The sequence below is a fragment of the Streptomyces uncialis genome, from assembly GCF_001905345.1.
GTDB lineage: Bacteria > Actinomycetota > Actinomycetes > Streptomycetales > Streptomycetaceae > Streptomyces > Streptomyces uncialis.
On sequence record NZ_LFBV01000011.1, the window covers coordinates 112538 to 225479 of the forward strand.

Consider the following 112942-nt stretch of genomic DNA (forward strand, 5'->3'; position numbering starts at 1 on the left):
GCCACGTCCTGGTCGAGGTTGGCCTGGTACCAGATCTTCTCGCGGGACGGGTTGACGACGCTGTCGGCGACCAGGCGCCGGACATGGTCCGGGAAGAGCGTGCCGTACACGGCGCCGAGGTAGGTGCCGTAGGAGACCCCGAGGAAGTTCAGCTTCTCCTCGCCGAGCGCGGCGCGGATGACGTCCAGGTCGCGGGCCGTGTTCGGGGTGGTCATGTGCGGCAGCATCTCGCCGCTGCGTTCGGCGCAGCCGTCCGCGTACTCGGCGGCGAGCTTGCGCTGGGCGCGCTTGTCGGCCTCGCTGTCGGGGACCGGGTCCAGCTTGGGCGCCTTGACGAACTCCTGCGGGTCGATGCAGGAGATGGGCGCGGAGTGACCGACACCGCGCGGGTCGAAGCCGACGAAGTCGTAGGCCTTCGAGGTCTTCACCCACAGCGGGTTCTTGCTGGTGACCCGGGCGGGGAAGCGCAGACCCGAGCCGCCGGGACCGCCGGGGTTGTAGACGAGGGCGCCCTGGCGCTCCTCGGGGGTGCCGGTGTGGCCGATCCGGTCGACGGCGAGCTCGATCGTCTTGCCGAACGGCTTGGCGTAGTCCAGCGGTACGGTCACCCAGCCGCACTGGATGGGCTTGGCGAGCCCCCAGTCGGCGGGACAGTCCTTCCAGTCGATCCCGGCCTTCTTGGCGCGGGCCGCGGCGATGGACGCGCCTATCTGCTCCCGTTCCTGACCACGGACCTGGTCACGGCCCAGGTCACGGTCGCCGTGCGCGCTGGCCGCGGGCGCGGCCAGCGCGCCTGCTATGAGGGTCGCCGCGATCATGGTGCCCGCGGAGCCGAGCGCGGTCACCCGCCTCACCCGTGTCCGTCTCAAGTGGGACCTCCCGTACGCCGATTCGAATGAGTCAGCGTGATCCTGTCGTCTGTGGGGTCCCTGACAACAGGCAGGGTCGGGGTTCTTTACCAATCCGATAACCGGCAACCCGCGTTCCGTGAGCGGTACGCGGGTGTGGGCGAGTCGGCAGTGGGTGGCATCCGCCGGACGGGGGGCGTGCGGGGCGGGCCGCTCGGGGCAGCGGGAGCGGCCGGAAGCGGCCGGGGCCGGCGGGCGGCGGGCGAATTCTCCGGGCGGAGGTCATTCGGAGGCACCGGATTCGCGGGTACTCAGCATCGGTCGACATCCGCGTGGCACGCAATTCCCCGGCGGCACCGGAATTGGCCGGTATCGGGTACCGGGGGTGTGCGGTGCGCATATGCCTGGAGTTCGTCCACCGAGCGGTGTCCGACGGAACTCGGCGACTGCCGGGCGGAATTCGGCGCCGTACGGTTGCAAGAGGCACCGATGGTGAAATCACCCGCGATGTCGCGCGCCCCGCTCCCGGATCAGGGCGCGGCGGCTGTTTCCTTTCCCCGCCGATCGGCCGGTCCGGGCCGGGCGGGGCCAGGAAGGGCTGCCGAAAGGCGGCACGGCGCCGGGGACCGCGTACCGGGTCAGTCCGCGCGGCCGGTCGCGGCGACGGTGACCCCGAGGCCGATCATCGTGAAGCCACCGACCCCGCCGACGGCGGCGTACCGCTTCGGCGACCGGGCGAACCAGTTCCGCGCGGTGGCCGCGGCGAGTCCCCACACGCTGTCGCAGACGACGGCGATGGCGTTGAACACCAGCCCGAGCAACAGCATCTGGGCGACCACCTGTCCCCTCCCGTGGTCGACGAACTGAGGGAGCACGGCGGCGAAGAACACGATCGTCTTGGGGTTGGCGACCCCGACCGCGAATCCCTCCCAGAGGGTGCGCGACCCGCTGGCCGGTGGCGCGTCACCGTCCGCCGCCAGGGGCATCACCCCTCGTCGGCGCACCGCCTTGATCCCGAGGTGGATGAGGTAGGCCGCGCCCACCAGCTTGATGACGGTGAAGACGAGGACGGAGCGTTCGACGATCGCCCCGACTCCCAGCGCCACGGCCACGACGAGGACATAGGCGCCGAGCGTGTTCCCCACGACCGTCGTCAGCGCGGCGCGGCGGCCCTGCGAGAGGGCCCGGCCGACGACGAACAGGACGCTGGGGCCCGGGACGACGATGAGGAGGAAGGACATGGCCGCGAAGGCGAGCAATCGGTCCAGAGACACCATGGGCGCATTCCAGCACTCCCGGGTCCCGACTCTCCAGCCCTTTACGCCTGGTGGTTCGCGCGGCGGCTCAGGCGTCGGTCCGCACAGCGGCTCACGCGGCGTACGTCCGGCGGCGCACGCGGCGGTCCGTACGACAGTCGGTACGGCGGTCCGTCGGCGGTCCGTACGGCGGTCACCGGGAAGCGGGGCGCGGGCCTTCGGCCGGGGGCGGGGGCTCGGGGCGGCCCTCCGAGCGGGGGCCGCCGCGCCGGCCTCAGTGCCCGCCCGAGGTGGCGACCGCGGCGCCATGCGGAGCGGAAACCGACCGCACGGTCTGCTTTCGACGACCGGAAGGTTCGAACGCGGTGCGCTCCCGCTGCTCCCGGGGCGTGACCGATCCGGTATGCGCCGCCCGCACGCCGGGGCGTGCAGGGGGTTGCGCGGGGGCGCTCGGACGCGCTAGCGGGCGTCCGGGCCCCGGTGCTCCGCCGTGATCCCGAACCGCTGACGTTCGCGGGGAGCGGACGCCAAGGGCACGAGCGAGGACACGGAACTGACGGTGTGTTCGTCCGGTGATTCCTGGAGCGCTTCGAGTTTTTGCAGGTCACCGGCTGACACCAGGGCGACGAGCGGCTTGCCGTGCCGGGTCAGGACGACCGTCTCACCGCCGTACACCACGCGGTTGATCAGATCGGCGAGCTCGGCTCGTGCTTGCGTCACCGGAATCTCATGGGCCATGCTCCCCATCTTAACGGCACGTACGTCCTGTACATTTTTTACAGAGGAGGCGCCCACTCATGCCCGTGCAGCCGACGGCCCGCCATGTCCTGCCGCAGTTCACCGAACGCACCTCGACCGGCCCCCGCACCCTGGACCCGTACGCGAAGCTGCTGGCGGAACGGATCGTCTTCCTCGGCACACCCGTCGACGACACCTCGGCGAACGATGTGGCGGCGCAGTTCATGTATCTGGAGCACGCGGCCCCCGACCGGGACATCTCGCTCTACATCAACTCGCCCGGCGGCTCGTTCGCCGCCATGACCGCGATCTACGACACGATGCGGTTCGTCACCTGCGACGTGGAGACGATCTGCCTCGGCCAGGCGGCCTCCGCCGCGGCCGTCCTGCTCGCCGCCGGCACCCCCGGCAAACGGCTGGCCCTGCCCGGCGCCCGGGTGATGATCCATCAGCCGGCTTTCCCGGAGCCGCTCCAGGGCCAGGCCGACGATCTCGCGATCCAGGCGCGTGAGCTCCAGCGGACCCGTGACCTGCTGGAGGAGCTGCTCGTCCGGCACACCGGGCAGAGCCGGGAGCGGGTCGCGGCGGACATCGAGCGCGACCACTTCCTCGACGCGCCCCAGGCGCTGGCGTACGGGCTGGTCGACCGGATCGTGCCGAGCCGCAAGGCCACGCGCACGGCACCGGGCATCCGGTAGCCCCCGATGCTGCCGGATCTGCCGCCGCTGCCCGCGCTCACCCGGGCCGAGGGCGAGCTGATCGACCGCTATCTGGAGGCCGCCGTACTGCTGGGGCGGATCAACCCGGCGCGCGCCGGTGACACCTACAGCGCTCTGCGCGCCGCCCAGGCGCTCGCCGCGACGGCCGCCGCGCTCCGGGACGCGCTGGCGCTGATGCACCGGCGCGGCGAGAGCGAGCTGCACACCGACACGCTGGCCCGCGCGCTGCGCACCCTGGACGGCGTACGACGGTCGGCGCGCGTCGGGGTCCCTCCGGACGGCACCTGACCCGACGTCCGGGGCCGCTCCGAAACGGCCCGAACGGGGTACCACCGAACAGCGTAGCCAGGGGTAGACATTCGAGGGGGTCCAACTTGCGCGAATCGTCTGTCCGGCAGCCAGAATTATGCGTTCCGCCGCTGGTACAGACGTCGTCGGCCGTCTGCCGAGGTGTTCGACCTGGGGGCTGTCCACCCGAACGGGTCCGTGGTGAGGAGACTCACAAACCAGCGGTAACGTTCGGTTTTTCCGACATCCATGCGTGAAGATCCCTTCCGACGACAAGCCCCCGCCACAACGGCGGGGCGGTCCGGGCGGACGCCGAGTCCTGCCGCTGCCCGGACGCCAGGTCGACAGAAGTGCATCGGCAGGAGTGGAGGACCCAGGTACGACGGGCCGCCGGAGAGATCCGGACGGCCCTTGGGGTGAAGCCGCGCGAGCGGCCGGGCATCTTCGCCTGCCCGAACCCGACAGGTCATCCTTCACAGGCGGCTGACGAAGGGTTTCGCATGACCGCGCTGAATCGTGTTCCGTCGCTGCTGACGAGGGCCACCACGGCCTCGGCTCTCACGCTCGTCGCCGTCGGCGGCGGTATCGTCGCCCCCGGCGCCGCCTCCGAGGCGTCCGCCGCGGCACCGGGGGCCAAGGCGCTCAAGGTGGCCGCCTCCAAGAAGGGCGCCCCCTACCGGTACGGAGCCACCGGCCCGAGCCGCTTCGACTGCTCAGGGCTCACGCTGTACTCGTTCAAGAAGGCCGGCAAGACGCTGCCCCGCACGGCCGCCGGCCAGTACAACAAGACCAAGCGTGTGAAGGCGGGCAACCGCAGCAAGGGCGACCTGGTCTTCTTCTACTCGGGCCGGAACGTCTACCACGTCGGCATCTACGCGGGTGGCGGCAAGATGTGGCACTCCCCGAAGACCGGTGACGTGGTCCGGCTCTCGAAGATCTGGACCAAGAGCGTCAAGTACGGCCGGGTGCGGTGACCCATGGACCTCTGACGGCGGCGCGGACGACGACCGCCGCGCGGGCCCACTGAGGCGGGCGGGGAACGGACCGCGGCCGTTCCCCGCCGCCCTCGGGCCCGTACCGCCCGTACGGCCTCCGGTCGGCCGTCCCCGCACCACGAGCGGTCCCCTGGGGCCCCAGGGGACCGGCACGGGCCCGCACCACCGTGCCGACGGGACCCGCCGCGCCGAAGGGCTCACGCCCGCACGGCTGTGCGGGCGGTCGGCCAGGCGTAGGAAACGCGGCGCGGGATACCCATGTCCCATGCCTGCTGACCCGACACGCCCCGGCCGGACCGGTGATCCTCGGACGGAGACCCCGGTCCAGCGGGCCGACCGGAACTTCGGCGAACTCCTCCAGGAGCTGAGGGTCACCCAGACCGGGGTGCAGATCCTCTTCGCCTTCCTGCTGACCCTCGCCTTCACCCCCCGCTTCCCCGACCTCGACCGCGTGCAGCGGGTCACCTACGTGGTGGCCCTGTGTCTGTCGGTGCTGGCCGCGGCGCTGTTCACGGCGCCCGCCGCGATCCACCGGTATCTGTTCCATCAGGGCGTGAAGAGCGACATCGTCCGGGTGTCCTCCCGGCTCACGGAACTGGGCCTCGGCGTGCTGTGCCTCGCCCTGTCCGGTGCGGTGCTGCTCGCCGTGGATGTCGCGGTGGGGCGGACCGGCGGGCTCGTCGCGGGCGGCGCCACCCTGCTGGTGTGCGCGGCTCTGTGGGTCGCCCTGCCCTGGCATGTCCAGCGGGTCGTGGCCACCAGGGAGGCCACGGACCGGACCGGACCTCCGGCCGGAACCGATGACGGCGGCGAGCCGTCCTGACCGGCCCGCCGACCACCCGCCCGGCCGACCACCCGCCCGGCCGGCGCGAGGACACCACGGGCGCCGCGCGCCGGGCCGTCAGCGCTGGGCCGGCCGGTCCGCGCTCGACAGACATCGCCCGCGCTGGAAGGGCAGGGCGATCCAGACCGTCTTGCCGCCCTCGGCGGTGGGGCTGACGGAGAGCCGGCCGCCGTACTCGACGGCGAGCGAGCGGATGATGACCATCCCCCGGCCGTTGTCCTGCTGCACGGCGGCGGGCAGCCGCTTGGGATAGCGCGGATGGCTGTCGGTGACACCCACCCGCAGCTGCTCGTCCCGCACCAGCTCCACGTCCACGGTGAACGTCGGTGACTGGCCGAGCGTGTGCTGGACCGCGTTGGTGGCGAGCTCCGACACGATGAGCCGCACCGTGTCGGTCATGTCCGTGTCGGCGGGCAGCCCCCATTCCGCGAGGACGTCCGTCACATACGCGCGGGCCACGGAGACCGAGGCGGGTTCGCTCGGCAGGGTCACGGATGCTTCCTGGTGGTCGGCCATGGCGACGTCGTCCCTTTCCCACCGGGACCGGACTCCGGCGTGAGGCGGATGGTTCGCGGGCGGTCCCGGATTGGTGCTGCGGCAAAGCCTGCCATCTGAGCGGCGCCCGCGCGTACCGATCCACGAGGATGTGCATATATCTGTCGCTCGAAGCGGTGAACTCTGCCACGGCCGCACGTATTTGGCACACAGCGCCCCCACACCACCTGCGCGCGCCTCGTGCGCCCCCCGAAAGCGCCACTTGCTCTACCGTCTGGCGGTGAACCAGCCACCGGCCGGGAGGAGTCGGCCCATGCACCGAGGTCCCGCGGTACGCCGCCGAAAGCTGGGCGGTGAGCTGCGCCGACTGCGTCTCGCCGCCGCGCTCACCAGCGGCCAGGCCGCGCGTCGGGCGGGTTGGAACCAGTCGAAGGTGAGCCGCATCGAGACCGCGCGCAGCGCCGTGAAGTCCGATGACGTGCGGCTGCTGCTGGACATCTACGAGGTCGCGGACCCGGCGCTGCGCGACCTGCTCGTCGCCCTCGCGGACCTGGGCCCGGCGGCGGTCGACCGCTGGTGGCACGCCTACCGGGGGCTGCTGCCGCCCACGTACCGGGACTTCATCAGCCTGGAGGCGCAGGCGTGCCGGATGCGGACCCTGGAGAACTCGGTGGTCCCGGGGCTGCTCCAGACCCCGGAGTACGCGCGGGCCGTGACCCGGGCCTCGCTGGAGGGCCTGTCGGACACGGAGATCGGGGAGCTGGTCGAGGTACGGCTGACCCGGCAGGACGTGCTGCGCCGCGATCCGCCGCCCCGGTTCGAGGCGGTCGTGGACGAGGCGGTGCTGCGCCGGCCGGTCGGCGGCGCGGCGGTGATGGACGGCCAGCTGGACCATCTCGTCCGGTCGGCGCGGCCGGACGGGGTGGACCTGCGGGTGCTCCCTTTCGCGGCGGGGGAACACATCGGACTGACCGGTCCTTTCGTCATGTTCTCCTTTCCGGGCAACTCCGATCTGGATGTGGTCGTCGTCGACAATCTGACGAGTAGCCTTTATCTGGAAGGGAAAGAAGACGTAAAGGCGTATCTCGACGCCTTCAGTTCGCTCCAAAGGCACGCCCTTTCCCCCGAGGACTCCCTGGACTTCATCGCGGGGGTCCGTCACGGCGCGTAGGAGTATCGATGTCCGAATGGTCGAGGCATTTCCCCCACATCACCTCACTGAGCGACAGCACTTCGCTCGGCGCCCTTCGCTGGCGCCGTAGCAGCCGCAGTACGGGAATGAACAATTGCGTCGAGACGGCGCGGCCCGGGGCGGGTATCGCGGCCGGTCTGCTCGCCGTCCGGGACTCGAAGGACCCGCAGGGCCCGGCCCTGCTCTTCGCCCCCGGCGCCTGGGACACGTTCTTAGGCTCGCTGACCGGGCGCTGACCGGACGCTGACCGGTCCGGCCCTCCCGACGCCGACCGGTTCCACTCAGCGGGCACCGACCGGTCCCTGACGGGTCGTTCTCCGGGACGCCGAGCCGGTCGGCGTCCCGGGGCGCGACGCATACCGGGCGCACACCGCGTACGGGGCCGGGGTGCGGGGGAACGCGGGGCGCGCGGGGCTGCCCGTACCACCGGCCCCGGCGCCGTCCCCGCCGCGCGACGGTCCGGATCAGCTCCGGGCGTCCCGGGGGGCGTGGTCCACGATGACGCGGACCGCTTCCTCGACGCGGGCGTCGGTGAGGTCCGCGCGGGCCGTGAGCCGCAGCCGGGACACCCCGTCGGGGACGGAGGGCGGGCGGAAGCAGCCGACGAGGAGCCCCGCCGAGCGGCAGTCGGCCGCCCACCGCACCGCGTCACCCGGCGACGGCGCGCGGACCGACACCACCGCGGCGTCCGGGCGGACGGCCGCCAGTCCCGCGCCGGACAGCAGGGTGTGCAGCCGCGCGGCGACCGCCCGGGCGCGCGCGGCGCGCTCCGGTTCCCTGCGCAGCAGCCGCAGCGCGCCGAGCGCGGCGCCCGTGGCGGCGGGGGCGAGTCCGGTGTCGAAGATGAAGGTGCGGGCGGCGTTGACGAGATGGTCGACGACCCGGGCCGGGCCGAGGACGGCGCCGCCCTGGCTGCCGAGCGACTTGGACAGGGTCACGGTGGCGACGACGTCGTCGGCGCCCGCGAGACCCGCCGCGTACGGGGCGCCCCGGCCGCCCTCGCCGAGGACGCCGAGGCCGTGCGCGTCGTCCACCACCAGCGCGGCCCCGGCGTCGCGGCAGACGGCGGCGAGCGCGGACAGCGGGGCCGCGTCGCCGTCGACGGAGAACACCGAGTCGGTGACCAGCAGCGCGGGGTCCGTGGGCGCGGCGCGGGTGGCGAACGCCTTGCGTACGGCGTCCGGTGAGCTGTGCGGGACGACCTGGGTGGTGGCGCGGGAGAGGCGGCAGCCGTCGATGAGGGAGGCGTGGTTGGCCGCGTCGGAGACGATCAGGGAGCCGTGCGGCGCGAGGGCGGTGAGGGCCGCGAGGTTGGCCGCGTAGCCGGTGGCGAACAGCAGCGCGGACTCGAAGCCGCAGAACCCGGCCAGCTCCGACTCCAGTTCGGTGTGCAGTTCGGTGGTGCCGGTGACGAGCCGGGAACCGGTGGCGCCGCCGCCCCAGCGGCGGGCCGCCGCGGCGGCGGCGTCGGTGACCTCCGGATGGCGGGTGAGGCCGAGGTAGTCGTTGCCCGCGAGGTCCAGCAGCGGGGAGTCGGCGGGGCGGGGCCGCAGGGTGCGGACCAGTCCTGCGGCGCGGCGGCGCTCGGCCTGCCCGTCGATCCAGTCGAACGGCGATACGGCCATGCGCGCCTCCAGATGCGGCGGGGACGGTGCCGGGGAACGGGCCCGCGGGGCCGGGAACGGCGCCGTGGCCGCGCTGCCCGGCGGCGCGGGGCACCCGGGCGGTTTTGTAGGCAGTCCACAGACCTTAACGGTCGCTCCCCCGTGGTTCCCATGTGGCGATACCCACATGTCGCCGGCCGAGAGTTGTGCGAAGTCTCCTTGGCCCACCGGGTCGGCGTAGGCCAGGATCGGCGCCATGGACCTGCTGAACACGCTGGTGGACAAGGGACTTCGGCGCGAGCCGCCGACCCGTGACGAGGCGCTCGCGGTACTGGCGACCTCCGACGACGACGTGCTCGACGTGGTGGCCGCGGCCGGGAGGGTGCGGCGCCACTGGTTCGGGCGGCGGGTGAAACTCAACTATCTGGTCAACCTCAAGTCCGGGCTCTGCCCCGAGGACTGCTCGTACTGCTCGCAGCGGCTCGGTTCCACCGCCGGGATCCTCAAGTACACCTGGCTGAAGCCGGAGCAGGCGTCGCAGGCCGCGGCGGCCGGACTCGCGGGCGGGGCCAAGCGGGTCTGTCTGGTGGCGAGCGGCCGGGGGCCGACGGACCGGGACGTGGCCCGGGTGTCGGACACCATCAAGGCGATCAAGGAGCAGAACGAGGGCGTCGAGGTGTGCGCCTGTCTCGGGCTGCTGTCGGACGGCCAGGCGGAGCGGCTGCGGGACGCGGGCGCCGACGCGTACAACCACAACCTCAACACGTCCGAGGGGACGTACGAGCAGATCACGACCACGCATACGTACGCGGACCGGGTCGACACCGTCCGCAAGGCGCACGGGGCGGGGCTCTCGGCGTGCTCGGGGCTGATCGCCGGGATGGGCGAGAGCGACGCGGATCTGGTGGACGTGGTGTTCGCGCTGCGGGAACTGGACCCGGACTCGGTGCCGGTGAACTTCCTCATCCCGTTCGAGGGCACCCCGCTGGCGAAGGAGTGGAACCTCACCCCGCAGCGGTGCCTGCGCATCCTCGCCATGGTCCGCTTCGTGTGCCCGGACGCGGAGGTCCGGATCGCGGGCGGGCGCGAGGTGCATCTGCGTACCCTCCAGCCGCTCGCGCTGCATCTGGCCAACTCCCTGTTCCTGGGCGACTACCTGACCAGTGAGGGCCAGGCGGGCAAGGCGGACCTGGAGATGATCGCGGACGCCGGGTTCGAGGTGGAGGGCACCGGCGAGGTGACGCTGCCCCCGCACCGGGTGACGGCCGGGGGCTGCGGTACGTCCCCCGCCGCCACGTCCTCCGCGGGCTGTGCGTCGTCCTCGTCCACGGAGTCGGTCAGCGGCCCCGGTGTTCCGGCGGCGGGCGAGGGAGCGTCGGACGGAGCGTCGGCCGGACCCGGCTGCGGGCCGTGCGGCGGGCACGGCGGTACGACCGGGCAGGACGCCCCGGCCGTACCGGCGACGCGGACCGCGCCGCCCGCCGCGGACGAGGCGGGGTCCACGGGTGCGCCGAAGGCGCGTACGGACCTGGTCGCGGTGCGGCGCCGGGGGGCCGGGACGGATGTCGCGCCCAATGCCTGAGGCCGGGGCGGGCGGCGAGGCGGCCGAGGCCGGCGTCCAGGCCCTGCTCGACCTGGACCGCCGCCATGTGTGGCATCCGTACGGGCCGATGCCGGGGCGGCGGGAACCGCTGGTCGTGGAGTCGGCGAGCGGGGTGCGGCTGCGGCTCGCCGAGGGCTGCGGACAGCGGCTGGGCGGGCCCGACGAGCTGATCGACGCGATGTCGTCCTGGTGGTCGGCCATCCACGGCTACCAGCACCCGGTGCTGGACGCGGCGGTGCGCGACCAGCTCGGCCGGATGAGTCATGTGATGTTCGGCGGGCTCACCCACGAGCCCGCGGTACGGCTGGCCGAGCGGCTCGTCGACATCACTCCGGAGGGTCTGGAGCATGTCTTCCTCTCCGACTCGGGTTCGGTGTCGGTCGAGGTCGCGGTCAAGATGTGCCTCCAGTACTGGCGTTCGCTGGGCCGCCCCGCGAAACGGCGGCTGCTGACCTGGCGCGGCGGCTACCACGGCGACACCTGGCAGCCCATGGCGGTGTGCGACCCCGACGGCGGGATGCACAGCCTGTGGTCCGGCGCGCTGCCCCGCCAGGTCTTCGCGGACGCTCCCCCGGCCGGGTACGAGGAGCGGTACGCGGAGCATCTGCGGGAGCTGATCGGGCGGCACGCGGACGAGCTGGCGGCCGTGATCGTGGAGCCGGTGGTGCAGGGCGCGGGCGGGATGCGGTTCCACGCGCCGGAGTATCTGCGGGTGCTGCGGGAGGCGTGCGACGCCCATGGGGTGCTGCTGATCCTGGACGAGATCGCCACCGGGTTCGGCCGTACGGGTGAGCTGTTCGCCGCGGACCACGCGGGGGTCGTCCCCGATGTGATGTGTCTGGGCAAGGCGCTGACCGGCGGCTATCTGTCGATGGCGGCGACCTTGTGCACCGCGCGGGTCGCCGAGGGGATCTCCCGGGGCGAGGTGCCGGTACTCGCGCACGGGCCGACGTTCATGGGCAATCCGCTGGCGTCGGCGGTCGCGCTGGCCTCGGTCGACCTGCTGCTGTCGCAGGACTGGCGGACGGAGGTGAAGCGGATCGGGGCCGGGCTGCTGGAGTCCCTGGCCCCGGCCCGGGAGCTGCCCGGGGTCCGTGACGTACGGGTGCTCGGGGCGATCGGGGTGGTCCAGCTGGACCACCCGGTGGACATGGCCGCGGCGACCCGGGCGGCGGTCCGCGAGGGGGTGTGGCTGCGGCCGTTCCGCGATCTGCTGTACACGATGCCGCCGTTCGTGTGCGATGACGAGGACGTGGCCCGGATCGGCCGCGCGGTGTGCGCGGCGGCGGCGGTCGGCTGACCTCGCGGACACGGCGCGGTGCGCGCACACGACGGGCGACGGCAGCGGGGCGCCGGCATCGGGCGGCGGGAACGGAAGCGGTGGGGGCGATGGCGATTCTGGTCGTGACGGGTACCGGTACGGAGGTCGGCAAGACGGTCACCACTGCGGCGATCGCGGCGGCGGCGATCGCGGCCGGGCGTTCGGTGGCGGTGCTCAAACCGGCGCAGACCGGGGTGACGGCCGGGGAGCACGGCGACGCCGACGAGGTCGCGCGGCTGGCCGGCGCGGTGACGGCCGTGGAACTCGCCCGCTACCCGGAGCCGCTGGCCCCGGCGACCGCGGCCCGGCGCACCCGGCGTCCGGGCGTGGGGGCCCGGGAGGCCGCCGGGGCGGCCCGGCGGCTGGCGTCCGCGCACGATCTGGTGCTGGTGGAGGGCGCGGGCGGGCTGCTCGTACGGTTCGACGCGAGCGGCGGCACGCTGGCGGACACGGCCCGGCTGCTGGCCGCGCCGGTCGTGCTGGTGGCGTCCGCCGGGCTCGGCACGCTGAACACGACGGCGCTGACCGCGGAGGCGCTGCGCAACCGCGGGCTCGCCCCGCTGGGGGTCGTCGTGGGGAGCTGGCCGGACGATCCGGACCTGGCGTCCCGCTGCAATCTCGCGGATCTGCCGCAGGCCGCCGGCGCGCCCCTCCTGGGCGCTCTGCCCGGCGGCGCGGGGGCGTACGACCCGGCCCTGTTCCGGGCGGCGGCCCCGGGCTGGCTGGCCCCGGAGCTGGGCGGCGACTGGGACGGCCCGGGGTTCGCGGCGGCCTGGGCGCCGCACCCGTGGACCGGCCGGGACGTCACCGCGCCGGTGCCCGGGCCGGGGAACCGGGGACCGCGCTCCGGCGCGGGACACGGCCAGTGACGGACGGGACCGCGCCGTACCGCGGCGCCTAGGCTCACGATCATGCGTGTACAGGTGAGCGAATTGGTGTTCGACTGTTCCGATCCGGCCGGGACGGTGCGGTTCTGGGCCGCGCTGCTGGGCGGTGCGCCGGTGGACCGGAACCCCTCCTGGTCGTACGTGGACGTCCCCGGGTGGACACGGCTGGCGTTCCAGCGGGTCCCGGAGGGGAAGTCCGCCAAGAACCGGCTGCATCTGGACCTGCGCGCGGACGACATGGACGCGGCGTGCGCCCGGGCGGAGGAACTCGGCGCGGTGCGGGTGGGTGGGCGGGTGAGCGACCCGCAGGGGGCCTTCCAGGTGCTGCGGGACGTCGAGGGCAACGAGTTCTGCTTCGTCGACGGGTGACTTCGCCCGATGGCGGGGACAATGGCCGTGTCCTCGGCCGTGTCCGCCGACGCCGCTGTCCGCAGGAGGTCCCATGAGCGTACGGAGCCGTTCCCCGCGGGCGCCGTCGGACGCGGTGCGTCATCCGGTGTTCTCCCGGGTGTACGCGAAGGTGAGTACGGCGACGGAGGGGGACGTCGGCCCGTACCGCGCGGAACTCCTCGCCGGGCTGAGCGGGCGGGTCATCGAGATCGGCGCGGGCAACGGGCTGAACTTCGCGCACTACCCGCCGGAGGTCTCCGAGGTGGTGGCGATCGAACCGGAACGGCTGCTGCGCGGGCTGGCGCTGACGGCCGCGCGCCGGTCGCGGACCCCGGTCGACGTGGTGCCCGGGGTCGCCGAGGCGCTGCCGGTCAAGAGCGAGGCGTTCGACGCGGCGGTGCTGTGCCTGGTGCTGTGCAGTGTGCGGGACACCGGGCGGGCCCTGCGGGAGGTGCACCGGGTGCTGCGGCCGGACGGGGTGCTGCGCTTCTTCGAGCACGGGGTGGCGCCCGGCCGGGGCATGGCCGCGGTCCAGCGGGGCCTCGACCGTACGGTGTGGCCGTTCCTGTTCGGTGGCTGTCATGTGGCCCGCGATCCGGTCGCGTCGCTCACGGACCGCGGTTTCACGGTGGAGGCGGAGCGCGCGGTGACGATCCCCGCGAAGGGCCCCCGGCTGCCCACGTCGTACCTGGTGCTCGGCTCGGCCCGGCGGCCCCGCGAGGCGCCGGGGCCCGGCGCGGGCGGCTGACCGGGGGCGGGCGGGTGACCGGGGGCGCTCGGGTGACCGGGCCCGGAGGGGTGACGCGGGCGCTCGGACGGCCGGAGCGGGCTGGACGGCCTCAGGCGGACGGCTGACCGGATCGGGGCGGCCGGCACGGCACGGCCGGTGTCCGGGCCGCGTGCTCCGGCCTAGAGCGTCCAGGCGCGCAGGACCTCGGCGATCTGCCGGACCGTCGCGTTGCCCGACTTGACCAGCCGGGCCAGGTCGCGGACCTGTTCCGGTGAGGTGGCGACCTTCAGGCCGCTGGCGATCAGATAGGCGTACGCCACCGCCGCAGCGAACATCGCGTTGGAGCGTTCCAGGGCGGGGACGTGCAGCAGGAGTTGGAGGAGGGCCGCCGCACGGACGTGCGGGTCCTCGTAGACGGGGACGCCGAATATCTCGGCCTCATGTCTGCTGACGGCGGCGACCAGCGCTCCCCAGTCGGTGACCTCGGGGTCCCCGGGGGTCTTCTGTTCGGCGACCATCAACAGCCAGGCAAGATCGATTCTGATGTTCAACGCCTCAACGACGACCTTCACGGTCCGCGCCGAACTCCTCGACGAAGACGGACTCGTACTGCTTCATGAAGTCGGCCGCGGCGTCGACGAAGGTGTGCCCCATCTCGCCGGTGTCCCGTCTGACCAGTTCCTCGATGTAGCGATTGACGCTCATGCCCTGCGCGAGGGCGCGTTCCCGTGCGGCGCGGGCGGTGTGCTCGTCCACCCTGACGTTCAGCTGGGTTTTGGCCATACGCCGACGCTAGCGTTGATGTGCTAGCGCCCGCAAGGGGTGTCCGGAGCGCACGGGCGCGCGCGGCGCCGGTCGTCCGCAGGGGGTGGGCCCCCTCGGCCGCCGGTCAAGGCGTCCGTATCGCGGGAAGAGCCCGAACACAGATGCGGAGCGGCTCTCCGATGAGGTGGGATACAGGGATGAACGATCTTCGGATACGGCCCGCCGGGCCCGCTGACCTGGACCCCGTCCTCACCTTCTGGCGGACCGCCGCCGAGGGGACGAGCATTTCGGACGACCGGGCGGGCGTGGCGCGGCTGCTCACCCGTGACGCCGGGTCGCTGCTGCTCGCGGAGCGTGCGGACGAGCTGGTGGGCACCGTGATCGCCGGGTTCGACGGCTGGCGCTGCCATCTGTACCGGCTCGCCGTGCACCCCGCGCACCGGCGCCAGGGCATCGGCTCGGCCCTGCTGGCGGCGGCCGAGGAGCGGTTCGTGGCGCTGGGCGGGCGCCGGGGCGACGCGATGGTGCTCCAGCGCAACGAACGCGCGCAGCACGCGTGGCGTGCGGCGGGGTACGCGCCCCAGGACCAGTGGCTCCGCTGGGTGAAGCCGCTGTCCGGCTGAGGCGGGCGGGTGGACGGGAATGGACCGGACGGCATGGGGGCCGGGCCCGGGTGGTGGCCTGAGAACGACGGGCTTGGGAACGGCGGACGCGGGAACAGGTCCGGTGGGCGGGCGAGAGGCTTTTGCCCACCCTTTACGATGTGTGGGACCGCCCGTATCAGAATGTGGTCCCCCCGTCCCTTCTCCGCGAAAGGTGTGAGCGTCCGTCCATGGGCGAGCCCCCTAGTAGTAGACATCGCGCGTTCCCCCCGCTCCTGCCCGATCATGGGACGGAGGTGACCCGATGACCGAAGTGCTTCTGCTCGCCGTGGCGGTCCTGCTCTCGCTGGCCTGTGGTGCCTTCGTCGCGGCGGAGTTCTCGCTCACGACCGTCGAGCGCGGCGATCTCGAACGCGCCGTGGAGCGCGGCGACCGCGGGGCCGCCAGCGCCCTGAAGGCGGTCAAGAACCTCACGTTCCAGCTCTCCGGAGCCCAGCTCGGCATCACGGTCACCAACCTGATCGTGGGCATGCTCTCCGAACCGTCCATCTCCAAGCTCATCTCGGGACCCCTGCGTGACCTCGGGGTCTCCGCGTCCGCCGCCTCCACCCTGGCCCTGATCCTCGGCACCGCGCTGTCGACGGTGTTCCTGATGGTGGTCGGCGAGCTGGTCCCCAAGAACTGGGCGATCTCGTCCCCGCTGGTCATCGCCAAGTGGGTGGCCACCCCGCAGCGCTTCTTCAGCGCCGCGTTCCGGCCGCTGATCACCCATCTCAACAACACCGCCAACCACGCCGTGCGCCGCCTCGGCATGGAACCCACCGAGGAGCTGGCCTCCGCGCGCGGCCCCAAGGAGCTGGTGGCCCTGGCCCGGCACTCGGCGAAGGAGGGCAGGCTGGAGGCGGACACGGCCGAGTTGTTCGTCCGGACGCTGAACCTGGCCGACCTCACCGCCGAGAACGTGATGACGCCCCGTGTCCAGGTCATGGCGCTGGAGGCACGGGCCACCTGCGAGGACGTCGCCAACGCGACCCGCGCCACGGGCCTGTCCCGCTTCCCCGTGTACCGGGGCAACCTCGACACGGTCGTCGGGGTCGTCCACATCAAGGACGTGCTCGCGGTCCCCGCCGAACGGCGCCCCCGCAAGCCGGTCGCGGAGCTGATGCGCGAGCCGCTGCTCGTACCGGAGTCGCTGACCGTGGACCGGCTGATGGACCGCCTGTCCGGGAAGCGCACCATGGCCGTCGTCATCGACGAGTACGGCGGCACGGCCGGGGTGGCCACCCTGGAGGACATCGTCGAGGAGGTCGTCGGCGAGGTACGCGACGAGCACGACCCGCACGAGGCACCCGACCTGGCGCCCGCCGGACAGGACGACGAGGGCCGCGCGCTCTTCGCCGCCGACGGCTCCGCGCGCACGGATCAGCTGGCCCGCGTCGGTCTGCGCGCCCCGGACGGCCCGTACGAGACCCTGGCCGGGCTCGTCGCCACCGAGCTGGGACGTATCCCGGCCGCCGGTGACCGGGTGGACGTCGCCGGGTGGCGGCTCGACGTGGTGGACGCCACGGGACGCCGCGCGGCCCGGGTGATGATGCACGCGCCGCCCGCGCGTCCCGACGAGGAGGAGGAAGAGCGATGACCGCCGTCCAATTGCTGATCGGGCTGGCGACCCTCGTCGCGAACGCCTTCTTCGTCGGTGCCGAGTTCGCCATGATCTCGGTACGGCGCAGCCAGATCGAGCCGCACGCCGAGGAGGGCGACCGCAGGGCCCGCAGCGTGCTGTGGGGGCTGCGGCACGTGTCGGCGCTGCTCGCCACTGCGCAGCTCGGCATCACCCTGTGCACCCTGGTGCTCGGTATCGTCGCCGAGCCCGCGATCGCGCATCTGCTGGAGCCGGTGTTCGACTCGCTCGGTGTGCCGCACGGACTGGTCCACCCGATCTCGTTCGTGATCGCGCTGACCCTGGCGACATATCTGCACATGCTGCTGGGCGAGATGATCCCCAAGAACATCGCGCTCGCGGAGCCGGTGCGCACCTCGCTGATCCTCGGGCCGCCGCTGGTCGCGGTGGCGCGGGCGCTGCGGCCGGTGATCTTCACGATCAACGCGTTCGCCAACACCCTGCTCAGGCTGATGCGGGTCGAGGTCAAGGACGAGGTCACCGCGTCCTTCTCGGACGACGAGCTGGCCCGGCTGGTGAAGGACTCCGGGGACGCGGGGCTGATCGACGACCGCGCCCAGGAGCGGCTCCATGACGCGCTGGAGCTGGGCCGCCGCCCGGTGAACGACGTGGTCCTGCCGCTGGAGCAGGTGGTCTACGCCCATGTCGGGGTCACCCCGGAGGAGCTGGAGCGCCTTTCCACGGAGTCGGGCTTCTCGCGGTTCCCCGTGGTGGACGACGCCCGTCGCATCGTGGGCTACCTCCATGTGAAGGACGCCCTGGACGTGACCCCGCGCGACCTTCCGTTCCAGGTCAAGGACATGCGGTCGATCGCCCGGGTCCGGGCGAGCACCCCGCTGGACGATGTGCTGACCGCGATGCGGCGCAGCCGTACGCATCTGGCGGCCGTCCTCGGCCCGGACGGCAAGATGTCGGGCCTGGTGACGATGGAGGACGTCCTGCGGGAGCTCTTCGGCCAGCCCGCGTGACCTGTGGGCCCGCCCCGGTGCTCCCGATCCGTCGGGGGCGCCGGGGCGGTGCCGTGCGCCGGGGGCGCCCGGCGCGCGGGAGGGCGGCGCGCACCGGGTGGGGAGTCCGTACGCGGGCTGGGGCGGGCACGGGACCCGTGCATGAGCCCGTGCCAGGTCGAGCCCACGCGGCTCTCCGCCGAGGGGCCGTCGGTCCCCCATCGCCCCGTCTCCGCCGTCAACCGGTCGGTCTTGGAGCTTCCTCCGAAGGTGCCCGGCGCACCGGGCTGAAGGTTCCGCCCAGTAGACTCCCTCCACGTGACTGCTGCGTCTTCGAAGCCCCGTATCCCCAATGTCCTCGCCGGCCGCTATGCGTCGGCCGAGCTGGCCGACCTCTGGTCCCCCGAGCGGAAGGTGCGGCTGGAGCGGCAGCTCTGGCTGGCCGTGCTGCGGGCCCAGAAGGACCTCGGGATCGAGGTCCCGGACAGCGCGATCACCGACTACGAGCGCGTGCTCGACCAGGTCGACCTCGCCTCGATCGCCGAGCGTGAGCGGATCACCCGGCACGATGTGAAGGCCCGGATCGAGGAGTTCAACGCGCTCGCCGGGCACGAGCACGTCCACAAGGGCATGACCTCGCGTGATCTGACCGAGAACGTCGAGCAGCTCCAGATCCGGCTCTCCCTGGAGCTGGTCCGCGACCGTACGGTCGCGGTGCTGTCCCGGCTCGGGAAGCTCGCGGGCGAGTACGCCGAGCTGGTGCTGGCGGGCCGCTCCCACAACGTCGCCGCGCAGGCGACGACCCTCGGCAAGCGCTTCGCGACCGCCGCGGACGAGCAGCTGGTCGCGTTCGGCCGGGTCGAGGAGCTGCTGGCCCGCTACCCGCTGCGCGGGGTGAAGGGCCCGGTCGGCACCGCCCAGGACATGCTGGACCTGCTCGGCGGGGACGCGGCGAAGCTGGATGAGCTGGAGCGCCGGGTCGCCGGTCACCTCGGCTTCGCGCACGCCTTCACCTCGGTCGGCCAGGTGTATCCGCGGTCCCTGGACTACGAGGTCGTCACCGCGCTGGTGCAGCTGGCGGCGGCGCCGTCGTCGCTGGCGAAGACGATCCGGCTGATGGCCGGGCACGAGCTGGTCACGGAGGGCTTCAAGCCGGGGCAGGTCGGCTCCTCCGCGATGCCGCACAAGATGAACACCCGCTCCTGCGAGCGGGTGAACGGTCTGATGGTGATCCTGCGGGGCTACGCGTCGATGACGGGTGAGCTGGCGGGCGACCAGTGGAACGAGGGCGACGTGTCGTGCTCGGTGGTGCGCCGGGTCGCGCTGCCGGACGCGTTCTTCGCGCTGGACGGGCTGCTGGAGACGTTCCTGACCGTCCTGGACGAGTTCGGCGCGTTCCCCGCCGTGGTCGCCCGGGAGCTGGACCGCTATCTGCCGTTCCTCGCGACCACGAAGGTCCTCATGGGCGCGGTGCGCGCCGGGGTGGGCCGGGAGGTCGCGCACGAGGCGATCAAGGAGAACGCGGTGGCGTCGGCGCTGGCGATGCGCGAGCAGGGCGCCGAGCGCAACGAGCTGCTCGACAAGCTCGCGGCGGACGACCGTATCCCGCTGGACCGGTCGCAGCTCGACGCGCTGATGGCCGACAAGCTGTCGTTCACGGGTGCGGCGGGCGCGCAGGTCGCCGCGGTGGTCTCCCGGGTGGAGGACATCGCCAAGCGCTATCCGACGGCCTCCGGATACACCCCCGGGGCGATCCTCTGACCCGCTTCACCCCCGCCGAGCTGGAGGCCGCCCGTGACCGCCTCGTCGACGACGTGGTCGCGGACGGCCTGCGGGTGCTGTTCTGCGGTATCAACCCGGGTCTGATGACGGCCGCGACGGGCCATCACTTCGCCCGGCCCGGCAACCGCTTCTGGCCGGTGCTGCACCGGTCCGGCTTCACCCCCCGGCAGCTGCGTCCGGACGAGCAGGACGAGCTCCTCGTCCACGGGCTCGGCATCACCAATGTGGTGGCGCGGGCGACCGCACGGGCCGACGAACTGTCCGCCGAGGAGTACCGCGAGGGCGGCAGGCTCCTCGCGGCGAAGGTCGCGCGGCTGCGTCCGGTGTGGCTGGCGGTGGTCGGTGTCACCGCCTACCGTGCCGCGTTCGGTGAGCGGCGGGCCGTGATCGGGCCGCAGGAGACCCTGATCGGCGGCAGCCGGGTCTGGGTGCTGCCCAATCCGAGCGGGCTGAACGCGCACTGGACGGTGGCGGCGATGGCCGAGGAGTACGGGCGGCTGCGCGAAGCGGCGTCCGGGCCGGCCGCGTAGGGCGTGTCCGGCGTTTCCCGCCGGGGCGTCTTCGCTACGGGGGGTCGACGTCGGTGGCCGCCGCGAGGAGCCGGGCTGCGCCGCCGTGGCCGTCGCGGGTGACGGCGAGGACCAGCCAGCGGCCGGGGGCGCGCCACACCAGGGCGTCCCCGGCGCGGGAACTGATCGAGCGCCAGGGCTCGGGTATCCCCTCCCCCGGCTCCGCCGCGCGCAGGAACACGCCCTGGAGCCCGAGGTGGTCCGGCTCGCCGAACCGGGCGGTCAGCGGGACGGCCAGCGCGTCCCGGTCGGCGTACAGCTGCTCCTCGTGGTCCGCGTCGGGCCCCCGCCCGTCGTGCGGCGCGTCCGCCGGGCCCGGGGCATGCGTCAGGTCGACGAGGAGGGGTACCGTACCGGCGCCGGACGGCGCGGACCCGCCGGGCCCCGCGGGGAGTTCCCGGGAGCACAGCAGGTCGATCGCTGCGAGTCGCCGTGCGGTGGTCATGCGGTCCAGTAAACCCCGGGCCACTGACAATTGGCGGTCGGTCATGTCCGGGCGCAGCGTGGGTCAGGCGTCGCGACGGCGGACCGTCCACCATCCGGCGAGCAGCGCCGCCAGCGACCACAGGGCGGCCACGGCGAGACCGGACCACGCGCCGAGGTCGCCCACGGGGTCGGCGAAGAGGACTTGAGCTCCCGCGCGGTCCGGCAGGTACTCCGCCGCGCCGCCGGTGGTGTCCCCGATCACGAAGGACACGATGAGGAAGAACGGGATGAGGATGCTCAACGCGGCCACACCGCTGCGGAGCACGGCGGTCAGCCCGGCCGCGAGCAGGGCCGTCAGCGCGAGCCCGAGGCCCGTGCCGAAGCAGGCGCGCAGGGCACCCGGGGCGCCGAGCCCCAGGCCGTCGTCCCCGAGTGCGGCCTGTCCGGTCAGGAACATCCCGAATCCGGTGACGAGGCCGACCGCGAGCGCGGCGGCGCCGATCACGGCGGTCTTGGCCGCGTAGAAGAGGGTGCGGTCCGGTACGGCGGTGAGCGAGACACGCAGCGCGTGGTTCACGTACTCGCAGGACATGGCCGTGGTCCCGAAGGCGATCGCGGCGACATGGGCGAAGTTGACACCGTAGAAGGCGGCGAACAGCCGGTCGCCGCCGAACTCCTCACCGATCGCGCCGGCCGGGTCCTCGATCGACGCCTGGACGAGGGCGGTGATGGTGACGCCCACGGCGAACACCGCGGCGAGCGAGACCAGAGCGGCCCGCAGTGAGCGGAGCTTGATCCATTCGGCGTGCAGGACGGCGGTGGGGGACACGGTCAGACCTCCTGGACGGTGGTGGACGCGGCGAACTCGGCGCTCGTCGCGGTGAGGGCGAGGTAGGCCTGTTCCAAGGTCGCCTCCTCGGTGACGAGTTCGAGCAGGGGGATGCCCTCGCCCGCGGCGATCGCGCCGACCTCGGCGGCGGTGAGCCCGGCGACGGCCCATACCCCTTCCCCGGCCGGGGCGAGCCGGTGCCCGGCGGAGGTGAGCAGCGCGTCCAGCCGCGGCGCGTCGGGGGTGCGTACCCGGGTGCGGGACGTGCCGTGGGCGGCGATGAAGTCCCCCATGGGGAGGTCGGCGAGGAGTCTGCCCCGGCCGAGGACCACCAACTGGTCGGCGAAGGTGGCGGTCTCGTTCATCAGATGGCTGGACACCAGCACCGTGCGTCCCTCACGGGCGAGGCGGCGCAGGGTGTCCCGTATCCACACGATCCCCTCGGGGTCGAGGCCGTTGGACGGCTCGTCGAGGATCACCACGGCCGGGTCCCCGAGGAGGGCCGCGGCGATGCCGAGGCGCTGGCGCATCCCGAGGGAGAAGGTCCGCACCCGGCGGCGCCCGACCGGGCCGAGGCCGGTCTCCTCCAGGACCTCCTCGACCCGGCGCGCGGGGAGGCGGTTGCCGACCGCGAGCGCGAGGAGGTGCTGACGGGCGGTGCGTCCGCCGTGGACGCTCTGGGGGTCGAGGAGGGCCCCCACGTGCCGCAGCGGTTCGTCGATCGCCGTGTAGTGGCGTCCGCCCACGGTGGCGGTGCCGGTGGTGGGCCGGTCCAGGCCGAGGACGAGTCGCAGGGTGGTCGACTTTCCCGCGCCGTTGGGGCCGAGGAAGCCGGTGACCCGTCCTGGGGCGACGGAGAACGTCAGCCCGTCCACGGCCCGCGTCTTCCCGTACTCCTTGGTGAGTTCCCGTACGTCGATGCTGGTCATGGCTCCAGCCTGGTCGGACGCGGGGGTGCGGGGCCTCCCCCGCGCGTGGAGAGCGTCTCCCCCGCAGGGGGGAGCCGTGCCCGCGGGTCCGGCTGGCACGATGGCCTCCATGCCCCCATTCCTGGGCCGGGTGCTCCGGTCGGCGCGCCCGCTGGCCCGTGCCGTGACGTACACGCGCTGGCTGCATCTGATGCTGGCGTGGTTCTTCGCGCTGGCGTCGGCGATGGTGTATCCCGGGCTGACCGACATGAAGCCCGTCAGGTGGCTGCTGGTCGTGCTGGTCCCGACGGTGCCGGTCGCCGCCCTCGGGCTGGTCCCGGTGGTCCGCCGCGCGGAGGGGCTCCAGGCGCAGCTGATGCTGTTCCCCGGGCAGCACGCGCGCGTGCGTGACGGTGACGCCGCGTCGGGGATCAGCGCCGCGCCGTCGGCGTCGTGGCGGGACCGGGTGCGGACCTCGGTGTGGCTGGTGGTGCGGCTGGAACTCGGGTGTCTGACCGCGCTGGCCATGCTTCCGCTGCTGGGACAGTTCATGGCGCTGCTGGTCAGGGCCATGGGTGGCTCCGTCGACGACATCGACGCCCCGTTGGCGCCGCCGACGCGGTGGTGGGTGGCGGCGCTTCTGGTGCCGGTGCCGGCGCTGCTGCTGATGGCGGTCGTGGTGACGCTCGGGGTGGCGCTGACGGCGGCGGCCCGCCGGCTGCTGGGTCCCTCCCCCGCGCAGCGGCTGGCGGCCCTGGAGGAGCGGACGGAGCAGTTGCTGGAGCGCAACCGCATCGCCCATGAGCTGCACGACTCGATCGGGCACGCGCTGTCCGTCGCGGTGGTGCAGGCGGGCGCGGCACGGGCGGCGGGTGACGGCGCGTTCACGGAACGGGCGCTCGGCGCGATCGAGGAGACCGGGCGGGCCGCGCTGGAGGACCTGGAGCGGGTCCTGGTGGTCCTCAGGGAGTCCCAACGGCCCGCGAGCGCGCGGCCGGCGCTCGGGGAGGCCGAGCGGCTTCTGAAGTCGGCGCGGGCGTCCGGCGCGGTCGTGGACGCCGAGGTGTCCGGTCCGGTCGACCGGCTCCCGGGGGCGGTGTCCCGTGAGTGCTACCGCATGCTTCAGGAGTCCCTGACCAATGTGCTGCGGCACGCGGGCCCGGTGCCCGTGCGGGTGAGGGTGTCGGTGCTTCCCACGCGCGTGGACATCGACGTGGTCAATCCGCTGCCGCCGGCGCCGGTCGTCCCCACGGGGCGGGGCGGGACGGGGCTGCGGGGGATACGGGAGCGGGCCGCGCTGCTGGGCGGGCACGCCGAGATTGGGCCCCTCGGGGGCGAGTGGCGCGTACGGGTCGAACTGCCGCTCGACTGAGGCGGGTCGTACGAGCGGGTTGCCGGGACCCGCCGCCGGTGCCCACCCCTTGGACGTAGCCGTTCCAGTACGGGTCCCACGCACCCCGCACGCGCGCGGGAACGGCCATCCGTGCCAACCCGCACGCGCGCGGGGCGACGCGGGGACGGAGGGCACCGAGGGGTGGGCGGACAGGGGCCCGGGGGACCACGAGTACGCTGATCCGATGCCCTTGACGGTCCTTCTGGTCGACGACGAACCCCTTGTACGCGCGGGCCTGCGCGCCGTGCTGGAGGCGCAGCCCGACATCGAGGTGACCGGTGAGGCGGCCGACGGCGCCGCGGTGATCCCGCTGGTGCGGCGACTACGGCCGGATGTCGTCGCCATGGATGTCCGTATGCCCCTGATGGACGGCATCGAGGCCACCCGCGCGCTGCTGCGGACGGTCCCGGACCCGCCGAAGATCCTCATGATCACCACGTTCGAGAACGACGAGTACGTGTACGGCGCGCTCCGCGCGGGCGCGGACGGCTTCCTGCTCAAGCGGGCGAGGCCCGCGGAGATCGTCAACGCGGTCCGGCTCGTCGCGGACGGCGAGTCGCTGCTCTTCCCCGCGGCCGTACGGCAGCTCGCCGCCCGGTACGGCACGGGGTACGGTACGGCGGCGGCGCGGGAGGAGCTGCGCCGGGCCGCGCTGACCGGCCGGGAGGCCGACGTGCTGCGGCTGATGGCGCGGGGGCTGTCGAACGCCGAGATCGCCGTCCGGCTCGTCGTCGGCACGGAGACCGTCAAGTCCCATGTGAGCGCGGTGCTCGCCAAGCTGGGGGCCCGGGACCGTACACAGGCGGTGATCGCGGCGTACGAGTCCGGATTCGTGTCGCCGGGGTGAGGGCACGGCGAAGGGCCCGCTCGGCGCGCGGTTGGCGGAGGCTCACGTTCCGCCCGGTGCCCGCGCCCGGGGGCCGCTGCGACGCGATTTGGTATCGGCAGGTTGCGGGAGTGCATCGATGCTCGCCGTGGTCGCACGGTGACGAGTACGATCCCGGCCATAAGAGCACGAGCGGAGAGGACACACGTTGGGGCGGCTGACCGGCGGAGACCCCTCTCTTCTGCGGCGGATAAATTCCGCCGTGGTGCTGCACGCGCTGCGTGCGGCGGACTCCGCGACGCTGACCGAGGTGACCCGGGTGACGGGTCTGTCCCGGCCGACCGTCGAAGGGGTCGTCGAGGGGCTGATCGAGACGGGCCTCGCGGTCGAGTCGGCCGCCGAGGAGGGCGCGGCACGCAGACAGGGCCGTCCGGCCCGGAGGTTCCGCTTCCGGGCGGAGGCGGGGCATCTGCTGGGGCTGGAGATCGGCCCGCACCGGGTCGCCGCGATCCTCGCCGACCTGGACGGCCGGGTGCTGGGCACGGGCTTCAAGGAGATCACCGCCGAGGCCCCGGCGGACGAACGGCTGGAGCGGCTGCGGATGACCGTGGCCGACACCCTGCGGCGCAGCGGGGTGGCCCGCAGCTCGCTGTGGGCGGTCGGTGTGGGCACCCCGGGGATCGTGGAGGCGGACGGCACGGTGCGCCTGGGCACGGCGCTGCCGGGCTGGACCGGGCTCCAGCTCGGTGAGCGGCTGCGCCGGTCGTTCAAATGTCCGGTTCTCGTCGAGAACGACGCCAACACCGCTGCGGTGGCCGAACACTGGAAGGGTGCCGCGACCGAGTCGGACGATGTGGTCTTCGTCCTGGCGGGCCTCAGCCCGGGTGCCGGTTCACTGATCGGCGGACGGCTGCACCGGGGCTTCGGGGGCGCGGCCGGGGAGATCGGGGCGCTGCATCTGCTGGGGCGTGAGGCCACGCCGGAGGTGTTGCTGTCCACCACCGGCGAGCCGCTGCACCCGCTCGACGAGCAGGCCGTCGCGGAGGTCTTCGCCCACGCGCGCGGGGGCGACGAGAACGCCCGCGCGGCGGTGGATCGTTTCATCAGGCGGCTGGTGCACGACGTGATGGCGCTGGTGCTGGCCCTGGACCCGGAGGTGGTCGTCGTGGGGGGCTGGGCGGCGGGGCTGGACGGTGTACTGGTGCCGTTGCGGCAGGAGCTCGAGCGTTACTGTCTGCGGCCGCCGCGGGTGGCGCTGTCGATGCTCGGTGAGGCCGCGGTCGCCACGGGTGCGCTGCGACTCGCCCTGGATCATGTGGAGGAGCAGTTGTTCGCCGTGGAGAGCACGGTGACCGCGCGGCGGTAGACCGGGCGCCGGTGGACCGCGTGGCTGCGGACCGCGTGGCCGCGGACCGCGTGGCCGCGGACCGGGCGGCGGTGCACCGGGCGGCGGAGCACCGGGCGGCGGCCGAGGTCGGCCCGGGCCGTCCGGCGTGGTGCGGACAAACAGCGCGGGGCCCCGCGCGGGCGTGGTGCGGACAAACAGCGCGGGGCCCCGCGCGGGTGTGGTGTGAACCACCCGCGTGGGGCCCCGCGTCGGTCGGTCAGGAGGCGCGTCGCTCCGGTCCGTGGTGTATCTCGACGCCGCCGGAGTCACCGAAGGTGAGCCGGCAGGTGTCGGCACGGTACGTCGCGACGGACACCGCCGCCGTGCGTCCCCCGGCGAAGAACCGGGTGGTGACGACGAGGACGGGCGATCCGGGCAGCCGGTCGAGTTCCTTGGCGTCGGCCGCGCGCGCCGATCCCAGCTCGACGGCACGGTCCTGGCCTTCGAGTCCGAGCCGCTGGAGCTCCCGCAGCACACCACGCGCGCGTGCCGTGCCCGAGGGGTTCTCGATCCCTGAGAGGTCGGGCACCGAGGCGCCCGGGATGTAGAGCAGTTCCGCGGCGACGGGCTGTCCGTTCGACACCCGGCTGCGCCGCACGATGTGCACCGTCTCGTCCGTACCGGACTCCAGCATCCGGGCCACCGCGGGCGGCGGCACATCGGACTCGCTGCCGACGGTCTGCCAGGCGTCGCCGAGCACACCGGGCCAGTCCTGGTCGTCGGAGCCGACGGCCACCCCCACGCGCGGAGGCGCGACGGTGGTGCCGACCCCGCGGCGGCGCTGGAGCCGCCCTTCGAGTTCGAGCTGTTCGAGGGCCTGCCGGAGCGTCGCGCGGGCGACGCCGAAGCGGGCCGCGAGATCGCGTTCGTTGGGCAGGATCTCGCCCACCGTGAACTCCGAGTCGAGTGCCTCGGTGAGCACGGTCTTCAGGTGCCAGTACTTGGGCTCCGGCACCGTCTCCAGTTGCGTGGTCCCCACCCTGTCCTCCGCAATCGCCGTGTCCCAGAAGCGTTTTAGCGCCCTTGTTTATTAAAGGTTCCTGCACTATCACTGCGACGATAGGGCGCCGCCCACCCTTGGTCAAGACCAATACTGAAACCGTGCGGGCGCGCGTTCGGCCCGCGCAGGACAACATTCATGAGTCGTTAGCGATGCTCACACGCCTGTAAGGCGCTTGTCACATCGCGTACAGGCTCGGTCACATGGCGAAACCTTTACCTTTCGCACGAGGTCAGGGGCCCGTCGTACGGCGGAGCAGGGTGTCGCGTGATGCCGGATTCAGCCCAGGGAGACGAGCTTGTCCGGATTGCGGATGACGTAGACGCGCTGAACGCGGCCGTCGGCGACGTCCAGTTGGAACACGGCGTCGGGCTTGCCGTCGTACCGTGCGAGGATCGCGACCGCCCCGTTGAGTTCGAGCGTCTCGAAGGTCGTGTGCTCGTCGACGCCCTTGCGCGCGGCGCCCGCCAGGAAGCGGGCCACCTTCGCGGCGGTCTCGATGATCCGCAGGGGCGCCTTGCTCTTGCCCCCGCTGTCGCCCACCAGGCTCGCGTCGGGAGCCAGCAGCGACAGCAGCCGCCCGATGTCGCCGTCGGCGGCCGCGGCCAGGAAGCGTTCGGTGAGGTCGCGCTGTTCGGCGGGGTCCACGTCGAAGCGCGGCCTGCCCTCCCCGACGTGTTTGCGCGCCCGGCCCGCGAGCTGCCGGACGGCGGATTCGGAGCGGTCGAGGGTGACGGCGATATCGGCGTACGGGTACCCGAACGCCTCCCGCAGGACGAACACCGCCCGCTCCAGGGGGGACAGCGACTCCAGGACGACGAGGACGGCGATCGAGACGGAGTCGGCGAGCACCACACGGTCGGCGCCGTCGGGGACGGCCGCCGTGTGGTCCGTCACCAGTGGTTCGGGCAGCCAGGGGCCGACGTACGCCTCCCGGCGCGACTGGACGTGCCGCAGCCGGTCGATCGCGAGACGGGTGGTGACCCGGACCAGGAAGCCGCGCGGCTCGCGTACGTCACCGCGGTCGGCGGCCGCCCAGCGCAGCCACGCGTCCTGGACGACGTCCTCGGCGTCGGCCACCCGGCCGAGCATGCGGTAGGCCACTCCCAGCAGCACGGAGCGGTGTTCCTCGAAGACGTCGGTCGCGGTGTCGGCAGCCACCTCCCCATCCCATCCCGAGGCGCACCCCCCTGTCCACCTCGCATTTCGGCCTCCGGACCACGAGGGGAGGGATTTCCGGCCCTGCCACCTCTGCGGACTACCTGCCGGTAGATGACACCGGCACATCTCCGCCGCGTATCCGCCGGGCGGCGGGTTACGTGGGCGGGGCGGGAGCGGCCGGGTAGCGAAAGGCGGGAGCGGCCGGGGCGGCTGGAGGCGGGAGCGGCGAGGGGCGGCGAGGGGGTCAGTGCCCGCCGTCGCCGCCCGGCCGTCCGCCGCGCGGGACGGACCCGAGCCGGGCGCGTGCGCCGTCCCGGCGGCCGGTCGGCGCACCGGCGCCGGCCGGCCGCCGGGCCCCGCGACCGCCGAACGCCCCGGCGCCCAGGGCCACCCCCGCCGCCACGAGGGCGCTTCCGGCGGCCTGGGCGGCCCCGTAGCCGCCTGCGCCGACCAGGGGGGCCGTGCAGGCGGCGGCGACCGGGATGAGGCCGGAGAACAGCGTCGCGCGCTCCGCACCGATGCGCTGCACACCCAGGTACCAGCAGATGAAGCCGACCACGGTGACGACCACCGCCTGCCACAGGAGCACCAGCGTCTCCGTGGTGTCCGGGACCCGCAGCCAGTCGCCCCCGTCGGCGAGCAGCCCGACGAGCGCCGACTCGGCGGCGGCCACCGCGCAGACCACCGCGGTCAGCAGCCGGGGTCCCAGCGGGCGCAGCAGCGGGACGGCGATCACCGCGAACCCGACCTCCCCGAGCAGCGCGCAGACGGAGAACGCGATCCCGGCCGTGTCGGTGCGCCCCCAGCCCTGCACGGTGAACGCGCCCGCCGCGACGAGCAGCGCGCCGTACAGCACGATCCGGCGCGGGCGGCGGCCGTCGAGGAGGGGGACGAGGACGGCGACGACGACCGGCGCGCAGCCCACGAGGACGCCGGGCACGGCCGGTTCGGCGGTGCGCTCCGCCGCGAGCACCGCGAGGTTGAAGCCGACCATGCCGACGGCCGCGAGCAGGCACAGGCGTGCCCACTGGCGGGGTTCCAGACGCCGGACGGCGGCCATGGCGCCCCGGCCCACCAGCGGGATCAGCAGCAGGAAGGCGAGTCCGTACCGGAGGAACTGTCCGCCCGCGTAGGGGTACTCGCCCAGCAGGCTGTTGGCGGTGAAGGAGCCGCCGACCAGGACACAGGCGAAGGCGGCGGACAGCGACCCGCGTGCGGAGTTCACATTCATGCCGCTGACGCTAGGTACGCGCGTGGACCCGTTTAAGGTCCACTTCCATGACGGTATCGGGGACCACTTCCAGCGACGGCCCGGCCGGGCCCGGCACGTCCGGCGTCCACGCGCGGGACGCGCCCGGGAGCGCCGGGCCCGGCGCTCCCGTGTGGGAGCTGTTGCGGCCCGCGGTGGCGGCGCCCGCGCGCGGGCGGGGCCGGGCGCTCGGGTCGGCCCTGCGTGAGGCGGTGCGCGAAGGGCTGCTGGCCCCGGGGACCAGGCTCCCGTCGACCCGGGACCTGGCCGCCGACCTCGGGGTCTCACGCGGGCTGGTCACGGAGGCGTACGAGCAGCTGACCGCGGAGGGCTATCTCCGCAGCGGCCGGGGCGCGGGTACCTGGGTGGGCGGCGCGGCGCGGGCGGGGCGGCCCCGCGCGCGTGACAGGGCGCCCCGGCGGCGCGGGGCCACCGTCGACTTCTCGCCCGGTTCGCCTGATCTGTCGATGTTCCCGCGCGCGGGATGGGCGTCCGCGTACCGGGGCGCGCTGGCGGACCTGCCGCACGACACGCTCGGCTATCCGGACCCCCGGGGCACGCCCCGGCTGCGTACGGCTCTCGCGGAGTTGCTGACACGGCGGCGCGGGGTGGTGGCCGACCCGGAGCGGTTGCTGGTGTGCTCCGGGGTGACGCAGGCGGTGACCCTGCTGGGGTTCGTGCTGCACGCGCGCGGGGAGCGCGCGGTGGGCGTCGAGGACCCGGGCAGCCCGGAGCAGGGGGCGTTGTTCGCGTCGGCGGGGGTGCGGAGCGTACCGCTGCCCCTGGACGAGGAGGGGCTGGCGCCGGGGCCGCTGACGGACTCGGGGGTGCGGTGCGCGGTGACGACGCCCGCCCACCAGTTCCCGCTGGGCATCGCGTACTCGGCGCGGCGCCGGGCGCGGCTGCTGGACTGGGCGCGGGCCGTGGACGGTCTGCTGGTGGAGGACGACTACGACGGTGACTTCCGCTACGACCGCTCCCCCGTGGGCGCGCTCCAGGGGCTCGACCCGGAGCGTGTCGCGTACACCGGTTCGGTGAGCAAGTCCCTGGCGCCCGGGCTGCGCATCGGCTGGCTGCTGCCTCCCGCGCGGCTGGCGGACGAACTCGTCGAGCGCAAGAGGACCATGGACCTGGGTAATCCGTCGCTGGACCAGGAGGCCCTGGCGCGGTTCGTGGAGAGCGGCGCGTACGAGCGCCAGTTGCGGCGCTGCGGGCGGGCCTACCGGGAGCGCCGGGACACCCTCGTCGCGGCGCTGACGGAGTGCTTCCCGGGCGCGCGGGTGACCGGGATCTCCGCCGGTCTGCATGTGATCGCCGCGCTGCCCCGCCGCTACGGCCCCGAGGCGCGGCTGCTGGCCCGGGCGGGGGAGGCGGGCATCGTGGTGCGACCGCTGTCGGTGTACGGGTCCGCCGGGACGCGGGCGGCGGCCGGGGACGGCGGGCCGGTGCGGCTGGTGTTCGGTTACGCGCATCTGACGCCGGCGCGGATCGTGACGGGGGTGCGGGGGCTGGCCGAGGCTGTCACGCGGGACGATTGAGGGTGCGCGGCGTCCAGGCGGGACGGTCGAGGACGGGGCCGGGGCGAACGGGGCGGGACGAAGGCGGGGCGGCCGAGGGCGGGACGGCGGCGAGCGGGACGGGCGAAAGCGGGGGCGGGGCGGCGGCGGGCGGAAGGGGACGAAGGCGGGCGGGGTGAAGCACCCTCGTCCCCGCCGAACTTGCCCGGCGCGCCTCGGATTCGGGGGTTCTCGCAGCTCAACGGCCTTGTCAGTGGTGGAGTCTACGGTTTTCCCATGACGCGATCACTGCATGCCCTGGCCTACGCACGCCCTTCCTCGCTGGAGTCGGCGGCCGACGGCCGGCGCCTCGGCCTGGAGACCTCCCAGGGCAGCACACCCCATGGCCGTGAGGACCATCCCCGCTTCTTCGCCGGGTTCCTGACCTCGCCCCGGATCGCCTCCGCGGGGCTGCTCGCGGTGGCCGACGTGGCGGCGGCCCGGTACTACCAGCCGCAGCTGAGGGCGTCGCTGGACCCGGTGGTGACGGGCAACGGCGACCGGCTCAGATTCGAGTCGTTCTCGGGCTGCGGCGGGGTGTACGCGCGGCTGGACGTCCTGGCGGCCGGGCTGGACGGGGACCGGATCGGCCACGGCACGACGAACGTCGATGTGAACAACCCGCTGCGGGAGGCGCTGTCGCGGATCGGGTCGGACGATCCGCTGCATCTGCGGGTCGGTCCCGACGAGATGGCGGTGACGACCCTCGGCGGACCGGTGGTGGAGAAGAAGGTGCCGCTGCCGGACCGCTGGCTGCGCGGGTTCGCGGAGGCCCAGGTGGTGGCCGCCGGGTTCGATCTTCGGGCCGAGCTGCCCGCGGCGGAGGCCGTCCGGTTCCTGCGGGCGCTGCCCAGGAGCGGCGGGCGCGGGCCGTCCCAGGGCGCGCTGTGGGTGGTGCCCGCGGGCCGGGGGCTGCGGCAGACGACCCGCCCGGTGCCGGGCGCGGTGTGCCTGCCCGGCCCCGAGCGGCTGGCCGCCCTCCAGCGGGTGCTGCGGTACGCCACGGCCCTGCGGGTCTACGGTCCCCCGGCGGGCACGGAGGCCTCGGCCGCCGCCGCGTGGGAGGTCGTGCTGCCCGGGATGCGGCTCACGCTCACGCTGTCGCCGATGGCGTCGCGCGGATCCTCGGGTGAGGGCGGGGTCCTGGAGGCGCTGGCCACGGACGAGGCCGCCGAGGACGCCGAGCTGGTCTCGGTCCTGCTCGCCTGGGAGCCCACGATCGACATCGCCGATCTGGCGGCCTCCTCCGGGCTGTCCCGGGAGCGGGTGAAGGCGGCCCTGGTCCGTCTCGGCACCTCGGGCCGGGTGGGGTACGACACGGCGGAGGCCGCGTACTTCCACCGCGAACTGCCCTACGACGCGGCGCGGGTCGAGCGGCACAACCCGCGGCTGCGCTCCGCGCTGGCGCTGCTGGACGCCGGAGCGGTCACCCTGGCGGGCGCGCTGGGCACGGTCACCGCGGAGGACGGCCATGTGCACCGGGTGCGGGAGGACGCGGGCCGGCTGAGCTGCACCTGCCGGTGGTGGGCGGAGTACCGCGGCGGCCGGGGCCCGTGCAAACACGCGCTGGCGGTACGGATGGCCCGCAGGGGCGCGACCGGCGGCGCGGCGGAGGGCGGCGTTGCGGACGGCGCTTCGAACGGCGTTCCGGGCGAGGCGGACGCGGGCCGTCCCGGCGCGCGGCAGGACGAGGGCACGACGGCACGGATCGACGGGGGCGCACGATGACGACGACCGACACACTCATGGCCGCGGTCCGCGAGGGCAAGGTCTCGGCGGTGATCGAGCTGGTCACGGACATGACGACCGAGGAGCGCCGCGCGGCGGTGCCGGAGCTGAAGGCGCTGCGCATCGAACTGCGCAAGGAGCTCTGGTCCAACAGGGCGCGGCAGATCCGTCCGGCCCTGCACGCCGCGGGCGCCGCCTGTCACTCCGGCGCGGCGGCGGCCGCGGCGTGGATCTCCGGGTCCGAGATGGCCTGGGCCCCCGCCGCGCCCCCGGTGCTGCTGAACCTGCTGGCGTACCGTGACCGGCAGTGGCAGGCGGATGTCGCGGCCCGGCTGGCGGACCGGCCGGAGTCGGCCGGCGTCCCCTTCGCGCTGATGTCCGGACTGGTGCGGCTGTCCGGATGCGCGGTGCCCACCACCGACAGCTATGTCCGCGGCTGGCTCAACTCGTCCACCACCACCTGGCAGCTCTCGGGCCCCCTGCTCGCGGAGCGGCTGGGCCGGGACGCCCATCTGGTGCCACTGGTGAACGCCCTGTTCGAGCTGGACGACATCGGCTGGCGGCTGGAGTGGACCTACGGTCAGGACGACGCCCAGGGCTGGATACCGGCCCTGGCGCAGCTCACCGAGCAGGGCCTCCTCGATCGCAGGACGATGATCGACGGGTGCGTGGCGCGGCTGCTGCGCGGCGGTTCCACCGTCGACCAGCGGGCGTTCCTGGCGCTGTTCAAGGCCCTCTCCCCCACCCGGGAGGAGGAGCGGGAGCGCACGGGCGACTGGATGGCGCTGGCCACCGACGCGGCCGTCGCGATCGCCTTTCACGCCCAGTCGGTCCTGACCGCGCTCGCCCTGGACGGCGAGCTGACGGCACGGCAGCTCGCGGAGATGTCCCGGGGCGTGCTGTTCCGGCCGGAGAAGAAGCTGGTCCGCGCGCAGCTCGTCCTGCTCGGCAAGGTCCTGCGGGCGAGCCCTTCGGAGGCGTCGGCCCTGCTGCCCGCCGTCGCCGAGGGGTTCGGCCATCCGGACACCGATCTCCAGGAGCGCGCCGTCAAGCTGGTGGAGCGGTGGGCGGGCCGGGCGGACCAGGGGGCACGCGACGAGATGCTGGCGTCGGCCGAGCTGCTGAGCGGGGCCCTGCGGCCCCGCGCGGCGGCGGCCCTGGGAGTCGTACCGGAGGCCCTCGAAGCGGGCACACCCGAGGTGTACGAGGAGATCCTGCCGCCGGTACCGCTCGCGCGGCGGGTGGACCCGGCGCCGGAGACCGTGGAGGAGCTGGCGGAGGAGGTCGGCGCGCTGCTGGCGGCCCGGACGGAGGACGTCGCGGTCTTCGAGCGGGTCCTCGACGGACTGGTGCGTCACACGTACCGGGACCACGAGGCGCTGGTCGAGGCGCTGCGGCCGGTGGTGGCCGGGCGTTGGTGGTACCCCGAGGACGGTCCCCGCGCATCGGCGGACAACAACTTCCGCGCCCGGCCGTACGGCGTCGAGGTCGTGCTCGCCTCGCTGTTCGACGGGGTGAAGCCGTCCACGCTGCACAAGGCGCTCCGCAAGGACGGCTCCCAGCGTTCGGACTGTGTGCACGCCAAGCTGGAGCGGCCCTGGCGGGCCCGGCTGTACGAGACCGCCTACCGGCTGCGGACCGAGCCGTTGCCGTTCCTGCTGTCGACCCCGACCTGGGCGTCCGGGCTGCTGGAGGCCGGGGAGCTGGTGGCGCGGCTCGGCGAGTACCGGCGGCTGGGCGCGCCGGTGGCGGAGGCGGACTTCGCACAGGCGCTGCGCAGGGTGCGGCACGACGTGCCGGCGGACCCGGACGCCTCGGTCGGTACCGCCGCGGCGGCCACCGCGCTGGGCACGCCGGAGGGCGACCGGCTGGCGGCCCTGCTGACCGCGCCCGCTCCGGCGGCACCGGCGGCCGAGATCGTCGGGACGGAGTCCCGGCTGCTCGTGCGGACCGGCGGGGTACCGGAGCTCCGGAGCAGGGAACTGCCGCCGTTCTTCCGCCCGTTGGGCGCGCCGGTGGACCCCACCGAGCGAGGGCAGCAGTGCTACCACTGGGGCTTTCCCGCGTACCCGCACTGGCTGGCGATCCTGCCCGGGGAGCGGGAGACGGTCGCGGCCCGGCTGCTGGCGGTGGTCTCGGCGGGCGCGGTGGACGACATCCCCCTTGAGGTGGGGTATCTGCCGCTGCTCGCCGAGTCGCCCGGCCCGGTGGGGGACGCGTTGCTGCTGTCCGTCGCGTACGGGGCGGGGGCCCGGCGCGCCGAGGAGCGGGTCGCGGCGGTCGACGCGCTGCTGGTGCTCGCGGCGTCGGGGCAGCTCGACACGGACCGGCTGGGGGAGCTGCTGGGGCGGCTGATGGCCATGGGGGCGGTCAAGCCGGTGCGGGTGGTCGAGTGTGTGCGCACGGCGGCGGCGACGGGTGCCTGCGGCACGGTGTGGGGGCTGCTGCGGGCGGCGCTGCCCGCGCTGCTGGCGGGCCCGGCGGCCGGGACGGCGGCGGCGCGCGGGGTCGGGGACCTGCTCGCGGTGGCGGCGGAGTGCGTGGAGCGCGCCGGGGGGCGCGGGGAGCTCCCGCATCTCGGGGAGCTGGCGGCGCGGCGGGGCGGCTCACGGCTGCTGACCCAGGCCCGCCGCCTGCACACCCTGCTCACCGAGGAGGCCGCTTCGGCAGCCACCACCTGAGGCATTCCGGACAGAAGCAGCTTTTACCCATCGGACACAAAGCGTTGGCGATCACGCAACACCGCCCGCCGAGAGTGACCGCATGAGTCGAGAGATGTCCGATGCCCTCCCCGCCGTGCAGAGCCGCCCCGTCCGCCCTCGCTGGCGCCGCGACGTGGTGGAGCTGGCGGCCCTGTTCACCGCCGTGGCCGCCGCGGACACGGTGGCCCATCTGATCGGCCATGGGCCGGACGGTCCCGAGCTGCTGCTCGTCTCGGCGGCCGTCCTGCTGGCCACGGCGGGCTTCCATGTCTGGTGGGCGCGGCGTCACGGTCACGCGCCACCCGCCGCGGATACCGGCGCCCGGCCGCCCGCCGCACGCGAGCGGTCCGGGCCCGCCGGGGACAGCGGGAACCCCGGGGGCTCCTCCGTACGTTCCGCGCCGTCGGCGGAGGAATCCGGCCCCGGAAGCAGTCCCGGGAACGGCCCCGGCACGCCGTCCGGGGCGACCGCGCTGTGGCGGATGCGGGCGACCGTCCAGGACGCCCCGGGCTCCCTGGCCGCCCTGTGCGCGGCGCTCGCCCACCGCGAGGTGGACATCCTGAGCCTCCAGACCCACCCGCTGACGAGAAGCACGGTGGACGAGTTCCTGCTGCGCGCACCGCGCGGGACCACCGCAGCCGAGGTCACGGCGGCCGTGGCGGGGGCGGGCGGCACGGACATCTGGATCGAACGGGCGGACCCCCATGACCTGGTGGACGCGCCGACCCGGGTGCTGTCGTTGGCGACCCGCACGGCGCTGGACGCCGGGGAACTGCCCTCGGCGCTGCGCGCTCTCCTGGGCCGCTGCACGGTCCGTACCCGGTCCGCGCCCGCCGACGGGGCTCCCGGCCCGGTGGACGGCGGCACCGCGCTGCCGGTCGAGGGCGCCCTGGAGGGCACGGTGATCCGGCTGCACGCGCCGGGAGGCGGCACCCTCGTCGTGGAGCGCCCGTATCCGCCGTTCACCCCGACCGAGTTCGCGCGCGCCCGCGCGCTGGTGGAACTGGACACCCGGCTCGGCCCCCGTGTCCCGCGCGGCCAGGACGTGCTGCCCCTGCCGCACGGCGAGGCCGTGACCGTGCGCCGCGCCGATCTGTCGGACGTGGACGCGGCGACGGCCATGCACGGCCGCTGCTCGTCCGGCACCCTGCGGACGCGCTATCACGGCCCCGTCCAGGACGCGGACCGCTATCTGCGCCATCTGCTGAACCCGCACTTCGGCCGCACCCTCGTCGCCCGGACGGCCGCCGGACGGACCGTCGCCCTCGGGCATCTGCTCTGGGACGGCGACGAGACGGAGGTCGCGCTGCTGGTGGAGGACGAGTGGCAGCGCCGCGGCATCGGCGGTGAACTGCTGCGCAGGCTCGCGGACATGGCGGCGGAGGCGGGCTGCGCGCGGCTGTACGCGCTGACCCAGCCGTCCAACGCGGGGATGATCGCGGCGATGCGCGGGCTCGGTCTGCCGCTGGAGCACCAGTGGGACGAGGGCGCCCTCGTCATCACGGCCCGACTGGACACCGGCCCCGTCGGCCCCGCCAGTCCCGCCGACCCCGCGAGCCGCCAAGAGTCACGGCTCGGGACGGCACCGCCCGGTCCGACGGCCCACGGCACGGCATCTCATGGCGCGGCACCTCATGGCGCGGCGTACGTGTCGTAACTCCCCGCCGCCGTACCCCCGCCCGTACGACCACCCGGCCCCGCGTCCAGCGCCTGGTCCAGGTCCCGCCACAGGTCGTCCACGTCCTCCAGTCCCACCGACATCCTCAGCAGTTGTTCGGAGACCCCGGACGAACGGCGGTCGCCCTCCGCGACGATCCGGTGGCTGATCGACGCGGGATGCTGGATCAGGGTGTCGACGCTGCCGAGGCTGACCGCCGGGGTGATCAGCCGCACCGCGGCGATCACCTCGTGCGGATCACCGGCCACCTCGAAGGCGACCATCGCACCGCCCAGCCGCGGGTAAAGCACCTGGCGGACCCGGGGATCGGCGGTGAGCCGCCGGGCCAGCTCCGCCGCGGTCGCGGACGCGGCCCGCACCCGGACCGGCAGGGTCGCGAGGCCGCGCAGCAGCAGATATCCGGCCAGCGGATGCAGGACCCCGCCGGTGGCGAAGCGGACCCGGCGCAGATCGCGTGCGGTGGCCTCGTCGCAGGCGACGACACCGCCGAGCACGTCCCCGTGCCCGCCGAGGTACTTGGTGGCGCTGTGCAGCACGATCCGGGCACCGCTCTCCACGGGCCGCTGGAGGACGGGCGTGGCGAAGGTGTTGTCGGCGAGCAGCGGCACCTCTCCGCACTCGCGGGCGACGGCGCGCAGGTCCAGTTCCGCGAGGGTCGGGTTGGCCGGGGACTCCACGACGACGAGACCGGTGTCCGGGCGGATGGCGTCCGCGATACCGGAGGGGTCGACCCAGGTCACCTCGGTGCCGAGCAGCCCGGCGCCGAGCAGATGATCGCTGCACCCGTACAGCGGCCGGACGGCGACGACATGCCGGAGTCCGGCGGCGCTCCGTACCAGCAGCACCGCGGTGAGGGCGGCCATGCCGCTGGCGAACGCGACCGCGCTCCCGGTGCCCTCCAGCCGGGCGAGTGCCGTCTCGAAGCGGGCCACCGTGGGGTTGCCGAGCCGGGCGTAGACCGGGGGGCCGTCCGGTTCGGCGCCGTCGGCGGCGAACGCGTCGATGCGGGCGGCCTCGCCCCGGCTGTCGTACGAGGGGTAGGTGGTGGACAGGTCGAGGGGCGGCGCGTGCAGTCCGAGCCCGGGGAGGTCTTCGCGGCCCGCGTGCACGGCCTCCGTCTCCAGGGCGCGTGCGGTGGCCCGTACCGTCTCGTGCCTCGGGGCCTGGGCGGACGGGGCGGCGGGGGTCGCCCGCGTACCGTCCGGGCGGGGTCCGTCGGCGGACTCCGGGCCGGGGTGTGTGCCGGGATATGTGTCGAGGTCCATGGACACCAGGCTGAACACCGCCCGGCCGGTCGGCGCCGAACCCCGTGCTACGTTCGGCGGATGGCCGAAAGCGTCGCTCTCGATCCGGTGGACCTGCACATTCTGCGCGTCCTTCAGAACGACGCCCGGAGCACGTACCGCGAGCTCGCCGCGCAGGTCGGGGTCGCGCCGTCGACATGTCTGGACCGGGTGGCCAGGCTCCGCCGCAGCGGGGTGATCCTCGGGCACCGGCTGCGGCTCGATCCGGCCAAGCTGGGACGCGGGCTCCAGGCGCTGCTCAGCGTGCAGGTGCGTCCGCACCGGCGGGAGCTGGTGGGGCCGTTCGTGGAACGTGTCCGCGCGCTGCCCGAGGCCCGTTCGGTGTTCCATCTGACGGGGCCCGACGACTATCTCGTGCATGTGGCGGTGGCCGACGCCGCGGATCTCCAGCGGCTGGTGCTGGACGAGTTCACCTCACGGCGGGAGGTGGCGCGGGTCGAGACCCGGCTGATCTTCCAGCAGTGGGAGTGCGGTCCGCTGCTGCCACCGGGCACGCCGGCGCCGCCGGGAACGACGGCGCCGGGTGGCACCGCCCCGGCGTGACGCGACCCGACCGAACGTCACGTCACATCAGCCGCGGATCAGCAGGGCACCCGCTCGCCCTCGTCCAGCGCCGACTCCGTGCCGACCCAGAACTCCCCCTGGTCGAAGGTGAGGCGCAGCAGCACCGGCCACCCCTCCATGTCCTTCTCGAAGCAGAGGTCGGCCTGTTCACCGGGCGGCAGCCCGGCGGGGTCCTGGGCCGTCGCGACCCGCGACCAGCCGTCGCCCTCCGCGAGTTCCCGGTAGTGGTCGCGGACCGCCCGGTGGTCGCCGCCGAAGTCGTAGCCGCGGGTGGCGGACAGCAGTTCGTCGCCGCTGTCGTCCAGGCAGCCCACCTCCGGGGTGTGCCAGCCCTTGGACGCCCGCGCGCCCTCGGGCGGTGTCGCGAGGATGCCCACGGCGGACATCTCCTCGGCGCGCCCCTCGGTCCCCAGACAGTCGTCGTCCTCCAGAAGCAGACCGCCGAGCAGCCGGTCGAGCGCCAGCAGCAGTGCCGAGCCGAGGACCAGCGCCCCCACCACGCTCACCGCGACGAGCTGCGAGAACGTCAGCCCCTTGGATCGTGCGAAACCCATCCCGCCCCCAGGTGCGTCCAGGACGCCCCTGCGATTCCGGTTTGTGGCGCCCGGGGCAGAAGGTACACCCCGGCGCGCCCGAGTGGGACGGCTCGGCGTCCGCCCCGGGGCACCGGACGGCCGGAACCCGGGGGTCGTCCACTCGGGGCGCCGCCGGCCGAAGCCGAGAGCGGAATCCCCGTGACTGCGCCGGGGTCCTCATATGAGGATGGCCGCATGTCAGAGATCCAGAACCCGCTGCCCCGCGAGGTCGCCGACGCCTATGTCGACGAGCTCATCGCCCTCGACCCGGTCACCGGAACCTATCTCGGTGTGCGTGCCAGTTCGTCCGCGCTGCCGGACTACTCCCCCGCAGGTCAGGAGGGGCTCGCCGAGCTGGCCCGCCGTACGCTCGCCGGTCTGGAGGCCGCCGAGGCCCGGCCGGGCGCCGACGCGGACATCGAGCGGCGCTGCGCCCGGCTGCTGCGTGAGCGGCTGACGGCGGAACTGGCCGTCCATGACGCCCACGAGGGACTGCGCGCCGTCGGGAACATGCACTCCCCCGCCCACTCCGTCCGTGAAGTGTTCACGCTCACCCCGGCCGACACGGACGAGGACTGGGCGGCGATCGCCGCCCGGCTGCGCGCGGTGCCCGGGGCCCTCGCGGGCTACCGGGAGTCGCTGGGCCTCGGTCTGGAGCGCGAGCTGTACGCGGGCCCGCGCCCCACCGCCACGTTCGTCGAGCAGCTCGCCGAGTGGACCGGACCCGACGCGGACGGGCTCACCTGGTTCGAGCAGTTCGTCGCGCCGGGCCCCGAGGCGCTGCGCGCGGAGCTGACCGCCGCGGCGCGTACCGCCACCCACGCGTTCGCGGAGCTGCGCGACTGGATGGCCGAGGTCTACGCGCCGACGGTGGAGGGGGCGCCGGACCCGGTGGGCCGGGAGCGCTACGCGCGCTGGTCGCGCTACTTCAACGGCACGGACCTCGATCTGGACGAGGCGTACGCGTACGGCTGGGCGGAGTACCACCGGCTGCTGGCGGAGATGCGGACCGAGGCGGAGAAGGTCCTGCCCGGCGCGGCCACACCGTGGGTGGCGCTCGCCCATCTGGATGTGCACGGGCGGCACATCGAGGGTGTCGAGGAGGTGCGGGTCTGGCTCCAGGAGCTGATGGACAAGGCCATCGAGGCGCTGGACGGCACCCACTTCGACCTCGCGGACCGGGTGCGGGTGGTCGAGTCGCGGATCGCCCCGCCGGGCAGCGCGGCGGCCCCGTACTACACCTCCCCGTCGGAGGACTTCTCCCGTCCCGGGCGGACCTGGCTGCCGACGATGGGCCTGGACCGCTTCCCCGTGTACGACCTGGTGTCGACCTGGTACCACGAGGGGGTGCCCGGTCACCATCTCCAGCTCGCACAGTGGGCGCATGTGCGGGAGGACCTGTCGCGCTACCAGGCGGGCATCGGCGGTGTCAGCGCCAACTGCGAGGGCTGGGCCCTGTACGCCGAGCGGCTGATGGACGAGCTGGGCTTCCTCGCGGACCCCGAGGAGCGGCTGGGCTATCTCGACGCGCAGATGATGCGCGCGGCACGGGTGATCGTCGACATCGGGATGCATCTGGAGCTGGAGATCCCGGCCGATTCGCCGTTCCACCCGGGTGAGCGGTGGACGCCGGAGCTGGCGCAGGAGTTCTTCGGCGCGCACAGCAGCCGTCCGGCGGACTTCGTGGAGAGCGAGCTGACCCGCTATCTGTCGATCCCGGGCCAGGCCATCGGCTACAAGCTCGGCGAGCGGGCCTGGCTGCTGGGCCGTGAGCGGGCGCAGCGGCGGCACGGGGACGCGTTCGACGCGAAGGCGTGGCACATGGCGGCCCTGTCGCAGGGCTCGCTCGGGCTGGACGACCTGGTGGACGAGCTGTCCCGGTTGTAGGTCCACCGGTCGGGGCCCCGGTCCGGACCGCCGATCCCCGTGGAGGACCGCGTATGCGTCCCGGATTCCTGTTCTGTCACGACCCGTTGCGGCCCGCCCGGCCCGATCCGGAGTTCGCCGCCGAGGTCACGGCGGTCCGCGCGGCCGGGGCGCCGCTCGCGCTGATCGGCCATGACGCGCTGGCGGCGGGTGATCCGCGCGGGGCGGTGGCCCGGGTGCCGCGGGACTCGGGGCCGTACTGGTACCGCGGCTGGATGCTGCCGGCGGTGGAGTACGGGGAGCTGGCGCGGGCGCTCCGGGAGCGGGGCTGTGCGCTGATGACCCCGCCCGGGGCGTATGTCCGCGCCCATGAGCTGCCCGGCTGGTACCCGGTGTTCGCGGAACTGACCCCGCGCAGCGCGTGGTGCCCGGCGAGCCCGGGTACGCCACCGGGTACGGCCGCGCTGACGGAACTGGCCGGGCAGCTGGCGCCGGGTGCCGGGATCGTCAAGGACCATGTGAAGTCCCGCAAGCACGAGTGGGACGAGGCGTGCTTCGTCCCCGATCTCCGTGATCCGGTGCGGCTGTCGGCGGTGGTACGGAGGTTCTTCGCCCTTCAGGACGAGGCACTGGCCGGTGGGCTGGTGGTGCGGGAGTTCGAGCCGTTCGTCCCGGGCGGCGAGGCCCGCGTGTGGTGGCTGGACGAGGAACCGGTCCTGGTCACCGCGCACCCGGACACCCCCGCCGACCGTCCCCGGCCGGAGCTGACGGCGGTACGGGCGGCGGTCGCCGCACTGGGCTGCCGCTTCGTGACGACCGACCTCGCACTGCGGTCGGACGGCCGCGGCTGGCGGGTGGTGGAGGTGGGCGACGGCCAGGTGAGCGGACTGCCCCGGGGCTCCGGCGGGACGGCCCAGGCCCCTTCCCCCGGTGTTCCCGCGGGGGACGACGGGTCCGGCCCCGATCCGGCCGACGTGCTGGTACGGGCCCTGTACGGAGCGCCGGCCGCGGTTCGGTGGGGTCGGTGACGGCGGGGCGGCGCGACGCGGACCGGACGGCTGTTCGCTGATGAACACGGCCGCCCGTACGCCACCCTCACTCGGGCCGCCAGCGGACGGGGCCTGGGCCGTGATCGAGGCGAACACGGCCTGGGCGAGCGGTCATTACGCCTGTGACGGCGACGCGGCCCTTGAGGTGCTGCTGCGGTCGTCCCGTCCGCGTGCGGAGGTCCCGGCGGCGGACGTGCCGTTCCTGCGCGGCTGAGGACGGGACCGGGCCGCTTGTCCTGACGGTGGTGGCGGTTCGTCAGCAGCCGCAGTCGTCCGTCGCGCGGGGCGCGGTCAGCGGGTCGGCCTCGCGGCGCTCCGGGCCCTGGTGGGTCTCGTACGCGAAGCCCTCCCGGACCCAGTACTCGAAGCCGCCGATCATCTCCTTGACCTGGAAGCCCTGTTCGGCGAGCGCGAGGGCGGCCCGCGCGCCGCCGTCGCAGCCGGGTCCCCAGCAGTAGGTGACGACCGGGACGGACCGGTCAAGCAGCGCGGCGGCCGTGGCCGGGATCAGGGCGGTCGGCAGATGGACGGCGCCGGGCACATGCCCTTGGTCCCACGACTCGGTGGAACGCGAGTCGACGAGGACGAACCCGGGGTCGCCGCCCCCGGCCAGCGCGGCGGCCACGTCCGACACATCGGTGTGGAAGGCGAGCCGGGCGGCGAAGTACGCGGCGGCCCGCTCGGGGGCGGCGGGCGGGGTTCCCAGCACCCGGTGGGCGGGCGACGGGGTGGCCGTGGTCATGGCGAGGTCTCCTGTAGGTGCGTCTTGTCGGTGCGTCTTGTCGGTGCGTCTTGTCGGTGCGTCCTGGAGGTGCGGCGCAGCGGTCGGCGGGCCCGGGAGGGTGCCTGCGGTCCGGGTGCCGGTACCGGAGAATCTACGGAGGGGAAGGCCGTCGTTGAACCGGCGATCCACGGACCCCGCCCCGGTCCACCGTGGAATCGACTGGTAGAACTCGGGGATGACCGATCATTCCCCGGACGCCACCGACTGGCGCATCCTCGACGTACTCCAGCGTGAGGGCCGCGCCAGTTACGCGGAGCTGGCGCGGGCCGTGTCCATGTCCCCCAGCGCGGTGACCGAACGGGTCCGGCGGCTGGAGGAGTCGGGCGTGATCCGGGGCTACGCGGCCGTGGTGGACCCGGAGCGGCTGGGGCTGCCGATCCTCGCGTTCGTCCGGCTGCGCTATCCGACCGGCAACTACAAGCCGTTCCACGACCTGGTGGCGGTCACCCCGGAGATCCTGGAGGCGCACCACGTCACGGGCGACGACTGCTTCGTGATCAAGGTCGCCGCGCGGTCGATGAGCCATCTGGAACAGGTGTCCGGCCGGATCGGCGCCCTGGGTTCGGTCACCACGAGCGTGGTGTACTCGTCGCCGTTGCCGGGCCGTCCCGTCGGGCGCTGACCCGGACTTCGGCCCTCAGGCGTCGGGCCTGGCAGGACCCACGCGTCGACCCGGATGTCACCCCCGGCAGGACCGGAGCAGCCCGGGATCAGTCCGGGAGCGGCCAGTGAACGGACCTCGGAGCCGGCCCGGGAATCACCCCGCCGCACCCCGCTGCCGCACCACGGACCCGTCCCGGCCCTTCACGACCTCCAGCCGGGCGTGGACGCGCCTTCGCAGATCCGCGACATGGCTGACGATGCCCACACAGCGGTCCCGCTCGCGCAGGGAGTCCAGCACGTCGAGCACCTCGTCCAGGGTCTCCTCGTCCAGGCTGCCGAACCCCTCGTCGATGAAGAGGGTGTCGAGCCGTACTCCCCCGGCCTCGTCGGTGACCACGTCCGCGAGGCCCAGGGCGAGGGCCAGCGACACGAAGAAGGTCTCCCCGCCGGACAGTGTCGCCGTGTCCCGTTCCCGTCCGGTCCAGGCGTCGACGACATGGAGGCCGAGGCCCGAACGCCCGCGTCCGGTGCGGTCGTCGGAGTGCACCAGGGTGTAGCGGCCCTGGGACATCCGGGTGAGCCGGAGGGTCGCGGCGGCGGCGACCTGTTCGAGCCGGGCCGCGAGGACGTACGACTCCAGCCGCATCCGGTGCTCGTTCGCGGTGGACGTACCGGCGGTGAGCGCGGCGAGCCGGGCGATCCGGTCGTGCTCCTCGCGCCGGGGGGCCAGCGCACGGGCGGCGGCGGTGGCCCGGGTGGAGAGCCGTTCCAGGTCGTCGCGGTCGCGGATCGCGGCGGCGAGCCGGGAGGCGGCCTCCCGGGACACCCGCTCGGTGTCCCGCGCGTTCCGCTCGGCGGCCACCGGATCGGCCGGGGGCCGGGCCGCGGCGGCGGCCGTGTCCACCTCGGTGAGCGCCACCCGGACCTCGGTCTCCTCCTGGCTCCGGAGGTCCACCCGGTGCTGGAGCTCGCGGTGCGCCGCGCCGTCCAGCCGGGCGGCCGCGGCGGCCCCGGGGGTGTCGAACCCGGCGCGGAACGCGGCGTCGGCCGCGCGCGCGTCGGCCTCCTTCAGCCGGTGCGCGGTGTCGGCGGCCGTGCGCACGGCGTCGGCGGCGGCGGTCAGCAGCGTGACGCGGAGTTCGAGTTCGGCGGCGCGGGCGGCGACGCTGGTCGCGGTCCCGCGCGCGTGCGTCAGTTCCGCTTCGAGGCCGGCCGTCTCGCGCTCCAGCGCCTCGCGCCGGGACGCGCGGGCGGCGGCACGCCGGGCCGCCTCCTGCTGGGCGGCGACCCGGCGCGCGTGCTCGTCCTCGGCGCGGTCCAACGCCTCCTGGGCGGCGTGCAGACCGGAGGCGGCGCGATGGGCCCCGGTGAGTTCGTCGCGCAGCGTACCGACGGCCGCGGCGAGCGCCTCGGCCGGTTCGTCGCCCGCTCCGGCGGTGGCGGCGGCGAGTTCCTCGCGCAGCCGGGCGTGCTCGCGGGTGGCCTCGTCGCGCACGGCGTCCGCCCGCTGGTAGGCGGTGTGCGCGCGGTCCTCGGTGGCACGGTCCACATGGCCGGGTGACCGGCGCGCGGGGTGCGGGTGCTCGACGGAGCCGCACACCCCGCAGGGCGCGCCGTCGGTGAGGGCGGCGGCGAGTTCGGCGGCGATGCCGCTCAGCCGCTGTTCCTTGAGGTCGAGCCAGTGCTGACGGGCGTCGTCGGCGCGGGTGCGGGCGTCCCGGACGGCCTGCCCGGCCTCGTCGGCGTGGTCGGTGAGCCGGTCACGCAGCCGGGCGGAGTCGAGCCGCCGCCGGGCCGGTTCCAGCTGTCCGGCGAGGTGTTCGGCGCGGGCGACGGCCTCCTGGGCGCGGTCGATGTCGTGGCGCAGCGCGGTCCGGGTGGACTCCCAGTCAGCGAGCCAGCCCGTGGCGTCCTGGACGATGTCCTGGTCGGCGCGGTCCTCGCGTCGCGCCCCGGCGCGTTCGTCGGCGAGGGCGGCGAGTCGCCGTTCGGCGCGCCGCGCGGATTCCAGGCCGCCGAGTTCCTCGGTGGCCGTGCGGGCGGCGGCCGTCAGTCCGGCGGCGTCCAGGTCGGTGCGGCCCAGGTCGGTGACATCCGGTTCGGTGACGTCCGGTTCGGCGGTGGTCCCGTCGGTGGCTTCCGTACGCGGCTCCGAGCCGGTGGGCGCTACCGCGTGGCGCTCCGGCCCGGTGAGGGTGTCCGTGAGGGCCGCCCGGGCGCGGGTCTCGGCGGTGACGGCGTCCCGGTGGCGGGCCTCGGCGTCGGCGCGCAGTTCCAGCGCGGGCGCCACGGTGTCGGCCTTGCGTCCGCGCTCCAGCCGCAGCCGGTCCGTCTCGTCGGCCGCCGCCCGTTCGGCCAGCGAGGCGGCGCGTTCGCGGGCCCGGGCGAAACGTGTCTGGAGCCGGTGCAGTTCCCCCGCCTCGCGCGCGGTGTCCCGGGCCGTGCGGTGCCGTGCCTCGGCGGCTTCCAGGGCGCATTCGGCCCGGGTGACGCGTTCCCGGGCGCCGACGCGGACGGTGGCGGCCCAGGCGAGGACCGCGTCGCTCAGTCCGGGTTCGCCGGGTGCGGGGTCGGGCAGTGGCGCGTCGGCGTTGTCCCCGGCGGCCGTCACCATCTGGTTGGCCAGGGCGAGGAGTTCGGTGTCGGCGTCGCGTACGGCGGCCTCGCCCTGGCGGCGCCGCTGCGCGAGGTGCTGTTCCACGTCCGCGAAGCGGTGGGTGTCGAAGAGGCGGCCGAGGAGTCTGCCGCGGACCTCCGCGTCGGCGCGCAGGAACTTCGCGAAGTCGCCCTGCGGGAGCAGGACGACCTGGCAGAACTGTTCCTTGCTCATACCGAGGAGCTGTTTGATCTCCTCGCCGATCTCCTGGTGGGAGCGGCTGAGGTCCTTCCAGGCGCCACGTGCGGTGTCGTACTCGCGCAGCGCGCTGTACGCCTTCTCCTTGGTGGTGCCGTCGCCGCGCTTCTTGGGGCGCGTCCAGGGCGGCCGGCGGGTCACCTCGACCCGACGTCCGGCGGCGGTGAGGTCGAGGGTGACCTCGGTGACGGTGTCCGGGGCGGCGTGGTCGCTGCGCAGTCCGGTGCCCTGGCCGCTGTTGCGAGAGCCGGGCACCGTTCCGTAGAGCGCGTAGCAGACGGCGTCCAGGACGGAGGTCTTGCCCGCTCCGGTGGGGCCGTGCAGCAGGAAGAGTCCGGCGCGGGAGAGGTCGGCGAAGTCGACCTCCTGGACGCCGCCGAAGGGTCCGAACGCCTGGACGCGGAGCCGGTGCAGCCTCATCGGGGCACCTCCCGCACGATGTCGTCGGCGCGGACCGTGTCGAGCGCGTCGCGCAGGACGGTCCGCTCCCGCGCATCGGGTCCGGCCCCCCGGACATGGGCCACGAAGTCCTCCGCGATCTCCTGGTCGGTGCGTCCGGACAGCCGCCGCGCGTACGAGACGTCCCGTTCGCGCGGGGGGCGGTCGGGGGCGAAGACGAGGGCGAGGGTGTGCGGGAAGCGGGTGGTCAGCCTCGCCATGGCGTCGTCGGGGCGGACGGGGTCGGTGAGGGTGGCCTCGACCCAGGCGTCCTCGTGCGCGGTGAGGAGGGGGTCGTCCAGGAGGTCGGCGAGGCGGCCCCGGAGCCGGGCGAGCGCGCGCGGTACGGGGCAGTCGACGCGTTCGGCCGCTATCGCGCCGTCCGGGCCGAGGTCCACGAGCCACATGCTCTTGCGGTGGTCGGCCTCGGAGAACGAGTAGGGCAGCGGCGAGCCGGAGTAGCGGACGCGTTCACCGAGCCGCTGGCTGCCGTGGAGATGGCCGAGGGCGGTGTAGTCGACACCGTCGAACACCTGCGCGGGGACCGAGGCCACTCCCCCGACCGTGATGTCGCGTTCGCTGTCGCTGGTGCGTCCCCCGGTGACGAAGGCGTGCGCCAGGACGACGGAGCGGGTGCCCGCGGGGCGCCGCGCGAGATCCGCGCGCACCCGGTCCATCGCCGCGCCGAGCACTGTCTCGTGGCGGGCCCGCTCGACGCCGAACACGTCGCCGACCAGCGCGGGCTCCAGGTACGGCAGTCCGTAGAACGCGACGTCGCCGTGATCGTCGGACAGCAGGACGGGGGTGCCGACGGAGGCGGGGTCGGTGCGCAGATGGACGCCCGCGAGCCCGAGGAGTCCGGAGCCGACACCGAGCCGGCGGGCGGAGTCGTGGTTCCCGGAGATCATCACGGTGGGCACGCCGAGGTCCGCGAGGCGGTGCAGGGCGTCGTCGTAGAGCTCCACGGCGGCCAGCGGCGGGACCGCGCGGTCGTAGATGTCGCCGGACACCACCACGGCCTCCACCTCGCGGGCGCGGACCGTCTCCACGAGATGGGTGATGAACGCGGCCTGGGCGTCGAGCATGTTCACCCGGTGGAACGTCCGGCCGAGGTGCCAGTCGGACGTGTGCAGAATCCTCATGACACCTCTCCGGCCCGCATGCGCGCACTCCCCCTCGCAGGCGGCGACCGTACGGGTTCAGCACGGGCACCGCTGTCAGCACCGACCACACCGGGCGCCGACCGGCACCGGGTCCTCACCGGCCTCAGTCTGCCATCCGTGCCGGGGGCGGATGACCGTGACGGCTTACGCGGCCCGGATCGCCGGATCGCCCGGCGCGCAGGTCCGCACGCCCCGACCCCGCAGGCCCGCACACCCCGGCCCCGCAGGCCCGCACGCCCCGGCGCCGTGACACCCCGTGACGGCGCCCACCGTTCGGCCGCCCGCGGCCCGGGATTCGCGCCGAGGGCGACCCGTGCCGCCCCACCCGGGCGCCCGCCCGCTCCGCGACCGCCGGACGGCCCGCACCCGGGCCGCTCTCCCGGCGACCGGTCCGGCCCTTCCGACCGGCGGCCCGCCGCCCGGAATGCTATGACGTTATTGGTCGCTTTCTGACCTTTCGCCCCTCTCCAGGGAGGCACCCTCATGACCGGGACGACCACCAGCGGCACCGACACGGGCACGGACACGGACACCGATGTCGTGCACATCCTCTGGATCAACGCGGGCCTGAGCTGCGACGGGGACTCGGTGGCGCTGACCGCGGCCATGCAGCCGAGCATCGAGGAGATCGTGACCGGTGCGCTGCCGGGTCTGCCGAAGATCGCCGTGCACTGGCCGCTCATCGACTTCGAGTGCGGCCCCGTGCAGGGCGCGGACAACTTCGTCGAGTGGTTCTTCAAGGCGGACCGCGGCGAGCTCGATCCGTTCGTACTGGTGGTCGAGGGCTCGATCCCCAATGAGCAGATCAAGGAGGAGGGCTACTGGTGCGGCTTCGGTGACGATCCCGAGACCGGGCAGCCCATCACCACGAGCGAGTGGCTGGACCGGCTGGCGGCCAAGTCGACCGCGATCGTCGCGATCGGCACCTGCGCCACCTACGGCGGCATCCACGCCATGGCGGGCAACCCGACCGGCGCCATGGGGGTGCCCGACTACCTGGGCTGGGACTGGACGTCCAAGGCCGGACTGCCGATCGTCTGTGTGCCGGGCTGCCCCATCCAACCGGACAACCTCGCCGAGACGCTGACCTATCTGCTCTACCAGCTCGCCGGGTCCGCGCCGATGATCCCGCTGGACGACAAGCTGCGTCCCGCCTGGCTCTTCGGGGCGACCGTGCACGAGGGCTGCGACCGGGGCGGCTATTACGAACAGGGACAGTTCGCCTCGGAGTACGGCACCCCGGAGTGTCTGGTGCGGCTCGGCTGCTGGGGCCCGGTGGTCAAGTGCAACGTCACCAAGCGCGGCTGGATCAACGGCATCGGCGGCTGTCCCAACGTCGGCGGCATCTGCATCGGGTGCACCATGCCCGGCTTCCCCGACAAGTTCATGCCCTTCATGGACGCCCCGCCCGGATCGCATGTCTCCAGCAACGCCAGCTCCGCGTACGGCGCGGTGATCCGGAGGCTGCGCACGATCACCACCCGGACCCTCGACAAGGAACCCAAGTGGCGGCACACCGGCCGCCGGCTGACCACCGGGTACCGCCGCTCCCCCTGACCCGCGTCCGGCATCGCGCAAGGCCGCCGCCGTCCACCTCCCGCTCGTAGAAGGGCACGAAAAGACACCATGGCCTCAACGACCACAAAAGCCGGTGACGGCAGCGGCCTGACGGAGATGTCCTGGGACCCGATCACCCGGATCGTGGGAAGCCTGGGCATCCATACGAAGATCGACTTCAAGCAGAAGCGGGTCGCGGAGTGCTACAGCACCTCGTCCGTCTTCCGCGGGTACAGCGTGTTCATGCGCGGCAAGGACCCGCGCGACGCCCATTTCATCACCAGCCGGATCTGCGGCATCTGCGGCGACAACCACGCCACGTGCTCGGTGTACGCGCAGAACATGGCGTACGGGGTGAAGCCGCCGCACCTGGCCGAGTGGATCATCAACCTCGGTGAGGCCGCCGAGTACATGTTCGACCACAACATCTTCCAGGAGAACCTGGTCGGGGTCGACTACTGCGAGCGGATGGTCCGCGAGACCAACCCCGGGGTGCTGGAGCTCGCCGAACGCACCGAGGCACCGCACGCCGGCGACCACGGCTACCGGACGATCGCCGACATCATGCGCTCCCTCAACCCCATCGAGGGCGAGTTCTACCGGGAGGCGCTCCAGGTCAGCCGGTACACCCGGGAGATGTTCTGTCTGATGGAAGGGCGCCATGTGCACCCCTCCACGCTCTACCCCGGCGGGGTCGGCACGGTGGCGACGGTGCAGCTGTTCACCGACTACCTGACCCGGCTGATGCGCTACGTCGAGTTCATGAAGAAGGTCGTACCGCTCCACGACGACCTGTTCGACTTCTTCTACGAGGCGCTGCCCGGGTACGAGGAGGTGGGGCGCCGCCGGGTCCTGCTGGGCTGCTGGGGCAGCCTCAACGACCCCGCGCACTGCGACTTCACGTACCGCAACATGACGGACTGGGGCCGCAGGATGTTCGTCACCCCGGGTGTCGTCGTGGACGGCAAGCTGGTCACCAACGACCTCACCGAGATCAATCTGGGCATCCGTATCCTGCTCGGCAGCTCGTACTACGAGGACTGGCAGGGCAAGGACCTCTTCGTCACCCATGACCCGCTGGGCAATCCGGTGGACCCCCGCCACCCGTGGAACCAGCACACCATCCCCGCCCCGCAGAAACGGGACTTCGACGACAAGTACAGCTGGGTGATGTCCCCCCGCTGGTTCGACGGCAAGGAGCATCTGGCGCTGGACACCGGCGGCGGCCCGATCGCCCGGCTGTGGTCGACCGCGCTGTCCGGGCTGGTCGACATCGGCTACGTCAAGGCGACCGGCCACAGTGTGCTGATCAACCTGCCCCGGTCGATGACCAAGCCCGAGACCACCTTCGAGTGGAAGATCCCCCGGTGGAGCAATGCCATCGAACGCAACCGCGCCCGCACCTACTTCCAGGCGTACGCCGCCGCGGCGGCACTGCACTTCGCGGAGAAGGCGCTGGAGGAGGTCCGTGCCGGACGCACCCAGACCTGGGAGAAGTTCGAGGTGCCGGACGAGGGCCTCGGCTGCGGCTTCACCGAGGCGGTGCGCGGTGTCCTCTCGCACCACATGGTGATCCGCGACGGCAAGATCGCCAACTACCATCCGTACCCGCCGACCCCGTGGAACGCCAGCGTCCGGGACAGCTACGGCACCCCCGGCCCGTACGAGGACGCGGTGCAGAACACCCCGATCTTCGAGGAGAACCCGCCGGAGACCTTCAAGGGCATCGACATCATGCGCGCGGTCCGCAGCTTCGACCCGTGTCTGCCGTGCGGGGTGCACATGTACGTGGGCGGCGGCCGCACCCTTCAGCAGATGCACGTCCCCACCGGGCTGAGCGGACTGAGCGGATGACGGCGGAGGCCACCGGCGTACGGGTGCAGGAGGCGCTGGACCGGCTGACCGGCAGCGGCGCCCTGGAGGCGGGCGAGGAACTCGTCCGCGAACTGCTGTCGTTCTACGGCGAGGGCCTGACCGCGCTCGTCGGCGCGCTGCCGCCGGGCGCGCTGGACCCGGCCCTGGACCATCCGGCCGCGGCCGGGCTGCTCGTCCTGCACGAGCTGCACCCGGAGGGCGTCGACCAGCGGATCGCCCGCGCCCTGGCCGGACTGCCGGGCGACCCGGCCGCACTCGTCGGCTACGAGCCCGGCAGCGGCACCCTGACCCTGCGGCGCGCGGAGTCCGGGGGCGGCTGCGGTTGCGGCGGGGGCGGCGGCGAGCAGGAGATCGAGGACGTGATCGCCTGCCATGCCCCGGAGGTGACCGCGGTGGTCTGGGAGCGGGCCCCCGCGCTGCTCCAGATCGGCAGCCGCCCACCGGTCCCGACGGAGGTCCGGTGACCATCCGCCAGCTCCCCCGTACCGGCTCCGCACTGCTGCGCAGGATGCGGGAACCCGCCCCGCCCCGGCCGGAGCGCTGCACCTTCTGCGGCGCGGGTCTGCCACCGGGGCACCGGCACCTCGCTGACACCGCCGAACGCGCCCTCGTCTGCGCCTGCACGGCCTGCGTGCTGCTGTTCCAGCAGCCGGGCGCGGCGGACGGCCGCTACCGCGTGGTCCCCGACCGGTGTCTGAGCGATCCCGGCCGGGAGCCCGGCGAGGACACCTGGCGGACGCTCGGCATCCCGGTCAGCACCGCGTTCCTGATGCTGGGCACCGCCCCGGCCCGGCCGGTGCTCTGCTACCCCGGCCCGGCCGGGGCCACCGAGAGCGATCTGGAACCGGAGACCTGGCGGACCGCGTTCGCCGGGAACCGGCTGGCGGCGCTGCTGGAGCCCGATGTGGAGGCGCTGCTGCTGCGCCGGACCCATGGCCGCGTCCGGTGCTTCCTGGTGCCGGTCGACCGTGCCTACGAGCTGGTGGGCCGGATGCGGCTGCACTGGCGCGGCTTCGACGGCGGTTCCGAGGCCCATGCCGAACTTGACGCCTTCTTCGCCGCCGTCCAGGAGCGGGCCGTGGCCCTGCCCGAGGAGACGACCCCATGAGCGAACTGCGCTTCCACTGCGTGGGCGTGCGCGCCGACCCGTACGCCGCCGGGCCCACCCTGGTCCTCCGGCTGCGGATCACCGCCGAGCCGGACGTCCCGGTGCACGCGGTCGCGCTGCGCTGCCAGCTGCGGATCGAACCGGCGCGCCGGAAGTACGCCGAGGGTGAGGGCGAACGGCTGACGGACCTGTTCGGCGAGCGTTCCCGCTGGGGCAGCACGCTGCACCCGATCCAGTTCGCGCAGGTCGCCCTGATGGTGCCGGGGTTCACCGGTGAGACCGAGGTGGACGTCGTCGTGCCGTGCACCTACGACCTGGACATCGCCGCGACCCGCTACTTCCGGGCCCTGGACGAGGGCGAGGTACCGCTGTTGCTGCTGTTCTCCGGCACGGTCTTCAGCGGTCCCGCCGGTTTCCGGGTCACCCCGGTGGCCTGGGACCGCGAGGCCGCCGTCCGGCTGCCGGTACGGGTGTGGCGGGAGATGATCGAGCAGCACTTCCCCGGCTGCGGCTGGCTGCGGCTCCCCGGTGACCTCATGGACGCCCTGCTCGCCTTCCGCACCCGCCGCGGGCTGCCGTCCTGGGAGGACACCGTACGCGCGCTGCTGGCCGCGGCGGAGCCCGCCGCCGGGGAACCCGTCGGTATCGCGGAACCCGCCGGTATCGGGGAGGGCGTATGACCACGGACGCGACCGGAGCGCCCGGTGCGGCGGACGTGACCATTGCGACAGGTGCGACCGGCTGTACGGACGCGGCCGGCGACACAGGTACGACCGGCCAGCCGGCGCGCGGTCCCGAGGACACGGTGCGCTTCCCCGACGAACCCGTGCGCTTTCCCGAGGACGTGGAGCGGCGCCTCGCGTCGGTGCGGCAGATCGCCGACGCCGTGCTGTTCGAGGGCTATGTGCTCTACCCGTACCGTGCGTCGGCGGCCAAGAACCAGCTCCGCTGGCAGTTCGGCGTACTCGTCCCGCCCGGCTGGGCCGCGGTCTCCGGGGAACCCGCGCACCAGCGGACCGAGCTGCTGATGGAGCCCCGCCCCGGCGCCCGGCTCGCGGTGGAGCTGCGGTTCCTGCGGGCCCGGCGCAGAACCGTCCAGCGCGCGACGGAGGGCGGCCGCTGGACGGACGTCTCGGAACTGGACCTGGGCGAGCGGGTGCTCGTCCCCTGGGACGAGGGCGTGGAGGAGCACGTCCGGCTGCTGGTGCCGGTGGAGGACCTGGCGCGCGACGACGGAGTCACCCACGCCTTCCGGCTGCCCGCGTGCGAGGAGGAGGAGCAGGTCGACGAGGCGGGTGTCCGGGTGGGACGGCTGCTGCGGGCGCGCGAGAGCGCCGAAGCGGTGATCCGGCTGCGGACCCAGGAGGTCCCCGGGCCGTACGGCGCCCTTCGGCTGACGGCCGTCGTGGAGAACACCAGCGGCTGGACGGCCACCGGCGCGGACCGCCGGGACGCCGCGCTGCCCCACTCGCTGGTCTCCGCGCATCTGCTGCTCGCCCTCGACCGGGGCACCTTCCTTTCGGTGACCGATCCGCCCCGCTGGGCCGCGCCGGCGGTGGCCGGTTGCCGCAACGAGCACACCTGGCCGGTACTGGCCGGGGAACCGGGCCGTGACCAGGTGGTGCTGTCCTCGCCGATCATCCTGGAGGACCATCCGCGGATCGCCCCGGAAAGTCCGGGCGCGCTCTACGACGCCACCGAGATCGACGAGATCCTCGCGCTGCGCACCGCCGCGCTGACCGACCGGGAGAAGCGCGAGGCCCGGGGCACCGACGACCGGGCGGGCGCCGTCATCGACCTGGCCGACTCGATGCCCCCCGAGGTGCTGGAACGGCTCCACGGCGCGATCCGCGCCCTGGACGCGGTGTCCCCTCCCCCGGACCCAGCGGATGCCCTGGACCGGTTCAGCGCCTCGCCCCTCACCGGAGTCCCGGACGACGGCGTGCCGACCTACGGTGTCCCGGCCGACCCGGCGCAGCCCTGGTGGGACCCGGGGGCCGACCGGGACGTGGACCCCGCCCGGGACCGGGTGCTGATCGACGGACGGCAGATCGGCGCGGGGAGCCGGGTGGTGCTGGGCGCCGGGGGCCGGCGCACCGACGCGCAGGACGCGTTCCTGCACGGGCGCACCGCGCTGGTGGAGGCGGTCCTGCACGATGTCGACGGCTCGGTGCATCTGGCGGTCACCGTGGAGGGTGACCCCGGGGCGGACATCTGGCGGGCCCAGGGCAGGTTCCGCTACTTCCAGCCCGACGAGGTCACCCCGCTGGAGGAGTCATGACCGGCGGACGGACGCTGGTCGCGGGCGTCGGCAACATCTTCCTCGGTGACGACGGCTTCGGCGTCGAGACCGTCCGGCGGCTGGTCCTCGCGGGAGTGCCGGACGGGGTCGACGTGGTCGATGTCGGGGTGCGCGGCGTCCATCTGGCGTACCAACTGCTCGACGGCTACGGGACGGTGGTCCTGGTGGACGCCGCGTCCCGTGGCGGGGCGCCGGGCACCGTCTATCTGATCGAGGCGCAGGCGGGGCAGGTGGAACCGTCGGGTCCGGCCGCGCTGGACGGCCACCGGATGGGTCCGGACGCCGTGCTCGCGCTTCTCGCGACGCTCAGCGCGAGCACCGGGGGCGTCCCGCCGGAACGGGTGCTGGTGGTGGGGTGCGAGCCCGCCTCGCTGGAGGAGGGCATCGGGCTGAGCGCCCCGGTGACGGCGGGGGTCGAGCAGGCCGTCCGGCTGATCCGACGGGTCGTCAGCGGTGAGGCCGTCGGCGACGAGGCCGTCAGCGAGGGGGCCGTCGAAGAGGGTGGGCAGGCGGCGGGGGTCGAACCGTCCGACAGAAAGGCGCCATCATGCTGAAAGCCCTGCTCGCCACGGCCGCGGGGGCCGCCGCCGTGGTGGTGATCCGGCTGACCCTGCCCGACCTGAGGCGGTATCTGCGGATCTCCCGGATGTGAACCGTGCTCGTTCCCGGGCACGGCGGTGCGGCGCGGCCGTCCGGGGACGGCGCTGCTGCGAACGGGGCGGGCCGCACCGGCGGGCGGCGTGGCACCCGGCCCCTCCCGCGACCGCGCCGTGCAATGGAGCCGCGGTCACGCCGGACGACGGAGCCGCCGTCGACCGTCCGGCACGCGCCGTGGAACGAGGCGTACCGATGCATGAGATGTCGATCGCCGCGGCCGTCGTCGACCAGGTGACCTCGGCCGCCGCCGACCGGGGCGCGACAGCGGTGACCACGGTCCGGCTCGATGTCGGTGAGCTCGCCGGGGTGGTACCGGCGGCCCTGGACTTCTGCTTCGCGCTGGTCTGCGAGGGGACGCCCCTGGAGGGCGCCCGTCTGGTGACCCGGAGCGTCCCGGCGCGGGCGCGGTGCGGTCCCTGCGACACCGAGTGGTCCCCGGGCGTCCCGCCCGATCTGGTGTGTCCCCGCTGCGGGGGCGCGCGGGCCGAGCTGCTGACGGGCCGTGAACTACAGATCCGCGACGTCGAGTGGGCCGACGGCCCGCTGCACGCGCACAGCTGACGAGGAGGACGGTGTCCCATGTGCCGTACGACCGATCTCCGGCAGGCGGTACTCGCCCACAACGACGACAGCGCGCGGGCGCTGCGGGCCGAGCTGGCGGCCAGGGGGACCGTCGCCGTCAGCCTGCTGTCCAGCCCCGGCAGCGGCAAGACGGCGCTGCTGGAGACGGAGCTCGCGCTGGCCCGCGAGCGCGGTGTCCCCGTGGCCGCGCTGACCGCCGACCTCGCGACCGAGAACGACGCCCGGCGGCTGGCCCGCACCGGGGTACCGGTCCAGCAGGTGCTCACCGACGGTCTGTGCCATCTGGAGGCCGTGATGCTGCGCGGGTACCTCGCGGGCTGGCTGCCGTCGGACACCCGGGTGCTGTTCGTGGAGAACGTGGGCAATCTGGTCTGTCCGGCCTCCTACGACCTCGGTGAGTCGCTGCGGGTGACGCTGGCGTCGGTCACCGAGGGCGAGGACAAGCCGCTCAAGTACCCGGGCGCGTTCGGGCTGGCCCAGCTCGTCCTGGTCACCAAGACGGACATCGCCGCGGCCGCCGGCTTCGACCGGGACACGTTCCTGGCGAACGTCGCCCGGGTGAACCCCGGTGTGGAGGTGGTGTTCACCTCGGCGCGCGACGGGCAGGGTCAGGGGGTCCTGCTGGAGCGCGCCCTGGCCGTGCGGGACGGCGCCGAGGCGCACCGCCCGGTGATGACCCGTACCGCCGGGGACCGGGACACCCCGCCCGTCGTCCTGCCGCAGTCCCCGGCCCACGCTCACCCGCACGAGCACGAGCACGCGCACGCGCATCCCCACCCGCACCCGCATCCGGTCGCGGACCAGTTGTGACCTCGACCGGGGGGTCCGTGGCGGCGGCGCGCCGGAGGGTCGCCGTCCAGGGGGTGGTGCAGGGCGTCGGCTTCCGGCCGTTCGTCTACACACTGGCCACCGAACTCGGGCTCTCCGGACATGTCGTCAATACCGGCGAGGGTGTTCTCGCGGAGATCGAGGGGCCGCCGGACGCCGTCGATGTGTTCTGCCGCCGGGTGGCGACGGACGCGCCGAGCCCGGCGGCGGTCGACTCGGTCCGGCACGAGGTCATCGCGCTCACCGGGACGAAGGGGTTCATGATCACCCCGTCCCGCGCGGTCGGATCGAGGGGCGCGAGCCTCATCCCGCCCGACACCGCGACCTGTTCGCGATGCGTCGCCGAACTGCGTGACCCCGCCGACCGCCGCCACCGGCATCCGTTCATCACCTGCACGGGCTGCGGCCCCCGCTTCACCATCGCCACGGCACTGCCGTACGACCGGGCCCGGACGACGATGGCGGGCTTCCCGCTGTGCGAGCGGTGCGAGCGGGAGTACGGCGACCCGGCCGACCGGCGGTTCCACGCCCAGCCCGTCTCCTGCCACGACTGCGGGCCCCGGCTCTCGCTGATCGTGCCGGGCGCCGGGCCGCTCGGCGGCGGGACGGCCCTCGTCCGGGCCAGGGAACTCCTCGCGGGCGGCACGATCCTGGCGGTCAAGGGCATCGGCGGCTACCACCTGGCGTGCGACGCGGGCGACCCGGCGGCCGTCGCCCTGCTGCGCCGCCGCAAGCGGCGCGGCGACAAGCCGTTCGCCGTGATGGCACGCGATCTCGCGGACATCGAGCCGCTGGTGGAGCTCGGCCCGTTGGAACGGGAGCTGCTGACCGGGCCGGTGCGGCCGGTGGTCCTGCTGCGGCGCCGGACGGACACCCGCGCGGCGGACCGGGAGCGGGCCGCCCCGGTGGCCCTGGAGGCCGTCGCCCCGCGCTGCCCGGACCTCGGGGTGCTGCTGCCGTACACCCCGCTGCACCATCTGCTGCTCGGCCTGCCGGGTGACCCGCCCGGGCCCCGGGTGCTGGTGATGACCAGCGCCAATCTCGGCGGCGAGCCTCTCGTCACCGACGACGGCGAGGCGCTGGAACGGCTCGCGCCGCTGGTGGACGGCTGGCTGACGCACGACCGCCCGATCCATGTCCCCTGCGACGACTCGGTGGTGCGGGTGGTCGACGGTGTGCCGTTCCCGCTGCGCCGGGCGCGCGGCTACGTACCCGCCCCGATCCCCCTCCCGCTGCCGGTGGGCCCGTCGCTCGCGGCGGGCGGCGACCTCAAGAACGTGCTCGCCGTGGCCGAGGGCCGCCGGGCGTGGCTGTCGGGGCACATCGGCGACATGGACGACCTGGCCACCCTGACCGCCTTCGACCGGGCCGCCGAACATCTCGCCGCGCTGACCGGGGTGACCCCCGCGACGGTCGCCGTGGACCGGCACCCGGGCTACCGCTCGGCCGCGCGGGCCCGCCGGGGCCACGACCGGCCGGTGGTACGGGTGCAGCACCATCACGCGCATGTCGCGTCGGCGATGGCGGAGCACGGGCTGGACGGCGGACGCCAGGTCATCGGTGTCGCGTTCGACGGCACCGGGTACGGCGACGACGGCGCGGTGTGGGGCGGCGAGGTGCTCCTCGCGGACTACGCCGGGTTCCGCCGTTTCGCCCAGCTCGCGTATGTGCCGCTGCCGGGCGGTGACGCGGCGGTGGAGCGCCCGTACCGGATGGCGCTGGCCCATCTGCGGGCCGCAGGCATCCCCTGGGCCCCGGACCTGCCACCGGTCGCCGTGTGTCCCGACGACGAACTCCGGGCGCTGGCACACCAGTTGGAGACCGGCCTGGCCTGCGTCCCCACCTCCAGCATGGGCCGGCTCTTCGACGCGGTGTCGTCGCTCGCCGGTGTCCGCCACCGGGCCGGGTACGAGGCGCAGGCGGCGATCGAGCTGGAGGGCGCGGCACACGCGTACGGTCCGGCACACGCGCAAGGACCGGGGCACCCTCACGGTCCCGCGCGCCCCCACGGCCCGGGGCCCGGCGGTGACCCCTCGCCCCGCCGTGGTCCGTCGTCCGGCGGTGGCCCCGGGGACGGTGTCGGCCCCGGGCACGGTGTCGGCCCCGGGGACGGTGTCGGCCCCGCGCCCGCCTACCGCTTCGCGCTGCGTCCGCACGAGGAGCGCTGGCTGGCCGACCCGGCGCCCGTCCTCGCCGCGGTGGTGGCCGATGTCCGGGCCGGGGCGGCGGCCGGTCTGATCGCGGCGCGTTTCCACCAGGCGGTGGTGGACCTGGTGCGCGCCCTCTGCGCGCTCGCGCGCCGCGCCGACGGGCCGGGGACCGTGGCGCTGACCGGCGGGGTGTTCGGCAACGCCCTGCTGCTGTCGGGCTGCGCGCGGGCGCTGGAGGCGGACGGCTTCACGGTGCTGCGGCACAGGAACGTGCCCCCCGGTGACGGGGGACTGGCCCTCGGCCAGCTCATGGTGGCCGCACGGGCCGTGACCTGAGAGAAGGAGAGCCGTATGTGTCTGGCGGTGCCGGGCAGAGTGGTGGAGATCGCGGAGCGGGACGGTGCCCGGATGGCCGTCGTGGACTTCAGCGGTGTGGTCAAGGACGTGTGCCTGGAGTATCTGCCGGACCTGAAGGTGGGCGAGTACGCCATCGTGCACGTCGGGTTCGCGCTCCAGCGGCTGGACGAGGAGTCGGCGCGCAAGACGCTCGCCCTCTTCGAGGAACTCGGGCTGCTCCAGGAGGAGTTCGGTGACCCATGGGAGGTCGAACGATGAAGTACCTGGCGGAGTTCCAGAACCCTGAGCTGGCCCGGGGCCTGCTCGACGACATCCGGGCGGCCGTGACCCGTCCCTGGGCGCTCATGGAGGTGTGCGGCGGGCAGACGCACACCATCATCCGCCAGGGCATCGACCAGTTGCTGCCCGACGGGGTGGAGCTGATCCACGGACCGGGGTGCCCGGTGTGCGTGACCCCGCTGGAGGTCATCGACAAGGCCCTGGCGATCGCGGCCAGGCCCGGGGTGATCTTCTGCTCGTTCGGGGACATGCTCCGGGTGCCCGGTACCGACCGCGATCTGTTCCGGGTGCGCAGCGAGGGCGGTGACGTCCGGGTGGTGTACTCGCCGCTGGACGCCCTGCGGATCGCGACCGAGAACCCCGACCGTGAGGTGGTGTTCTTCGGCATCGGCTTCGAGACCACCGCCCCGCCCAACGCGATGGCGGTGCACCAGGCCCGCAAACGCGGCATCCGCAACTTCAGCATGCTGGTCTCCCATGTCCGGGTACCGCCCGCCATCGACGCGGTGATGGGCTCGCCGGACTGCCGGGTGCAGGGCTTCCTCGCGGCCGGTCATGTGTGCAGCGTGATGGGCACGTCCGAGTACCCGGAGCTGGCGGCACGCCACCGGGTGCCGATCGTGGTCACCGGTTTCGAGCCGCTGGACATCCTGGAGGGCATCCGGCGGGTGGTGCGGCAGTTGGAGCGCGGTGAGCACACCGTCGACAACGCCTATCCGCGGGCGGTACGGCCGGAGGGCAATCCGGCGGCCCGCGCGATGCTGTCGGATGTCTTCGAGGTCACGGACCGCGCGTGGCGCGGTATCGGCACGATCCCGCTCAGCGGCTGGCGGCTCTCGCCGCGCTACCGCGAGCACGACGCGGAGCACCGGTTCGACGTCGTGGACATCGCCACGCGTGAGCCCGCCGCGTGCCGCAGCGGCGAGGTGCTGCAAGGTCTGCTGAAGCCCAACCAGTGCGAGGCGTTCGGCACGGACTGCACACCGCGCAGCCCGCTCGGCGCGACGATGGTGTCCAGCGAGGGCGCGTGCGCCGCGTACTACCTCTACCGCCGTCTCGGTACCCCCACCACCCCTCTGGAGGCGAGCTCCGTTGTCTGACACGCTCTCCGGCGCCCCGGCGCCGGCCGCCGCGCCGGACTTCGGCGGCTGGACCTGCCCGCTGCCGCTGCGCGACCATCCCCGGGTGGTGATGGGGCACGGCGGAGGCGGCGCCCTGTCCGCGGAACTGGTCGAGCATCTCTTCCTCCCGGCCTTCGGCGGCGGGACGCTCGCCGCCCTCGGTGACTGCGCGGTACTCCCCGTCGGCGGGTCACGGCTCGCCTTCTCGACGGACTCGTTCGTGGTGCGTCCGCTGTTCTTCCCCGGCGGCAGCATCGGCGACCTCGCCGTCAACGGCACCGTGAACGATCTGGCCATGAGCGGCGCGCGGGCGGCGTACCTGTCCTGCGGGTTCATCCTGGAGGAGGGGGTGGAGACGGAGGTGGTCGGCCGGATCGCCCGGGCGCTGGGCGACGCGGCCCGCGCGGCGGGCACCGAAGTGGTCACCGGTGACACCAAGGTCGTGGAGGCCGGTCACGGGGACGGCGTGTACATCAACACCGCGGGCATCGGGGTGGTGCCGCCCGGTGTCGACATCCGTCCGCAGCGCGCCGAGCCGGGCGATGTGGTGATCGTCAGCGGGGAGATCGGTCTCCACGGTGTGGCGATCATGAGTGTGCGGGAGGGTCTGGAGTTCGGGGTGGAGATCGAGAGCGACTGCGCGGCGCTCGGCACCCTGGTCGAGGCGATGCTGGCCGTCACCCCGGATCTGCACGTCCTGCGGGACCCCACCCGGGGCGGGCTGGCGACCGCCCTCAACGAGATCGCGGGGGCGGCCGGTGTCGGTGTGGTGATCCGGGAACGCGCCGTCCCGGTGCCCCCGCAGGTCGCCAACGCCTGCGCGATCCTCGGCCTCGACCCGATGTACGTGGCGAACGAGGGGAAGCTCGTGGCGTTCGTCCCCCGCGCCCACGCGGACGCGGTGCTCGCCGCGATGCGCGCCCATCCGCTGGGCGCGGCCGCCGCGGTGATCGGGGAGTGCGTACCGGAACATCCGGGGATGGTGGTCGCGCGGACCGCGTTCGGCGGGACCCGGGTGGTCGATCTGCCACTCGGTGAGCAACTGCCGCGCATCTGCTGAGACCGGCGGTCGGGGCGTGCCTGTTCCGCGCGGGCCGACACCATCGGAATCGGGGGTCTCAGGCCGTCCCGTACGCCTCGCCGCCGAGTTCGAGGACGGCGGTGCCCGCGGTCGCGTCGGCGAGCCAGGCGCGGAACGCGGCCACGTCGGCGTCCGGCAGCCCGATCCCGATGGTGACCGCCTCGCCGTAACGCACGTCGCGCACCTCGCGGCCGGTGGCGCGCAGCTCGTTCTGGAGTTTGCCCGCGCGCTGGTGGTCGACGGTGACGGTGGCCAGCCGGAAGCGCCGCCGGGTCAGCGTCCCGAGGGTGTCGAGGGCCTCGCCGACCGATCCGCCGTACGCCCGGATCAGCCCGCCCGCACCCAGTTTGACCCCGCCGTAGTAGCGGGTGACGACGGCGACGACGTACCGCATGTCCCGGCGCAGCAGCATCTGGAGCATGGGGACACCCGCGGTGCCGCCCGGTTCGCCGTCGTCGTTCGCCTTCTGGACGGAGGCGTCGGCGCCGATGACGTAGGCGTAGCAGTTGTGCGTGGCGTCGGCGTGCTCCTTGCGGACCCGCGCGATGAACCGCTGGGCCTCCTCCTCGGTGGCCGCGGGTGCGAGCGCGCACAGGAAACGCGAGCGGTTGATCTCGGTCTCGTGCACGCCCTCCTGGGCGACGGTGCGGTACTCGTCCTGCATCGGCCCAGCGTATGCGGTGTGTCCGCGACGGGACGCCAGGGGGCGGGGCGGGAATCCCCGGGCGCGGTGGTTCGTTGCCGTGGTGGCAGCAGCAGTGATCCGAGGAGGCGTGCCATGTACGGCGACCAGGCGGCAGTGGAGAAGATCCTTACGGAGTCGGGGGACACCTGGGCCGTGGTGGGCCTGTCGAACAACGAGTCGCGGGCCGCGTACGGGGTGGCGCGGATCCTTCAGCGGTTCGGGAAGCGGATCGTCCCGGTACATCCGAAGGCGGAGACGGTCCATGGCGAGCGGGGGTACGCCACGCTGGCGGACATCCCGTTCGAGGTCGACGTGGTGGATGTGTTCGTGAACGCGGACCTGGCGGGCGCGGTGGCCGACGAGGCCGTGGCGAAGGGGGCGAAGGCGGTGTGGTTCCAGCTGGGTGTGGTGGACGAGGCGGCGTACGCCCGCACCCGGGCGGCGGGCGTGGCGATGGTGATGGACCGCTGCCCGGCGATCGAGATCCCCCGCATGGGCTGACGCGTGTCCGTGGTTCGTCCACCTGGACCCCCTTGCTCCGGTGCGGGCCGCTTTCGCTTGCGCCCCCGGGGTTCGTCCACCTGGGCCGACATAGTCCAGTACAGGCCGTTCATGGGTGCGCAGTTCCCCGCGCCCCTTGGATGCTGCCCCGGTCCGTCGCACTTCGGGTGCGGGGCCGCCCTCGCGTTTCGCGCAGTTCCCCGCGCCCCTGGATGCTGCCCCGCTCGGTCGCTGATCGCGTGCGGGTTCGCCCTCGTCTTCGCGCAGTTCCCCGCGCCCCTGGATGCTGCCCCGCACGGTCGCTGGTCGCGTGCGGGTTCGCCCTCGTCTTCGCGCAGTTCCCCGCGCCCCTGGATGCTGCCCCGCTCGGTCGCTGGTCGCGTGCGGGTTCGCCCTCGTCTTCGCGCAGTTCCCCGCGCCCCTTTGGGGCGCCTCCGTCGACCTTGAACGTGCAGGGAGGCGCCCCTTCAGGGGCGCGGGGAACTGCGCACCCACGTTCGAGCCGCACAGGAGCAAGGGACGCCCACCCGAGGTGACCTCAGGGGCGCGGGGAACTGCGCAGCCACGGACGGCCCGCACCGGGGCAAGTGGGCTCAGGTGGACGGACCCGGCGGCGCAAGCGAAGGCGACCCGCGAGACCGTTCACCGCGCGGGTGGGACCGCGACGGCCATGGTCATCTCGACCACCTCGGTACCGTCGTTGCGGTAGATGTGCGGCACGTTGGCCTCGAAGGTGGCGGAGGTCCCGGCGGGCATCGGGTAGGGGACGCCGTCCACGACGAGGGTCAGCTCCCCGGCTGTCACATGCAGCAGTTCCATGGTTCCGCCCGGGTGCGGGTCGGACGCGCTGCCGTCGCCGGGCATCAGCCGCCACGCCCATAGTTCCAGCGGGCCGCGCCGGTCGGTGCCCACGAGCAGGGAGGTGTGGCTGCCCGCCTCGGTGGACCACATCCGCACCGCGCGCTCGGCGGGCACGAGCTGCACCAGCGGCCCCTGGTCCTGGTCGAGGAGGGTGCTGATGCTGACGCCCAGCGCGTCCGCGAGTTTCACGGTGGTCCCGACGCTGGGGTTCGTCCGGGCCTGCTCGATCTGGATGATCATCCCCCGGCTGACACCGGAGCGGGTGGCGAGGACGTCCAGGGTGAAGCCACGTTCGCCGCGCAAGCGCTTGAGGTTGCGTGCGAGGGACTGTGTGAGCTGGTCGAGATCCGACACATTCCGTCCAATATCTTTAATGGCAGAGTGCAACACATTGAACTACCGTGAGGTGGTCACCTGGTCCACCGCACTGTACTTCGAGGTCGGCGAGGACAGCCCGCGGCGGCGCCCCGGGTCCGGGCACGCGGACGGGTCACGTCCCGCCGGTGTCCGACTCCAGCTCCGCGAGGGCCATCAACTGCTGCGGTGTCATGCCCTCCGGGATGGGTACCGGCGCGGGTGTCCGCAGGGGCGGCTGCCAGCCCTCCCCGGGGGTCCAGCGCCGGACCACGCGCGCGGGCGCGCCCGCCACCACCGAGTGGTCGGGCACCTCACCGCGGACCACCGCTCCCGCCGCGACGACCACGTTCCGTCCGATCCGGGTACCCGGAAGGATCACCGCGCCGGTACCGATCCAGCAGCCGGGCCCGATCTCCACCGGCTCCATCCGCGGCCACTGCTTGCCGATCGGCTCCGCCGGGTCGTCGTACGAGTGATTGGTCGACGTCACATAGACATAGGGACCGACGTAGCACTGCGCGCCGATGGTGACTGCCGTGTCGGCGACGACATGGCTGCCCCGGCCCAGTACGACACCGTCACCGATCCGCAGGATCGGGTCGGGGCCGAGGTCGAGACCGGGCATCAGACCGGCCGTCAGGGTGACCTGTTCCCCGATGACACAGTGGGCGCCGAGCTGGATCCACGGCTCCCCGAAGACGGTGCCCTGCGGGAACGCCAGCCGGGTGCCCGTACCGATGGCGCCGAACCGCAGCCGCCCGGGATGCTCGTCGGTGATCGCGCCGAACCGCTGCGCCCAGGCCCAGCCGCCCCGCACCACCCGCTGCGCGAGCCGGTGCGGCCAGCGGCCCGGACGCCGGCCGGGGAGGGGACGCGTATCGCGGTTCTTCGGCACCCGCACACCGTACTCACGGGACCGGGGGGCCGGAGCGCGGCCCGCTGTGATCTTCACCCCACCCGCCGGGCCCGGCGCCCGGCGGGTCGCCTACCGTGCCGGTGAGCGCATGCGCGCAGCGACGACGAGGAGGCAGTCATGGCCGGACGGGCACTGATCGTGGCGGTGGGCGGCAAGAGCCCCGAGGTGGACCCGGGCGCGTTCGTCGCGCCCACGGCGGTCGTGGTCGGCGAGGTGACCGTGCGCGCGGGGGCGAGCGTCTGGTACGGCGCGGTGCTGCGCGGCGACTGCGGGCCGATCGTCCTGGGGGCGGGCAGCAACGTCCAGGACAACTGCACGGTCCATGTCGACCCGGGCTTCCCGGTGGTCATCGGCGAGCGGGTCACCATCGGCCACAACGCGGTCGTCCACGGGTGCGCGATCGAGGACGACGCCCTGATCGGGATGGGCGCGACCGTCCTCAACGGCGCCGTGATCGGGGCCGGTTCGCTGGTGGCCGCGCAGGCCCTCGTCCCGCAGGGGATGGTGGTACCGCCCGGTTCGCTGGTGGCCGGGGTGCCGGCCAAGGTGCGCCGCCCCCTCACGGACGAGGAGCGGGCGGGCATCACCCTGAACGGCACGCTCTACATGGAGCTGGCGCGCGCCCACGAGGAGGCGCACACCGAGCGGACCGCCGACCGGGACGGCACCGGGGACGGCGACGACGACCGTGACAGCCACTACGGCGGAAGCACCGGTCAGGCGTAGCGCGGCCGGGTTCCGGCAGGTCAGGCGTGGGGGCGCAGGGTCCAGACGACGGTCATCTCCCCGGTGACGGCGCCGTCCTCGCGCCGGATCTCGACGGTGACGGGGAACTCGGGGCGGCCCCCGGCGTCCAGTTCGGCGATCACGTCGGCGGCGGGGCGGCCCAGGGTCGCGGTCGCCGTCACCGGCCCCATGGCCAGCTTCCGGTAGGCGATCTCCGCGCGCACCGCGAGCGGCACGGCCCGGGAGAGCTGCGCGCCGAACGCGGCGAGCACGATGGCACCGCTGGCCGACTCCCCCAGGGTGAACATCGCCCCGGCGTGCGGGCCGCCGACGTGGTTGTGGAAGTCGCCTTGGTCGGGCAGCGCGACCACCGCCTTGTCCGCACCGGTCTCCAGAAACTCCAGGTTGAGGGTGCGGGCCATCGGGACGGTGGCGGCGAGCATCTCGCCGATGGACATCTGGTCAGCGCTCATGACCCAATGTTACCCACCGGTAAGAAGAGTTGGCCAGACCTCGCGGGCCGGACCGTTCGGCACGTACCCGTCAAGTGCCGGTGACAAGGTCGTTGCCCGGCGCCACTATGGTTACTGCCCATGTGGCCAGGACAGCAGCCGCCCGGGGGCGAGCAGAACCCGCAACAGCCGAATCCCAACCCGTACCAGCAGCCGGGATATCAGCAGCCCAATCCGTACCAGCAGCCCGGCTATCAGCAGCAGCCGGGCCCTTACGCGGGGCCGCCGGGCAAGCAGCCGCCCTGGGGGGCGCCGACGGTCCCGGCGGGACCGGCCGTTCCGGGCCCTCCCCCGCCGGGTGACGACGGCAGGAGGACGAAGCTCGTCGCCCTGGTGGCGGCGGTGGCCGTCGTGGTCGCCGCCGGGGTCACCGGGTTCCTGGTGCTGGGCGGCGACGAGGACGGCAAGGAGACGGCCCAGAAGGGCGGCGACAAGAAGCCGTCCGAGCGGCCCGTCTCCTCCGCCCCGGAGGTGGCGCCGGAGGAGTCCGCCGAGGACAACCCGCGCGGGGGCGACGACATCAAGCCGACCGTCGCGGGCTGGAAGGTCGTCTACAACCCCAAGCGGGGGGTGGCCTTCGACGTGCCGGCCGACTGGGAGGTCGACTCGCCCGGGATGTCGGTGGGGTTCGAGGAGAAGGACTCCAAGGAGATCAAGCCGCTGATCGTGATGTCGGCGCCCGCGTACCTCAAGTCCAAGTGGTGCGAGTCGGACGACGACAAGGACGGCAACAAGGACAGCACCTCGCTCGCCACCGTCGGCACCAAGGGCGCGAACGGTGCCAAGGACGCCGAGGAGGCCGCGGTCAACCAGGTGCCGTGGTGGGTCTACGGCGGCTACACGCAGCCGGACAAGAAGAGCATGCGCACCGACAAGAAGGGCAAGCCCTTCACCACCACGTCCGGGATCAAGGGCAGCATCGCGCGCGCGGAGTCCACGAACACGCCCCGGAAGGGCAAGTGCGCGAGCGACGGCAAGGCCGTCTCCTTCGGTTTCAAGAACTCCAAGGGTGACTTCGTCGCCTGGAACCTCTACGGCGCCAAGGGCGTCAAGGACGAGGTCCCGGACAGCCTGATCACCGAGATCCTCAAGACGGTCCGGCTGCACGGCGAACCGACGGACTGACCCCTTGGGCCGTTCCGGTCGGACGGCTCGTCGCCGCTCCTCCGGGACGGTCCGCCGGGCGGCCGCCCGGGTCGCCGGTCCCCGCAGCGAACGGCTGCCCGGACGGCCTCCGGTGGGCGGGTGACCGCTCCCGGAGCCCGTCCGTCCGCGAGCGCAGCGACGCCTCCGCCGCGGGCGCCGGGCGCGATCACGCCACGTCCGCCCGCGACACGGCAATTCGGTTGAATCCGGGTGGGCCCGCCGCGATAGTCCCTGGGTGAACTCACCGCCGCCACGTCAGCGCCGGCCGCCCTGGGCCGGTCGCAACTACATCCTGCTCACCGTCGCCACCGTCTTCACCAACCTCGGCAGCCACGGCGCCCTGATCGCCTCGGCGTTCGCCGTGATCGAGTCGGGCGGCGGCAGCGGTGACGTGGGACTCGTGGCCGCGGCGCGCACCGTGCCGCTGGTGCTCTTCCTGCTGATCGGCGGCGCCGTCGCCGACCGGCTGCCCCGGCACCGGGTGATGGTCGCGGCGAACGCCGTGAACTGTGTGTCCCAGGCGGTGTTCGCGGCCCTCGTCATCACCGGCCGTGCCGAACTCTGGCAGATGATGCTGCTGTCCGCCCTCGGCGGCGCCGGGCACGCGTTCTTCTCGCCCGCATCCGAGGGCATGCTGATGTCCTCCGTCTCGGGCGAACAGGCCGGCCGCGCCTTCGCCCTGTACCGGATGGCCATGCACGGCGCGGGCATCGGCGGAGCCGCGCTCGGCGGGGCGATGGTCGCCGCGATGGGCCCCGGCTGGGTCCTCGCGGTGGACGCCGCCGCCTTCGCCCTCGCCGGGGCGCTGCGCGCGTTCCTGGACGTCCGGCACATCCCGCCGCGTGAACCGGGCAACGGGCTGGCCGCCGATCTGCGGGACGGCTGGCACGAGGTGATCGGACGGCCGTGGCTGTGGTCGATCGTGGCGCAGTTCTCCGTCGTGGTCGCGGTGATCACGGTCTCCGAGGCCGTCTACGGCCCGCTGGTGGCCGGGGAGGAGCTGGGCGGCGCGGCGCCCTGGGGCTTCGCGCTCGGCGCCTTCGGTGTCGGGACGCTCGTCGGGGCCCTGGTGATGATGCGCTGGAAGCCGCGGCGGCTGCTGTTCGTGGGCACCCTGGCCGTGTTCACGCTGGCGCTGCCGTCCGCCGCGCTGGCGGTGCCCCTGCCGATCGCCGGGCTGGTCGCGGTGATGTTCGTGAGCGGCGTGGCGATCGAGGTGTTCGGCGTCGCCTGGATCACCACACTGCACCAGGAGATCCCGGAGGAGAAGTTCTCCCGGGTGTCCGCGTACGACTGGTTCGGGTCGGTCGGCATGGTTCCCGTCTTCACCGCCCTGGCGGGCCCGGCGGAGAGCGCGTTCGGCCGCTCCGAGGCGCTGTGGGGCGGCGCCGTGCTGGTGGTGCTGGTGACGGCGGCGGTGCTGCTCGTCCCGGACGTCCGGCGGTTGTCCCACCGGCCGGCGGCCGACGCCCCGGAGGCGGCGGTGCTGCCCCGGGAACCGCTCACGGCCGGCACGGGCCCGGGGGTCCCCCGCGATCCCGCCGCCGCCACCGCCGGTGAGGCACCGGCGGACGGGGCGTCGGACGCGGGCGGACGCGGCTGACCGGGACGCCGGTCAGCCGACCCGGAAGGTCCCGCCCGGCGGCTCGGGCGAGCCGACGGCGTCCGCGTCCCGCACCACGGCCGCGTCCCCGGTCCGCCGCCGCAGGGCCGTACCGTGCTCCACACGCGCGGGGAACCCGTCGGCGGCCGTACGCCGGGCCAGTTCCGCGACGGGCAGCGGGGCGTGCGAGGCGAGCAGGACGACATTGCCGAACCGGCGTCCGCGCAGCACGGACGGCTCGGCGATGAGTGCGAGCTCCCCGAACACCGCCGCGAAGTTCGCCAGCTGGGAGCGGAGGAAGGTGAAGGGCGCCCCGTCGGCGAGGTTCGCCGCGTACCGCCCGTCCTCGCGCAGAACGCGTTCCGCCGCCCGCGCGTACTCGACGGAGGTGAGGTGCGCGGGTACCCGGGAACCGCCGAACACGTCGGCGACCAGCAGATCGGCGGAGCGCCCGGGCGCCGCCTCCAGCCAGCCGCGCGCGTCGGCGGTGTGCGTCCGGACCCCGTCCGGGTCGCTCTGCGGCAGATGCTCCGCGACCAGGGCGACGAGGGCGCCGTCGAACTCCACGACCCGCTGACGGGAACCGGGCCGGGTGGCGGCGGTGTAGCGGGGCAGCGTGAGGGCCCCGCCGCCCAGATGGATCACGTCGAGCGGACGGCCGGGCGGGGCGGCGGTGTCGACGACGTGTCCGAGGCGGCGGACGTACTCGAACTCCAGATGGGTGGGGTCGTCGAGGTCGACGTACGACTGGGGTGAGCCGTCGACGGTCAGCAGCCAGGCCCGCTCCCGGTCGATGTCGGGCAGCAGCCGCGCGGTGCCGTGGTCGACGGCTCGGATGACGGGTACGCGGTCGGGGTCGGGGTCGGGGTCGGAGTCGGGGTCGGAGTCGGAGTCGGAGTCGGAGTCGGAGTCGTCCACCCGTCCATTGTGCGGCCCCGCGCCGCGTCCGGGCGCGGGGGCGGTCCGTTCCGGTCCGGGACAGGACGGCCCGCCGACGGTTCCCCGAAGGGCCGTCGGCGGGCCGTCCGCGCCGGTGGGTCAGCCGACCCGGGTCACCGTCCCCGCGCCGACCGTCCGGCCGCCCTCCCGGATCGCGAAGCCGAGCCCCGGCTCCAGCGGCACCTCCCGGCCGAGCTCGACCGTCACCGTGACGGTGTCGCCGGGCCGGGCCACGGCCGCCTCGCCGAGGTCGATGTCCCCGACGACATCCGCGGTGCGGATGTAGAACTGCGGCCGGTACCCGGTGGTGACCGGGGTGGTCCGGCCGCCCTCGGCGGCCGACAGCACATACACCTGGGCGGTGAAACGGCTGCTGGGGGCCAGACTGCCGGGCGCCGCGACGAGGTGCCCGCGGCGCACCGCGTCCCTCGCCACCCCGCGCAGCAGCAGCGCGACATTGTCCCCGGCCTGCGCCTCGTCCATCGGCTTGCCGAAGGTCTCCACCCCGGTGACCACCGATTCCAGACCGGCGCCCAGCACCTCGACGCGGTCCCCGACCCGTACCGTGCCGCGCTCCACCGCACCGGTCACGACGGTGCCGCGGCCGGTGATGGTGAGCACGTTCTCGACGGGGAGCAGGAACGGCGCGTCGATGTACCGCTCGGGCAGCGGCACATACGTGTCCACGGCGTCGAGCAGCGCGCCGATCGACTCCGTCCACCGGGGGTCGCCCTCCAGCGCGCGCAGCCCGGAGACCCGGACGACGGGCACGGTGTCCCCGCCGTACCCGTGCGCGGAGAGCAGTTCCCGTACCTCCAGCTCCACGAGGTCGGTCAGCTCCTCGTCGCCCGCGTCCGCCTTGTTGACGGCGACGACGATGTGGTCGACGCCGACCTGACGGGCCAGCAGGACGTGCTCGGCGGTCTGCGGCATGATCCCGTCGAGCGCGGAGACGACCAGGATCGCGCCGTCGAGCTGCGCGGCACCCGTGACCATGTTCTTGATGTAGTCGGCGTGGCCGGGCATGTCGACATGGGCGTAGTGGCGGGTGTCGGTCTCGTACTCGACGTGCGCGATGTTGATGGTGATACCGCGCGCGGCCTCCTCCGGCGCCCGGTCGATCCGGTCGAAGGGGACGTAGGTGCCGCTGCCGCGCTCGGCGAGCACCTTGGTGATCGCGGCGGTCAGGGTGGTCTTGCCGTGGTCGACATGGCCCATGGTGCCGATGTTGAGATGCGGCTTGGTGCGCACGTATGCCGTCTTGGACATGGGGATTCCTCGCGTCTCGCGTCAGGAGGTGAAGCGTGTGAGGTCCGGGAGCACGGCTGCCGGACCTTCGGACCCCTCAGCCCTTCCGACCCTCCCCCTGAGGGGTCCGCCGGACGATCCGGGGAGGGTCAGCTTCGAGCGCCGTCGACGCTTGCGAGCAGGACGTGGACGGCAGCCTTCCGGGCATCCGCTGCTGCGGATGCTGCGAGGAGGAAGGCGTGCCGGAACATGGCTAGATACTCGCCGAACGGGCCGCGGGCGTCGAGTGATTTACCTTCACCCGACGCCGTGCCGGCCCGGGAGGACGACCAGGAAGGGGGCGGGGCGGAGGGCGGCGAGGGGGGCGAAGGGGGCGAAGGGCGGTCCGGCGGCGGTGTCGGCAACCTCACTCGGCGGATTCCCGCAGCTCACGCCCGGTGCGAGGACCGCGATCGCATGCACCCTACGGCGATCATATGCGGGTGTCGGTTAATCTCCCCGGATGCTCGACACCACGGTTCTCCCTCCCGCGCCGGTCGGCGGCGCAGCGCCGAAGAGTGCCGCCGCGCGGTGGTCGGGCGTCCTGTTGTCACCCTGGTCGCGGCTCTCCCTGCTGGTGGTCCTGCTGGCGGGCGCGGCGACGGCGATGCTGCTGTTCGAGCCGCAGAAGGTGCTCGCCGACGGCTGGCCACCACAACTCGGCGGTGTCGCCGCGGCGACGGCCTTCGCGGTGGCGTACGGGCTGTGCACGGTGGCGTTCGTGCCGCGTCCGCTGCTGAACCTCGCGGCCGGCGCGCTGCTGGGCTCGCAGTTCGGGCTGGCCGCCGCGGTGGCGGGCACGGTGCTGGGCGCGGGGATGTCGTTCGGGCTGGGCCGGGTGCTGGGGCAGGACGCGTTGCGTCCGCTGCTCCGGGGCCGTTGGCTGACGGCGGCCGACGGACAGCTCAGCAGGCACGGCTTCCGTTCGATGCTGGCGGTGCGGCTGTTCCCGGGAGTGCCGTTCGTCGCGGCGAACTACTGCGCTTCGGTGTCCCGGATGGGGTGGACGCCGTTCCTGCTCGCGACGGCGCTGGGAACGGTCCCGAACACGGCCGCGTATGTGATCGCGGGTGACCGCGCGCAGACCCCGACCTCGCCGGGATTCCTGATCGCGATGGGGTTCATCGCGCTGTCCGGGCTGGCGGGCGCGGTGGTCGCCTGGCGCAAGCGGCATCAACTGCGCGACTGCTGACCCGCGCTCAGCACGGTCCCCGACCCACTCTCGGCGCACCTCCCGGTTCACGCTCGCGCGGTCCCCGACTCACTCTCGGCGCACTTCTCCGGTTCACGCTCAGCAAGGTTCCCCGGCTCGCACCCAGCACGCTTCTGCGGCTCACGCTCGCGCGGTTCCCCGGCTTCTGATCGGCAGGCTCTCTCCGCGCGCGGGGGAGCCGTTCGGCCACACCCGCCTACTGCTACTCTGCGTTGCCCATCATTCACCTTGTGTCACTCATGGGAGCGCGTGTGAAGGTCGCCTGCGTCGGCGGCGGGCCCGCCGGACTGTACTTCTCGATCCTGATGAAGCGGCAGGACCCGTCGCATGACATCACCGTCCACGAACGGAACCCGGCCGGATCGACGTACGGCTGGGGCGTCACCTACTGGAGCGCGCTGCTGGAGCGGCTGCGGGCCGGGGACCCCGAGTCCGCGCGGGCCATCGCCGAACACTCCGTCAGCTGGCACCAGGGGGTGGCGCGTGTCGGGGACTTCACGACCGTCCAGCCCGGTGACGAGGGGTTCGGGATCGGCCGCCGGACCATGCTCGGACTGCTCACCGAACGCGCGCGTGCGCTGGGGGTGCGGGTGGTGTTCGAGGACGAGGTCGGCGAGCCGCCCCCGGCCGATCTCGTGGTGGCCGGGGACGGGGTGAACAGTGTCCTGCGCGACCGCCACCAGGACCACTTCGGTACCGAGGTCACCGCCGGACGCAACGTCTACGCCTGGCTCGGCACGACGAAGGTCTTCCCGTCGTTCACCTTCGCGTTCGTGCCGACGGAGCACGGCTGGATCTGGGCGTACGGCTACCCCTTCGACGCCGGCCGGAGCACCTGTGTCGTCGAGTGCTCCCCCGCGACCTGGCGCGGCCTCGGTCTGGACCGCGCCGACGAGGCGGAGGGGCTCAACACCCTGGAGAAGCTGTTCGCGGACGTGCTGGACGGGCACGGGCTGATCGGCCGGGAGCAGCGGGACGGCACCGCCCAGTGGCTGACGTTCCGCACGGTCACCAACCGGGCCTGGTACCGGGACAACCTCGTGCTGCTGGGGGACGCCGCCCACACCACGCACTACTCCATCGGCGCGGGCACGACCCTGGCGCTGGAGGACGCGATGGCGCTGGCCGCCGCACTGCGGGGCTCGCCCGAGCTGCGGCCCGCGCTGGCGCGCTACGAGCGGGAGCGGCGGTCCGCCCTGCTGTCCGCGCAGAGCGCGGCGCGCTACAGCGCCGAGTGGTACGAGAACCTGCCGCGCTACATGCGGCTGCCGCCCGAGCGGATGTTCGCGCTGCTCGGCCAGCGGCACTCGCCGCTGCTGCCGCATGTACCGCCGGGGCTGTACTACCGGCTCGACCGCGCGGCGGGGCGGCTGGAGTCGGCACGCCGGTTCAAGCGGTGGCTGGGACCCCGGGTCGCCCGGACCCTGCACGCGCGGTCCCGGCCACGCTGAGGCCCCGGGCCGGACCCGGGGCGGCGCCGGACCCGGATGGGAGCGGCCCGGTCGGAAACGGACCTGGTCGGGAACCGGGCGGCGATGGACCTGGGCGGGGCGTACGGAGGTGACGCGTGCGGGCCGTACGCGGGCGGACCGGCCGACGGTCCTCCTCGACGGCGGTCGGGCCCAGGCGGCAGGCGGCAGGCGGCAGGCGGCAGGCGGCAGGCGGCCAGGGTGGTCCCGCGAGGGTACGGACACCGGTACGCGCGCGCTCGTGTCCCGTACGGCCCCGCGTCAGCCTCCGGAGGGCCGCCGTTCACCCGGGGACCCTAGCGTTCCCACGTCGTCACCCAGTCACCCAGTCACCCGGATGAGCCCGCGCACACGCGGGCCACCGCTCCCGCCCCGCCACTCCCCGGACCGTCCGGCTCCGGCTCCGGCTCCGGCTCCGGCTCCGGCTCCGGTCCACCATCGTCCGTCTCCGTCTCCGGTTCGCGCGTCCCGCGACCAGGCACCGATCAGCACGGGATTCCGTTACTTCATGTCTTGGTTCGAAGCCTTCGTCCTCGGACTCGTCCAGGGGCTGACCGAGTTCCTCCCCATCTCCTCCAGCGCGCATCTGCGGCTGACCGCCGCGTTCGCCGGCTGGCAGGACCCGGGGGCCGCGTTCACCGCGATCACCCAGATCGGTACGGAGACCGCGGTGCTGATCTACTTCCGGGAGGACATCACCCGGATCGTACGGGCGTGGTTCAGGTCGCTGACGGACAAGTCGATGCGCGGCGACCATGACGCCCAGATGGGCTGGCTGGTCATCATCGGCTCGCTGCCCATCGGGGTGCTGGGGGTCACCCTCAAGGACCAGATCGAGGGGCCGTTCCGCGATCTGCGGCTGATCGCGACCACCCTGATCGTCATGGGTGTGATCCTCGGTGTCGCGGACCGGCTGGCGGCACGGGACGAGAGCGGCGGCAAGCACCGGGCGGCCCGGCCCCGCAAGACGCTCCGGGAACTCGGCGTCAGGGACGGTCTGATCTTCGGCTTCTGCCAGGCCCTGGCACTGATCCCCGGGGTGTCCCGGTCCGGCGCGACGATCAGCGGCGGACTGCTGATGGGCTACACCCGTGAGTCGGCGGCGCGTTACTCGTTCCTGCTGGCCATCCCGGCGGTCCTCGCCTCGGGGGCCTACGAGCTGAAGGACGCGGGCGAGGGTCATGTGTCCTGGGGGCCACTGGTGTTCGCGACCCTTATCGCCTTCGTTGTCGGATATGCGGTCATCGCGTGGTTCATGCGTTTCATCACTACCCAGAGCTTCATGCCGTTCGTCTACTACCGGATCACCCTGGGCATCGTGCTGTTCATCCTGGTGGGAGCGGGTGTGCTCAGCCCGCACGCGGGCGAGTCGGGGCACTGAGCGGGCGGCCCCGGCCGGGACGCGCGGAGGCGCGGTGGCGGGAATGCCGGTCCCGTCCCGGAGGCGCTGTCCAGCCGGGACGGGACCTCTCAGCTCACGCAGCCAGCATGGACTGATGTTGCCGACAGCCTAGGGGCGACCACTGACATCGGCGGTGGTCGCCACCTGTGTGGGACCTGTCAGCCTCGTGTCCGACTCCTGTCAGGGCACGCGGGGCCGGACAACCGATGACGGCACCTCGGCATCTCCTCGGTGCGGGGGGTGCCCCTGGGGTTCCTGGGGCACCGAAGCACGACGAGAACGAGGAGACACCACCGTGAGACAGGTCTCACGCGCGCTGACGGCCGCCTTGGCGGTCCTGGCGCTCGCGGCGGGTACGCCGCCGGGGCAGGCGCAGCCGCCCACCGAGTCCATACCCGGCGCCCCTCCGGGAGCCTCCGCCGAGCGGCTGCCGGAAGGGTGGCGATTCCAGGGCGGGGAACTGGTCTGGAGCTCGCCGGAGCCGGTGGGCACGGGCGGTGCCCGGGTCGAGTTCCGGTCGGGTGGGCGGACCCTCGGTGTCCCGATGCCCTCCCCCGACCACCGCACCTTCCGGCTCCGCCTCGACGGGGTGCGGACCGGACCGGTGAGCGAACTCCAGGCGGTCGCCGGTTCACGGCGGCTGGACGCCGCGGGCGCCGACCGGCCGTCCGCGCAACGGCGTTCGCCCGCCCCGGCGAAGCCCCCGGCGCCGTTCCCCGCGAACGCGGTCGACCCCGGTACCGCGGGGAAGTACCGCACCACCAGCGGTGAGTACGAGCTGAAGGCGGTGCGGCTGCCGGGCTACGCCGAGCCGGTGGAGATGCGTGCCACGGTCGTCGGTCCGACGGACGCGCCGGGCAAGCGACCGCTCGCGCTCTTCCTCCACGGCCGCACCGCCACCTGCTACAAGCCGGGCGAGAGCAGCGCCGCCTTCGGCTGGCCGTGCAAGCCGGGTCACCAGGAGGTCCCGAGCTACCGCGGCCATCTGCACGACCAGCGGCGGCTGGCGTCCCAGGGGTATGTGACGGTCTCCGTCTCCGCGAACGGCGTCAACGCGCAGGACTACCGCGCGGCCGACCTCGGGGCGCAGGCCCGCTCCTCCCTGGTGCGTCAGCATCTCGCCCGCTGGGCGGAGTGGGGCGCGAACCCCGCCGAGGCCCCCGCGGCCGTACGCGCGACGAAGCCCGCCGACCTCTCCAAGGTCCTGCTCGTCGGCCACTCCCGGGGCGGCGAGGGCGTCAACCGGGCGGCCCTCGACAGCGTCTCCCCGCCGCCGCCCGCCGAGGACGGCTACCAGGGGCCGGTGAACTGGCGCATCCGCGGCACCGTACTGATCGGCCCCACCAACTTCGGCCAGAACCCCACGCCGGACGTGCCCTCCATGACCGTCCTGCCGGGCTGCGACGGTGATGTGAGCGACCTCCAGGGACAGCTCTACGTCGACGGCACCCGGGGTATCGGCCGGGTTACGGCACTGCACAGCGCGGTGTACATGGTCGGCGCCAACCACAACTACTTCAACACGGAGTGGACGCCCGGCCGGTCCGAGGTCCCGGCCTTCGACGATGTCTGGGACGACACCGATCCGGTCTGTTCCACGGGGGCCCCGACCCGGCTGAGCGCCGAGCGGCAGCAGGCCGCGGGCACCACGTACATCGCCGCCGCGGCGCGGCTCTTCCTCGCGGGGGACGACCGGGTCCGCCCGCTGCTCGACGGCTCCGGCCGGAGCGCGCCCTCGGCCGGACCCGTCCAGGTGCTGACCCACGCGGTCGGCGGGAACCGCACCCCGGCGATCACGCCCGACGCCCCGCTCCCGGTGGCGAACGGGCGGGTGTGCCGGCAGATCACGACGGACACCGCCGAAGCCTGTTTGACGGGTTCCGGGTCCGGCGGGTCGCCGCATTTCGCGTCCTGGTCGGTCTTCGGTGACGAACCGGGCCGAGGCGCGGTCACGGCCCGCTGGACCCGGCCGGGTACCCCGGTCCGGCTGACACCGGAGCGCGCCTTCTCACTGGCGGGCTCCGAGTCGCTCGCCCTGCGGGTGATCGTGCCGCCGAACACCCGGGGCACCCGGCTCGACGTCGCCCTCAGCGACACCTCCGGCCGGCGGGTGAGGCTCGGTCAGGTCACCGTCGACGGCGTTCCCGGCGGCGGTCTGACACCCGGACACTGGGCGCGAGAGGTCCGGGTGCCGCTGAAGGCGGCCGTAGGCGCCGGGATCGACCTCAAGCGGACACGGTCGCTGGAGCTCACCCCGCGCGGCGGCTCCGGCGAGTTCTGGCTGATGGACGCCTGGGGCTGGCGTCCCGGCACCCCGGCGGTGGCCCCCGTCCCCCTTCCGCGTGTCGACATCGGCCGGCTGACGGTCAAGGAGGGTGACTCCGGCAGCCTCACCTACCGTGTGCCCGTCCGGGTCACCGGGAAGGGCACCGGCGTGATCAAGCTCGCCGTTCTCGATCCGAGGACCGGCGGGTCCACGATCCGCACCGTGACGGTGAAGGCCGCCGACTCCCCGGAGACATCGATCACGGTGGCGGGCAACCCCCGCTACGCCCTCGACGTCAACCATGAGATCGCGGCCAAGGCCGTGCGCGGCGCGGTGGTCGGCAGCGCCTCCGGGGGACTGCTCGTCGAGAACGACGATCCGATGCCCACGGTCACTGTGACCCCGGTCGCCGACTCGGTCACCGAGGGCCGGAAGCTCACCTGGAGGGTGGAGCTGTCCCAGCCCGCCGACACGGTCATCGACAGCCGGTTCGACCTCCTGCCGGTGGACGAGGGTACGGAACTGTCCACGACGGACGTCGACAAGGAATGGCTCTCCGGCCTCGGCCTGACCGCCGACCCGGAACGGCCCCTGTCCACGGACAGCCCCTCCCTCTGGCTCGGCCTCCCGGCGGGCGTGACGAGCACCGAGGTGTCCGTACCCACGATCACCGACACACCGGCCGAACCGGAGGAGTCGCTGCGGATGCGGATGTTCTGTCTGAAGGGGTACGAGTGGCTGGAGGGCCCGCACCTCACGGGCAAGGTCACGGACGCGCCCCTGCGCTGACGCCCTGGGCCCGCGTTCCCCGTTCCCCGTTCCCCGTTCCCCGCTCGGCGTGCCCACGCTCGGCGTGCCCGATGGCGTCGCCGTGCCGTTGACCTTGACACGGTGACAAGGTCTTCACTGTGTCGAGGAGGTGGTTCCGATGACCGTGCCGCAACAGGACGCGGAGACGATCCGAGTTCTTCGGGGACTGGAGGACAGCCGCCCGTCGGTGCGGCTGAGGGTGACGCTGGCGGTCGGTACGAGCCCTGACCCGCGGTTCGTCGGCACGCTCGTCGCACGATGCGCGGTCGAACCCGATTTCCAGGTGCGCGAGGCACTGACGTGGGCGCTCACCCGCCATCCGGCGTCCACGACGGTCCCGGCGCTGCTCGAAGAGGTCCGTTCGGAGCGCGCGCAGGCACGGAGCCAGGCGCTGCACACGCTGTCCAAGATCGGGGACCGGTCGGCGTGGCCGGCGATCACACCGGCGCTGCTGTCCGACGCCGACGACGAGGTGGCCCGGAGCGCCTGGCGGGCGGCGGTCGCGCTCGTACCCGAGGGCGAGGAAGCGGGGCTCGCGACGGCGCTGACGGCGCGGCTCGGGCGCGGCGGACGTGACATGCGGCTGAGCCTCAGCCGGGCGCTGACCGCGCTCGGTGAGGTGATCGTGCCGCTCCTGCGCGCCGCGGCGACGGCTCCCGACCCCGGGGTGCGCGCGCACGCGGTCGCCACGGAACGGCTGTTGCGCGATCCGGACGCCGGGTTCGAGTCCGCGGTCGAAGAGGCGAAGCGCGTCGTGGCCCTGGGCGCGGCCGGTCAGGAAGGCTGAGAGCCGGTGCTGATCGGTGAGGTGGCCCGGCGGTCAGGGGTCAGCGCCCGCATGCTCAGGCACTACGACTCGCTCGGGCTGGTGCGGCCGGCGGGTCGTAGCGGCGCCGGGTACCGCGAGTACTCCGGCGAGGACATCCGGCGGATCTTCCACGTCGAGAGCCTGCGGTCCCTGGGGCTGTCGCTGCGCGAGGTCGGGCAGGCGCTCGACGATCCCGGCTTCGCGCCCTCCGCGCTCGTGGACGATCTCGTCCACCGGACCCGGGACCGTATCGCCCGTGAGACGGAACTGCTGACCCGGCTGCGCCGGATCGGGGCCGCGGAGCCCGGTGGCTGGCAGGACGTCCTCCAGGTCGTCGCGCTTCTCCAGGCGCTGGGTTCGGAGAGCCCCGGCACCCGTCAGAGGGCGGCCCTGTCCTCCTCCGACGAGGTCCCGGTGCCGGTGGAGGCACTGGTCGAGGCGGTGCTGACCGAGTCGGACCCGAACGTCGCCGGAGCCCTCCGATGGGCTCTGGCACGATCGGACGGCGGCGGGGCGCTGCTGGCGGAGGGCCTCGGCTCACCGGTGGCCGAGGTGCGGCTGCGTGCCGTCCGGTCCCTCACCGAGATCCCGGACGACGAGGCGACCGCGCTGCTGCGGGACGCCCTCGCCCATCCCGACATGGCGGTCCGCGGGTACGCGGCTCTGGCACTCGGGGCCCGGGGGGCGACCGACGCGGTCCCGACGCTCATCGCCATGGTCGCCGAGGGGACCAACGACGTCGAGGCGGCCGACGCGCTGGGCGCGCTGGCGAGCCGTCCCGGGTCGGCGGACCGGATCGCCGCCGGGCTCGTCGACCGCCTCGCGCACGAGGGCGCCGGACCCTCCGCGCGTCGGCGGCTGGCGCAGGCGCTCGCGGACATCCCGGGAGCCACGGCGTCCCGTGCCCTGGTGGAACTGTCGCACGACGAGGACCGCGCGGTCTCGCTCACCGCCGCGTACGTCCTGCGGAAGCGCGACGCTTGAGGACGGATCTCTCCCGGGGACGGCGTGCGGGGTGCCTCGACCGCGCCGACGGGGCAACGAGGGACGGGCAACGGCCGCGCGCCGGACGGCGTCCGGCGGGGCGCGGCGGGCGCCGGACGGTGTGCGACGGTGTCCGCGGACGGCGGCAAGACCCTTCGCCTACCTCGTGCGGGCGCGCACAAAACCCCCTCGGACCTCACGAATTGGCCTCGAAAGAGAGAGTTCCCTCACAGCCTTCGTCGGGACCTGACGCCCCGCCAACCGGCGGTAACCCCTGCTGACCAGCAGGTTCACCCCCGCAAGCGCTCCGCAGCACCTCGCGTACAGTGATGATCTGTAGGCAAGGCGTAGCGGATCGTCAGAACGAGCGCCTAAGCTTCGTGTCATGTCCCGCATCCAAGAGCACTCCGGTTGCGTGCGTTCCGCCGAGTCGCTGAACGAACAGATCCGCGACCTTTGGCTTCGGACCGGTGGTCGTCTGACGGTCGAGGAGCGGCGCACCTACGAGGCCCTCGTCACCGAATGGGCCGCCGCTGTCCGGGGTGAGATCAGAAGCTGGTAGCCGAGGGGCTCTTGCCCCTTGGCGCGGAGGCCCGGTTCACCAACACTGATCCAATGACGCAGCGCGTAGAACTCGCTACCGTGATGGACCGCCTCGCCATCGACGCCCTCATCACCGAATACGCCCATGCCGTCGACGACGCCGACTGGGCGCTCTACCAGGAACTCTTCACCCCTGACGGCCGGATCGACCACCGCTCGGCCGGAGGCATCGAGGGCAGCGCCGCGCAGACCGCCACGTGGCTAGCCGACAACCTGGCACGGTTCGCCGTACGCCAGCACCTCATCGTCAACCGCAGACTGCGTTTCGGCGTCCTTGAGCACGACGACGGCGACACCGCGCGGGTGGAGGCCGACTACGTGAACCCGATGCGGCTGGCCGGGGGCGACGCGGCGGCCACCGCCCCGGACTTCGTGTGCGGCGGCCGCTACAGCTTCGCCCTGAGCCGCACCCGCGACGGCTGGCGGCTGCACGCGGTGGTCGTCCAGGAGAAGTGGCGGCGTGTCCGCGAGCCGGAGGACCCCACGGACGGACCGTGACCCCCACGGATCTGTCGTGACCCCCGTAGATCTGTCATGCACGCCCGCGCACGGGTCGTGAACCCCGGGCACGTGGTAGCGCACCCCCGCGCGCGCGGCGATGCGCCTGCCGGGTGCGGGCCGAGCGCACACACTGGACGCACAGGACCGACGACGGCACCGGCGACCCCGGAAAGGCGCCCTCATGGACGGATTCTTCGGCCAGGAGCGGTGGCGCGCCCCGCGTGAACGCGCGGGGCGCCTGCTCGACGGCCCGTGGTCGCGCTCCGCCCTGGCGGCACTCGCGGGCGCCCTGCCCGCGCTGGCCTTCCCGGCGCCGTCCCTGTGGTGGCTCGCCCCGGTGGCCCTCGTACCGTGGATGCTGCTGGTGCGCGGCGCGCCCACGGCCCGCCGCGCCGGGTGGGACGGCTGGTGCGGGGGGCTCGGTTTCATGCTGGCGGTGCATCACTGGCTGCTGCCGAGCCTTCATGTGTTCACCGTGGTGATCGCGGGCCTGCTCGGTCTGCTGTGGGTGCCGTGGGGAGTGCTGGTACGGCGGCTGCTGGGCGGACGCCCCGGCGGGGCGCGTGCCCTGGCGGCGCTGCTCGTCCTGCCGTCGGCGTGGCTCATGGTCGAACTGGTGCGGTCCTGGCAGGCGCTCGGCGGGCCGTGGGGGCTGCTGGGCTCCAGCCAATGGCAGGTGCCGCCCGCGCTGCGGCTGGCCTCGCTGGGCGGGGTGTGGCTGGTGAGCCTGTGCGTGGTCGCCGTGAACACCGCCGTCGCCCTGCTGTGGTGCGCGCGGGACGCCCGTACCCCGGCCGTGGCCGGTCTGGTGGGGGTCGTCGCGCTCACCTCGGGCGCCTGGGTCTGGGCGCCGCGCGCGCAGAGCTCCGGCGAAGCGCGGGTGGCCGTGGTGCAGCCGGGGGTGATCAGCGGGGCGGACGCCCGGTTCGCCCGCGCGGAACAGCTCACCGGGACCCTGGCCGGACAGGGCGTCGACCTGGTCGTCTGGGGCGAGAGCAGTGTGGGCCACGATCTGACCGGCCGTCCGGACCTCGCGGACCGGATCGCCGCGCTGTCCCGCCGGGTGGGGGCGGACGTCCTGGTGAACGTCGACGCCCGCGGCAGCGCCGACGCCGGCGGTACGGAGGCGGGCATCCGCAAGAGTTCCGTGCTGGTCGGCCCGGACGGCCCCACGGGTGAGCGCTACGACAAGATGCGGCTGGTGCCGTTCGGTGAGTACGTACCGGCGCGTTCCCTGCTGGGCTGGGCCACCTCCGTGGGCAAGGCGGCCGGGGAGGACCGGGTCCGGGGCACCCGGCAGGTGGTGATGGAGGTCCGCGGCGGGCTCCGGATCGGTCCGCTGGTCTGCTTCGAGTCGGCGTTCCCCGACATGGGCCGCCGACTCACCCGAAGCGGCGCCGGGCTGCTCGTGGCCCAGTCGGCGACCTCGTCGTTCCAGGAGAGCTGGGCGCCGCCGCAGCACGCGTCCCTGGCGGCGCTGCGCGCGGCGGAGAGCGGCCGTCCCGTGGTGCACGCGACGCTGACGGGTGTCTCGGCGGTGTACGGGCCGGACGGTGCGCGGGCCGGGCCATGGCTCGGTACGGACGCCGGCGCGGCCCAGGTGTACGACGTCCCGCTGGCGACGGGCACCACCCCGTACGCGCGGTTCGGTGACTGGCCCGTCGTCGCGGCGCTGCTCGTGCTCGGCGGCCACGGCGCGGGCGCCGCGGCCCGCCGGGTCAGCCGGCGATCTGCTCCTCGACCGCCAGGACCACCCGCTCGCACAGTTCATGGGTCGCCAGCGCGTCCCGCGCGCTGATGGTCCGTCCGGCGCGGACGTCGTCGAGGAACGCCGTCACCACCTGCTCGATGCCGCGCTGGCGGGCCACCGGCACCCAGTCCCCGCGCCGTCGCACACTGGGCTGGCCCTGGTGGTCGACCACATCGGCGAGGTTGAGTACCTGACGCTTGGTGTCCTGGCCCGCGACCTCCAGGATCTCCTCGGTGGAGCCGCTGAGCCGGTTCATCACCCCGAGGGCGGTGAAGCCGTCGCCCGCGAGCTGGAGCACCACATGGTGGAGCAGCCCGCCCTCGGTCCTGGCCCGTACGCCGAAGTGGTCGATGGTGCCGGGGGCGAGGAAGCGCAGGGTGTCGACGACATGGATGAAGTCGTCCAGGACGAACGTCCTCGGGTCCTCCGGCTGGCCGACCCGGTTCTTCTGCATGACGATCAGGTCGCGCGGACGCTCCAGGCACTGCGCGTAGCCCGGCGCGTGACGGCGGTTGAAACCGACGGCGAGAGCGACCCCGTGCTCCTCCGCGAGACGCACCAGCCGCTCGGACTCGGCGTACGCGTAGGCGAGCGGCTTGTCGACATAGGTCGGGACACCGGCCTCGATCAGCCTGCTGACGATCGCCGGGTGGGCGGGGGTGGCGGCGTGGACGAAGGCCGCGTCGATGCCCTGGGCGAGCAGCCCGTCGAGGTCGGTGTGGCAGTGGGCCGCGGGGATGTGGTGGATCGCCGCGAGCCGCTGGAGGGTCTCGGGGTTGCGGGTCTGAAGGTGCAGTTCCACATCCGGCTGGACGGTGAGAACCGGCAGATACGCCTTCTGTGCGATGTCACCGAGTCCGATGCAGCCGACCTTCACATGTGTCTCCTGTGCTGGGGGTTGTCCTGTGCCCCGGCAGCATACGTGTGCCGTGGTGGACGCCAGTCGGCGATCCCGTCGAAGCCGCGCAGCACCGCGCCCGGCATCAGCCGCGCGGTCACGCTCATCAGGCCGGTGCGCAGGGCGACGGCGGCCCGCCCGTCGAGGGAGACCAGTGCGGCGACCCGGGCGGCCCTGCGGACGACGGCGGTGGTGCGGGGGAGCCGGTCTGCGGTGTAGGCGGCGAGCGCGGCGCCCGGATCGGCGTCCGGCGCGGCGTGGAAGGCGAGGACCACCCCGTCCTCGACCGCCTGGTTGCCGCCCTGGGCGAGGGTGGGCGCCATCGCGTGCGCCGCGTCGCCGAGCAGGACGGTCCGGCCCCGGTGGAACGCGGGCAGCGGGGTCGTCATGTGGTGGACGTCGTGGCGCAGGACGGGAAGACCGGCCGCCGCGTCGAGCAGCGCGGGGACAGGGTGGTGCCAGTCACCGAAGCGGCGCAGCAACTCCGCGTGCTCGTCCGGCGCGTATGCCCCTTCGGGGGCCCGGGCCGCCGCGTAGGCGTAGACACGGCCGTCCTTCATCGGATGGGAGCCCCACAGGGTGCCGCGTCCCCAGGTCTCGTGCGGTGCGAAGGGCAGTTCGGGGGCAGGGGCGACGAACCGCCAGGCGGTGAGGCCCGCATACCGGGGTCCCGGGTGGCGGGGGAAGAGGACGCGCCGGACGGCGGAGTGGATGCCGTCCGCCCCGACGACCAGGTCGGCCCGCAGTTCCCCGCCGGGGGTGCCGACCACGGCCGGCGCCCCGCCCGGGACACCGGGGTCGACGAGTTCGGCGGGCGTGCCGGTACGGATCGTTCCGGTGGGCAGCCGGGAGGCGATGCGGTCCACGAGGGTGGCGCGGTGGAGGAGGACGAGCGGACCGCCGAAGCGTTCGGCGGCGGCAGCGGCGTCCAGCCTGGCCACCCAGCGGCCGGAGGGGGTCCGCATCCCGCCCGCGCCCTGCCAGGCGGCGAGCGCGCGGATGTCGTCGCCGAGCCCGATGGTGTCCAGGGCCCGTTGGGCGTTGGGCGCCAGGCCGATCCCCGCGCCGACGGGGTCGACGGACGGGGCGCGTTCCAGCACGGTGACCCGCCAGCCGCGCCGGTGCAGGGCGACCGCGGCGGTCAGTCCGCCGATACCGCTTCCGATGACGACGGCGTGCCGACCGGTCATGACCCCTCCAGGGACTACAGGTGTAGTGAGCGCTTCCGTGACCGTACTACAGCTGTAGTTGGGGCGGTAGATTGTCGGCCATGCCCGACCCCAGCACCCCCACCGGCACCCCGCCGGCTCCGCCGCCCCCGGCGAGTCCCGCCGACGCCCCGTCCGCCGCCTCCACCGGCACCCCGTCCGCTCCCCCGCCCGCCACGAATCCCGCCGACACCGGACCCGCCCCCGGCAAGCCCGTCCGCGCGGAACCTGTCACCACGAATCCCGCCGACGCCGAACCCGTACCCGGCAAGCCCGTATCTGCGGAACCCGTCGCCGCGCGTCCCGCCGACACCGGACCCGTAGCCACGAGGCCCGGCACCGCGCCCGGCCCGCCGACGGGTTCCGGCCGTGCCGTCCTCATCGCCGACACCGCGCTCGCGCTGCTCGCGGAGCGGGGTATGCGCGGGCTCACCCATCGCGCGGTGGACGAGGCGGCGGGGCTGCCGCCCGGCTCCACGTCCAACCACGCGCGGACCCGGCTGGCGCTGCTGGAAGCGGCGAACGAACGGCTCGCGACCCGTGAGGCCCGGGCGCTGGCCGTCACCGAACTGCCGGACCCGGCCGGCGGCCCGGACGCGGTCGCCGACGCGCTGGCCCCCGTACTGCACCGCTATCTGACCGGCCACCGGGAACTGCTGGTCTGCCGCTACGAGCTGGCGCTGGAGGCCACCCGCCGCCCCGAACTGCGCCACCGCTACGACGAGGCGGGACGCCGGTTCCGCGAACCGCTGCTCGCTCTGGTCACCGCCCTGGGCTCACCGGACCCCCGGCGCCACACCCTTTCCCTGATCGCCTGGAGCGACGGGATGATGTTCGCGTGCGTGGCCGGTTCCCATCACGCGGAGGTCCCCACCCTGGACCAGCTGCGCGACGGACTCCGGGAGTTGCTGACCGGCATGGTCGGAGCGGGGCCACCGGACGACCGACGGTGATCCGCCGGACGGCGACCGGGCCTGGGGCGCGGCACCCGGAATTCGCTGGAGAACGGGGAGGTCGCTGGGGATGATGACCCTCATGCCCACCTCTTCACATCCCACGCCCGAACCCGCCCCGGCCACCGGGGAGGACCGCTCGGCGCCCGCGAACGCCCGCGCCACGCCCGGCGCCACCGCCTTCACCGAACCGGCCCGCACCTCCCCCGGCACCACCGCGGGCGAACGCGAGATGCTGGAGTCCTGGCTGGAGTTCCACCGGCTGACGCTGGTCGGCAAATGCGCTGGGCTGGACGACGTCCAGTTGCGCACGGCGTCCGCCCCGCCGTCCGGGATGACCCTCCTGGGTCTGGTCCGCCATATGTCCGAGGTCGAACGCCACTGGTTCGCACGCACCCTCGACGGTGCCGACGCTCCCCCGCTGTACTACGACGACGCCGACCCCGACGGTGACTTCCACCCCGGTGACACGGACACCTGGGAAGAGGCGTACGCCACCTGGCGGGCGGAGACCGGTCAGGCGCGTGAGCGCGCGGCCCTCCACGGCCTGGACGACCTCTCGGCCCTCAAGAGCCGCGCCGGGGAACCGTTCAGCCTCCGCTGGATCTACGTCCATATGATCGAGGAGTACGCCCGCCACAACGGTCACGCGGACCTGGTGCGGGAACGGATCGACGGCGCCACCGGCGACTGACCCACCGCGGGACCGCTCCGACGCACGGCACATCGACGCGGCACATCGGCGCACGGCAGACGGCAGACGGCAGACGGCAGACGGCAGACGGCGCACAGCACATCGGCGCGCGCCGTGGCCGCCGGACGCACGCGGGGCGCGCACGACACATACGTCGCCCGTGCGGGCCATCGGACCCGCCCCGGGCGCCACGGGCCGGGCAGGCCCGCCATCGTGGCGCGGGTGCATCGAACGAAGACGACGGCGGCGCTGCTGGCGACGGTGGCCGTCACGACCCTGTCCGGCTGCGTCAGCGTGGGCGACGGCCCGCAGCCGGCCGCCACGCCGCGTGTCTCGTCCGCCCCGCCCCGCGCACCGCACGCGGACAGCGCCCGGCCGCCGCGACTGGTCCAGCCCCCGGCGCGGGAGGCACTGCGACTCGTCGGCCCGGCTCCCCGCCCCACGACACCCCCGTGCCGTCCTCCGGCCCCCGCACCGCCGACGACGAGATCCGCCCCGGCACCGTCCCTCGGTCCGCCCCCGGCGCCCTCCCCCTCGGCGCGGCGGAGGACCGCGACGCCGCCCAGGCCCGTACCGCCCCCATCCTCCTCACCACCGCGCCCGGTGGCGACCCCTACCACCACGGATGTGTGCGCCCTCGGGCGCGCGTACGGGGGCTGGGAGCCCGGTGACCGGATGGCCCGGCTCTGCGCGCGGGCGTACCCGGGTGGTTGACGTGTGGTCGACGTGTGGTCGACCGGCCGGTCGGGACGGCCGGACGGGACGGCCGGTCGGGACCAATGGGAACCCCGATGCGGGGGCGCCGCGGCTACTGCTCCCGGCGGGGCGGCCCCAGCGGTCCGTCGCTCCTCGGGCGGAGCGGGCCCGGTCCGGGGTCGTCGGGCGGGTCGCCGTCCAGCCGGTGTCCCAGCCGGGCGATGGCGGCCCGGAGGGCGTCGCCGTATCCGTCGTCGGCGAGCTGGTCCAGGGCCCCGCGTGACAGCCGCAGATGGCTGCGGGCGGCATCGGTGCGGCCGAGTTTCACATAGTCGGCGGCCAGATTGAGATGGAGCGAGGGGTAGAAGGCGCGGGCGGCGGGCGCCAGATGGTACGGCGGCACCCGGCCGTCGGCCAGTTCCTCGGCGGCGGACAGGGCCCGCAGGTCCCAGGCCAGCTCGGCCTCCGGGTCGTCCTGGGTGTCGGCCATGTAGTGGGCGAGGGTGCACCGGTGCAACGGGTCCCCGCTGTCCGCGATCTCCGCCCACAGGGCCAGGAAACGGTCGCGGGCCTCCTCACGGTCGCCGCCGTGGTGCAGCATGACGGCCTGCCCGATACGGGTCATCGTGGTGTCGTCCCCCGCTGTCCCCTCCTGCCGCTCCGCCACCGCGTCCTCCCGCCGGTCCGCCGATCGCGCCGGTACGGCGATCGTTCCCGAGAGGACGACGCTAACGGTCACCGGGGCCATTCCTGGGCAGGCGCGGGCCCCGTACCCGCCGATGCACCCGGCGAGGGGCCGGACAGTGCAGCCCGGACAGTGCCGCACCGGCCGGGTACGGCACCACCGGCGCAGCGGCCGGACCCGCCCCCGCGCGAGCGCCGGGCGCCGCCCCTGCGCGCTGGGGCGCGGGGTCACCGAGGTCGCCGCCGGTGCCGTCCCCCCGCGACCGGGTCAGCCCAGGTTCGGGATGCGCCAGTCGATCGCGGTGTGGCCCTGCTTGGCCACGGCCTCGTCGATCTGGGTGAACGGCCGGGAGCCGAAGAACTTCTTCGCGGAGAGCGGCGACGGGTGCGCCCCCTTCACCACGACGTGCCGGTCCTGGTCGATCAGCGGCAGCTTCTTCTGCGCGTAGTTCCCCCACAGGACGAAGACGGCCGGGTCGGGCCGGTCCGCGACGGCGTGGATGACGGCGTCGGTGAACCGCTCCCAGCCCTTGCCCTTGTGGGAGTTGGCCTCGCCGGAGCGGACCGTCAGCACCGCGTTGAGCAGCAGGACCCCCTGCTGGGCCCACGGCATCAGATATCCGTTGTCCGGGACGGGATGCCCCAGCTCTGCGTGCATCTCCTTGTAGATGTTCCGCAGCGACGGCGGGGTCTTCACACCGGGCCGGACCGAGAAGCACAGCCCGTGGCCCTGACCCTCGCCGTGGTACGGGTCCTGGCCCAGGACCAGCACCTTGACCTGGTCGTACGGGGTGGCCTCCAGGGCGGCGAACACCTCGTCGCGAGGCGGGTAGACCGGGCCCTTCCCCCGCTCCTCCTCGACGAACCCGGTGAGTTCCTCGAAGTAGGGCTTCGCCAGTTCCTCGCCGAGGACGCCACGCCAGGACTCGGGCAGCAGGGCGGTATCGGTCACGTCAACATCCTCCGGAAAAAGGTCGTTCGGCGGCCCTGGACCCCCACGGCCGCCCCCACACCCAAGAACCTACCGGCGCCCACTGACAACGCCCGCCGCTTCGGCCCGGGCAGCACCGGACCGGGCCGCCTGTCAAGGCTGCGACCTGCGGATCTACCAACTTGTCTTGCGTTCCAGCTCCCACATCATCATGATCGTGGACGGGTCGAGCGCGCGCTCGCCGCCGGAGATCTCCTCGCTCGTGGCGACGTACTGGCGCCCCTGCCACAGCGGCAGCAGCCGCGCGTCGTCGACGAGGATCTTCTGTGCGCGCTCGAAGTCCCCGACCACCGCGCCGCGGTCGGTCTCCCGGCGGGACTGCGGCAGCAGTACGGAGGTGATCTCCCGCACGATGTAGGGCGTCCCGAGCGCGTTCCGCTCGCCGACGAACGGCGCGATGAAGTTCTCCGGGTCGGGGAAGTCGGGGAACCAGCCGCGGCCGAAGACGGGGTACTCGCCGCTGCGGTACCCGGCCTCGTAGGTCTTCCAGGGGCGGCTCCTGAGGGTCACGTCGAAGAGCCTCGACCGCTCCAGCTGCCGTTCGATCTCCGCGAACGCGGGGGCGGTCAGGGAGCCGTAACGGTCGCTCGTGAACCACAGCTCCAGGGGGACCGGTTCGGTGATCCCGTCCTGGAGGAGCAGGTCGCGGGCCTTGTCGACGCTCGGCTTGCCGTAGTCGTCGAAGAAGCCCGTCGTATGTCCGGGCAGCCCCGTCGGGATCATGGAGTACAGCGGGTCCACGGTGTCCTTGTAGACCTTGTGGGCGATGGCGCTGCGGTCGATGAGCTGGGCGATCGCCTTGCGGACGGCGGGCCTCCCGGCCCAGGGGTCCTTGGGGTTGAACACGAGGTAGCTGATCTCGGTGCCCGCGCCCTCGACCAGCTGGAGGCCGCCCCCGGCGTCGTCGCTCTGGAGGTCGATGATGTCGGGGGCGGACAGCCCCCGGAAGGTGGCGTCGATCTGCTTGTCGCGCAGGGCTTTGACCATGGAGGCCGAGTCCGGGTAGTAGCGGATCGTCACCGCGTCGTTCTTGCGCTCCGCGTAGCCCTTGTAGCGGCTGTTGCGGACGAGCTGCGCCTGCTTGCCCTCCTGGTACGACTTGAGGACGTACGGGCCGGAGCCGGTGACGCCGCCGCCCTCGCGCAGCGAGTCGGCGGGGTACTCACGCGGGTCGACGAGCGACATGGCGGGCGTCGCGAGGACGAAGGGGAACGTGGCGTCGGGCTGGTTCAGCTGGAAGACCACCGTGTCGTCGCCCCGGGTCTCGACGCGTTCCAGGCTGCCGAGCAGTCCCTTGGGGCCGCCGTCCACACCGATACGCATGATCCGGTCGAAGGTGTGCTTGACCGCCGTCGCGTCCAGCGGGTCACCGTCGGAGAAGGTGAGGTCGTCGCGCAGGGTGCAGGAGTAGGAGCGGTTGGAGTCGTCCGCGAACGCGCAGCGGGCGGCGTCCGGTTCGGGCTCGGAAGCGCCCCTCGGGTAGCTGAGCAGCGTCTGATGGACGTTGCGGAACAGCTCCCAGGAGCCGTCCCACGAGGCCGCGGGATCGAGGGTGCTCGGGGCGCTCGTGGTGCCGACGGTGACCTTCTGCTCGCCGCCTGAACCGCCGGGCGGCACCAGCCCGCATCCGGCGAGCACGGATATCGACGCCACCGCCGCCATGTACCGCGCACATCGGAACCGGACGAACACGCGCACGCTCCTCGATCGGCCGAACCTCGGGGTTGGCGCACCCTACCGCAGCACTCCGCCGCCGGAACCGCCCATGACGACGGGGTGCGGGATATCCGCCAAGGTCGCGTACGAGCGCAAATGCCCGGGTGATGACGGTCCGTCAGGTCACCCCCAGCCGTCACTCGCCCCGGGGATCGCACGTCCCCGGGTCCGCCGGATCCGTCAGGTCACCCCCGCGTTCAGGAAGAGCCCTCCGTCGACCGTCAGCGTCTGTCCGGTGATCCAGTCGGCCTGGTCCGAGGTGAGGAACGCGGCGGCGCCCCCGATGTCCTCCGGGACCCCCAGCCTGCCGAGCGGATACGCCGCGGTGACCTCCTCCTCGCGCCCCTCGTACAGGGCGCTGGCGAAGCCGGTGCGCACCACCGCGGGCGCGATCGCGTTCACCCGGACCCCGGGCGCGAACTCATGGGCGAGCTGGAGCGTCAGATTGACCATCGCGGCCTTGCTCATGCCGTACGCGCCGATGAAGGGCGAGGCCGAGACCCCGGCGACCGAGGCGATGTTGACGATCGCGCCGCCGTTGTCCTTCTGCCACGCCTTCCAGGTGCGCTGCGCGAACCCGAGCGCGGAGATGACGTTGGTCTCGTAGACCTTGCGGGCCGCCCCGAGATCCAGATCGGCCATCGGCCCGAACACCGGATTGGTGCCCGCGTTGTTGATGAGGAAGTCGATCCGGCCGAACGCGTCCATGGCGCGCTCGACGGCGACCGCCTGATGCTCCTCGTCGTGCGCCCTGCCGGGGACCGCGACGGCCCGGTCGGCGCCGAGCTTCGCGACGGCCTCCCGCAGGTCCTCCTCACCGCGTCCCGTGACGCACACCTTGTCGCCCCGGGCGACGAGCGCCGCGGCGATGCCGTACCCGATGCCCCGGCTCGCGCCGGTGATCAGCGCGACCCGTCCGCTGTCCCGCACAGTCATCCGTACCGTCCTCCGGTTCAGTTGAGCGGGCCGCCGGCCACGTACAGGACCTGGCCCGAGACGAAGCCCGCGTCGTCGCCGGTGAAGAAGGCGATGGCGCCCGCGATGTCGTCGGGGTGGCCGACGCGCTGGACGGGGATCTGGGTCGCGGCGGCGGCCTGGAAGTCCTCGAAGCCCATACCGACCCGGGCGGCGGTGGCCTTGGTCATCTCGGTGACGATGAACCCGGGCGCGACGGCGTTCGCGGTGACACCGAACTTGCCCAGTTCGATCGCGAGGGTCTTGGTGAAGCCCTGGAGGCCGGACTTGGCCGCCGCGTAGTTGGCCTGGCCCCGGTTGCCGAGGGCGGACGAGGAGGAGAGGTTGACGATCCGGCCGAACCCGGCGTCCACCATGTGCTTCTGGCACGCCTTGGCCATCAGGAACGCGCCGCGCAGATGCACGTTCATGACGGTGTCCCAGTCGGTGGCGCTCATCTTGAAGAGCAGATTGTCCCGGAGCACGCCCGCGTTGTTCACCAGCACGGTCGGCGGGCCGAGTTCCGCAGCGATCCGGGCGACGGCCGCCTCGACCCGCGCCTCGTCGGTGACATCGCAGCCCACCGCGATCGCCGTGCCGCCCGCGGCGGTGATCCGCCCGACGGTGTCCGCGCAGGCCGCCTCGTCGAGGTCGATGACGGCCACGGCCCGGCCCTCGGCGGCCAGCCGCACGGCGGTCGCCGCGCCGATACCCCGCGCGGCTCCCGTCACTACGGCCACACGCTGCTCAGTGGTGGACATGCTGCTCCTCGCCCTCGGGAAAGCTCTGTTCCGCTTCGTACGAACGCCGTGGCGCGCCCCTCACCGTACGCTCTTCGGGTGAGCGGCCGCTTAGTACCCACGGCAGACGTGACGCTAGAAGCCCTGGCACCCGGTGTCAACGGCATCCATCGTCCGGCTCGGTCCGGTGCGGTCCGCGACGGGTTCCGCGCGCGGGGACGCAGGCCGGGGGGCGGGGGTCCCGCGCGTGGGGGCGGGTCCCGGCCGTCGCGTCCAAGGTGAGGCCGGGTCGGGCTCGGGCCCGGCGCGCGAGGCGCGTCCCGCCGGCCGTCGGACAGCGCGATCGGACCGCGGCGGTCCCCCGCGCGGGAGCGCGTCAGCGTACGAGCAGGTCCAGCAGCCGTTCCGTCTCGGCGCCGGGGTCGACGGTGAGTCCGGTGTGGACGGGACCCGGCTGGACCACGGTGGACCGGGGGGCGACCAGCCAGCGGAACCGCCGTCCGGCGTCGTCCCGCGCGGCCTGGCCCGCCGGGTCACCGCCCAGGCACACGTCCTCGACGGCGCGCAGCGCGGCCCGGACGCCCGCCAGGTCCACCGCCGGGTCCAGGGCCAGCAGCCGCGCCTCGTCCAGCGCGGTGCGCGCGGCGACGAACGACCGGGCGCGGCAGTAGACGATCACACCCGCGTTGATCCGCTCGCCCCGTTCGATCCGGGGCACCACGCGCAGCAGCGCGTACTCGAAGACGTCCCGTGCGGTCATCGGACGGCCTCCCGGGCCGGGCCGGTGTCCGTCGGCCAGCCGGTGGGACGGGCGCGCAGGCGCTGGTCCGGTGGTCCGAGGGTGACGCGCTGGTGGATGTCCCGCGCGCGGGGCAGCAGCGCGGCCACATACGCGTCGCGTACGGCGTCGGGGCTGTCGAAGCCCGGTTCGCCGGTGAGCCAGGTGTCCGGTACCTCGGCGGCCACCTCGGTGAGCAGGCTCGCGGTCACCCGGGGCGCCAGTTCCCGGGCGGCGGCGGCCACATCGGGGGCGAAGGGCGCGAGCGCGTGGTCGGAGGCGTCGTAGGGCCGGGCCGCGGAGGCGGCGGCGGTGGGCCAGTTGTGGTGCCAGATGAGAGTGGCTCCGTGGTCGATGAGCCAGAGGTCGCCCTGCCAGACGAGCATATTGGGGTTGCGCCACGAACGGTCGACGTTGTTGACGAGCGCGTCGAACCAGACGACGCGTCCGGCCTCGCGGGCGTCGACCGTATAGGCCAGCGCGTCGAAGCCGAGGGCTCCCGGCAGGAACTCCACCCCGAGGTTGAGCCCGCCGCTGGACCTCAGGAGTTCCTGCACCTCGGGGTCGGGCTCCCCCAGGCCGAGGACGGGGTCGAGCACGAGCCCGGCGAGTTCCGGCACCCGCAGCCCCAGACGCCGCGCCAGCCCCGCGCACAGCACCTCGGCGACCAGGGTCTTGCGGCCCTGTCCGGCGCCGGTGAACTTCATGGCGTACGTACCGAGATCGTCGGCCTCGACCACACCGGGCAGCGATCCCCCCTCACGAAGGGGCGTGACATAGCGCGTCGCCGCGACCTCTCTCAGCATTTCCCCAGGCTATACGGCGCGACTCCCTGTGAATCAGCAGACCGAGTCGGACCGTGCGACCAGGCGCGTCCCACCCTCACCAGCCCCGGGGAGAATCTGGGGAGATTCCACGGGCACGTCACTCTCTCCCGCTCCCCAGGACTCCGTCGATGACGGTGCGCCCTTTGGCTCCCGCTTCCGGCATGAAGTGAGCGTAGTAGCTCAGCGTGACGGTCGGCGAGGAATGCCCGAGCCCTCGCGCCAGGGTCACCACGGACTCCCCCGCCTCCAGCATGACCGAGGCACAGGTGTGCCGCAGTACACGGAAGCCGTCCCTTGGCGCCGCCTCCCACTGCCACGCCTTCGCCCCTTCATGACGCGGCTCGATGCAGGGGGACGAGGAGGTCGGCTCCCCGGTGACCGGGCCGTCGGTGTCGCCGGGGTGCACGTCGCCGTCGAGCTGGGTGACCAGGGTCTCGTCCGCGTACACCTCCCCCAGTCAGGTGCAGGCGCCTTCGGTGCCGGGCGCCGTGGGAGTCCGGACGGTCCCCTGGGGTCCGTCGCCGTGGCGGAAGAACGCAGGGACGAACACCTCGCGGGGTACCGCCGTGACGGCCGCTCGCCGGACGTCCGATCGCGGCAGCCCCGCGTCCTCCAACCGGTCGGCCAGTTGCTCGCGCAGCCGGACCGCAAGCGCTTCGGGGCCTGGGTGGCGGGGTCGGTCAGGCGGGAACGCCCTTCTCCAGTACGTCGGCGAGTGCGCCGACGATGGCGGTGCAGGTCGGCGGGTCCACGAATGCGAACTGCCCGTTCGGGTTGATCTCGTACATCCACCAGCGGCCGTCGTGGCCGAGCCCGAAGTCGAATGCGCCGAAGACCAGGCCCAGCCGGTGCATGAGTCGCTCAATGCCGGCCTGCACGTCTGCGGGCACGGCGATGGGGTCGAACGCGATCCGGTCGTAGTCCCAGCGCCAGTCGAGGTGGTCGCCGTCCACGGTGATACGGCTGGCGAACAGCCGGCCGCCGACGGCCGCGACCCGGATGTCGGCCACCTTGTCCACTGCCTGCTGGAAGAGGTGCGGACAGGCCGCCACTCCCTCGCCGATCTCCGCCGGGTCGACCTGCCGTACCCAGACGGTCCGGTGCTCGCCGTCCTCGACGTAGGCGGTGGACCGAAGCGGTTTGTAGACGACCGGCCCGAACTCCGCAGCGAATGCGGCGGCCTCGGCGGGATCGTTCGTGATCAGGGTCGGAGGGACGGACAGGCCGGCACACGCGGCCTCCGCGATCTGGTGCGGCTTGTATCCGGCGGCCAGGTTGCGGTGGGGATGGTTCACGTAGAGACAGTCGAGCGCTCCCAGGACGCCACCCAGTCCGTGCCGCGCGTGCGCGGTGACGAAGGCCCGCTCCTGGGCATCAAGGTGCTCCGGCGCGGTGTACGGGGACGGTCTCCGGTAGTAGACCGAGCGCACGCTGCCGAGATCGAGGACGCGGCCGCGGCCGGTCGTCAGGGACCCCGTCCACGACTGCCCCGTCGGCACGAACGCCGAGAACGTCACCGCGTCCGTCCCCGGATCGAGCCGAACGACGGGAACCCGACGGCTGTTCAGTTCGGTGATCACCAGGTCGGCTGTCGGGTCGGCCGGCTCCGTGAGCACCACGACAGCAGGATCAGTACTCACGGTCATCGTCCTCCTCCGTCCGCTGATCGTGATCCTCGTCCCGCACGTCGGGGCCCGCGCCGTCACCCGGGTTGGTGGAGGTCCCGGTCCCGACGCCGCGGTGCGTCGAGTACCTGCCCATCTCCAACCGCTCCCCCGCCGGATCCACGTAGATCGCCGTCTGGGAATCCGGGTCCAGACCCACGAGGGTCGCGGTCCGCCTGCTCAGGGTCGGGTAGGGCTCCATACGCGTCAGACCCCACGGCACGCCGGTGTGTCGCTTCATTCTTCTCCTCCGACCGATGCTTGCCAGGATCGCCGCATTGTCCATGCGGCCTATAACAATGGGTAGGCCGGGAAGAAATTCTCAGTCACTTCTCAGCCGGGTCGGCTTCGCGTTGATTTCATCGGCGTGGGTACCGTCGGTGGGGTAGCCGGGTCCGGGTGAGTCGGCCACCGTGCTCCGAGGAGAGTGCGTTGCGAGATGGCAAGTGATGTCGGCGGGGCGGGAGCGGGGCTCACGTCCGCGACCGCCGTACGGCTGCTGAAGCTGGCATGCGAGGCCGTCGGTCTGGACGACCGGGGCGCGGTCCTCATCCGTGTCGGTGAGAACGCGCTGCTCCGGTTGGCCAGTGCGCCGGTGGTGGTGCGGATCGCGAGGTCTGCGGAGTACTTGCCCGAGGGTGGTCAACGAGGTGGCCGTCTCCCGCCGGCGCATCGGGGAGGGCATTGCCGCGGCACGAGTTCTTGAGGACGTCGACCAGCCCGTGGTGGTCGGGGGCCACCCGGTCACCTTCTGGCATCTGATTACCGCAGAGAACCGGAAGGCGACCTATCGGAGAGCTGGGTAGTGCCCTCGCGACCCTGCGCACTCCGACACCGCCGAGTGAGCTCCGGCTGCCTCGTTTCGATGTCTTCGGCCGGGCGGACCTGCGGATAGAGCGCGCGGATGTTCCCCAGGAGGATCGGATGTTCCTGCGCCACCAGCTCCGACACCTGCGTGATGCATTCGCGGCCATTCGCTTCGGGTCTGCGTTGGCGGCCGTCGACCTCACCCTGGCCGATGCCGGTGGGAACGAACTGGGCCTGGGCACACGGATGAACCGTGCCGGGCGGTGAGCAGACGTTCCAGTACGGCGCGCTGCTCGGCGGAGAACTCGAACCCCTGCTGGGCCTCGACGGTGGAAACGGTCTTCGCCACCGTGTCCGGGCCCACGACCGCGGTCCGCCTCGGCCTGCCAACAGTCGCGCAGTACCGTCGTCCGCGACGCTTGCGGCTTCTCCGTTCTTCGCGGCCTTGGATGCCGTGGAGGCGGCGGTCCGCTCGCGGGTGGTGGCGCTGTCGTAGTCGATGCCGAGCCTTGTCAGCAGGTCGCGAACCTGGTTGTCGCGCTTGCTGAAGAGACGGATCGTGGCCCCCGGGGTCCCCGCGATCTCCCAAGCGCCTGTTCGTTCGTCGCGGCGGATCGAAGACCGGGGTCAGGTGAACCGGTTCCGCTTCCGTGGCCAGGTCCTTGCCCAAGGCGGGGTCAACGCGGATGCGTTCCAGGTCGGCCTCACCACTGTTCTGGTGGCGGCTGACGCCTGCACATCGGTCAGACGGCGGCAGGGGGGCCGAGCAGCGCGGAAGCCTGCTGGGACGGGGTGAGGGCGGGGAGGGGCGCGGTGGTGCGGCGAAGGGTGGGGCAGGTGAAGCCGAGCCGGGTCATGGCCCGGAGGATTTCACCGGCGCTGAAATCGCGGCGGTCCTGGCGTGTGATGACCTGCCCGACCTGCTTGACGGGGTAGGTACGGCGGCCGATGATGACGGACTCGCCGATGACCTGTTCGGGCTTGATGCCTTTCATGGATTCCAGGACGCCGCTCCTGGTGAGGTCGAACGGGAACCGGGCGATGATGCAGCGCATGATGCCTCACAGGGAGAAGAATTGGGGATGGTTCTGCCAGGTGAGGCGGTTCAGCGGGCAAGGGCGAGGGCGAGGGCGCCCGGAGCGATGCCTTGTTCGTCCACGACGGGCAGGGCATCGAGCGAGCGGTAGCGCATCGCGTGCTCGGCTTCGGCCATCGTGGCCACCGGCGAGGTGAACGGCCTGCGGTCGCCGAGGATGCCGCCCGGCCGAACCCGGTCCGTGCGGTCGGAGCTGTCACGGACTGCGGCGAGCTGAGCCCGGGTGACCAGTCCGGTGCACGGGTCGCCGTTGTCGCGGACGGGCAGGTGTCCGGCGCGGGCACCGGCCATGACGGACAGAGCCGCCTCGAAGGTCATGTCGTTGAGGACCGGCGGTCCGGCCGCGTCCCTCGCGTCAGCCACCGTTCTGCGCACCGGCGTGGCACTCGTCGATCGGAGCTTCATCTGAACAAGCGTCAAAACGTGCCTCCGGCAGAGATGGGTCAGTTTCCTGATCACGGCGGTTCTAGGCCGCCGCGTTGAAGGAGGTCTGCCGCACGATCACGCGCCGGGCAGCGGAAGCGGAGCTACGGCGACCACGTGAGGCAGCGCTGCGCTTGCGCGGCTCGACCACCGGCGCGGTGATCGTCACGGGGATGCCGGAAGGGTTCCGTGCGCCGGTGATCCGGCTGAGTGTCTCCTCGCCGGAGCGGACCTGGGCGGTCTGGGGCACGATGCCGGCGGCCGACATGAGGCGGGTCATGTCGCGGCGCTGGTTGGGGGTGACCAGGGTGACGACGCTGCCGGACTCGCCTGCTCGCGCGGTACGGCCGCCGCGGTGGAGGTAGTCCTTGTGGTCGGTCGGCGGGTCGACGTTGACGACGAGGTCGAGATTGTCGACGTGGATGCCGCGCGCCGCGACGTTCGTCGCGACGAGCACGGTGACATGCCCTGTCTTGAACTGGGCCAGGGTCCGGGTGCGCTGCGGCTGGGACTTCCCGCCGTGCAGGGCGGCGGCGCGGACACCGCTGTTCAGCAGGTCCTGCGTCAGCCGGTCGACGGCGTGCTTGGTGTCCAGAAACATGATCACCCGGCCCTCGCGCGCCGCGATCTGGGTCGTCGTCCGGTGCTTGTCGGCGCCGTGGACGTGCAGTACGTGGTGCTCCATCGTGGTGACCGCACCTGCGGACGGGTCGACGGAGTGGACGACCGGGTCGGTGAGATAGCGACGGACCAGGAGGTCGACGTTGCGGTCGAGGGTGGCGGAGAACAGCATCCGCTGGCCTTCGGGGCGGACCTGGTCCAAGAGCGCGGTCACCTGGGGCATGAAGCCCATGTCGGCCATCTGGTCGGCCTCGTCCAGGACGGTGATCGCGACCTGGTTCAGCCGGCAGTCACCGCGGTCGATGAGGTCCTTGAGGCGGCCTGGCGTCGCGACGACGATCTCCGCGCCACCGCGCAGGGCACTGGCCTGCCTGCCGACCGGCATTCCGCCGACGACGGTGGCCAGGCGCAGCTTCACCGAGCGGGCGTAGGGGGTGAGCGCGTCGGTCACCTGCTGGGCCAGCTCACGCGTCGGCACAAGGACCAGGGCCAGCGGCTGGCGGGGCTCAGCGCGCTGTCCCGCGGTGCGGGCCAGCACGGCCAGGCCGAAGGCGAGGGTCTTGCCGGAGCCGGTGCGCCCACGGCCCAGGACGTCGCGGCCCGCGAGGGTGTTGGGCAGGGTCGCGCCCTGGATCGGGAACGGGACGCTCACGCCCTGCGCGGTCAGCGCGGCCAACAGCCCGCTGGGCATGTCGAGGTCGGCGAACGCCTCGACGGCGGGCAAAGCCGGAGTGATCGTCTTGGGCAGGGCGAACTCTCCCTGAACCGCCGCCGGCCGCCGGCCGTGGCCGCCCGGGCGGCCCGGCCCCCCGGAGCGGCTCGGGGCGGGCGAGCCGAAGCGGCTGCCCCGGCCCGAACCGGAGCCGGAGCCGGAGCCGAAAGCGGGGCCGCCTGTACGGCTGCGGGTGCGGGAGGAGCGGGCATTCGTACGTGTGGGGTTCATTCAGAACCTTCCTTGATACGGCACGTATCAAGGAATTCCCGCAGCGGAAGAGCAGCGCGGGGAATCACAAGAACGGGCCGGATGGAATGCGAAAGAAAATCTGACCTGCCGCGAATCCGATGCGGGTACAGGAAAGAGAATGGGTGACGTCATACGGACGTGAAATCCAGGACGCCGACGGATGCGGCTTCGAAGGGGCCGCATCGCTGGAGAGAGGTCTGCCGTGCGCTGGTTGCCCTACAGGGTGCAACCTCTGTGGGACATGCCCGTAGCTGGGGCCCGCACCCCGAGGGATGCGGGCCCCAGCTACGAAGTGCGCGTCAGCGTCAGGCGGGAACGATGTTCTCGGCCGTCGGGCCCTTCTGGCCCGGCGCGATGTCGAAGGTGACCTTCTGGCCTTCGAGCAGCTCACGGAAGCCCTCGGCGGCGATGTTCGAGAAGTGGGCGAACACGTCAGCGCCGCCACCGTCCTGCTCGATGAAGCCGAAACCCTTGGCCGCGTTGAACCACTTCACGGTGCCAGACGCCATGTCATATCTCCCTGGGGCAGAGTGCCGGGCCCGCAATGCACGGGTACCGGGTCGCCGCGATGATGCCCCGACCGGAAAATGACCGGAAATACAAAAACGCATCCAACGGCTGAAGACACCGAAAGAAAACGCTTCAAATTTTGGGAACCAAGACTGCAACTGAAAACGACAGTAGCACGCGGTAGCGACCTGTGCGTGCCGAATGATTCGACTCTGTCAGCTGCGGTAAAACCTCTCCCCGCACGACGCGCTAAACCCTCACCCCGCGGTCATAGATATTGCCCCGCCCGCCGCACAGCATTTCAGGAAGAGCGTTCGCTGTTCACGACTCGTAGGGCACGACTGCTCCCCTGACGCCATCCCGCCCAGGCCTTCGGTCACCAGGAAACCGCCTGCGAAGCACGCATCACCCCAGGGGCCCCGGCCCACCAGGTCGCCATCGGCTCAGCGGCTATCGGACGCGCCCATCACCACGGCCCACAACGGGATGAACCTCCCCCGCCGCACGGCCGACTCCCTGCGCCCGGCTCTCGATGCCGCACGCCACCAGGACGCCGACAGCACTGGCGGCGGGTCCCGACCGAGCACCGTGACCAGTTCCGCTGCCACGACAGGCATCCGCCTGCCGGCACCGGCCCGCACTATCGGACTCGACTTCTCCCATCCACCGGCGCCACACACCCTCTTCTTTTCTGCTCTCAGCCCCGGGGCAAAGGTGTCCATCGGACCTGTCAGGTCCCTCTTTTCAGTGCCCGCGTGTTCACCGAGTCGATCGCGCATCGCGACCAGTCCAGCTCACCGCGGGAACCGGGTTCGTCGAGGACCAGGCGGTGAAACCTGGCCCACACCCTGGCCTTCGACCACTCCGAGAACCGCCGGTGGGCGGTCGCTTGTATGCGGGACGGGACAAGTGATCGTTCTCGGACTCCGCTCGGTTCCAACACCCCCGCTTCGCCCGACCGTCACCCGAAAGCGGCACGCCCTCACCACGGCGCCCGTGAGGACGGCCGGATAGCCGCCCTCACTCGCCGTCGGGGGCGTTCTCGTCACGTAGCGGGCGCAGGCCCGCGGGGAACTCGGGGAGCTTTACGGAACACCGGCCGAGCATGTTGACGTGCTGCCGGACGAACGGGGAGGCGCGCGACCTCCTCGTCCCGGACCGCGAAGCCGTCGGCGCGGAGCTGGGTGACGGCGGCGTCCATGTAGCGGGTGTTGAAGAGGACCAGAGCCTTGAGGACGAGGCCGAGGGCGCCGATCTGGTCCTGTCCGAACCAGCTCAGCCTGACGAGATGATCTGGCCGAGCCACGATTCGTCACGGTGAGTGGGCGGGGTGAACTTGTAACAGTTGACTCGCCTTGGGCGTCTCGGGCGAAGCAGCGGAGGCAGCCCCACCTTCGGGGATGCCTCCGCTGCTTCGCCCGAGACCGGTCTTCGATGGACTGCTGGGCTCAGTTGTCTCGCTCGTCCTTCAGAACTTCGCCGGTCTTGGCATCGACGTCGACGGCCCACTCGACGTTCTGCTGGTCGCGGAGCTCGACCTTGTAGATGTAGCGGCCGTACTCGTCTGCGAGCTCGCTGTCAGTCACGGTGGCACCAGGGTGCTTCGCGACGGCGGCTGCCTTCAGCTCGTCGAGGGACTTGATGATCTTCGCGTTCACTAGCTTGACGACCTCGTCGGGCTGAACGTCTGTAGCCATGATGGCTTCCTTCGTGCCGGGGCTGCGGTGAGGGCAAGCTCGGGGTGTCCGCCTCGCGACATCACCGGTCATCATATGGAGAGAGACCGTATCGCTTTGTGATCAGCCATCATTCGGTGAGGCCAACCGACAGAATCCACGGAGCTGTGGTGATGATGCGCTGCTGCAGGGCGGCTTCCCCCGCCCACCAAGATCGCTTCCCGTGACCGGGCCCGCACCCTTGTCGGCGGCCACGCGAAAGGGGCGGCGGTCGTCCGGCCAGGGCCTGGACGACCGCCGCGCAGAGCGGTGCGTCGAACGTCAGGACTGCAACAGGCGTACCCTCTCCGCCTGCGGACCCTTCTGGCCCTGCGACACCTCGAACTCCACCCGCTGGTTCTCCTCCAGGCTCCGGTACCCGTTGGCCTCGATCGCCGCGAAGTGCACGAACACGTCCGCGCCGCCGTCGTCCTGGGAGAGGAAGCCGTACCCCTTCTCCGCGTTGAACCACTTCACCGTGCCTGTAGCCACAAGCTCCACCCTTCACCGCCGTCGGCGGCGCGACACCCGCGCCGGGCCCGCGCGCGCGGACCTCATGGCGATCATCACCCTCACTCGGACCGCGCCCCCGTGATACCCCACACCACCCACCCGAATGAGCGACCCGGCGGGGCTCTGCAAGGTGTTCCGTGCGGTGGGTCAGCTGGGGATGAGGCCGTCGTCACCGAGCCTCCCGCGGACTTCGTCGAGGGAGGCGTCGGGTGCGGGGAGGATGAGTTCGGAGGGCGCCAGGGCGTCGTTGGGCAGGGGCTCGCCCAGGCGTCGGACCGCGTCCAGCAGCGCGCCGAGGGTCCGCCTGGAGCCTTCCTCGTCGCCGTCCTCCATGTAGGCCAGCAGTTCTTCGTCGAGCCGGTTCAGCTGGGAGAGGTGCGAGTCGGCCGGTTTGACCTGGCTTTCGCCCATGATGCGAACGATCACGATGGTCTTCCGCCCCTGGGAGGTTCCCCGGCTCTCGCCGGCCGGAGTGCTGTCCGCATCCCACCGCCGCCCCGGCCGGTGGCGACGCCGTGCCGGGGCGGGTCGGACGGCCACCACCCTTTCGAGTGAGACCGGGGCCCGGCCCAGGCTCGCCCGGAGGAGAAGAGGAGAGTCGCCCCCCGGGGGAGAGCGGCACCGCCGCCAGACAGCAGCCGGGCAGGCAGCGCGGGAGCACCGGACGGCCGCCCGGCCGGACAGCCCCGGTGAGGAGCAACGGCACGCCAGGCGGGTACGGCCGGCGGATTCCAGATCAACGGGGCGGGGCCCGGGCCATGGCCCGGCGAGGGCCGGAAGCAGGGGAGACCACCGTGTTCTCCTGCGATGCGGGCCGCGCACCCGGCCGGCCCGGCCCGACAACCGAGGGAGACGACATGCCCGAGCAGGAGACGAGCAGCACGGTGGCGCAGGCGGCGGACGACGGACGGCGGCTGGTCCTCAGGTCGCTGACCCTGGAGAGCGAGGGCGGCACCCCGACCACCTGGCAGCTGGACGACCCGCAGGCGCTCGCCGAACTGAAGGAGAAGGGGTTCACCCTCACCGAGGGCAGCCACTACAAGCTCCGCTACGCCTTCCAGGTGCGGCACGACATCATCTCGGGCCTCACGTACGTCTCGGCCACCTCCCGCCAGCGCATCAAGGTGGGCAAGGAGCAGGCGCTGTTGGGCGTGTTCGGCCCGCAGGCGGCACTGCACGAGTACACGGTTCCCCGCTCCGGCTGGTCCGAGGCGCCGAGCGGCCCCCTGTTCGAGCGCAGCGAAGCGGAGTTGAGAGCTTGGGGGCGGGGCAGCCTCGGGTCGCTGTTGTACCGGCGGGCGCTGGGCGAGGCTGTCGCCACGGCGTCGGCGGTACGCGACGGCGCGCCGTCGACCGGCCCCGCACCCGCGTACGCGTAGGTGCAGGCTCTCGTCGACGGGCCCGGTGTCACGGGCCGGTGAGCTTGTCGAGGTCGGGGGCGTAGACGGTCGTCCAGTGCGGGTTCAGCCGGTAGTAGACGACCTCGCGGTTCCAGTCGAAGGCGTCGTCGTTGTAGAAGTCCTTCAAGTAGGCCAGGAGTTCCTGCCAGTCGGCTGTGGTCGCGGCGTCCTCGGGGTTCAGCTCCTCCACCGTGCCGTGGGTGAACACGCCGAGGTCCTCGCCGCGCATGTGCGCGACGCTGGCGGCCGGACGGGCCGCGAGATGACGGGCCTTGGCGGCGTTGCGCGCCGTGCCGAAGTGCCACCGGCCGTGCAGGAAGTGCCCGTCGGCGCCGCTGATCCGCGGTTCGCCCTTCGCGGTCACCGTGGAGAGGGCGAGCGTGCACATGCCGGTGAGGACCCCGGTGAGCTGCGCCGCCGTGATGGTGCGGCCCTCGACGATCGAGCGGAGGTGTGCGGTCGAGCCGGAGAGGGAGGAGTCGAGGAGGGACTGGAGCTTGTCGAGTTCTTCCGGGGTTTCGCGCATACGTCCATCGTCGGCCGTAAACCCGACACCCTCTGTCGTCATTGATGAAGCAGCGGTGAGGTTGCTCCGCGCGGGTCGCGCTCGGTGCTGCGTGGATGGCAACAGGTGGGGGACGCACGCCGGGACATGTTCATGTATGCGCGGTTGATCGACGAGCTGTGATGCCGTTGGTCCTGCTGCCAGGCCGCACGACGCGGTGTTCCCTTGAACTGATTGAGCAGCCATGATGTGCCGCCGTGACGGATTTCGTGGTTGCGCTGGAACGGGGAGAGCTTCTCACCCGCGGTTCCCTGAACGCGATGTTCACCCCGCGTGCCGTCCCGCGTATCCGGTTTCCGTCGCCGCTGGCCGTCTCGGGGTACGGCTACGACGTGTTCATCGGAACCCTGGCCGGGCACCCGGCCCGTTTCCACCACGGCGACAATCCCGGCCACCGCTCCTTTCTGGTCCGCCTCCCAGAACAGGACACCGCGATCGCCGTCCTCACCCGCGACGAACACACCGGCCCGTACACAACCCTGTCCGCACTGACCGCCGGATACCTCACGGTGCGACTCGGCACTCCGCAACCGGCAGGGATGCAGCGGGACCCGGAACGCCCGGGGCCGGAGGGGAAGATCGGCATACCCCGTTCTTCGGCCACGAGCTCTCACATCTGAACCCCGAGGCGACAATTCCAGCCGGTGGCCCACGGCAGTCCCGGGTCAAGAGCACGTACTCGGCCGGCGCCGAACTCATGGGCGTGGCCGCCGCGCCACTCCCCCCACTGCGGGTCGTCCGGGACGGCCTCGGGTCCGGCGACGCCGGCACCCGCAAGGAACACGACCAGGTCGTGGCCGCTGTAGGCGGTTCCGAGGATCTCGCCCCGGCCGCTGCCGCGCACGGTGACTCTCCGGCCGCCCGAGAGGGAGGCTTGGTGCACGACGATCGCAGGGCTACCGGGAACATTCATGATGCCTCCCGCAGCGTCGCGGTTCCGGGCATCACGGGCGCGGCGTGATCGCTGCGGGCCAACGGCGACCAGGTCGGCCTCTCAACGTCGGCAGCCCGATCTCGGGGCCGGATTCTCCGGCGAGGTGAGGAGCTGAGCGTTCCTGATGAGGAGCGTCCGGCATTTCAGGTCTGCGAAGACGGGCCAGGGGTGGGTTCCTGCTGGAGGTTGAGGCGGGTGAGGACGCGGTGGGTGATGGCGGTGAGGTCGGCGGCGTTGGTGAGTTCGACGGGTGGGAGTTCGCAGGCGAAGGTGTTGCGTATGGCGGTGCTGAGTTCGGTGGCCATGAGGGAGTCGACGCCCATCTGGTCGAGGCGGCGGTTGGTGCGGATGTGGTCGGGGGTGGTTCTGAGGGTCGCGGCGAGGAGCTCGCGCAGGGCGTTCTCGACGAGGTCGGCTGCTTCTTCCGGGTCGGCGTGGGTGAGTTGTTCACGGAGGAGGGGAGTGGCCGTGTCGTCCTGCGGGGGCAGGAGTCCTGCGGTCCGGGGGGCGGTGAGGGTGCTGACGAAGCCGGCGGCGGCGGCCCAGTCCATGTGGGTGAGGGCGATGGCGGGGCTGGGCAGATATACAGGAGGTTGGGCGAGGAGCCGGTCCAGGTTCTGGAGGGCTTCGCGGGCGGTGGTGCCGGTCATTCCCCGGGCGGCCAGGGTCCCGCCGGTCTGGTCGCGGTGGACGAACCCGGCGTCGGAGATGACCCCGAACTGGATGGCGAGTACGGGTGCGCCCTCGCGTCTGCGTCTGCGGGCGAGGCTTTCCATGGCCAGGTTCGCGGCACTGTAGGCGGCCTGCATCGTGTTGCCGGTGAGTGCGGTGACGGAGCTGTAGAGGGCCAGGAAGTCCAGATCGAGTCCGCTGGTGAGCCGGTCCAGGATGAGGGCGCCGGTGAGTTTGGGCGCGAGGACCTTCGTGAGGCGCTCGTCGGTCAACTCGGTGAACGGGGCGTCGTCGAGGACCATCGCGGCGTGCACCACTCCGGCCAGTCGTCTGCCCGCGGCGGTGATACCGGTGACGATGGTGTTCATCGCCTCGTAGTCACCGGCGTCGGCGGCGTGGGCGGTGACGCTGACGCCGCCGTGCCGCAGATCGGCGAGGAGTGCTTCCGCTTCGGGGGCGTCGGGGCCTCTGCGGCTGACGAGGGTGAGATGGCGGGCTCCCCGGCCGGCGAGGTGGCGGGCGGTGGCCGCGCCGAAGCCGCCGAGGCCGCCGGTGATGAGGTAGTCGGCGTCGGGGTCGAGGGGGGTCGGGTCGGGTGCGGTGTGTACGGGGACGGTGTCGGTGAGGTCGATGACGACTTTGCCGATGTGACGCGACCGTTCCATGGATTGGAATGCCTCGCCGATGCGGGAGGCGGGGAACACCTGGTGGGGCGGCGGGTGCGCGGTGCCGGTCCGTACGGCGTCGGCCAGGGAGCGGACGAGGGCGTCGCCGCTGGGCGAGTACTCGTTGAGCAGGGGGGCGACGTCGACGCCGAAGAAGGTGAGGTTGTTCAGGAAGGGGGCGAGGAGGAGCGGGCTGTCGGCAAGGAAGTCCCGTTTGCCCAGTTCGATGAAGCGGCCGTGGGGTTTGAGGAGTTTGACACTACGGGCGAGAGCTTCCCCGGCGAGGGAGTTGAGGACGACGTCGACGCCTTCGCCGCCTGTGATCTCACGGATCTGATCGGCGAATTCGAGGGTGTGGGAGTCCAGGACGTGGCGGACGCCGAGGAGGCGGAGCAGGTCCCGTTTGCCGGGGGTGCCGGCGGTGGCGATGACGGTGGCGCCGACACGCTGTGCGTACTGGACGGCGAGCATTCCCACGCCGCCGGCGCCCGAGTGGACGAGCAGGGTTTCGTTCCGGCTCAGGTGGGCCAGATGGCCCAGGGCGAGCTCCACGGTGATGAAGACGCCGGGCAGGGTGACCGCTTCCGTGCTGCGCAGGGTGTCGGGTACGGGGATGAGCCGGTCGGCGCGCAGCACCGCGTGGGAGCCGAAACAGCCCACCTTGATCCCGGCGACCCTGTCCCCCACCGAAGGGGTGGTGACATCGTCGGCGACGGCTTGGACGGTTCCCGCGCAGTCCATCCCCAGGGGACTGGTCGGATCGTCGGGGGCTCTGGGGGGTGCGGGCACCCGGCCGGTCACGGTCATGATGTCCCGGTAGTTCAGGGCTGCCGCTTCGACGGCGATCACCACCTGGCCGGGTGGCGGTACCAGGGGCGGGACCGCCTTCCAGCGCAGTTCGTAGTGCGGTACGCAGGCGGGGACTTCGAGGGTGAACCGCTGGGAGGTCCCGTGGCTGCTGGGGCGGGTGGGGGCGGGGAGGTTCTGCACTCGGGGAACGAAGCGCCCTTCGGGGGTGAGGAGGACTTCTTCCTCCTCGGTCGGCGTGCTCAGTTCGGCGACCAGCGCGTCGACCGGGTCGGGGGATCCCTCCGGCAGGGGGAGAGAGATGCGGTGCACCGGGGTGGTCGGCAACTCGTTGGCCAGGCTTCGTGCGGCTCCCCAGAGCGCGGCGGCGACCGGTTCGCCGGGAGGGTGTTCCGGGGTGTGGGCGGTGCTGCGGGTGATGAGCCACAGACCGGTCCGGTCGGTGTCGGTGTGGTGCTGATGGACCTGGGCGAGGGTTCGCAGGGTGCCCAGTTGGCGGATGGCCTCGTCGGTGAGTGCCTGCGGATCTGTGTCCTGCTCCGTCGTCCTGTCGTGTTCGTCGCCGCCGATGAGGACGAGGGAGGTGGGTCCGGGTGAGGACCGCATCGCCTTGGTCCAGGAGCCGGGGTCGTCGGCGTCCTCGATGAGCTGTGTGCCATGGGGGAGGCCGGGGCTGTTGGGCAGGGTCTCGGCGAGTTCGCGGGCGAGAGCGGCGTTTCGGCCGTGGGCGGTGCCCGTGGCGGCGATGAGCCAGCGGGTCGTGTCCTGCGGGTCGGTCCGCTCGGGTGCCGGGTGGGCCGGTCCCGGGGCCTTGGTGTCCTGGTGCGGTACGGCGGCGGCGAGGATGAGGGAGTAGTCGCGCAGGTCCGGATCGGCGTGGTCGCCGAGCTGGACCGGGGTATCGAAACCGCTGGCTTCCAGCAGGGTGCGCCATTCCTCCCAGGACAGCATGGGGCCGTCGGGACGCCGTGCGGTGTCCTCGTAGTCCCAGTAGCTGTCGAGCATGCCGAAGACGGGGGTGGCGACGTCGTGGTTGTGCGACTCGATCGCCAGGAGGTGGCCGTGGTCGGCCAGCAGACCGGAGACGTAGCGCATGGTGCGGTCCATGTCACGGGCGGTGTGCAGGGCGTTTGCGGCCAGGACGATGTCGAAGCTGCCCGGGGTGAAGCCCTGCTCCGTGGGGTCCTGGTCGAGGTCCAGGCGCAGGTAGTCGACGAAGTCGTGGGCGGCGAGGCGTTCGCGGCAGTGCGGGAAGAAGGCGGGCGAGATGTCGGTGCAGGTGAAGCGGGTGAGCTCGGGAGGCAGCACGGGCAGGACGGCGGCGGTCAGCCCGCCGGTGCCGGCTCCGACCTCCAGCACCCGCAGCGGCCGGCCCGGCGGCCAGTTCTTCAGGGACGCCCGCAGCAGATTGCGGGCCAGCCGGTACTGGTAGACCAGGTTGGGGGTGAAGTCGTAGACCCGTGAGGCGAGGTTGTCGACGGAGAAGAGGAATTCCAGGGGGTCGATCCGGCCATGCAGGATGTCCGCGTAGTGGAGTCCGGTGACCGCGTAGGGGTACAGGGCCGCGCCGATGGAGGGGTGGGCGGTGAGTGTTTCCTGGACGATGCGTTCGAGTGCGGGTTCGGTGGCGATCCGCCAGGTGTCCTGTCCGGTAGCGCGCAGGACCCCGCGTGCCTCGGCCAGGCGGCACAGTGCGGTGAGCCAGCGGGAGTGCTTGGGGTGGACTCCGGTGGCGAGCACCGCCGGGACGCTGAGAGGTCGGTCCGCGCCGAGGATGTCGGTGAGGGCGCGGGCGATGCTGTGGGCGGCGGTGTCCACCACACCGGTGCGGAAGTGGGTCAAGTCGTGCAGGTGCTGGTCGCCGGGTCCATCCGGCCAGATGTCTGCGGCGGCCGTCTCCTGCGGGGAGGGCAGCGGGGTGGGGCGTGCCGAGGTGCCGGGCAGGGGGGCGGCGCGCAGGACTTCGGCCAGCAGGGAGGGGGCGGCCGGTTCGGCGGCGTTGAAGCGGCGCAGCCGGCAGCCGATCGCTTCCAGGGCCACGTTGCCGTCGGTGTCCGTGACGGTCAGATCCCAGGTGTGCTCGGTCCGGTCCCCGCGCCGACCCGTGACGTGTACGTGTCCGGTGGCGGGCAGGTCCGTCCACGACCGTACGGCGGCGAACCCGGAGGGCAGGTAGGGCACCACCGTGTCGCCCTCGGTGGCCAGCAGCGGCACGCCCGACTGGAGGGCGCCGTCCAGCACGCTCACGTCGGCGGTGTGCCGGCCGGACGGGGGGAAGGGAGCCGTGAAGTCGGCGAGCACCTCGGTCTCGCCGACCGCCAGTGCGGTCAGCGGCCGGAACGCCGGCCCGTAGGGCAACTGGGCACGGGCGCAGGTGGCGTAGTGCTCCTCTCGGGTCTGGCGGCGGGTGGTCCTGGCCCGGATGGCGGCCAGGTCCAGCGGAGGCGGCTGCGGCAGGGTGAGTCGCTGTACCCGGCAGTGGACCAGTTCCCGCCAGGGGCCTGAGGTTCCGTCACGGCTGGCGATGGTGCACCGGCCGCCGGGGGCGACCGTGGTCTGGAGGCGGATGTCCATCGCGGGATCGTCGAAGGGCAGCGTGAGCCCGGCGTCGATGGACAGGTCGGTGACTTCGGCCGCCGCGTCGAGGGCATTCTCCCCGGCGGTGAGGGCGACATCGACGTAGGCGGCGGCGGGAAGCACCACGGCGCTGCCCACCTTGTGGTCGGTGAGCCAGGCGAGCGGGCCCGGCTCCAGCTGCTGGTGCCAGGCGGGGTCGAGGGTGGGCAGCCGCTCACCGAGCAGCGGATGCTTTCGGGCCGGGGCGTCCTGCTGGGCGGACTCCTCCCACCATGACGGCTCGCCGGACCAGTGCCGTTCGCGCTGCCAGGGGTAGGCGGGCAGGGGCACGGCACGGCCGCGGACCGGGAAGAAGGGAGTCCAGTCGGTGGTGGCGCCGGTGGCCAGCACCGCGGCGATCGCCGAGCGGATCAGCGGCGGGCCGGCCTGGTCGCGCAGGAGTGTGGACAGGACGGTGACTTGTTCCGGCCGTCGTACGGTGCCGGTGCGCAGATACGGGGTAAGGGCGGCGTGGGGGCCGATCTCCACCAGTACCGTGCAGCCGCCGTCCAGCAGTGTGTCCAGCGCGTCGGTGAAGCGGACGGGTTCGCGGATGTTGCGCCACCAGTACTCCGCGTCGAGGTCCGGACCGTCCACCACCCGGCCCGTCGTCGAGGAGACCATCGGGATACGGGACGGACGCCCCGGGAGGTCCTGGAGCGAATCCAGCAGCACCTCCCGCACGGGATCCATGGACGCACTGTGGAAGGCGTAGTCCAGGGGCAGTTCGCGGAAGAACACCTCCCGCGCCTCCAGTGCCCTGCCCAGTTCCGCGATCGCCGCCGTCGCGCCGGACACGGTGACGGCATCGGGCCCGTTGATCCCGGCGATCACCAGCCGTTCGCCGAACGGGATGAGCGCCTCCTGTGCGGCGGCGGGGCCGAGTCCGATCGCGGCCATCCGCCCGCTGCCCGCGGTCCTGCTCTGGGCCCGGCTGCGCTCCGCGATGACCTGGCAGGCGGCGGCCCGGCTCAGGGCGCCCGAGCAGTAGGCGGCGGCGACATCGCCGACGCTGTGGCCGGTGACTCCCGCCGGGGTGATACCGGCAGCCGCCAGCGAGGCGACGAGTCCGCCCTGCACCGCGAAGAGCAGCGGCTGAGCGACCTCGGTGCGCTCAAGTTCCGGCGCGCCGACGGGGCGGCGCAGCGCCTCCAGGACCGACCAGCCCAGCCGGGGCAGCAACTCTCCGTCGATGAGGGCGACCTCGCTCAGGAATGCTTCGTCCGCCGCCAGCAGGTCCCTGGCCATACCGGGCCACTGGGAGCCGTTGCCGCTGAAGACGAAGCCCACCGAGCTCCCGTCCCGTTCGGCGGTTCCCCGGGCGCTGCCCGCGACCGGCTCGTCGCCGGCGGCCAGAGCTCTCAGGCCGGCCGCCGCCCGGGCCGCGTCCGAAGCCAGGACCACCGCCCGGTGCTCCCGCCGTGTACGGCGCAGACAGCTCGTGTAGGCGATGTCGTAGAAGTCGTCCGGAACGGATTCCAGGTGATCGGCGAGCAGCCGGGCCGTCTCGTTGGCCGCTGCTTCGGTGGCGCCCGAGGTCATCACCGGCAGCTCGCCTTCCCCGCGCGTGCTGTCGGCTTCCCCGCGCCCGCTGTCGACCGGCGCGGCTACGGGCGCGGCCCGGAGAACGACATGGACGTTCGCGCCTCCGAACCCGAAGGAGTTCACCCCCAGCACTCCGTCCGGTGTGAGCGGCAGCGGGCGCGGGGAGGTGACGGGTTCGAGCCCGAGACCGGTGAAGTCGATCTCGTCGTTGAGGGGCAGCGCGTGCAGCGTGGCGGGGATCGTCTCATGGCGCAGGACGAGCATCGCCTTGAGCAGCCCGGCGACCCCGGACGCCGCCTCCAGGTGTCCCAGCGTCGACTTCACCGAGCCGATCAGCAGCGGCTGCGCTCTCCGGCTGCCCAGGGCCCGGCCCAGCGCCTGGCACTCCAGCGGGTCTCCGGCCGGGGTCCCGGTGCCGTGTGCCTCCACATAGGCGACCCGTTCCGGATCGATGCCCGCCCGCGTGTAGACGCTTTCCAGGAGTTCCTGCTGCGAGGTGGCGCTGGGAAGGGACAGGCCCGACGTCGTGCCGTCGTCGTTGACCGCACTGGCCACGATCACGGCCTCGATCCGGTCACCGTCGGCGATCGCCGCACGCAGCGCCTTCAGCACGAACACACCCACTCCCTCGCCGCGCACATACCCGTCGGCGCCCGCCGAGAAGGGATGGCAGCGTCCCGTGCGCGAGAGCATGGACGCCTTGGAGAATCCGATGAAGTCGGCCGGGTTGAGCATCACATTGACCCCGCCC

At 73.0% G+C, this 112942-nt stretch carries 107 protein-coding genes, 4 pseudogenes and 1 riboswitch (2 of these 112 cut by a window edge); of the genes and pseudogenes, 61 read left to right on the forward strand and 50 right to left on the reverse strand.

Going from position 1 to position 112942, the window contains the following annotated elements; genetic code table 11:
* From AB852_RS34410 to AB852_RS34420, 3 genes are all read right to left on the reverse strand, one after another.
* Positions 1-818 carry the 5' portion of an alpha/beta hydrolase gene (locus tag AB852_RS34410; RefSeq protein WP_178391203.1) on the reverse strand. Its footprint begins 748 nt before the window's first position, so the window shows 818 of its 1566 coding nt (coding positions 1-818); the start codon lies at positions 816-818; its stop codon lies off the left edge, out of view.
* 668 nt (positions 819-1486) lie between these two features.
* Complete coding sequence (locus AB852_RS34415) at positions 1487-2125, reverse strand: LysE family translocator (protein ID WP_073794698.1); 639 nt, start codon at positions 2123-2125, stop codon at positions 1487-1489.
* Positions 2126-2563: 438 nt separating this feature from the next.
* Positions 2564-2842, reverse strand: a complete 279-nt coding sequence (locus AB852_RS34420) for a type II toxin-antitoxin system Phd/YefM family antitoxin (RefSeq protein ID WP_073794702.1) — start codon at positions 2840-2842, stop codon at positions 2564-2566.
* A 59-nt stretch (positions 2843-2901) separates the two neighbouring features.
* On the opposite strand from AB852_RS34420, the gene AB852_RS34425 reads away from it, so the two are divergent.
* The 4 genes from AB852_RS34425 (at position 2902) to AB852_RS34440 (ending at position 5667) form a co-directional block, all read left to right on the forward strand.
* Positions 2902-3540, forward strand: a complete 639-nt coding sequence (locus tag AB852_RS34425) for an ATP-dependent Clp protease proteolytic subunit (RefSeq protein ID WP_073794704.1) — start codon at positions 2902-2904, stop codon at positions 3538-3540.
* 6 nt (positions 3541-3546) lie between these two features.
* Positions 3547-3849 (forward strand): hypothetical protein, encoded by a 303-nt coding sequence (locus tag AB852_RS34430; protein ID WP_073794706.1) that lies wholly within the window; start codon positions 3547-3549, stop codon positions 3847-3849.
* A 324-nt stretch (positions 3850-4173) separates the two neighbouring features.
* A riboswitch (cyclic di-AMP (ydaO/yuaA leader) is annotated at positions 4174-4346 on the forward strand.
* Between the two features lie 3 nt (positions 4347-4349).
* A complete protein-coding gene (locus AB852_RS34435; protein ID WP_073794709.1) occupies positions 4350-4823 on the forward strand; it encodes a C40 family peptidase in 474 nt (157 codons plus the stop codon).
* 286 nt (positions 4824-5109) lie between these two features.
* Positions 5110-5667, forward strand: coding sequence for a DUF6328 family protein (locus tag AB852_RS34440; RefSeq protein WP_073794712.1), 558 nt, complete (start codon positions 5110-5112; stop codon positions 5665-5667).
* Positions 5668-5745: 78 nt separating this feature from the next.
* On the opposite strand, the gene AB852_RS34445 is transcribed toward AB852_RS34440, so the two are convergent.
* Positions 5746-6204, reverse strand: coding sequence for an ATP-binding protein (locus tag AB852_RS34445; protein ID WP_073794715.1), 459 nt, complete (start codon positions 6202-6204; stop codon positions 5746-5748).
* A gap of 292 nt (positions 6205-6496) precedes the next feature.
* Between AB852_RS34445 and AB852_RS34450 the strand changes: the two genes are divergently transcribed.
* Positions 6497-7354: a helix-turn-helix domain-containing protein gene (locus AB852_RS34450; protein ID WP_073794718.1), complete on the forward strand. Its 858-nt coding sequence runs from the start codon at positions 6497-6499 to the stop codon at positions 7352-7354.
* A gap of 8 nt (positions 7355-7362) precedes the next feature.
* A complete protein-coding gene (locus tag AB852_RS34455; protein WP_073794720.1) occupies positions 7363-7611 on the forward strand; it encodes a DUF397 domain-containing protein in 249 nt (82 codons plus the stop codon).
* 228 nt (positions 7612-7839) lie between these two features.
* Here the strand turns inward: AB852_RS34455 and AB852_RS34460 are convergent, their stop codons facing one another.
* Positions 7840-9000, reverse strand: a complete 1161-nt coding sequence (locus AB852_RS34460; RefSeq protein WP_073794722.1) for an 8-amino-7-oxononanoate synthase — start codon at positions 8998-9000, stop codon at positions 7840-7842.
* Between the two features lie 235 nt (positions 9001-9235).
* On the opposite strand from AB852_RS34460, the gene bioB reads away from it, so the two are divergent.
* The 5 genes from bioB to AB852_RS34485 all read left to right on the forward strand — a co-directional run bounded on the left by bioB (position 9236) and on the right by AB852_RS34485 (position 13928).
* Positions 9236-10561, forward strand: coding sequence for a biotin synthase BioB (bioB, locus tag AB852_RS34465; RefSeq protein WP_073794725.1), 1326 nt, complete (start codon positions 9236-9238; stop codon positions 10559-10561).
* On the forward strand, positions 10554-11882 hold the full coding sequence (locus tag AB852_RS34470; protein WP_073794728.1) for an adenosylmethionine--8-amino-7-oxononanoate transaminase: 1329 nt from the start codon (positions 10554-10556) through the stop codon (positions 11880-11882). The genes bioB and AB852_RS34470 overlap by 8 nt, the downstream gene beginning before the upstream one ends.
* A gap of 89 nt (positions 11883-11971) precedes the next feature.
* The gene (gene bioD, locus AB852_RS34475) at positions 11972-12772 is read left to right on the forward strand and encodes a dethiobiotin synthase (RefSeq protein WP_079185138.1); all 801 of its coding nucleotides are present in this window, start codon (positions 11972-11974) and stop codon (positions 12770-12772) included.
* 42 nt (positions 12773-12814) lie between these two features.
* On the forward strand, positions 12815-13159 hold the full coding sequence (locus AB852_RS34480; RefSeq protein WP_073794731.1) for a VOC family protein: 345 nt from the start codon (positions 12815-12817) through the stop codon (positions 13157-13159).
* A gap of 73 nt (positions 13160-13232) precedes the next feature.
* Complete coding sequence (locus AB852_RS34485) at positions 13233-13928, forward strand: class I SAM-dependent methyltransferase (RefSeq protein ID WP_073794733.1); 696 nt, start codon at positions 13233-13235, stop codon at positions 13926-13928.
* Between the two features lie 161 nt (positions 13929-14089).
* On the opposite strand, the gene AB852_RS34490 is transcribed toward AB852_RS34485, so the two are convergent.
* A complete protein-coding gene (locus AB852_RS34490; RefSeq protein WP_073795069.1) occupies positions 14090-14461 on the reverse strand; it encodes a fic family toxin-antitoxin system, toxin component in 372 nt (123 codons plus the stop codon).
* Positions 14462-14465: 4 nt separating this feature from the next.
* Entirely contained in the window at positions 14466-14693 is a 228-nt protein-coding gene (locus tag AB852_RS34495) for a toxin-antitoxin system HicB family antitoxin (RefSeq protein WP_073794736.1), read from the reverse strand.
* Positions 14694-14872: 179 nt separating this feature from the next.
* Here AB852_RS34495 and AB852_RS34500 point away from each other — a divergent pair, with 179 nt between their 5' ends.
* The 5 genes from AB852_RS34500 to mug all read left to right on the forward strand — a co-directional run bounded on the left by AB852_RS34500 (position 14873) and on the right by mug (position 20217).
* Positions 14873-15298: a GNAT family N-acetyltransferase gene (locus tag AB852_RS34500; RefSeq protein ID WP_073794738.1), complete on the forward strand. Its 426-nt coding sequence runs from the start codon at positions 14873-14875 to the stop codon at positions 15296-15298.
* Between the two features lie 283 nt (positions 15299-15581).
* Positions 15582-16916, forward strand: coding sequence for a hemolysin family protein (locus AB852_RS34505; protein WP_073794741.1), 1335 nt, complete (start codon positions 15582-15584; stop codon positions 16914-16916).
* A complete protein-coding gene (locus tag AB852_RS34510) occupies positions 16913-17926 on the forward strand; it encodes a hemolysin family protein (RefSeq protein WP_073794743.1) in 1014 nt (337 codons plus the stop codon). Before AB852_RS34505 ends, AB852_RS34510 begins: the two co-directional genes overlap by 4 nt.
* A 297-nt stretch (positions 17927-18223) precedes the next feature.
* Positions 18224-19666: an adenylosuccinate lyase gene (purB, locus tag AB852_RS34515; protein WP_073794745.1), complete on the forward strand. Its 1443-nt coding sequence runs from the start codon at positions 18224-18226 to the stop codon at positions 19664-19666.
* A complete protein-coding gene (gene mug / locus AB852_RS34520) occupies positions 19663-20217 on the forward strand; it encodes a G/U mismatch-specific DNA glycosylase (protein ID WP_073795071.1) in 555 nt (184 codons plus the stop codon). Before purB ends, mug begins: the two co-directional genes overlap by 4 nt.
* Positions 20218-20251: 34 nt before the next feature.
* Here mug and AB852_RS34525 read toward each other — a convergent pair whose 3' ends face one another.
* The 3 genes from AB852_RS34525 to AB852_RS34535 all read right to left on the reverse strand — a co-directional run bounded on the left by AB852_RS34525 (position 20252) and on the right by AB852_RS34535 (position 22440).
* Entirely contained in the window at positions 20252-20701 is a 450-nt protein-coding gene (locus tag AB852_RS34525; RefSeq protein WP_073794748.1) for a hypothetical protein, read from the reverse strand.
* A 63-nt stretch (positions 20702-20764) separates the two neighbouring features.
* Positions 20765-21511 (reverse strand): ABC transporter permease, encoded by a 747-nt coding sequence (locus AB852_RS34530; protein ID WP_425444205.1) that lies wholly within the window; start codon positions 21509-21511, stop codon positions 20765-20767.
* Between the two features lie 2 nt (positions 21512-21513).
* Positions 21514-22440: an ATP-binding cassette domain-containing protein gene (locus AB852_RS34535; protein WP_073794751.1), complete on the reverse strand. Its 927-nt coding sequence runs from the start codon at positions 22438-22440 to the stop codon at positions 21514-21516.
* Positions 22441-22549: 109 nt separating this feature from the next.
* Between AB852_RS34535 and AB852_RS34540 the strand changes: the two genes are divergently transcribed.
* The 3 genes from AB852_RS34540 (at position 22550) to AB852_RS34550 (ending at position 26004) form a co-directional block, all read left to right on the forward strand.
* A complete protein-coding gene (locus AB852_RS34540) occupies positions 22550-23791 on the forward strand; it encodes a sensor histidine kinase (RefSeq protein ID WP_178391194.1) in 1242 nt (413 codons plus the stop codon).
* Positions 23792-23996: 205 nt separating this feature from the next.
* The gene (locus AB852_RS34545) at positions 23997-24659 is read left to right on the forward strand and encodes a response regulator transcription factor (protein WP_073794753.1); all 663 of its coding nucleotides are present in this window, start codon (positions 23997-23999) and stop codon (positions 24657-24659) included.
* A 187-nt stretch (positions 24660-24846) separates the two neighbouring features.
* The gene (locus AB852_RS34550) at positions 24847-26004 is read left to right on the forward strand and encodes an ROK family transcriptional regulator (RefSeq protein WP_073794756.1); all 1158 of its coding nucleotides are present in this window, start codon (positions 24847-24849) and stop codon (positions 26002-26004) included.
* Positions 26005-26242: 238 nt separating this feature from the next.
* On the opposite strand, the gene AB852_RS34555 is transcribed toward AB852_RS34550, so the two are convergent.
* From AB852_RS34555 to AB852_RS34565, 3 genes are all read right to left on the reverse strand, one after another.
* Positions 26243-27004, reverse strand: coding sequence for a GntR family transcriptional regulator (locus tag AB852_RS34555; RefSeq protein ID WP_073794759.1), 762 nt, complete (start codon positions 27002-27004; stop codon positions 26243-26245).
* A gap of 300 nt (positions 27005-27304) precedes the next feature.
* Positions 27305-28186, reverse strand: coding sequence for an RNA polymerase sigma factor SigJ (sigJ, locus tag AB852_RS34560; RefSeq protein WP_073794762.1), 882 nt, complete (start codon positions 28184-28186; stop codon positions 27305-27307).
* 244 nt (positions 28187-28430) lie between these two features.
* The gene (locus tag AB852_RS34565) at positions 28431-29417 is read right to left on the reverse strand and encodes a DMT family transporter (RefSeq protein WP_073794765.1); all 987 of its coding nucleotides are present in this window, start codon (positions 29415-29417) and stop codon (positions 28431-28433) included.
* 47 nt (positions 29418-29464) lie between these two features.
* Here AB852_RS34565 and pdxR point away from each other — a divergent pair, with 47 nt between their 5' ends.
* The 4 genes from pdxR (at position 29465) to AB852_RS34585 (ending at position 37078) form a co-directional block, all read left to right on the forward strand.
* Positions 29465-30973, forward strand: a complete 1509-nt coding sequence (pdxR, locus tag AB852_RS34570) for a MocR-like pyridoxine biosynthesis transcription factor PdxR (protein ID WP_079185140.1) — start codon at positions 29465-29467, stop codon at positions 30971-30973.
* 255 nt (positions 30974-31228) lie between these two features.
* Positions 31229-32719 carry an SWIM zinc finger family protein gene (locus AB852_RS34575; protein ID WP_107499434.1) on the forward strand — a complete coding sequence of 497 codons (1491 nt, stop codon included), beginning with the start codon at positions 31229-31231 and terminating at the stop codon, positions 32717-32719.
* Positions 32716-35400 (forward strand): DUF7824 domain-containing protein, encoded by a 2685-nt coding sequence (locus AB852_RS34580; protein ID WP_073794767.1) that lies wholly within the window; start codon positions 32716-32718, stop codon positions 35398-35400. The genes AB852_RS34575 and AB852_RS34580 overlap by 4 nt, the downstream gene beginning before the upstream one ends.
* A gap of 82 nt (positions 35401-35482) precedes the next feature.
* Complete coding sequence (locus tag AB852_RS34585; protein ID WP_079185141.1) at positions 35483-37078, forward strand: GNAT family N-acetyltransferase; 1596 nt, start codon at positions 35483-35485, stop codon at positions 37076-37078.
* On the opposite strand, the gene AB852_RS34590 is transcribed toward AB852_RS34585, so the two are convergent.
* Positions 37054-38364: a trans-sulfuration enzyme family protein gene (locus tag AB852_RS34590; protein WP_079185156.1), complete on the reverse strand. Its 1311-nt coding sequence runs from the start codon at positions 38362-38364 to the stop codon at positions 37054-37056. The genes AB852_RS34585 and AB852_RS34590 overlap by 25 nt on opposite strands.
* 60 nt (positions 38365-38424) lie before the next feature.
* Between AB852_RS34590 and AB852_RS34595 the strand changes: the two genes are divergently transcribed.
* A complete protein-coding gene (locus AB852_RS34595; protein ID WP_073794773.1) occupies positions 38425-38946 on the forward strand; it encodes an Lrp/AsnC family transcriptional regulator in 522 nt (173 codons plus the stop codon).
* Positions 38947-38984: 38 nt separating this feature from the next.
* On the opposite strand, the gene AB852_RS34600 is transcribed toward AB852_RS34595, so the two are convergent.
* Positions 38985-39521, reverse strand: a complete 537-nt coding sequence (locus tag AB852_RS34600) for a hypothetical protein (RefSeq protein WP_073794775.1) — start codon at positions 39519-39521, stop codon at positions 38985-38987.
* 216 nt (positions 39522-39737) lie between these two features.
* Between AB852_RS34600 and AB852_RS34605 the strand changes: the two genes are divergently transcribed.
* From AB852_RS34605 to AB852_RS41445, 3 genes are all read left to right on the forward strand, one after another.
* Positions 39738-41429 (forward strand): DUF885 domain-containing protein, encoded by a 1692-nt coding sequence (locus AB852_RS34605; protein WP_073794778.1) that lies wholly within the window; start codon positions 39738-39740, stop codon positions 41427-41429.
* A gap of 53 nt (positions 41430-41482) precedes the next feature.
* A complete protein-coding gene (locus AB852_RS34610; protein WP_073794781.1) occupies positions 41483-42436 on the forward strand; it encodes an ATP-grasp domain-containing protein in 954 nt (317 codons plus the stop codon).
* A gap of 100 nt (positions 42437-42536) precedes the next feature.
* Positions 42537-42671 carry a hypothetical protein gene (locus AB852_RS41445; RefSeq protein ID WP_281257862.1) on the forward strand — a complete coding sequence of 45 codons (135 nt, stop codon included), beginning with the start codon at positions 42537-42539 and terminating at the stop codon, positions 42669-42671.
* Between the two features lie 42 nt (positions 42672-42713).
* On the opposite strand, the gene AB852_RS34620 is transcribed toward AB852_RS41445, so the two are convergent.
* Positions 42714-43199: a rhodanese-like domain-containing protein gene (locus tag AB852_RS34620; protein WP_073794786.1), complete on the reverse strand. Its 486-nt coding sequence runs from the start codon at positions 43197-43199 to the stop codon at positions 42714-42716.
* 217 nt (positions 43200-43416) lie between these two features.
* On the opposite strand from AB852_RS34620, the gene AB852_RS34625 reads away from it, so the two are divergent.
* Positions 43417-43863, forward strand: a complete 447-nt coding sequence (locus tag AB852_RS34625; RefSeq protein ID WP_073794789.1) for an Lrp/AsnC family transcriptional regulator — start codon at positions 43417-43419, stop codon at positions 43861-43863.
* 135 nt (positions 43864-43998) lie between these two features.
* On the opposite strand, the gene AB852_RS34630 is transcribed toward AB852_RS34625, so the two are convergent.
* Together AB852_RS34630 and AB852_RS34635 are read right to left on the reverse strand one after the other, a co-directional pair.
* On the reverse strand, positions 43999-47118 hold the full coding sequence (locus AB852_RS34630) for an AAA family ATPase (RefSeq protein ID WP_073794791.1): 3120 nt from the start codon (positions 47116-47118) through the stop codon (positions 43999-44001).
* On the reverse strand, positions 47115-48278 hold the full coding sequence (locus AB852_RS34635) for an exonuclease SbcCD subunit D (protein ID WP_073794794.1): 1164 nt from the start codon (positions 48276-48278) through the stop codon (positions 47115-47117). Before AB852_RS34635 ends, AB852_RS34630 begins: the two co-directional genes overlap by 4 nt.
* A 504-nt stretch (positions 48279-48782) precedes the next feature.
* On the opposite strand from AB852_RS34635, the gene AB852_RS34640 reads away from it, so the two are divergent.
* The 14 genes from AB852_RS34640 (at position 48783) to hypE (ending at position 62175) form a co-directional block, all read left to right on the forward strand.
* Positions 48783-49856, forward strand: a complete 1074-nt coding sequence (locus tag AB852_RS34640; protein WP_073794797.1) for an NADH-quinone oxidoreductase subunit B family protein — start codon at positions 48783-48785, stop codon at positions 49854-49856.
* 69 nt (positions 49857-49925) lie between these two features.
* Positions 49926-51710 carry a nickel-dependent hydrogenase large subunit gene (locus tag AB852_RS34645; protein WP_073794800.1) on the forward strand — a complete coding sequence of 595 codons (1785 nt, stop codon included), beginning with the start codon at positions 49926-49928 and terminating at the stop codon, positions 51708-51710.
* A complete protein-coding gene (locus AB852_RS34650; protein ID WP_073794803.1) occupies positions 51707-52195 on the forward strand; it encodes a thioredoxin in 489 nt (162 codons plus the stop codon). Before AB852_RS34645 ends, AB852_RS34650 begins: the two co-directional genes overlap by 4 nt.
* Before the next feature lie 2 nt (positions 52196-52197).
* The gene (locus AB852_RS34655) at positions 52198-52839 is read left to right on the forward strand and encodes a DUF5947 family protein (RefSeq protein WP_425444207.1); all 642 of its coding nucleotides are present in this window, start codon (positions 52198-52200) and stop codon (positions 52837-52839) included.
* Positions 52836-53519: a DUF6084 family protein gene (locus tag AB852_RS34660; protein ID WP_073794806.1), complete on the forward strand. Its 684-nt coding sequence runs from the start codon at positions 52836-52838 to the stop codon at positions 53517-53519. The genes AB852_RS34655 and AB852_RS34660 overlap by 4 nt, the downstream gene beginning before the upstream one ends.
* On the forward strand, positions 53516-55120 hold the full coding sequence (locus tag AB852_RS34665; protein ID WP_245877037.1) for a hypothetical protein: 1605 nt from the start codon (positions 53516-53518) through the stop codon (positions 55118-55120). The genes AB852_RS34660 and AB852_RS34665 overlap by 4 nt, the downstream gene beginning before the upstream one ends.
* Positions 55117-55695 carry a hydrogenase maturation protease gene (locus AB852_RS34670; RefSeq protein WP_073794809.1) on the forward strand — a complete coding sequence of 193 codons (579 nt, stop codon included), beginning with the start codon at positions 55117-55119 and terminating at the stop codon, positions 55693-55695. The genes AB852_RS34665 and AB852_RS34670 overlap by 4 nt, the downstream gene beginning before the upstream one ends.
* Complete coding sequence (locus tag AB852_RS41710; protein WP_385924093.1) at positions 55689-55793, forward strand: DUF6893 family small protein; 105 nt, start codon at positions 55689-55691, stop codon at positions 55791-55793. The genes AB852_RS34670 and AB852_RS41710 overlap by 7 nt, the downstream gene beginning before the upstream one ends.
* Positions 55794-55990: 197 nt before the next feature.
* A complete protein-coding gene (gene hypA, locus AB852_RS34675; protein WP_073794811.1) occupies positions 55991-56359 on the forward strand; it encodes a hydrogenase maturation nickel metallochaperone HypA in 369 nt (122 codons plus the stop codon).
* An 18-nt stretch (positions 56360-56377) separates the two neighbouring features.
* Positions 56378-57190 carry a hydrogenase nickel incorporation protein HypB gene (hypB, locus tag AB852_RS34680; RefSeq protein ID WP_073794813.1) on the forward strand — a complete coding sequence of 271 codons (813 nt, stop codon included), beginning with the start codon at positions 56378-56380 and terminating at the stop codon, positions 57188-57190.
* Positions 57187-59694, forward strand: a complete 2508-nt coding sequence (gene hypF, locus AB852_RS34685) for a carbamoyltransferase HypF (protein ID WP_073794816.1) — start codon at positions 57187-57189, stop codon at positions 59692-59694. The genes hypB and hypF overlap by 4 nt, the downstream gene beginning before the upstream one ends.
* A 15-nt stretch (positions 59695-59709) precedes the next feature.
* On the forward strand, positions 59710-59973 hold the full coding sequence (locus tag AB852_RS34690) for a HypC/HybG/HupF family hydrogenase formation chaperone (RefSeq protein WP_073794819.1): 264 nt from the start codon (positions 59710-59712) through the stop codon (positions 59971-59973).
* On the forward strand, positions 59970-61094 hold the full coding sequence (hypD, locus tag AB852_RS34695) for a hydrogenase formation protein HypD (RefSeq protein ID WP_073794822.1): 1125 nt from the start codon (positions 59970-59972) through the stop codon (positions 61092-61094). Before AB852_RS34690 ends, hypD begins: the two co-directional genes overlap by 4 nt.
* Positions 61087-62175, forward strand: coding sequence for a hydrogenase expression/formation protein HypE (gene hypE, locus AB852_RS34700; protein WP_073794825.1), 1089 nt, complete (start codon positions 61087-61089; stop codon positions 62173-62175). Before hypD ends, hypE begins: the two co-directional genes overlap by 8 nt.
* Positions 62176-62233: 58 nt before the next feature.
* On the opposite strand, the gene AB852_RS34705 is transcribed toward hypE, so the two are convergent.
* Positions 62234-62860 carry a YigZ family protein gene (locus tag AB852_RS34705; protein WP_073794828.1) on the reverse strand — a complete coding sequence of 209 codons (627 nt, stop codon included), beginning with the start codon at positions 62858-62860 and terminating at the stop codon, positions 62234-62236.
* Between the two features lie 114 nt (positions 62861-62974).
* Between AB852_RS34705 and AB852_RS34710 the strand changes: the two genes are divergently transcribed.
* The gene (locus tag AB852_RS34710; RefSeq protein ID WP_073794831.1) at positions 62975-63382 is read left to right on the forward strand and encodes a CoA-binding protein; all 408 of its coding nucleotides are present in this window, start codon (positions 62975-62977) and stop codon (positions 63380-63382) included.
* Positions 63383-64024: 642 nt separating this feature from the next.
* On the opposite strand, the gene AB852_RS34715 is transcribed toward AB852_RS34710, so the two are convergent.
* Positions 64025-64597 (reverse strand): helix-turn-helix domain-containing protein, encoded by a 573-nt coding sequence (locus AB852_RS34715; protein WP_073794833.1) that lies wholly within the window; start codon positions 64595-64597, stop codon positions 64025-64027.
* A 136-nt stretch (positions 64598-64733) separates the two neighbouring features.
* Positions 64734-65495, reverse strand: coding sequence for an acyltransferase (locus tag AB852_RS34720; protein WP_073795091.1), 762 nt, complete (start codon positions 65493-65495; stop codon positions 64734-64736).
* 138 nt (positions 65496-65633) lie between these two features.
* Between AB852_RS34720 and AB852_RS34725 the strand changes: the two genes are divergently transcribed.
* Positions 65634-66242 carry a gamma carbonic anhydrase family protein gene (locus tag AB852_RS34725; RefSeq protein ID WP_079185142.1) on the forward strand — a complete coding sequence of 203 codons (609 nt, stop codon included), beginning with the start codon at positions 65634-65636 and terminating at the stop codon, positions 66240-66242.
* 20 nt (positions 66243-66262) lie between these two features.
* On the opposite strand, the gene AB852_RS34730 is transcribed toward AB852_RS34725, so the two are convergent.
* The gene (locus AB852_RS34730) at positions 66263-66700 is read right to left on the reverse strand and encodes a DUF4442 domain-containing protein (protein ID WP_073794836.1); all 438 of its coding nucleotides are present in this window, start codon (positions 66698-66700) and stop codon (positions 66263-66265) included.
* Between the two features lie 135 nt (positions 66701-66835).
* Between AB852_RS34730 and AB852_RS34735 the strand changes: the two genes are divergently transcribed.
* Positions 66836-67879: a DUF8017 domain-containing protein gene (locus AB852_RS34735; protein ID WP_073794839.1), complete on the forward strand. Its 1044-nt coding sequence runs from the start codon at positions 66836-66838 to the stop codon at positions 67877-67879.
* A gap of 256 nt (positions 67880-68135) precedes the next feature.
* On the forward strand, positions 68136-69503 hold the full coding sequence (locus tag AB852_RS34740) for an MFS transporter (protein ID WP_073794842.1): 1368 nt from the start codon (positions 68136-68138) through the stop codon (positions 69501-69503).
* A 12-nt stretch (positions 69504-69515) separates the two neighbouring features.
* Here the strand turns inward: AB852_RS34740 and AB852_RS34745 are convergent, their stop codons facing one another.
* From AB852_RS34745 to AB852_RS40125, 3 genes are all read right to left on the reverse strand, one after another.
* A complete protein-coding gene (locus tag AB852_RS34745; protein WP_073795094.1) occupies positions 69516-70340 on the reverse strand; it encodes a spermidine synthase in 825 nt (274 codons plus the stop codon).
* A gap of 201 nt (positions 70341-70541) precedes the next feature.
* The gene (tuf, locus tag AB852_RS34750) at positions 70542-71711 is read right to left on the reverse strand and encodes an elongation factor Tu (protein ID WP_073794845.1); all 1170 of its coding nucleotides are present in this window, start codon (positions 71709-71711) and stop codon (positions 70542-70544) included.
* A 276-nt stretch (positions 71712-71987) separates the two neighbouring features.
* A complete protein-coding gene (locus AB852_RS40125; protein ID WP_178391196.1) occupies positions 71988-72152 on the reverse strand; it encodes a hypothetical protein in 165 nt (54 codons plus the stop codon).
* A gap of 40 nt (positions 72153-72192) precedes the next feature.
* Between AB852_RS40125 and AB852_RS34755 the strand changes: the two genes are divergently transcribed.
* The 9 genes from AB852_RS34755 (at position 72193) to lnt (ending at position 83583) form a co-directional block, all read left to right on the forward strand.
* Positions 72193-72921 carry a TVP38/TMEM64 family protein gene (locus tag AB852_RS34755; RefSeq protein ID WP_073794847.1) on the forward strand — a complete coding sequence of 243 codons (729 nt, stop codon included), beginning with the start codon at positions 72193-72195 and terminating at the stop codon, positions 72919-72921.
* A 260-nt stretch (positions 72922-73181) separates the two neighbouring features.
* The gene (locus AB852_RS34760; protein WP_073794849.1) at positions 73182-74393 is read left to right on the forward strand and encodes an FAD-dependent monooxygenase; all 1212 of its coding nucleotides are present in this window, start codon (positions 73182-73184) and stop codon (positions 74391-74393) included.
* A gap of 526 nt (positions 74394-74919) precedes the next feature.
* Entirely contained in the window at positions 74920-75792 is an 873-nt protein-coding gene (locus AB852_RS34765) for an undecaprenyl-diphosphate phosphatase (RefSeq protein WP_073794852.1), read from the forward strand.
* Between the two features lie 316 nt (positions 75793-76108).
* Entirely contained in the window at positions 76109-78868 is a 2760-nt protein-coding gene (locus AB852_RS34770) for an alpha/beta hydrolase (RefSeq protein WP_073794854.1), read from the forward strand.
* 139 nt (positions 78869-79007) lie between these two features.
* Positions 79008-79676: a HEAT repeat domain-containing protein gene (locus AB852_RS34775; RefSeq protein WP_073794857.1), complete on the forward strand. Its 669-nt coding sequence runs from the start codon at positions 79008-79010 to the stop codon at positions 79674-79676.
* 6 nt (positions 79677-79682) lie between these two features.
* Positions 79683-80681 carry a HEAT repeat domain-containing protein gene (locus tag AB852_RS34780; protein ID WP_073794860.1) on the forward strand — a complete coding sequence of 333 codons (999 nt, stop codon included), beginning with the start codon at positions 79683-79685 and terminating at the stop codon, positions 80679-80681.
* Positions 80682-81066: 385 nt separating this feature from the next.
* On the forward strand, positions 81067-81243 hold the full coding sequence (locus AB852_RS40130) for a hypothetical protein (protein WP_178391197.1): 177 nt from the start codon (positions 81067-81069) through the stop codon (positions 81241-81243).
* Positions 81244-81296: 53 nt separating this feature from the next.
* Complete coding sequence (locus AB852_RS34785; protein ID WP_073794863.1) at positions 81297-81782, forward strand: nuclear transport factor 2 family protein; 486 nt, start codon at positions 81297-81299, stop codon at positions 81780-81782.
* Between the two features lie 184 nt (positions 81783-81966).
* Positions 81967-83583 (forward strand): apolipoprotein N-acyltransferase, encoded by a 1617-nt coding sequence (gene lnt / locus AB852_RS34790; RefSeq protein ID WP_073794866.1) that lies wholly within the window; start codon positions 81967-81969, stop codon positions 83581-83583.
* Here the strand turns inward: lnt and AB852_RS34795 are convergent.
* Entirely contained in the window at positions 83504-84412 is a 909-nt protein-coding gene (locus tag AB852_RS34795) for a Gfo/Idh/MocA family protein (RefSeq protein WP_073794868.1), read from the reverse strand. The genes lnt and AB852_RS34795 overlap by 80 nt on opposite strands.
* Positions 84409-85623: an FAD-dependent monooxygenase gene (locus AB852_RS34800; RefSeq protein WP_073794871.1), complete on the reverse strand. Its 1215-nt coding sequence runs from the start codon at positions 85621-85623 to the stop codon at positions 84409-84411. Before AB852_RS34800 ends, AB852_RS34795 begins: the two co-directional genes overlap by 4 nt.
* 398 nt (positions 85624-86021) lie before the next feature.
* On the opposite strand from AB852_RS34800, the gene AB852_RS40320 reads away from it, so the two are divergent.
* The 3 genes from AB852_RS40320 (at position 86022) to AB852_RS40135 (ending at position 87959) form a co-directional block, all read left to right on the forward strand.
* On the forward strand, positions 86022-86594 hold the full coding sequence (locus AB852_RS40320; protein ID WP_073795097.1) for a TetR/AcrR family transcriptional regulator: 573 nt from the start codon (positions 86022-86024) through the stop codon (positions 86592-86594).
* Positions 86595-86826: 232 nt separating this feature from the next.
* Complete coding sequence (locus AB852_RS34810; RefSeq protein WP_073795112.1) at positions 86827-87288, forward strand: DinB family protein; 462 nt, start codon at positions 86827-86829, stop codon at positions 87286-87288.
* 452 nt (positions 87289-87740) lie between these two features.
* Positions 87741-87959, forward strand: coding sequence for a hypothetical protein (locus tag AB852_RS40135; RefSeq protein ID WP_178391198.1), 219 nt, complete (start codon positions 87741-87743; stop codon positions 87957-87959).
* 137 nt (positions 87960-88096) lie between these two features.
* On the opposite strand, the gene AB852_RS34820 is transcribed toward AB852_RS40135, so the two are convergent.
* The 10 genes from AB852_RS34820 to tgmA all read right to left on the reverse strand — a co-directional run bounded on the left by AB852_RS34820 (position 88097) and on the right by tgmA (position 96579).
* Positions 88097-88651: a tetratricopeptide repeat protein gene (locus AB852_RS34820; protein ID WP_073795128.1), complete on the reverse strand. Its 555-nt coding sequence runs from the start codon at positions 88649-88651 to the stop codon at positions 88097-88099.
* 285 nt (positions 88652-88936) lie between these two features.
* Entirely contained in the window at positions 88937-89620 is a 684-nt protein-coding gene (gene ung / locus AB852_RS34825) for a uracil-DNA glycosylase (protein WP_073794874.1), read from the reverse strand.
* Between the two features lie 153 nt (positions 89621-89773).
* Positions 89774-91321, reverse strand: coding sequence for an ABC transporter substrate-binding protein (locus tag AB852_RS34830; RefSeq protein WP_178391205.1), 1548 nt, complete (start codon positions 91319-91321; stop codon positions 89774-89776).
* A 234-nt stretch (positions 91322-91555) separates the two neighbouring features.
* Complete coding sequence (locus tag AB852_RS34835; protein WP_073794880.1) at positions 91556-92311, reverse strand: SDR family oxidoreductase; 756 nt, start codon at positions 92309-92311, stop codon at positions 91556-91558.
* Positions 92312-92328: 17 nt separating this feature from the next.
* On the reverse strand, positions 92329-93090 hold the full coding sequence (gene fabG, locus AB852_RS34840; RefSeq protein WP_073794883.1) for a 3-oxoacyl-ACP reductase FabG: 762 nt from the start codon (positions 93088-93090) through the stop codon (positions 92329-92331).
* Between the two features lie 355 nt (positions 93091-93445).
* Complete coding sequence (locus AB852_RS34845; protein WP_073794886.1) at positions 93446-93829, reverse strand: DUF3037 domain-containing protein; 384 nt, start codon at positions 93827-93829, stop codon at positions 93446-93448.
* Entirely contained in the window at positions 93826-94653 is an 828-nt protein-coding gene (locus AB852_RS34850) for a HipA family kinase (RefSeq protein WP_073794889.1), read from the reverse strand. Before AB852_RS34850 ends, AB852_RS34845 begins: the two co-directional genes overlap by 4 nt.
* A 118-nt stretch (positions 94654-94771) precedes the next feature.
* Complete coding sequence (locus tag AB852_RS34855) at positions 94772-95122, reverse strand: site-specific integrase (RefSeq protein WP_425444206.1); 351 nt, start codon at positions 95120-95122, stop codon at positions 94772-94774.
* 232 nt (positions 95123-95354) lie between these two features.
* Positions 95355-96314 carry an ATP-grasp ribosomal peptide maturase gene (gene tgmB / locus AB852_RS34860; RefSeq protein WP_245877038.1) on the reverse strand — a complete coding sequence of 320 codons (960 nt, stop codon included), beginning with the start codon at positions 96312-96314 and terminating at the stop codon, positions 95355-95357.
* Positions 96304-96579: a putative ATP-grasp-modified RiPP gene (gene tgmA / locus AB852_RS34865; protein ID WP_073794895.1), complete on the reverse strand. Its 276-nt coding sequence runs from the start codon at positions 96577-96579 to the stop codon at positions 96304-96306. The genes tgmB and tgmA overlap by 11 nt, the downstream gene beginning before the upstream one ends.
* A gap of 743 nt (positions 96580-97322) precedes the next feature.
* On the opposite strand from tgmA, the pseudogene AB852_RS41545 reads away from it, so the two are divergent.
* Positions 97323-97397 (forward strand): annotated as a pseudogene (locus AB852_RS41545) (M15 family metallopeptidase); the annotation flags it as partial.
* Between the two features lie 234 nt (positions 97398-97631).
* Here AB852_RS41545 and AB852_RS41550 read toward each other — a convergent pair.
* From AB852_RS41550 to pspAA, 10 genes and pseudogenes are all read right to left on the reverse strand, one after another.
* Positions 97632-97760, reverse strand: a pseudogene (locus AB852_RS41550) (hypothetical protein); the annotation flags it as partial.
* 128 nt (positions 97761-97888) lie between these two features.
* Positions 97889-98200, reverse strand: a complete 312-nt coding sequence (locus AB852_RS34875; RefSeq protein WP_073794898.1) for an SCO5918 family protein — start codon at positions 98198-98200, stop codon at positions 97889-97891.
* Positions 98201-98250: 50 nt separating this feature from the next.
* Positions 98251-98661, reverse strand: coding sequence for a CBS domain-containing protein (locus tag AB852_RS34880; protein ID WP_073794901.1), 411 nt, complete (start codon positions 98659-98661; stop codon positions 98251-98253).
* Between the two features lie 46 nt (positions 98662-98707).
* The gene (locus AB852_RS34885) at positions 98708-100228 is read right to left on the reverse strand and encodes a DEAD/DEAH box helicase (protein ID WP_073794904.1); all 1521 of its coding nucleotides are present in this window, start codon (positions 100226-100228) and stop codon (positions 98708-98710) included.
* Positions 100229-100554: 326 nt separating this feature from the next.
* Positions 100555-100758, reverse strand: a complete 204-nt coding sequence (locus AB852_RS34890; RefSeq protein WP_030980875.1) for a cold-shock protein — start codon at positions 100756-100758, stop codon at positions 100555-100557.
* A gap of 743 nt (positions 100759-101501) precedes the next feature.
* Positions 101502-101645 (reverse strand): annotated as a pseudogene (locus AB852_RS34895) (IS5/IS1182 family transposase); the annotation flags it as partial.
* A gap of 134 nt (positions 101646-101779) precedes the next feature.
* A pseudogene (locus AB852_RS34900) lies at positions 101780-102023 on the reverse strand (Tn3 family transposase); the annotation flags it as partial.
* 184 nt (positions 102024-102207) lie between these two features.
* Complete coding sequence (locus AB852_RS34905) at positions 102208-102456, reverse strand: PepSY domain-containing protein (RefSeq protein ID WP_073794907.1); 249 nt, start codon at positions 102454-102456, stop codon at positions 102208-102210.
* Between the two features lie 300 nt (positions 102457-102756).
* Positions 102757-102966, reverse strand: coding sequence for a cold-shock protein (locus AB852_RS34910; RefSeq protein ID WP_073795132.1), 210 nt, complete (start codon positions 102964-102966; stop codon positions 102757-102759).
* 168 nt (positions 102967-103134) lie between these two features.
* Positions 103135-103413 carry a PspA-associated protein PspAA gene (pspAA, locus tag AB852_RS34915; RefSeq protein WP_073794909.1) on the reverse strand — a complete coding sequence of 93 codons (279 nt, stop codon included), beginning with the start codon at positions 103411-103413 and terminating at the stop codon, positions 103135-103137.
* A 431-nt stretch (positions 103414-103844) separates the two neighbouring features.
* Here pspAA and AB852_RS34920 point away from each other — a divergent pair, with 431 nt between their 5' ends.
* The gene (locus AB852_RS34920) at positions 103845-104366 is read left to right on the forward strand and encodes a rho GDP-dissociation inhibitor (protein ID WP_073794911.1); all 522 of its coding nucleotides are present in this window, start codon (positions 103845-103847) and stop codon (positions 104364-104366) included.
* Between the two features lie 28 nt (positions 104367-104394).
* Here AB852_RS34920 and AB852_RS34925 read toward each other — a convergent pair whose 3' ends face one another.
* A complete protein-coding gene (locus AB852_RS34925) occupies positions 104395-104913 on the reverse strand; it encodes a pyridoxamine 5'-phosphate oxidase family protein (RefSeq protein ID WP_073794914.1) in 519 nt (172 codons plus the stop codon).
* A 236-nt stretch (positions 104914-105149) separates the two neighbouring features.
* Here AB852_RS34925 and AB852_RS34930 point away from each other — a divergent pair, with 236 nt between their 5' ends.
* The gene (locus AB852_RS34930; RefSeq protein WP_073794917.1) at positions 105150-105572 is read left to right on the forward strand and encodes a serine hydrolase; all 423 of its coding nucleotides are present in this window, start codon (positions 105150-105152) and stop codon (positions 105570-105572) included.
* Here AB852_RS34930 and AB852_RS34935 read toward each other — a convergent pair.
* On the reverse strand, positions 105563-105865 hold the full coding sequence (locus AB852_RS34935; RefSeq protein WP_073794919.1) for a hypothetical protein: 303 nt from the start codon (positions 105863-105865) through the stop codon (positions 105563-105565). The genes AB852_RS34930 and AB852_RS34935 overlap by 10 nt on opposite strands.
* A 164-nt stretch (positions 105866-106029) precedes the next feature.
* Positions 106030-112942, reverse strand: the 3' portion of a protein-coding gene (locus tag AB852_RS34940) for a type I polyketide synthase (protein ID WP_079185144.1). 686 nt of this gene lie beyond the right edge of the window; only the last 6913 of its 7599 coding nucleotides appear in the window; the start codon falls outside the window, past its right edge; its stop codon occupies positions 106030-106032.

Coding starts and splice junctions, on each gene's coding strand:
- AB852_RS34485 (WP_073794733.1), top strand. CDS start 13,233: ATGAGCGTACGGAGCCGTTCCCCGCGGGCGCCGTCGGACGCGGTGCGT.
- bioD (WP_079185138.1), top strand. CDS start 11,972: ATGGCGATTCTGGTCGTGACGGGTACCGGTACGGAGGTCGGCAAGACG.
- AB852_RS34510 (WP_073794743.1), top strand. CDS start 16,913: ATGACCGCCGTCCAATTGCTGATCGGGCTGGCGACCCTCGTCGCGAAC.
- AB852_RS34935 (WP_073794919.1), bottom strand. CDS start 105,865: ATGAATGTTCCCGGTAGCCCTGCGATCGTCGTGCACCAAGCCTCCCTC.
- AB852_RS34765 (WP_073794852.1), top strand. CDS start 74,920: ATGTCTTGGTTCGAAGCCTTCGTCCTCGGACTCGTCCAGGGGCTGACC.
- AB852_RS34905 (WP_073794907.1), bottom strand. CDS start 102,456: ATGGCTACAGACGTTCAGCCCGACGAGGTCGTCAAGCTAGTGAACGCG.
- AB852_RS34495 (WP_073794736.1), bottom strand. CDS start 14,693: ATGGCCAAAACCCAGCTGAACGTCAGGGTGGACGAGCACACCGCCCGC.
- lnt (WP_073794866.1), top strand. CDS start 81,967: ATGGACGGATTCTTCGGCCAGGAGCGGTGGCGCGCCCCGCGTGAACGC.
- AB852_RS34635 (WP_073794794.1), bottom strand. CDS start 48,278: ATGAGGATTCTGCACACGTCCGACTGGCACCTCGGCCGGACGTTCCAC.
- AB852_RS34440 (WP_073794712.1), top strand. CDS start 5,110: ATGCCTGCTGACCCGACACGCCCCGGCCGGACCGGTGATCCTCGGACG.
- AB852_RS34545 (WP_073794753.1), top strand. CDS start 23,997: ATGCCCTTGACGGTCCTTCTGGTCGACGACGAACCCCTTGTACGCGCG.
- AB852_RS41710 (WP_385924093.1), top strand. CDS start 55,689: ATGCTGAAAGCCCTGCTCGCCACGGCCGCGGGGGCCGCCGCCGTGGTG.
- AB852_RS34585 (WP_079185141.1), top strand. CDS start 35,483: ATGAGTCGAGAGATGTCCGATGCCCTCCCCGCCGTGCAGAGCCGCCCC.
- AB852_RS34705 (WP_073794828.1), bottom strand. CDS start 62,860: ATGCAGGACGAGTACCGCACCGTCGCCCAGGAGGGCGTGCACGAGACC.
- AB852_RS34645 (WP_073794800.1), top strand. CDS start 49,926: ATGGCCTCAACGACCACAAAAGCCGGTGACGGCAGCGGCCTGACGGAG.
- AB852_RS34610 (WP_073794781.1), top strand. CDS start 41,483: ATGCGTCCCGGATTCCTGTTCTGTCACGACCCGTTGCGGCCCGCCCGG.
- AB852_RS40130 (WP_178391197.1), top strand. CDS start 81,067: ATGTCCCGCATCCAAGAGCACTCCGGTTGCGTGCGTTCCGCCGAGTCG.
- AB852_RS34730 (WP_073794836.1), bottom strand. CDS start 66,700: ATGTCCATCGGCGAGATGCTCGCCGCCACCGTCCCGATGGCCCGCACC.
- AB852_RS34785 (WP_073794863.1), top strand. CDS start 81,297: ATGACGCAGCGCGTAGAACTCGCTACCGTGATGGACCGCCTCGCCATC.
- AB852_RS34600 (WP_073794775.1), bottom strand. CDS start 39,521: ATGGGTTTCGCACGATCCAAGGGGCTGACGTTCTCGCAGCTCGTCGCG.
- AB852_RS34920 (WP_073794911.1), top strand. CDS start 103,845: ATGCCCGAGCAGGAGACGAGCAGCACGGTGGCGCAGGCGGCGGACGAC.
- AB852_RS34430 (WP_073794706.1), top strand. CDS start 3,547: ATGCTGCCGGATCTGCCGCCGCTGCCCGCGCTCACCCGGGCCGAGGGC.
- AB852_RS34445 (WP_073794715.1), bottom strand. CDS start 6,204: ATGGCCGACCACCAGGAAGCATCCGTGACCCTGCCGAGCGAACCCGCC.
- hypB (WP_073794813.1), top strand. CDS start 56,378: ATGTGCCGTACGACCGATCTCCGGCAGGCGGTACTCGCCCACAACGAC.
- AB852_RS34660 (WP_073794806.1), top strand. CDS start 52,836: ATGAGCGAACTGCGCTTCCACTGCGTGGGCGTGCGCGCCGACCCGTAC.
- AB852_RS34850 (WP_073794889.1), bottom strand. CDS start 94,653: ATGCTGAGAGAGGTCGCGGCGACGCGCTATGTCACGCCCCTTCGTGAG.
- AB852_RS34630 (WP_073794791.1), bottom strand. CDS start 47,118: ATGAGGCTGCACCGGCTCCGCGTCCAGGCGTTCGGACCCTTCGGCGGC.
- AB852_RS34565 (WP_073794765.1), bottom strand. CDS start 29,417: ATGAATGTGAACTCCGCACGCGGGTCGCTGTCCGCCGCCTTCGCCTGT.
- hypD (WP_073794822.1), top strand. CDS start 59,970: ATGAAGTACCTGGCGGAGTTCCAGAACCCTGAGCTGGCCCGGGGCCTG.
- AB852_RS34890 (WP_030980875.1), bottom strand. CDS start 100,758: ATGGCGTCTGGCACCGTGAAGTGGTTCAACGCGGCCAAGGGTTTCGGC.
- AB852_RS34800 (WP_073794871.1), bottom strand. CDS start 85,623: ATGACCGGTCGGCACGCCGTCGTCATCGGAAGCGGTATCGGCGGACTG.
- AB852_RS34505 (WP_073794741.1), top strand. CDS start 15,582: ATGACCGAAGTGCTTCTGCTCGCCGTGGCGGTCCTGCTCTCGCTGGCC.
- AB852_RS34725 (WP_079185142.1), top strand. CDS start 65,634: ATGGCCGGACGGGCACTGATCGTGGCGGTGGGCGGCAAGAGCCCCGAG.
- AB852_RS34595 (WP_073794773.1), top strand. CDS start 38,425: ATGGCCGAAAGCGTCGCTCTCGATCCGGTGGACCTGCACATTCTGCGC.
- AB852_RS34735 (WP_073794839.1), top strand. CDS start 66,836: ATGTGGCCAGGACAGCAGCCGCCCGGGGGCGAGCAGAACCCGCAACAG.
- AB852_RS34650 (WP_073794803.1), top strand. CDS start 51,707: ATGACGGCGGAGGCCACCGGCGTACGGGTGCAGGAGGCGCTGGACCGG.
- AB852_RS34925 (WP_073794914.1), bottom strand. CDS start 104,913: ATGCGCGAAACCCCGGAAGAACTCGACAAGCTCCAGTCCCTCCTCGAC.
- AB852_RS34540 (WP_178391194.1), top strand. CDS start 22,550: ATGCCCCCATTCCTGGGCCGGGTGCTCCGGTCGGCGCGCCCGCTGGCC.
- AB852_RS34480 (WP_073794731.1), top strand. CDS start 12,815: ATGCGTGTACAGGTGAGCGAATTGGTGTTCGACTGTTCCGATCCGGCC.
- AB852_RS34710 (WP_073794831.1), top strand. CDS start 62,975: ATGTACGGCGACCAGGCGGCAGTGGAGAAGATCCTTACGGAGTCGGGG.
- AB852_RS34625 (WP_073794789.1), top strand. CDS start 43,417: ATGACCGATCATTCCCCGGACGCCACCGACTGGCGCATCCTCGACGTA.
- AB852_RS34470 (WP_073794728.1), top strand. CDS start 10,554: ATGCCTGAGGCCGGGGCGGGCGGCGAGGCGGCCGAGGCCGGCGTCCAG.
- AB852_RS34835 (WP_073794880.1), bottom strand. CDS start 92,311: ATGACTGTGCGGGACAGCGGACGGGTCGCGCTGATCACCGGCGCGAGC.
- AB852_RS34620 (WP_073794786.1), bottom strand. CDS start 43,199: ATGACCACGGCCACCCCGTCGCCCGCCCACCGGGTGCTGGGAACCCCG.
- AB852_RS34535 (WP_073794751.1), bottom strand. CDS start 22,440: ATGACCAGCATCGACGTACGGGAACTCACCAAGGAGTACGGGAAGACG.
- AB852_RS34640 (WP_073794797.1), top strand. CDS start 48,783: ATGACCGGGACGACCACCAGCGGCACCGACACGGGCACGGACACGGAC.
- AB852_RS34830 (WP_178391205.1), bottom strand. CDS start 91,321: ATGGCGGCGGTGGCGTCGATATCCGTGCTCGCCGGATGCGGGCTGGTG.
- AB852_RS34845 (WP_073794886.1), bottom strand. CDS start 93,829: ATGACCGCACGGGACGTCTTCGAGTACGCGCTGCTGCGCGTGGTGCCC.
- AB852_RS34755 (WP_073794847.1), top strand. CDS start 72,193: ATGCTCGACACCACGGTTCTCCCTCCCGCGCCGGTCGGCGGCGCAGCG.
- AB852_RS34420 (WP_073794702.1), bottom strand. CDS start 2,842: ATGGCCCATGAGATTCCGGTGACGCAAGCACGAGCCGAGCTCGCCGAT.
- AB852_RS34670 (WP_073794809.1), top strand. CDS start 55,117: ATGACCGGCGGACGGACGCTGGTCGCGGGCGTCGGCAACATCTTCCTC.
- AB852_RS34810 (WP_073795112.1), top strand. CDS start 86,827: ATGCTGGAGTCCTGGCTGGAGTTCCACCGGCTGACGCTGGTCGGCAAA.
- AB852_RS34500 (WP_073794738.1), top strand. CDS start 14,873: ATGAACGATCTTCGGATACGGCCCGCCGGGCCCGCTGACCTGGACCCC.
- bioB (WP_073794725.1), top strand. CDS start 9,236: ATGGACCTGCTGAACACGCTGGTGGACAAGGGACTTCGGCGCGAGCCG.
- tuf (WP_073794845.1), bottom strand. CDS start 71,711: ATGTCCAAGACGGCATACGTGCGCACCAAGCCGCATCTCAACATCGGC.
- AB852_RS34690 (WP_073794819.1), top strand. CDS start 59,710: ATGTGTCTGGCGGTGCCGGGCAGAGTGGTGGAGATCGCGGAGCGGGAC.
- AB852_RS34575 (WP_107499434.1), top strand. CDS start 31,229: ATGACGCGATCACTGCATGCCCTGGCCTACGCACGCCCTTCCTCGCTG.
- AB852_RS34875 (WP_073794898.1), bottom strand. CDS start 98,200: ATGCGCTGCATCATCGCCCGGTTCCCGTTCGACCTCACCAGGAGCGGC.
- AB852_RS34885 (WP_073794904.1), bottom strand. CDS start 100,228: ATGAACCCCACACGTACGAATGCCCGCTCCTCCCGCACCCGCAGCCGT.
- AB852_RS34455 (WP_073794720.1), top strand. CDS start 7,363: ATGTCCGAATGGTCGAGGCATTTCCCCCACATCACCTCACTGAGCGAC.
- AB852_RS34415 (WP_073794698.1), bottom strand. CDS start 2,125: ATGGTGTCTCTGGACCGATTGCTCGCCTTCGCGGCCATGTCCTTCCTC.
- AB852_RS34460 (WP_073794722.1), bottom strand. CDS start 9,000: ATGGCCGTATCGCCGTTCGACTGGATCGACGGGCAGGCCGAGCGCCGC.
- AB852_RS34525 (WP_073794748.1), bottom strand. CDS start 20,701: ATGACCACCGCACGGCGACTCGCAGCGATCGACCTGCTGTGCTCCCGG.
- fabG (WP_073794883.1), bottom strand. CDS start 93,090: ATGTCCACCACTGAGCAGCGTGTGGCCGTAGTGACGGGAGCCGCGCGG.
- AB852_RS34605 (WP_073794778.1), top strand. CDS start 39,738: ATGTCAGAGATCCAGAACCCGCTGCCCCGCGAGGTCGCCGACGCCTAT.
- AB852_RS34775 (WP_073794857.1), top strand. CDS start 79,008: ATGACCGTGCCGCAACAGGACGCGGAGACGATCCGAGTTCTTCGGGGA.
- AB852_RS34580 (WP_073794767.1), top strand. CDS start 32,716: ATGACGACGACCGACACACTCATGGCCGCGGTCCGCGAGGGCAAGGTC.
- AB852_RS34665 (WP_245877037.1), top strand. CDS start 53,516: ATGACCACGGACGCGACCGGAGCGCCCGGTGCGGCGGACGTGACCATT.
- AB852_RS34590 (WP_079185156.1), bottom strand. CDS start 38,364: ATGGACCTCGACACATATCCCGGCACACACCCCGGCCCGGAGTCCGCC.
- AB852_RS34450 (WP_073794718.1), top strand. CDS start 6,497: ATGCACCGAGGTCCCGCGGTACGCCGCCGAAAGCTGGGCGGTGAGCTG.
- tgmA (WP_073794895.1), bottom strand. CDS start 96,579: ATGAAGCGACACACCGGCGTGCCGTGGGGTCTGACGCGTATGGAGCCC.
- pdxR (WP_079185140.1), top strand. CDS start 29,465: ATGACGGTATCGGGGACCACTTCCAGCGACGGCCCGGCCGGGCCCGGC.
- hypA (WP_073794811.1), top strand. CDS start 55,991: ATGCATGAGATGTCGATCGCCGCGGCCGTCGTCGACCAGGTGACCTCG.
- AB852_RS34435 (WP_073794709.1), top strand. CDS start 4,350: ATGACCGCGCTGAATCGTGTTCCGTCGCTGCTGACGAGGGCCACCACG.
- AB852_RS34760 (WP_073794849.1), top strand. CDS start 73,182: ATGGGAGCGCGTGTGAAGGTCGCCTGCGTCGGCGGCGGGCCCGCCGGA.
- AB852_RS34425 (WP_073794704.1), top strand. CDS start 2,902: ATGCCCGTGCAGCCGACGGCCCGCCATGTCCTGCCGCAGTTCACCGAA.